At 72.4% G+C, this 110,403-nt stretch carries 99 protein-coding genes and 2 tRNA genes; 43 read left to right on the top strand and 58 right to left on the bottom strand.

Annotated elements, in window-relative coordinates; genetic code table 11:
- Nucleotides 1-144: 144 nt before the first annotated feature.
- Nucleotides 145-681 carry a DUF4352 domain-containing protein gene (locus FRAQA3DRAFT_RS37585; RefSeq protein WP_232291723.1) on the top strand — a complete coding sequence of 179 codons (537 nt, stop codon included), beginning with the start codon at nt 145-147 and terminating at the stop codon, nt 679-681.
- Between the two features lie 16 nt (nt 682-697).
- Here the strand turns inward: FRAQA3DRAFT_RS37585 and FRAQA3DRAFT_RS23695 are convergent, their stop codons facing one another.
- Nucleotides 698-1,333 (bottom strand): TetR/AcrR family transcriptional regulator, encoded by a 636-nt coding sequence (locus tag FRAQA3DRAFT_RS23695; protein ID WP_157467615.1) that lies wholly within the window; start codon nt 1,331-1,333, stop codon nt 698-700.
- Nucleotides 1,334-1,604: 271 nt separating this feature from the next.
- Between FRAQA3DRAFT_RS23695 and FRAQA3DRAFT_RS23690 the strand changes: the two genes are divergently transcribed.
- Entirely contained in the window at nt 1,605-2,408 is an 804-nt protein-coding gene (locus FRAQA3DRAFT_RS23690) for an HNH endonuclease family protein (RefSeq protein WP_009741583.1), read from the top strand.
- Between the two features lie 54 nt (nt 2,409-2,462).
- On the opposite strand, the gene FRAQA3DRAFT_RS23685 is transcribed toward FRAQA3DRAFT_RS23690, so the two are convergent.
- Nucleotides 2,463-2,765 carry a DUF6458 family protein gene (locus tag FRAQA3DRAFT_RS23685; protein WP_009741582.1) on the bottom strand — a complete coding sequence of 101 codons (303 nt, stop codon included), beginning with the start codon at nt 2,763-2,765 and terminating at the stop codon, nt 2,463-2,465.
- Nucleotides 2,766-3,436: 671 nt separating this feature from the next.
- Nucleotides 3,437-3,519: transfer RNA gene (locus FRAQA3DRAFT_RS23675), tRNA-Leu, on the bottom strand.
- A 160-nt stretch (nt 3,520-3,679) separates the two neighbouring features.
- On the opposite strand from FRAQA3DRAFT_RS23675, the gene FRAQA3DRAFT_RS23670 reads away from it, so the two are divergent.
- The 8 genes from FRAQA3DRAFT_RS23670 to FRAQA3DRAFT_RS23635 are packed head-to-tail and all read left to right on the top strand — an operon-like array spanning nt 3,680 to nt 14,361.
- A complete protein-coding gene (locus tag FRAQA3DRAFT_RS23670; RefSeq protein ID WP_009741581.1) occupies nt 3,680-5,029 on the top strand; it encodes a DUF3662 and FHA domain-containing protein in 1,350 nt (449 codons plus the stop codon).
- 6 nt (nt 5,030-5,035) lie between these two features.
- Nucleotides 5,036-5,533, top strand: coding sequence for an FHA domain-containing protein (locus FRAQA3DRAFT_RS23665; protein ID WP_009741580.1), 498 nt, complete (start codon nt 5,036-5,038; stop codon nt 5,531-5,533).
- Nucleotides 5,530-6,960: a Stp1/IreP family PP2C-type Ser/Thr phosphatase gene (locus FRAQA3DRAFT_RS23660; protein ID WP_009741579.1), complete on the top strand. Its 1,431-nt coding sequence runs from the start codon at nt 5,530-5,532 to the stop codon at nt 6,958-6,960. Before FRAQA3DRAFT_RS23665 ends, FRAQA3DRAFT_RS23660 begins: the two co-directional genes overlap by 4 nt.
- Before the next feature lie 13 nt (nt 6,961-6,973).
- On the top strand, nt 6,974-8,470 hold the full coding sequence (locus tag FRAQA3DRAFT_RS23655; protein ID WP_009741578.1) for an FtsW/RodA/SpoVE family cell cycle protein: 1,497 nt from the start codon (nt 6,974-6,976) through the stop codon (nt 8,468-8,470).
- Nucleotides 8,467-9,912 (top strand): penicillin-binding protein 2, encoded by a 1,446-nt coding sequence (locus FRAQA3DRAFT_RS23650; RefSeq protein WP_009741577.1) that lies wholly within the window; start codon nt 8,467-8,469, stop codon nt 9,910-9,912. The genes FRAQA3DRAFT_RS23655 and FRAQA3DRAFT_RS23650 overlap by 4 nt, the downstream gene beginning before the upstream one ends.
- Nucleotides 9,909-11,582, top strand: a complete 1,674-nt coding sequence (locus tag FRAQA3DRAFT_RS23645) for a serine/threonine-protein kinase (protein ID WP_009741576.1) — start codon at nt 9,909-9,911, stop codon at nt 11,580-11,582. The genes FRAQA3DRAFT_RS23650 and FRAQA3DRAFT_RS23645 overlap by 4 nt, the downstream gene beginning before the upstream one ends.
- On the top strand, nt 11,579-13,675 hold the full coding sequence (gene pknB, locus FRAQA3DRAFT_RS23640) for a Stk1 family PASTA domain-containing Ser/Thr kinase (protein WP_009741575.1): 2,097 nt from the start codon (nt 11,579-11,581) through the stop codon (nt 13,673-13,675). Before FRAQA3DRAFT_RS23645 ends, pknB begins: the two co-directional genes overlap by 4 nt.
- Nucleotides 13,676-13,710: 35 nt before the next feature.
- The gene (locus tag FRAQA3DRAFT_RS23635) at nt 13,711-14,361 is read left to right on the top strand and encodes an aminodeoxychorismate/anthranilate synthase component II (protein WP_009741574.1); all 651 of its coding nucleotides are present in this window, start codon (nt 13,711-13,713) and stop codon (nt 14,359-14,361) included.
- Between the two features lie 28 nt (nt 14,362-14,389).
- Here the strand turns inward: FRAQA3DRAFT_RS23635 and FRAQA3DRAFT_RS23630 are convergent, their stop codons facing one another.
- The gene (locus tag FRAQA3DRAFT_RS23630; protein WP_009741573.1) at nt 14,390-15,394 is read right to left on the bottom strand and encodes a DUF881 domain-containing protein; all 1,005 of its coding nucleotides are present in this window, start codon (nt 15,392-15,394) and stop codon (nt 14,390-14,392) included.
- Nucleotides 15,395-15,746: 352 nt separating this feature from the next.
- Here FRAQA3DRAFT_RS23630 and FRAQA3DRAFT_RS23625 point away from each other — a divergent pair, with 352 nt between their 5' ends.
- Together FRAQA3DRAFT_RS23625 and FRAQA3DRAFT_RS23620 are read left to right on the top strand one after the other, a co-directional pair.
- A complete protein-coding gene (locus FRAQA3DRAFT_RS23625) occupies nt 15,747-16,007 on the top strand; it encodes a cell division protein CrgA (protein ID WP_009741572.1) in 261 nt (86 codons plus the stop codon).
- Between the two features lie 151 nt (nt 16,008-16,158).
- The gene (locus FRAQA3DRAFT_RS23620) at nt 16,159-16,551 is read left to right on the top strand and encodes a RidA family protein (protein WP_009741571.1); all 393 of its coding nucleotides are present in this window, start codon (nt 16,159-16,161) and stop codon (nt 16,549-16,551) included.
- A gap of 13 nt (nt 16,552-16,564) precedes the next feature.
- Here FRAQA3DRAFT_RS23620 and FRAQA3DRAFT_RS23615 read toward each other — a convergent pair whose 3' ends face one another.
- Both FRAQA3DRAFT_RS23615 and FRAQA3DRAFT_RS23610 read right to left on the bottom strand, forming a co-directional pair.
- On the bottom strand, nt 16,565-16,924 hold the full coding sequence (locus FRAQA3DRAFT_RS23615) for a hypothetical protein (protein WP_009741570.1): 360 nt from the start codon (nt 16,922-16,924) through the stop codon (nt 16,565-16,567).
- 105 nt (nt 16,925-17,029) lie between these two features.
- Nucleotides 17,030-18,934: a glycoside hydrolase family 15 protein gene (locus FRAQA3DRAFT_RS23610; protein ID WP_035921406.1), complete on the bottom strand. Its 1,905-nt coding sequence runs from the start codon at nt 18,932-18,934 to the stop codon at nt 17,030-17,032.
- Nucleotides 18,935-19,145: 211 nt separating this feature from the next.
- On the opposite strand from FRAQA3DRAFT_RS23610, the gene FRAQA3DRAFT_RS23605 reads away from it, so the two are divergent.
- Nucleotides 19,146-19,637 carry a PH domain-containing protein gene (locus FRAQA3DRAFT_RS23605; RefSeq protein WP_157467613.1) on the top strand — a complete coding sequence of 164 codons (492 nt, stop codon included), beginning with the start codon at nt 19,146-19,148 and terminating at the stop codon, nt 19,635-19,637.
- Nucleotides 19,638-19,696: 59 nt separating this feature from the next.
- Here the strand turns inward: FRAQA3DRAFT_RS23605 and FRAQA3DRAFT_RS23600 are convergent, their stop codons facing one another.
- Nucleotides 19,697-20,722: a rhomboid family intramembrane serine protease gene (locus tag FRAQA3DRAFT_RS23600; protein ID WP_009741567.1), complete on the bottom strand. Its 1,026-nt coding sequence runs from the start codon at nt 20,720-20,722 to the stop codon at nt 19,697-19,699.
- Between the two features lie 123 nt (nt 20,723-20,845).
- Nucleotides 20,846-21,373 (bottom strand): peptidylprolyl isomerase, encoded by a 528-nt coding sequence (locus tag FRAQA3DRAFT_RS23595; RefSeq protein ID WP_009741566.1) that lies wholly within the window; start codon nt 21,371-21,373, stop codon nt 20,846-20,848.
- A gap of 281 nt (nt 21,374-21,654) precedes the next feature.
- Here FRAQA3DRAFT_RS23595 and FRAQA3DRAFT_RS23590 point away from each other — a divergent pair, with 281 nt between their 5' ends.
- Nucleotides 21,655-22,428, top strand: coding sequence for a hypothetical protein (locus FRAQA3DRAFT_RS23590; RefSeq protein WP_009741565.1), 774 nt, complete (start codon nt 21,655-21,657; stop codon nt 22,426-22,428).
- Between the two features lie 134 nt (nt 22,429-22,562).
- Here the strand turns inward: FRAQA3DRAFT_RS23590 and FRAQA3DRAFT_RS23585 are convergent, their stop codons facing one another.
- Nucleotides 22,563-24,299, bottom strand: a complete 1,737-nt coding sequence (locus FRAQA3DRAFT_RS23585) for an FAD-dependent oxidoreductase (RefSeq protein ID WP_009741564.1) — start codon at nt 24,297-24,299, stop codon at nt 22,563-22,565.
- A gap of 120 nt (nt 24,300-24,419) precedes the next feature.
- Nucleotides 24,420-26,051 (bottom strand): hypothetical protein, encoded by a 1,632-nt coding sequence (locus tag FRAQA3DRAFT_RS23580; RefSeq protein WP_009741563.1) that lies wholly within the window; start codon nt 26,049-26,051, stop codon nt 24,420-24,422.
- Between the two features lie 1,671 nt (nt 26,052-27,722).
- On the opposite strand from FRAQA3DRAFT_RS23580, the gene FRAQA3DRAFT_RS23575 reads away from it, so the two are divergent.
- Nucleotides 27,723-28,580 carry a universal stress protein gene (locus tag FRAQA3DRAFT_RS23575; RefSeq protein WP_009741562.1) on the top strand — a complete coding sequence of 286 codons (858 nt, stop codon included), beginning with the start codon at nt 27,723-27,725 and terminating at the stop codon, nt 28,578-28,580.
- Nucleotides 28,581-28,587: 7 nt separating this feature from the next.
- Here the strand turns inward: FRAQA3DRAFT_RS23575 and FRAQA3DRAFT_RS23570 are convergent, their stop codons facing one another.
- The gene (locus tag FRAQA3DRAFT_RS23570; protein ID WP_009741561.1) at nt 28,588-30,393 is read right to left on the bottom strand and encodes a C2 family cysteine protease; all 1,806 of its coding nucleotides are present in this window, start codon (nt 30,391-30,393) and stop codon (nt 28,588-28,590) included.
- A gap of 179 nt (nt 30,394-30,572) precedes the next feature.
- Between FRAQA3DRAFT_RS23570 and FRAQA3DRAFT_RS23565 the strand changes: the two genes are divergently transcribed.
- Nucleotides 30,573-31,793, top strand: a complete 1,221-nt coding sequence (locus tag FRAQA3DRAFT_RS23565; RefSeq protein ID WP_009741560.1) for an acetyl-CoA C-acetyltransferase — start codon at nt 30,573-30,575, stop codon at nt 31,791-31,793.
- Nucleotides 31,794-31,796: 3 nt separating this feature from the next.
- On the opposite strand, the gene FRAQA3DRAFT_RS23560 is transcribed toward FRAQA3DRAFT_RS23565, so the two are convergent.
- Nucleotides 31,797-32,912, bottom strand: a complete 1,116-nt coding sequence (locus FRAQA3DRAFT_RS23560; RefSeq protein ID WP_009741559.1) for a phosphatase PAP2 family protein — start codon at nt 32,910-32,912, stop codon at nt 31,797-31,799.
- A 712-nt stretch (nt 32,913-33,624) separates the two neighbouring features.
- On the opposite strand from FRAQA3DRAFT_RS23560, the gene FRAQA3DRAFT_RS23555 reads away from it, so the two are divergent.
- The 3 genes from FRAQA3DRAFT_RS23555 (at nt 33,625) to ahcY (ending at nt 38,651) form a co-directional block, all read left to right on the top strand.
- Complete coding sequence (locus FRAQA3DRAFT_RS23555) at nt 33,625-33,831, top strand: DUF1918 domain-containing protein (RefSeq protein ID WP_035923390.1); 207 nt, start codon at nt 33,625-33,627, stop codon at nt 33,829-33,831.
- Nucleotides 33,832-34,204: 373 nt separating this feature from the next.
- The gene (locus FRAQA3DRAFT_RS23550) at nt 34,205-36,997 is read left to right on the top strand and encodes an RND family transporter (RefSeq protein ID WP_009741557.1); all 2,793 of its coding nucleotides are present in this window, start codon (nt 34,205-34,207) and stop codon (nt 36,995-36,997) included.
- A gap of 217 nt (nt 36,998-37,214) precedes the next feature.
- On the top strand, nt 37,215-38,651 hold the full coding sequence (ahcY, locus tag FRAQA3DRAFT_RS23545; RefSeq protein WP_009741556.1) for an adenosylhomocysteinase: 1,437 nt from the start codon (nt 37,215-37,217) through the stop codon (nt 38,649-38,651).
- A gap of 140 nt (nt 38,652-38,791) precedes the next feature.
- Here ahcY and FRAQA3DRAFT_RS23540 read toward each other — a convergent pair whose 3' ends face one another.
- Both FRAQA3DRAFT_RS23540 and FRAQA3DRAFT_RS23535 read right to left on the bottom strand, forming a co-directional pair.
- Nucleotides 38,792-39,370 carry a hypothetical protein gene (locus FRAQA3DRAFT_RS23540; RefSeq protein ID WP_035921403.1) on the bottom strand — a complete coding sequence of 193 codons (579 nt, stop codon included), beginning with the start codon at nt 39,368-39,370 and terminating at the stop codon, nt 38,792-38,794.
- A gap of 349 nt (nt 39,371-39,719) precedes the next feature.
- The gene (locus FRAQA3DRAFT_RS23535) at nt 39,720-40,811 is read right to left on the bottom strand and encodes a GNAT family N-acetyltransferase (protein WP_232291721.1); all 1,092 of its coding nucleotides are present in this window, start codon (nt 40,809-40,811) and stop codon (nt 39,720-39,722) included.
- Between the two features lie 501 nt (nt 40,812-41,312).
- Between FRAQA3DRAFT_RS23535 and FRAQA3DRAFT_RS23530 the strand changes: the two genes are divergently transcribed.
- On the top strand, nt 41,313-42,113 hold the full coding sequence (locus FRAQA3DRAFT_RS23530) for a peptidoglycan-binding domain-containing protein (RefSeq protein WP_009741553.1): 801 nt from the start codon (nt 41,313-41,315) through the stop codon (nt 42,111-42,113).
- Nucleotides 42,114-42,190: 77 nt separating this feature from the next.
- Here the strand turns inward: FRAQA3DRAFT_RS23530 and FRAQA3DRAFT_RS23525 are convergent, their stop codons facing one another.
- The 5 genes from FRAQA3DRAFT_RS23525 to FRAQA3DRAFT_RS23505 form a co-directional block, all read right to left on the bottom strand.
- Nucleotides 42,191-43,360 (bottom strand): glycerate kinase, encoded by a 1,170-nt coding sequence (locus tag FRAQA3DRAFT_RS23525; RefSeq protein WP_009741552.1) that lies wholly within the window; start codon nt 43,358-43,360, stop codon nt 42,191-42,193.
- A gap of 23 nt (nt 43,361-43,383) precedes the next feature.
- Complete coding sequence (gene add / locus FRAQA3DRAFT_RS23520) at nt 43,384-44,394, bottom strand: adenosine deaminase (protein WP_009741551.1); 1,011 nt, start codon at nt 44,392-44,394, stop codon at nt 43,384-43,386.
- A gap of 256 nt (nt 44,395-44,650) precedes the next feature.
- Nucleotides 44,651-45,406, bottom strand: a complete 756-nt coding sequence (locus FRAQA3DRAFT_RS38300) for an SRPBCC family protein (RefSeq protein ID WP_009741550.1) — start codon at nt 45,404-45,406, stop codon at nt 44,651-44,653.
- Between the two features lie 171 nt (nt 45,407-45,577).
- Nucleotides 45,578-46,414 (bottom strand): undecaprenyl-diphosphate phosphatase, encoded by an 837-nt coding sequence (locus FRAQA3DRAFT_RS23510; protein ID WP_009741549.1) that lies wholly within the window; start codon nt 46,412-46,414, stop codon nt 45,578-45,580.
- Nucleotides 46,415-46,517: 103 nt separating this feature from the next.
- Entirely contained in the window at nt 46,518-47,345 is an 828-nt protein-coding gene (locus tag FRAQA3DRAFT_RS23505) for a CTP synthase (protein ID WP_009741548.1), read from the bottom strand.
- Between the two features lie 75 nt (nt 47,346-47,420).
- On the opposite strand from FRAQA3DRAFT_RS23505, the gene FRAQA3DRAFT_RS23500 reads away from it, so the two are divergent.
- From FRAQA3DRAFT_RS23500 to FRAQA3DRAFT_RS23490, 3 genes are all read left to right on the top strand, one after another.
- Complete coding sequence (locus FRAQA3DRAFT_RS23500; RefSeq protein ID WP_035923387.1) at nt 47,421-48,377, top strand: LysR family transcriptional regulator; 957 nt, start codon at nt 47,421-47,423, stop codon at nt 48,375-48,377.
- 201 nt (nt 48,378-48,578) lie between these two features.
- Nucleotides 48,579-48,782: a cold-shock protein gene (locus FRAQA3DRAFT_RS23495; protein WP_009741546.1), complete on the top strand. Its 204-nt coding sequence runs from the start codon at nt 48,579-48,581 to the stop codon at nt 48,780-48,782.
- A gap of 103 nt (nt 48,783-48,885) precedes the next feature.
- Nucleotides 48,886-49,617, top strand: a complete 732-nt coding sequence (locus FRAQA3DRAFT_RS23490) for a class I SAM-dependent methyltransferase (RefSeq protein WP_009741545.1) — start codon at nt 48,886-48,888, stop codon at nt 49,615-49,617.
- Here FRAQA3DRAFT_RS23490 and FRAQA3DRAFT_RS23485 read toward each other — a convergent pair.
- Nucleotides 49,589-50,035: a response regulator gene (locus FRAQA3DRAFT_RS23485; protein ID WP_009741544.1), complete on the bottom strand. Its 447-nt coding sequence runs from the start codon at nt 50,033-50,035 to the stop codon at nt 49,589-49,591. The genes FRAQA3DRAFT_RS23490 and FRAQA3DRAFT_RS23485 overlap by 29 nt on opposite strands.
- Before the next feature lie 426 nt (nt 50,036-50,461).
- On the opposite strand from FRAQA3DRAFT_RS23485, the gene FRAQA3DRAFT_RS37575 reads away from it, so the two are divergent.
- A complete protein-coding gene (locus tag FRAQA3DRAFT_RS37575; RefSeq protein ID WP_232291720.1) occupies nt 50,462-51,409 on the top strand; it encodes a group III truncated hemoglobin in 948 nt (315 codons plus the stop codon).
- Here the strand turns inward: FRAQA3DRAFT_RS37575 and FRAQA3DRAFT_RS23475 are convergent.
- Entirely contained in the window at nt 51,366-51,794 is a 429-nt protein-coding gene (locus FRAQA3DRAFT_RS23475; protein ID WP_009741542.1) for a helix-turn-helix domain-containing protein, read from the bottom strand. The genes FRAQA3DRAFT_RS37575 and FRAQA3DRAFT_RS23475 overlap by 44 nt on opposite strands.
- A gap of 89 nt (nt 51,795-51,883) precedes the next feature.
- On the opposite strand from FRAQA3DRAFT_RS23475, the gene FRAQA3DRAFT_RS23470 reads away from it, so the two are divergent.
- The 3 genes from FRAQA3DRAFT_RS23470 to fdxA all read left to right on the top strand — a co-directional run bounded on the left by FRAQA3DRAFT_RS23470 (nt 51,884) and on the right by fdxA (nt 54,865).
- The gene (locus FRAQA3DRAFT_RS23470; protein WP_009741541.1) at nt 51,884-52,741 is read left to right on the top strand and encodes an SDR family oxidoreductase; all 858 of its coding nucleotides are present in this window, start codon (nt 51,884-51,886) and stop codon (nt 52,739-52,741) included.
- Between the two features lie 318 nt (nt 52,742-53,059).
- Nucleotides 53,060-54,190, top strand: a complete 1,131-nt coding sequence (locus tag FRAQA3DRAFT_RS23465) for a low temperature requirement protein A (protein WP_009741540.1) — start codon at nt 53,060-53,062, stop codon at nt 54,188-54,190.
- A 339-nt stretch (nt 54,191-54,529) separates the two neighbouring features.
- Nucleotides 54,530-54,865: a ferredoxin gene (gene fdxA / locus FRAQA3DRAFT_RS23460; protein WP_009741539.1), complete on the top strand. Its 336-nt coding sequence runs from the start codon at nt 54,530-54,532 to the stop codon at nt 54,863-54,865.
- Between the two features lie 496 nt (nt 54,866-55,361).
- Here fdxA and FRAQA3DRAFT_RS23455 read toward each other — a convergent pair whose 3' ends face one another.
- The 17 genes from FRAQA3DRAFT_RS23455 to nifV form a co-directional block, all read right to left on the bottom strand.
- Nucleotides 55,362-56,444, bottom strand: a complete 1,083-nt coding sequence (locus tag FRAQA3DRAFT_RS23455; RefSeq protein ID WP_009741538.1) for a 2-oxoacid:ferredoxin oxidoreductase subunit beta — start codon at nt 56,442-56,444, stop codon at nt 55,362-55,364.
- Nucleotides 56,441-58,486 (bottom strand): 2-oxoacid:acceptor oxidoreductase subunit alpha, encoded by a 2,046-nt coding sequence (locus tag FRAQA3DRAFT_RS23450; protein ID WP_009741537.1) that lies wholly within the window; start codon nt 58,484-58,486, stop codon nt 56,441-56,443. Before FRAQA3DRAFT_RS23450 ends, FRAQA3DRAFT_RS23455 begins: the two co-directional genes overlap by 4 nt.
- Before the next feature lie 82 nt (nt 58,487-58,568).
- Nucleotides 58,569-60,050: a cysteine desulfurase family protein gene (locus tag FRAQA3DRAFT_RS23445; RefSeq protein ID WP_009741536.1), complete on the bottom strand. Its 1,482-nt coding sequence runs from the start codon at nt 60,048-60,050 to the stop codon at nt 58,569-58,571.
- Nucleotides 60,047-60,880 carry a HesA/MoeB/ThiF family protein gene (locus tag FRAQA3DRAFT_RS23440; RefSeq protein WP_009741535.1) on the bottom strand — a complete coding sequence of 278 codons (834 nt, stop codon included), beginning with the start codon at nt 60,878-60,880 and terminating at the stop codon, nt 60,047-60,049. Before FRAQA3DRAFT_RS23440 ends, FRAQA3DRAFT_RS23445 begins: the two co-directional genes overlap by 4 nt.
- Before the next feature lie 165 nt (nt 60,881-61,045).
- Nucleotides 61,046-61,666, bottom strand: coding sequence for an iron-sulfur cluster assembly accessory protein (locus FRAQA3DRAFT_RS23435; RefSeq protein WP_009741534.1), 621 nt, complete (start codon nt 61,664-61,666; stop codon nt 61,046-61,048).
- Nucleotides 61,663-63,183: a nitrogenase cofactor biosynthesis protein NifB gene (nifB, locus tag FRAQA3DRAFT_RS23430; protein WP_083873778.1), complete on the bottom strand. Its 1,521-nt coding sequence runs from the start codon at nt 63,181-63,183 to the stop codon at nt 61,663-61,665. The genes FRAQA3DRAFT_RS23435 and nifB overlap by 4 nt, the downstream gene beginning before the upstream one ends.
- 23 nt (nt 63,184-63,206) lie before the next feature.
- The gene (locus tag FRAQA3DRAFT_RS23425) at nt 63,207-63,848 is read right to left on the bottom strand and encodes a nitrogen fixation protein NifZ (protein ID WP_009741532.1); all 642 of its coding nucleotides are present in this window, start codon (nt 63,846-63,848) and stop codon (nt 63,207-63,209) included.
- The gene (nifW, locus tag FRAQA3DRAFT_RS23420) at nt 63,845-64,240 is read right to left on the bottom strand and encodes a nitrogenase-stabilizing/protective protein NifW (RefSeq protein WP_009741531.1); all 396 of its coding nucleotides are present in this window, start codon (nt 64,238-64,240) and stop codon (nt 63,845-63,847) included. Before nifW ends, FRAQA3DRAFT_RS23425 begins: the two co-directional genes overlap by 4 nt.
- Complete coding sequence (locus FRAQA3DRAFT_RS23415; RefSeq protein WP_009741530.1) at nt 64,237-64,485, bottom strand: CCE_0567 family metalloprotein; 249 nt, start codon at nt 64,483-64,485, stop codon at nt 64,237-64,239. The genes nifW and FRAQA3DRAFT_RS23415 overlap by 4 nt, the downstream gene beginning before the upstream one ends.
- Nucleotides 64,475-64,918, bottom strand: a complete 444-nt coding sequence (locus tag FRAQA3DRAFT_RS23410) for a NifX-associated nitrogen fixation protein (protein ID WP_009741529.1) — start codon at nt 64,916-64,918, stop codon at nt 64,475-64,477. Before FRAQA3DRAFT_RS23410 ends, FRAQA3DRAFT_RS23415 begins: the two co-directional genes overlap by 11 nt.
- A complete protein-coding gene (gene nifX, locus FRAQA3DRAFT_RS23405; RefSeq protein WP_009741528.1) occupies nt 64,915-65,346 on the bottom strand; it encodes a nitrogen fixation protein NifX in 432 nt (143 codons plus the stop codon). The genes FRAQA3DRAFT_RS23410 and nifX overlap by 4 nt, the downstream gene beginning before the upstream one ends.
- Nucleotides 65,340-67,034: a nitrogenase component 1 gene (locus FRAQA3DRAFT_RS23400; protein ID WP_009741527.1), complete on the bottom strand. Its 1,695-nt coding sequence runs from the start codon at nt 67,032-67,034 to the stop codon at nt 65,340-65,342. The genes nifX and FRAQA3DRAFT_RS23400 overlap by 7 nt, the downstream gene beginning before the upstream one ends.
- Nucleotides 67,034-68,404, bottom strand: a complete 1,371-nt coding sequence (gene nifE, locus FRAQA3DRAFT_RS23395) for a nitrogenase iron-molybdenum cofactor biosynthesis protein NifE (protein WP_009741526.1) — start codon at nt 68,402-68,404, stop codon at nt 67,034-67,036. The genes FRAQA3DRAFT_RS23400 and nifE overlap by 1 nt, the downstream gene beginning before the upstream one ends.
- 211 nt (nt 68,405-68,615) lie before the next feature.
- Nucleotides 68,616-70,178, bottom strand: coding sequence for a nitrogenase molybdenum-iron protein subunit beta (gene nifK, locus FRAQA3DRAFT_RS23390; protein ID WP_009741525.1), 1,563 nt, complete (start codon nt 70,176-70,178; stop codon nt 68,616-68,618).
- Nucleotides 70,179-70,362: 184 nt separating this feature from the next.
- Nucleotides 70,363-71,823 carry a nitrogenase molybdenum-iron protein alpha chain gene (gene nifD / locus FRAQA3DRAFT_RS23385; RefSeq protein WP_009741524.1) on the bottom strand — a complete coding sequence of 487 codons (1,461 nt, stop codon included), beginning with the start codon at nt 71,821-71,823 and terminating at the stop codon, nt 70,363-70,365.
- A 49-nt stretch (nt 71,824-71,872) separates the two neighbouring features.
- On the bottom strand, nt 71,873-72,736 hold the full coding sequence (nifH, locus tag FRAQA3DRAFT_RS23380) for a nitrogenase iron protein (protein WP_009741523.1): 864 nt from the start codon (nt 72,734-72,736) through the stop codon (nt 71,873-71,875).
- A 179-nt stretch (nt 72,737-72,915) separates the two neighbouring features.
- The gene (nifV, locus tag FRAQA3DRAFT_RS23375) at nt 72,916-74,133 is read right to left on the bottom strand and encodes a homocitrate synthase (RefSeq protein ID WP_009741522.1); all 1,218 of its coding nucleotides are present in this window, start codon (nt 74,131-74,133) and stop codon (nt 72,916-72,918) included.
- A 742-nt stretch (nt 74,134-74,875) separates the two neighbouring features.
- Here nifV and FRAQA3DRAFT_RS23370 point away from each other — a divergent pair.
- The 4 genes from FRAQA3DRAFT_RS23370 to FRAQA3DRAFT_RS23355 all read left to right on the top strand — a co-directional run bounded on the left by FRAQA3DRAFT_RS23370 (nt 74,876) and on the right by FRAQA3DRAFT_RS23355 (nt 77,075).
- Nucleotides 74,876-75,313 carry a hypothetical protein gene (locus FRAQA3DRAFT_RS23370; RefSeq protein WP_035921398.1) on the top strand — a complete coding sequence of 146 codons (438 nt, stop codon included), beginning with the start codon at nt 74,876-74,878 and terminating at the stop codon, nt 75,311-75,313.
- Between the two features lie 289 nt (nt 75,314-75,602).
- Nucleotides 75,603-75,824, top strand: coding sequence for a hypothetical protein (locus FRAQA3DRAFT_RS23365; RefSeq protein ID WP_035921396.1), 222 nt, complete (start codon nt 75,603-75,605; stop codon nt 75,822-75,824).
- 18 nt (nt 75,825-75,842) lie between these two features.
- The gene (locus FRAQA3DRAFT_RS23360; protein ID WP_009741520.1) at nt 75,843-76,394 is read left to right on the top strand and encodes a TetR/AcrR family transcriptional regulator; all 552 of its coding nucleotides are present in this window, start codon (nt 75,843-75,845) and stop codon (nt 76,392-76,394) included.
- 93 nt (nt 76,395-76,487) lie between these two features.
- Nucleotides 76,488-77,075, top strand: coding sequence for a trans-aconitate 2-methyltransferase (locus FRAQA3DRAFT_RS23355; RefSeq protein ID WP_009741519.1), 588 nt, complete (start codon nt 76,488-76,490; stop codon nt 77,073-77,075).
- 77 nt (nt 77,076-77,152) lie between these two features.
- On the opposite strand, the gene FRAQA3DRAFT_RS23350 is transcribed toward FRAQA3DRAFT_RS23355, so the two are convergent.
- Both FRAQA3DRAFT_RS23350 and FRAQA3DRAFT_RS23345 read right to left on the bottom strand, forming a co-directional pair.
- Entirely contained in the window at nt 77,153-77,839 is a 687-nt protein-coding gene (locus tag FRAQA3DRAFT_RS23350; RefSeq protein WP_009741518.1) for a uridine kinase, read from the bottom strand.
- A gap of 135 nt (nt 77,840-77,974) precedes the next feature.
- Nucleotides 77,975-78,337 carry a MerR family transcriptional regulator gene (locus FRAQA3DRAFT_RS23345; RefSeq protein ID WP_009741517.1) on the bottom strand — a complete coding sequence of 121 codons (363 nt, stop codon included), beginning with the start codon at nt 78,335-78,337 and terminating at the stop codon, nt 77,975-77,977.
- Between the two features lie 709 nt (nt 78,338-79,046).
- Between FRAQA3DRAFT_RS23345 and FRAQA3DRAFT_RS23340 the strand changes: the two genes are divergently transcribed.
- The 3 genes from FRAQA3DRAFT_RS23340 (at nt 79,047) to FRAQA3DRAFT_RS23330 (ending at nt 80,509) form a co-directional block, all read left to right on the top strand.
- The gene (locus FRAQA3DRAFT_RS23340; protein ID WP_009741516.1) at nt 79,047-79,484 is read left to right on the top strand and encodes a polyketide cyclase; all 438 of its coding nucleotides are present in this window, start codon (nt 79,047-79,049) and stop codon (nt 79,482-79,484) included.
- Nucleotides 79,481-79,936 (top strand): MarR family winged helix-turn-helix transcriptional regulator, encoded by a 456-nt coding sequence (locus FRAQA3DRAFT_RS23335; RefSeq protein WP_009741515.1) that lies wholly within the window; start codon nt 79,481-79,483, stop codon nt 79,934-79,936. The genes FRAQA3DRAFT_RS23340 and FRAQA3DRAFT_RS23335 overlap by 4 nt, the downstream gene beginning before the upstream one ends.
- Before the next feature lie 207 nt (nt 79,937-80,143).
- Nucleotides 80,144-80,509, top strand: a complete 366-nt coding sequence (locus FRAQA3DRAFT_RS23330) for a hypothetical protein (RefSeq protein ID WP_009741514.1) — start codon at nt 80,144-80,146, stop codon at nt 80,507-80,509.
- A gap of 176 nt (nt 80,510-80,685) precedes the next feature.
- On the opposite strand, the gene FRAQA3DRAFT_RS23325 is transcribed toward FRAQA3DRAFT_RS23330, so the two are convergent.
- From FRAQA3DRAFT_RS23325 to FRAQA3DRAFT_RS23315, 3 genes are all read right to left on the bottom strand, one after another.
- Nucleotides 80,686-80,758, bottom strand: a tRNA-Ala gene (locus tag FRAQA3DRAFT_RS23325).
- A 343-nt stretch (nt 80,759-81,101) separates the two neighbouring features.
- The gene (locus FRAQA3DRAFT_RS23320) at nt 81,102-82,163 is read right to left on the bottom strand and encodes a ParA family protein (protein ID WP_009741513.1); all 1,062 of its coding nucleotides are present in this window, start codon (nt 82,161-82,163) and stop codon (nt 81,102-81,104) included.
- Between the two features lie 224 nt (nt 82,164-82,387).
- Nucleotides 82,388-83,290, bottom strand: a complete 903-nt coding sequence (locus FRAQA3DRAFT_RS23315; protein WP_009741512.1) for a maleylpyruvate isomerase family mycothiol-dependent enzyme — start codon at nt 83,288-83,290, stop codon at nt 82,388-82,390.
- A gap of 271 nt (nt 83,291-83,561) precedes the next feature.
- Here FRAQA3DRAFT_RS23315 and FRAQA3DRAFT_RS23310 point away from each other — a divergent pair, with 271 nt between their 5' ends.
- From FRAQA3DRAFT_RS23310 to FRAQA3DRAFT_RS23290, 5 genes are all read left to right on the top strand, one after another.
- Nucleotides 83,562-84,923 (top strand): ABC transporter ATP-binding protein, encoded by a 1,362-nt coding sequence (locus FRAQA3DRAFT_RS23310; RefSeq protein ID WP_009741511.1) that lies wholly within the window; start codon nt 83,562-83,564, stop codon nt 84,921-84,923.
- Nucleotides 84,924-84,992: 69 nt separating this feature from the next.
- Nucleotides 84,993-86,264 (top strand): PotD/PotF family extracellular solute-binding protein, encoded by a 1,272-nt coding sequence (locus FRAQA3DRAFT_RS23305; RefSeq protein ID WP_009741510.1) that lies wholly within the window; start codon nt 84,993-84,995, stop codon nt 86,262-86,264.
- A 25-nt stretch (nt 86,265-86,289) separates the two neighbouring features.
- On the top strand, nt 86,290-87,156 hold the full coding sequence (locus FRAQA3DRAFT_RS23300) for an ABC transporter permease (RefSeq protein WP_009741509.1): 867 nt from the start codon (nt 86,290-86,292) through the stop codon (nt 87,154-87,156).
- Nucleotides 87,153-87,995: an ABC transporter permease gene (locus FRAQA3DRAFT_RS23295; protein WP_009741508.1), complete on the top strand. Its 843-nt coding sequence runs from the start codon at nt 87,153-87,155 to the stop codon at nt 87,993-87,995. Before FRAQA3DRAFT_RS23300 ends, FRAQA3DRAFT_RS23295 begins: the two co-directional genes overlap by 4 nt.
- 224 nt (nt 87,996-88,219) lie before the next feature.
- The gene (locus FRAQA3DRAFT_RS23290) at nt 88,220-88,567 is read left to right on the top strand and encodes a molybdopterin oxidoreductase (RefSeq protein ID WP_009741507.1); all 348 of its coding nucleotides are present in this window, start codon (nt 88,220-88,222) and stop codon (nt 88,565-88,567) included.
- Between the two features lie 123 nt (nt 88,568-88,690).
- Here FRAQA3DRAFT_RS23290 and arfB read toward each other — a convergent pair whose 3' ends face one another.
- The 3 genes from arfB to FRAQA3DRAFT_RS23275 all read right to left on the bottom strand — a co-directional run bounded on the left by arfB (nt 88,691) and on the right by FRAQA3DRAFT_RS23275 (nt 90,422).
- A complete protein-coding gene (arfB, locus tag FRAQA3DRAFT_RS23285) occupies nt 88,691-89,125 on the bottom strand; it encodes an alternative ribosome rescue aminoacyl-tRNA hydrolase ArfB (RefSeq protein WP_009741506.1) in 435 nt (144 codons plus the stop codon).
- Between the two features lie 98 nt (nt 89,126-89,223).
- On the bottom strand, nt 89,224-89,370 hold the full coding sequence (locus FRAQA3DRAFT_RS23280) for a DLW-39 family protein (protein WP_009741505.1): 147 nt from the start codon (nt 89,368-89,370) through the stop codon (nt 89,224-89,226).
- Between the two features lie 260 nt (nt 89,371-89,630).
- Entirely contained in the window at nt 89,631-90,422 is a 792-nt protein-coding gene (locus tag FRAQA3DRAFT_RS23275; RefSeq protein ID WP_009741504.1) for a nuclease-related domain-containing protein, read from the bottom strand.
- 607 nt (nt 90,423-91,029) lie between these two features.
- Here FRAQA3DRAFT_RS23275 and egtA point away from each other — a divergent pair.
- The 4 genes from egtA to egtD are packed head-to-tail and all read left to right on the top strand — an operon-like array spanning nt 91,030 to nt 95,839.
- Nucleotides 91,030-92,451 carry an ergothioneine biosynthesis glutamate--cysteine ligase EgtA gene (gene egtA, locus FRAQA3DRAFT_RS23270; RefSeq protein WP_369809374.1) on the top strand — a complete coding sequence of 474 codons (1,422 nt, stop codon included), beginning with the start codon at nt 91,030-91,032 and terminating at the stop codon, nt 92,449-92,451.
- Nucleotides 92,433-93,866, top strand: coding sequence for an ergothioneine biosynthesis protein EgtB (locus tag FRAQA3DRAFT_RS23265; RefSeq protein ID WP_009741502.1), 1,434 nt, complete (start codon nt 92,433-92,435; stop codon nt 93,864-93,866). The genes egtA and FRAQA3DRAFT_RS23265 overlap by 19 nt, the downstream gene beginning before the upstream one ends.
- Before the next feature lie 4 nt (nt 93,867-93,870).
- A complete protein-coding gene (egtC, locus tag FRAQA3DRAFT_RS23260; protein WP_009741501.1) occupies nt 93,871-94,701 on the top strand; it encodes an ergothioneine biosynthesis protein EgtC in 831 nt (276 codons plus the stop codon).
- A gap of 43 nt (nt 94,702-94,744) precedes the next feature.
- Nucleotides 94,745-95,839, top strand: coding sequence for an L-histidine N(alpha)-methyltransferase (gene egtD / locus FRAQA3DRAFT_RS23255; protein ID WP_009741500.1), 1,095 nt, complete (start codon nt 94,745-94,747; stop codon nt 95,837-95,839).
- Between the two features lie 65 nt (nt 95,840-95,904).
- Here egtD and ilvD read toward each other — a convergent pair whose 3' ends face one another.
- The 12 genes from ilvD to FRAQA3DRAFT_RS23195 form a co-directional block, all read right to left on the bottom strand.
- The gene (ilvD, locus tag FRAQA3DRAFT_RS23250; RefSeq protein ID WP_009741499.1) at nt 95,905-97,758 is read right to left on the bottom strand and encodes a dihydroxy-acid dehydratase; all 1,854 of its coding nucleotides are present in this window, start codon (nt 97,756-97,758) and stop codon (nt 95,905-95,907) included.
- Between the two features lie 286 nt (nt 97,759-98,044).
- A complete protein-coding gene (locus tag FRAQA3DRAFT_RS34260; protein ID WP_051054465.1) occupies nt 98,045-99,223 on the bottom strand; it encodes a hypothetical protein in 1,179 nt (392 codons plus the stop codon).
- Between the two features lie 29 nt (nt 99,224-99,252).
- Nucleotides 99,253-99,597 carry an antibiotic biosynthesis monooxygenase gene (locus tag FRAQA3DRAFT_RS23240; protein ID WP_009741498.1) on the bottom strand — a complete coding sequence of 115 codons (345 nt, stop codon included), beginning with the start codon at nt 99,595-99,597 and terminating at the stop codon, nt 99,253-99,255.
- A gap of 172 nt (nt 99,598-99,769) precedes the next feature.
- Nucleotides 99,770-101,134: a replicative DNA helicase gene (gene dnaB, locus FRAQA3DRAFT_RS23235; RefSeq protein WP_009741497.1), complete on the bottom strand. Its 1,365-nt coding sequence runs from the start codon at nt 101,132-101,134 to the stop codon at nt 99,770-99,772.
- Between the two features lie 544 nt (nt 101,135-101,678).
- The gene (rplI, locus tag FRAQA3DRAFT_RS23230) at nt 101,679-102,125 is read right to left on the bottom strand and encodes a 50S ribosomal protein L9 (RefSeq protein WP_009741496.1); all 447 of its coding nucleotides are present in this window, start codon (nt 102,123-102,125) and stop codon (nt 101,679-101,681) included.
- A gap of 11 nt (nt 102,126-102,136) precedes the next feature.
- The gene (rpsR, locus tag FRAQA3DRAFT_RS23225) at nt 102,137-102,373 is read right to left on the bottom strand and encodes a 30S ribosomal protein S18 (RefSeq protein ID WP_009741495.1); all 237 of its coding nucleotides are present in this window, start codon (nt 102,371-102,373) and stop codon (nt 102,137-102,139) included.
- 50 nt (nt 102,374-102,423) lie between these two features.
- Nucleotides 102,424-102,984: a single-stranded DNA-binding protein gene (locus FRAQA3DRAFT_RS23220; RefSeq protein WP_009741494.1), complete on the bottom strand. Its 561-nt coding sequence runs from the start codon at nt 102,982-102,984 to the stop codon at nt 102,424-102,426.
- A 63-nt stretch (nt 102,985-103,047) separates the two neighbouring features.
- Nucleotides 103,048-103,353 (bottom strand): 30S ribosomal protein S6, encoded by a 306-nt coding sequence (gene rpsF, locus FRAQA3DRAFT_RS23215; protein WP_035921391.1) that lies wholly within the window; start codon nt 103,351-103,353, stop codon nt 103,048-103,050.
- Nucleotides 103,354-103,620: 267 nt separating this feature from the next.
- A complete protein-coding gene (locus FRAQA3DRAFT_RS23210; protein ID WP_232291716.1) occupies nt 103,621-103,965 on the bottom strand; it encodes a hypothetical protein in 345 nt (114 codons plus the stop codon).
- A gap of 109 nt (nt 103,966-104,074) precedes the next feature.
- Nucleotides 104,075-105,460: a hypothetical protein gene (locus FRAQA3DRAFT_RS23205; protein ID WP_009741491.1), complete on the bottom strand. Its 1,386-nt coding sequence runs from the start codon at nt 105,458-105,460 to the stop codon at nt 104,075-104,077.
- Nucleotides 105,453-107,462, bottom strand: coding sequence for a glycosyltransferase family 87 protein (locus tag FRAQA3DRAFT_RS23200; RefSeq protein ID WP_009741490.1), 2,010 nt, complete (start codon nt 107,460-107,462; stop codon nt 105,453-105,455). The genes FRAQA3DRAFT_RS23205 and FRAQA3DRAFT_RS23200 overlap by 8 nt, the downstream gene beginning before the upstream one ends.
- A gap of 311 nt (nt 107,463-107,773) precedes the next feature.
- On the bottom strand, nt 107,774-110,403 hold a 2,630-nt coding region (locus tag FRAQA3DRAFT_RS23195; protein ID WP_009741489.1), incomplete at its 5' end, for a transglycosylase domain-containing protein.

Below are 110,403 nucleotides of genomic sequence, written 5' to 3'. Positions count from 1 at the left end.
ATGCCGGAACCGGCGCGCATGCCGGAACCGGCCCGGACGGCGGAGCCGGCGCGGATGCCGGGTTCGACGCCGAGGCCGGGCGCTGCGGACAACCCCTATCCGCAGTCCCCGCCCCGGCGCGGACCGGACCGCCGACAGCTGGCAATGATCATCGGAATCGTCGTGGCGGCGCTGATCGCCATCGCGATCGTGGTCAGCCTGCCGGGCCGCAACGGCGGCGGGGCCGATTCCGGCCAGCCGTCAGGCGCCCCCGTGACGGCGGCGGCCGGCGAGTCGGGCACCCCGAGTCCCACCGCGGGGCTCGGCCTGCCGGCGACGGACGGCCCGCTGGAGTTCGTCGTGGGGGGCATCGACTGCTCGAAGACCCAGCTCGGCGACGGGATCCTCGCCCTGCGCGCCAGGGGCAAGTTCTGCCTGGCCCGGGTGACGGTGCGCAACACCGGGGACACCTCTCTGGCGCTGGACAACACCGCCGAGCTGCTCTGGGACGACCACGGCGACCGCCACGAGGCGAACTTCCTCGCCCGCTTCAAGCTGGACGAGAACCTGTGGGATTCCATCGACCCCGGTGAGACCAAGCGCGGCACCCTGGTCTTCGACGTCCCCCGCGACGCGGAACCGCGGGAACTCGAACTGCACGAGGGCGCACAGAGCGCCGGGGCCCGCATCCCGGTCCGCTGACCGTGCCCGGCCGCGCTCAGCCGATGCTCGGCGACGCCTCCCCGGCGCCGGCCAGCATGGCGAAAGCCGGCGGCGGCACCGGCAGTTCGGCGTTGCGGGAATCCGGCCGGAAGCCGGCCAGGATGATGTCCAGGGAACGCCGCCAGGAACCCGGCGCGACCCGTTCGGTGATGTCCATGACCAACCGCAGCGACCGCATCAGGACCAGCAGGTCCGCCAGCACCACGTCGGTCCGAACCGTGCCCGCCCGCTGGGCCGCGGCGAGCATCGCCGCCACCTGCGGGACGACCTCGGTGACCATGCGCTCCGCGGTGCGCCCGATCCACAGCCGCCGCGACAGGAAGACCCCGTGGCAGGGATCGGCCAGCAGCACACGTACCAGGAAGCAGTGCAAAGCGCTGGCCGGCGGCTCCGTCGCGGCCACCTCCACGGCGAGCTCGCGGATGTCGTCGACGGTCGTCCACAGAATCGCCTCGATGAGCGCGTCCTTGTTCGGGAAACGCCGGTAAAGGGTACCCATGCCGACCCCGGCGCGGCGGGCGATCTCCTCGACTCCGACGTCGATTCCCCGTTCGACGAACAACTCCCGGGCGGCGGTGAGAATGCGGGCACGGTTCAGTTCCGCGTCGCGGCGTAAGGGCCGGGACGGCACAGCCGAGGATCGCGGCGACGCGGACGGCACGGCAACCACTCGCTACTCCCGGGGATGGGACGACGTCGGGGCGGCGGCCTGCGCCAGCAGTCTGAGCATGGCAGCACACTGTAGGGGATTGACCCGCTACGTTGCGATGTTTTGCGGTAAGACATGCCTTTTCCTGCCCTACCGCGCACTCCGACACGACGATCGCCCGCTAACGTGACTGTCTGCCCGGACGGGCGTGAGGCGGGCAGAGGCATTCTCCCCGCGGGCCCGAGGCGTCGAGGTGGGGAGTCAGGTGCGGACAAGCGGTGTCGGTGCGGTCCCGCGCCGCCTGGACGGGCGGGCGACATCGGTTGGGCGGATCAGGTCCGTCGGGCTGGCGCTGCTGCTCGCGTTGGCCACGGCGCTGGTCGCCTGCGACGACCTCGGGGACCAGACGGGTGCGGCCGCGGACGGGCAGCCGGGCGCGGCGAGCACGGCAGGCGCGGGCTCCGCCGGGGCCGCGGGCTCGGCGCTCGCGCTGCTCGGCACCCTGCCGGTCCGCGCCGAGGACAATTCTCCGAAGTACCGGCGCGACGAGTTCGGCACTGCCTGGTCCGACGTCGACCACAACGGCTGCGACACCCGCAACGACATCCTGCGCCGTGACCTGCACAGCACCACCGTGCGGCGGTCCGACGGCTGCACGGTGCTGACCGGCGAGCTCACCGATCCATACACGACCCGGATCATCCGCTTCGACCGTTCCCGCAGCGCCTCCGCCGTGCAGATCGACCACGTCGTGCCGCTGGCCGACGCCTGGCGGACCGGCGCACTCGACTGGACCGACGCCGAGCGCCTGCAGTTCGCGAACGACCCGGAGAACCTGCTCGCGGTGGACGGCCCGACGAACCAGCGCAAGAGCGACCATGACGCGGCCGAATGGCTGCCGCCGAGCCCCGGCGCGCAGTGCCCGTACATCGCCCGCCAGGTGGGGCTGAAATCCCGCTACCACCTGTGGGTGGTGGCGGCGGAGGCGCAGGCGATGCGGGCGGTGCTCCAGAAATGCCCCGCCCAGCCGGCACTCGGCGGCACCGCCGCGCACTGATCGCCTGCGACCACCACCCGCCGGCCTGGCCCAAGCCGGAGCGGACCCGATCGTCTACCGCACCGGCGGGTAGTCCTGGTAGCGAGTGCGCTCGTCACCCGGGTAGTACTCGGTGGTGCGGCGCCGGCGGTATCCGGCGGCGCCGGGCGCGTCGTAGGTGTCCACCTCGCGGACGGCGCCGACGGACCGTCGCCGCCGCGGCGCGAGGATCGCAAGGTCCACCATGAGCCCGATCGCACCGGCAATCATCAGGACCACGCCGACGACGGCGAGATCGAGACCCGAGATGGAGACGTCGACGGCGAACGTCAGGATCGCGCCGAGAGCCATGAGAAGAATGGCGGCACCGATTCCCATACGGTGCACTCCCTTCGCCCCGGCCTCCGGTCGGAGGCATGCGGATCACGCCCTACCCGCTCGCTGATCCGGTATTCGCCCGGGACGGGACGCACGAACCCGGGCGCGGCGCGCGGCCGGCCGACCCGGGCCGGGTGACCGGCACGATCAGCCGTCGGTCTGCCGACAGTCGGCCGACCGACGGCACACGCCGCCCTCATCGTGCGGTTCAGCGAGGTCTGGCCACCACGTCCGGCATGGTGGCGCCGGCTGGACGCCCACCGCGGGATCCCGATCCGGGGGAGGTGGCATCCCCGACCGCTACCACCACCGTGGCATCTCCGCGCCGGTGCCGGCGTTCGAAACCCCACCCTTGACGACTCCCCACCGCTCAGCCCAGGCCCCGCCGCCCCCCGAAGACCGCTCCCCAGCCCCTGCCCCCGCGCCCCCCACCGCCCGCGAACTCGCCCCCTCCACCCGACCCGACCACCCCATCCGGGCCGAACCGCCAACAAGGACGCGGCTCAAAGCAACCCGAACGATTCGCAAAGCGATCGCGACCCCCGCCGCAGAAGTGAACGCCCCCGTAGCCACCCGACCAGGCCACCGTGGGGGGTTCGGGGGGGCTCGGCCCCCCCGGCCAACATAAAGGAAGCCCCTACCGGCGCAGCATGCTCCGGTAGGGGCTGACGTGGGCGAGGGGGGAGTTGAACCCCCACGTCCGCTAGGACACACGGACCTGAACCGTGCGCGTCTGCCATTCCGCCACTCGCCCGAGTGGGACTATCTCTCAACCAGGGGACACGCTATCACGCCGGAGATGTCCGCTGCGGCGGGGGGGCACCGACCGCGGTGGCCATGTCAAGCAGCCGAGCCGTGGGGCGTCCGGGCCCGGGGGCATACGATCTCACAGACCGGGAGAAGGGAGGTCGAGCATGGGCGTGCTACAACGCTTCGAACGGCGCCTGGGCGGCCTCGTCGAGGGTGCGTTCGCCAAGGTGTTCAAGGGCGGGGTCGAGCCCGTGGAGATCGCCAGCGCGCTGGCCCGGGAGACCGACGACCGGCGGGCGGTCAGCTCCAACCGCGTGCTGGTGCCCAACGAGTTCGCCGTGGAGCTCGCCAGCGGCGACTTCGCCCGGCTCTCCCCGTACGACCGGGCGCTGTGCGACGAGCTGGCCGAGATGGTCCGCGAGCACGCGGCCGAGCAGCGGTACACCTTCGTCGGCCCGGTGTCCGTCCGGATGTCCGAGGCGGCTGACCTCGACGTCGGCGTCTTCCGGATCCGCAGCAGCGTGGCGGCGGCGGACCCGGGGGTGGTGAGCGGGCGCCGCGGCCGCCCGCGCCCGAGTGCGCCCGGCACCCCCCATCTACTGATCACGACGAAGGCCCCGGGCGGGACGGGTGGCGGCGGGGAGCGGGAGTACCCGCTGGACGCCGAGACCACCGTCATCGGCCGCAGCGTCGAGTGCGACATCCGCCTCAACGACACCGGGGTGTCCCGGCGGCATGGGGAGATCCGCCGGCTGCCGGACGGGCAGTTCCTCTACGTCGACGCCGGCTCTACGAACGGCAGCCTCGTCAACGGCCGCGCGGCCACCCAGGTCAAGCTCGTCAGCGGGGACCGGATCGAGCTCGGCACCGCGACCATCGTGTTCCGCCGCGAGGACGGCCGGGGCAGCGGCGCGAGCCGGTCGCCCTCCCGGGCCACCCCCACGCCGGAGCGGGTCGGGCATCGGACGACGGCCCCACCGGACCGGCGCCCCACGCCCCCGCCGGACGACCCGTACCGGCGCGGCTCGACCCCGCGCGGCGGCCGGCTGGACCCGTACGCCGAGAGTGAGCCGCGCGGCGGCCAGCCCTACCCGGCGGACCCCTATCGGGATCGCGCCGCCCGGGCGGCCAGCGACCCCGGCTACCGCGACCGCGGGTCCGGACCCGACGGCGGGCGGGCTCGCGACCAGGGCCACCCGGCCCGTCGGGACCCGGGCTACCGGGACCCGGCCCACGACGGCGGGCCACAGCGCAGCGGGCGCGACCCGTACCGCCGCGATCCGCGGGAGCGCCGCGACGACGGCCCCCGCCGGCCGGACTCCTACCGCGACGACGCCGCCGACCCCTACCGCGAGCCGGGCCGGCCCGCCCGCGGCGAGGCGGGGCCCGGCAGCGGCCTCGAACCTCTGGACGACGTGTACGACGCGCAGACGTACCTGCCGGGCCAGCTCGACCCCCCGCGGCGGGGCGGCGATGGTGGGCGCGGGCGGTCCCGGTCGGATCGGGGCTGGTAGCGGCCGATGGATCCGACCGAGCCCAGCGAACTCGTCCTGCTGATCGTCAAGATCGGCTTTCTCGCCCTGCTGTGGGGATTCGTCCTGGTCGCCGTGCGCGCCGTCCGGCTGGACATGTTCGGCCCGACGAAGCGCCAGCAGCGGCGCGAGCCACCCCCGATGGCGCGGCCGACACCCCCCCGAACCCCGCCCCAACCAGCCCGCAAGCCACAGTCTCCGAGCAAACTCGTGGTGACCAAGGGGCACTTGGCAGGCACAACGATTCCCCTAGGATCGGCACCTGTCACCATCGGACGGGCACAGGACTCGACTCTGGTCCTCGAGGATGACTTCGCATCAGGGCGGCATGCGAGACTCGTGCCCCACGACGGACAGTGGTTCGTCGAGGACCTGGGCTCGACCAATGGCACATTCCTCAACCGTTCGAAGGTGACCAGTCCCATGCCGGTACCTCTCGGCGCGCCGGTCAGGATCGGGAAGACGGTCCTGGAGCTCCACCGGTGAGCCTCAGGCTTCACTTCGCCGTCCGCTCGGATGTCGGGCACGTACGGGAAGGAAACGAAGACTCCGCCTACGCCGGGCAGCGCCTGCTGGCGGTGGCCGACGGGATGGGCGGACACGCCGCTGGCGAGGTCGCCAGCTCCACCGTGATCTCCCGGCTGGCCGATCTCGACGACGACATCGACAGCGACGACCTCGTGACGGAGCTGAACGAGGCCGTCCGCGACGCCAACCGCCAGCTGCGCGAGATGTCGCTGGAGAACAGCGCCCTGGACGGCATGGGCACCACGGTGACCGCGGTGCTCTCCTCCGGGGACATGCTCGGGGTCCTGCACGTCGGGGACTCGCGGGCCTATCTGCTGCGCGAGGGCGTCCTCAGCCAGGTCACCCACGACCACACGCTGGTCCAGGACCTCGTCGACCAGGGCCGGATCACCCCGGAGCAGGCGAACACCCACCCCCAGCGCTCCCTGCTGATGCGCGCGCTGGACGGCCGCGAGGTCGAGCCCGACCTGTCGGTGCGTCAGGCCAGGGACGGGGACCGCTACCTGCTGTGCACCGATGGCCTGTCGGGGGTGGTCAGCGAGGAGACGATCCTCGAGACGCTGCTGCTGCCCACCCCGCAGGAGGCGGTGGACCAGCTCGTCGACCTGGCGCTCAAGGGCGGTGGCCCGGACAACATCACGGTCGTCGTCGCCGACATCTCCGAGGACCGCGGGGAGGGCAGGCCCTACCCGCTGGTCGCGGGCGCCGCGGCGGAGAAGCGGTCGGTGCCCGGGGCGGCGTCCGCGCGTAGCGGGCCCGATCCGCGCTACCCCGACACCGAGTCCGCGGCGGCGAAGGCGGCCCGGATCGGCCGGTCGGGTTTCCACCGCCGGGACCGCCAGGAGCAGGCCAGCGACCGCGGCGACGGCGAGAGCGACGACGCGGACGGGGACGGGGACGGCCGACGCCGCTCGGGGCGCCGCGTCCTGTTCGTCTCCACCGTCGTGTTCGTCCTCGTCGTCGCGGGCGCCGCGGCGGGATGGACCTATGTGCGCGGCCAGTACTACGTCGGCGTCGACGACGACGGGCGGGTGGCGCTGTTCCAGGGGGTGAAGGGCAGCATCGCCGGCATTCAGCTGTCGTCGGTGCTCTCCCAGGACCGGCCGCTGTCCGAGGTCGCCCAGGCCGATCAGGACGACCTGCGCCACGGCATCCCGGCCGACAGCCGGGACGAGGGCAAGCGGATCATCGCGCGGCTGCACACGCCGAGCCCGACGCGGCCGGCGGTCAGCGCGGCGCCCAGTCCGTCCCCGACCAACCGTCCCAAGTCCCCGTCGCTGGACCCCGCCGCCGGCCTGCTGCCTGCGGCGTGCCAGCAGGCGAGCCCCGCGGGCTTCGCCGTCCCAGGCTGCCCCAGCACGCCCGTACCCACCCCGTCACCGTGACCTCAGGCCAGCGATGACCCGCCCGCCGATCCCCCTTCCTCCGCTGCGCAGGCCGAGGTCGGCGGACCTCACCGCGACGTTCGCCGGCCTGCCGCTACCGCAGGGCACCGACCTGCCGCCGTACCGCCGGCGCGAGCTCGTCCTGCTGGTCTTCGCCGGGGTGCTGGCCACCAGCGCGCTGGCCGCGCTGACGTTCGCCGACATCGGCGAGCTCTCGCTCGGCATCTTCTCGATCGGCCTGGGCTTCTTCTGCCTGTGGGCGCTCGCGCACCTCGCGGTCCGCCGGTTCGCGCCGGCGGCCGACCCGGTGCTGCTGCCGGTCGTCGTCGCCCTCAACGGCCTCGGCCTGGTCATGATCTATCGACTCGACCTGGCCAAGAGCCAGGCGGCCAAGCAGGCCGGCACCCACATCCCGCCCAGCGCCGCCCAGGTGCAGCTCGTCTGGACCCTGCTGGCGGTCTTCGTCTTCGTCCTGGTGCTGGCACTGGTGCGCGATCACCGCAAGCTCGCCCGCTACGCCTACACGGCCGGGCTGGTGGGCATCGTCGGCCTGCTGCTGCCGATCGTCCCGCGCATCGGCACCACCATCAACGGCGCCCGGCTCTGGCTGCGCGTCGGGCCGTTCTCGTTCCAGCCGAGCGAGGTTTCAAAGATCATCATTCTGGTCTTCTTCGCCGGCTACCTCGTGAACAAGCGGGACGTCCTGTCCGTGGCGTCGCGGTCCGTGCTCGGGTTGAAGCTGCCGCGCGCCCGTGACCTGGGCCCGGTCCTGGTGGCGTGGCTGGCGAGCCTCGGCATCCTGATCGTGCAGAAGGACCTCGGTTCCTCGCTGCTGTTCTTCGGGATGTTCATGGTCGTGCTCTACGTCGCCACCGAGCGGGCGTCGTGGATCCTGGTCGGGTTCGTGCTGTTCATGCTCGGCGCCGTGCTCGCGCACAGCATGTTCAGCCACGTCCAGGTCCGCGTCGACGGCTGGCTGCACGCCTTCGACGGCAACAACCCGTCGGACACCTCCTACCAGCTCGTGCAGGGTCTGTACGGGTTCGCGGCCGGCGGGCTGACCGGCACGGGCCTCGGCGAGGGCCACCCGCAGAAGGTGCCCTTCGCCAACACCGACTTCATCATGGCCAGCCTCGGCGAGGAGCTGGGGCTCACCGGGGTGATGGCGATCCTGACGCTGTACGCGCTGATCGTGCTGCGCGGCCTGCGCGCGGCCCTCGGCGCGAAGGACCCCTTCGGCAAGCTGCTGGCGACCGGGCTGTCGTTCACCCTGGCGCTCCAGGTGTTCGTGCAGGTCGGCGGGGTGATGCGACTCATCCCACTGACCGGGCTCACCCTGCCGTTCGTCTCCTATGGTGGGTCGTCCATCGTGGCCAACGCAGCGATCATCGCGTTGCTGTTGCGGGTCAGCGACAGCGCACGCCGCGCGCCCGAGCCGGCGTCGGACGCCCCGCTGTTCGATCCGGGCGCGGTCGCCGACAGCCCCACCCAGGTGGTGAAGACGACATGAACCGCCCGGTGCGCAAGGTTGCCATCGCCTGCCTGGTCCTGTTCACCGCGCTGCTGGTGAACGCCAACTGGCTGCAGGTCGGCGAGGCCGGTGACCTCAAGACCCAGCCGACCAACGGGCGCCAGATCACCGAACGGCTCGAACGGGAACGCGGGGCGATCGTCGCGGGGGACGTGGAGATCGCCCGCTCGGTCCCGTCGAACGACCAGTACAAGTTCCAGCGGCAGTACCCGAGCGGAAAGCTCTATTCCGACATCACCGGCTACTACACGCTGTTCACCGCCGCCGGGCTGGAGCGCTCCCAGGACGTGTTCCTCTCCGGCGACGACGACCGGCTGCTGGCCAGCCGGGTGACCGGCCTGTTCACCAACAAGCAGCGCCGCGGCGGCTCCGTGGTCACCACGATCGTGCCCGCGGTCCAGCAGGCCGCCGCGCAGGCGCTGGGCAACCGCAAGGGCGCCGTGGTGGCGCTGGACCCGTCCACCGGCGCCATCCTGGCGATGGTGACCAGCCCGTCCTACGACCCGAGCCCGCTGGCCAGCCACACCGAGAAGACGGCGACCGACGCCTACGGGGTGCTCTCCGGCGACCCCGCCCAGCCGCTGCTGAACCGGGCGACGCAGCGGACCTATCCGCCGGGGTCGACGTTCAAGCTCATCACCGCCGCGGCGGCGCTGTCGCAGGGCCACCAGCCCGACGACCGCGTGCCGGCGCCCGACGAGCTCCAGCTGCCGCTGAGCACGGTGCGGCTGCCGAACTTCGGCGGCGAGCGGTGCGGCGACGGCGAGACCGATACCCTTAGCCACGCGCTGACCATCTCCTGCAACACCGCGTTCGCACAGCTCGGCATCGACCTCGGCGCCGAGACGCTGCGCAAGCAGGCCGAGGCGTTCGGCCTGAACGCGACCTTCCCCGACTTCCCCTTGCAGCAGGCCCGCAGCGTTTTCCCGGCCAAGCTCGACGGCGCGCAGACGGCGCAGTCGGCGATCGGCCAGTACAACGTCCGGGTCACGCCCCTACAGATGGCGGAGGTGGTCGCGGCGATCGCCAACGGTGGCACCGAGATGAAGCCCTACCTCGTCTCCGAGCTGCGCGGCCCGGACAAGAAGACGATCAGCCGGACCGACCCCAAGGAACTCGGCAAGCCGGTGAGCAGCGACGTCGCCGCCGAACTCACGACCATGATGGAGAGCGTGGTGACGTCGGGAACGGGCCGCAAGGCGCGCATCGACGGCGTCTCCGTCGCCGGGAAGACCGGAACCGCGGAACACGGCCCGGGCGAGGCACCGCACGCCTGGTTCGTCGGGTTCGCCCCGTCGGACGCGCCCAAGGTGGCGATCGCCGTCATCGTCGAGGACGGCGGGGGCGAGCTGGGCACCGGCGGTGCCATCGCCGCTCCTGTCGCGAAACAGGTCATGCAGGCCGCATTGGACACACCATGAACAACTCGCCGGGCAACCCCACCTCACCGTCGCAGCCGTTCGCGGGCGCCGCCTCGCCGAACACCGTCCTGGACAACCGGTACCGGCTCGACGGCCGGATCGCCGCGGGCGGCATGGGCGAGGTCTGGCGGGGCCTCGACCAGACCCTCGGCCGCCCGGTCGCGGTGAAGCTGCTGCGCCCGGAGTACGCCAGCGACGAGTCGTTCCTGGTGCGCTTCCGCGGCGAGGCCCGCCACGCCGCCCGGCTGTCGCATCCCGGGGTCGCCTCGGTCTACGACTACGGCGAGGTCGCCACCGCGGACGACTACCCCACGGCCTACCTGGTGATGGAGCTGGTGGAGGGCGAGCCGCTGTCGGCCGCGCTGCACCGGGAGAAGCGGCTGTCGCCCGAGCGGATGCTGGACATCCTCGGCCAGGCCGCCGACGCGCTGCAGGCCGCCCACGCCCTCGGCGTCGTCCACCGCGACGTCAAGCCCGGCAACCTGCTGCTGCGCCCGGACGGCGCGGTCAAGGTCACCGACTTCGGCATCGCCCGCGCCGTGGACGCCGCCCCGCTGACCGCGACCGGCATCATGATGGGCACGGCGTACTACGTCTCACCCGAGCAGGCGTCGGGGCGGCCGGTGACGCCGGCCAGCGACGTCTACTCGCTCGGCGTCGTCGCCTACGAGTGCCTCGCCGGACGCCGACCCTTCGACGACCGCAACCCGATCGTCGTGGTGATGGCCCACCAGCAGGACACCCCGCCGCCGCTGCCGGCCGACATCCCGTACCAGGTGCGGGCGCTGGTCGAGTCGGCCATGGCCAAGGACCCCGCGCGCCGGCCGAGTTCCGCGGGCGCGTTCGCCCGTTCCGCCGCGGGCATCCGGCGCAGCCTGTGGAGTCCGGACGCCGGTCGGTGGCCGGGCCTGGGCGGCGCGCCGGACGTGACCGCGCGCCACCCCGGCCCGGGCACCGGCCTGCCGCCCGCCGGCCCCGGCGGCCGCCCGCACCGCCCCACCTCCCGCAACCGGCCGCCGTCCTGGGTCGCTCCCCCGCCGCCGACCGCCCCGTCCGGGCGGACCAGCGGGCCGGGACGGGCCGGCTCGGGGCCGGACCACACCCAGGCGGTACCCGGCGGTCCGGCCGGCCCCCCGCACGGCGTCGCCGAGCTGCCCGCGACGGCGATGCACAGCCCGTCGTTCGGCGCCGACACGGGGTACGGTGACCCCACCTACCGGGGGGGGCCGGGCGGCTACGGCGGCGAGTCCGGCTATGGGGACCAGGGCTATGGGGACCAGGGCTACCGGGCGGCCGACCGCGGCGACAACCGCGACCCGGGCACGCTCTACCAGCCGGGTCCTCCGTCGTGGTCCCGATCGCCGGGCGGCCCGGCGGGCCCCGGCGAGCCCGACGCGGCGTGGCAGGGCCGGGCGGCCCGACGCCGCTCCGGTCCGGCGGCCCGGCGGCCGATGCCACTACCAGTCCTGATCATCCTGCTGATCCTGACGGTGGCCGTCACCGCCTTCGTGACCAACAAGCTGTTTTCCAGCAAGGGCTCTGAATCGAACTCGGCGGCCACACCACCAGGGGTGGTGTACGCGATCGCATTCGGTGATGAAATCGTCAGCGGCAACGCCGGGTCGGCGCTCTCCGACGCGGGAGGGGCGACGGCAGGGGAGTATTCGTGACCGACGCGACGGAGATGTACACGCCCGACGCGGCGCCGCAGCTCATCGGTGGCCGCTACGAGCTGGGCGCGGGCATCGGCTACGGCGGGATGGCCGAGGTCTATCGGGGCCGCGACATCCGGCTCGGGCGCGAGGTCGCGATCAAGACGCTGCGTGCGGACCTCGCCCGCGACCCCACCTTCCTCGCCCGGTTCAGGCGCGAGGCGCAGTCCTCCGCCGCCCTGAACCATCCGGCGATCGTCTCGGTGTACGACACCGGCGAGGACGTCATCAACGGGACCCACATCCCGTACATCGTCATGGAGTTCATCGAGGGCCGGACGCTGCGCGACGCGCTGCAGGCCGAGGGCCGGTTCACCGAGCGCCGCGCCATGGAGATCACCTCCGACGTCTGCGCCGCGCTGGACTACAGCCACCGGATGGGGATCATCCACCGGGACATCAAGCCGGCGAACGTGATGCTGAGCCCGGACGGCTCGGTCAAGGTGATGGACTTCGGCATCGCCCGCGCCACCACCGCCACCTCCTCGACGATGACGGCGACGGCGGCGGTGATCGGCACCGCCCAGTACCTGTCCCCGGAGCAGGCCCGCGGGGCCCGCGTCGACGCCCGCAGCGACGTCTACACCACCGGGGTGCTGCTCTACGAGCTGCTCACCGGCTCCCCGCCGTTCCGCGGGGACAACCCGGTCGCGGTCGCCTACCAGCACGTCCGGGAGGATCCCGACCCGCCGTCAGCGCATGACCGCGACATCTCCCCCGAGGCCGACGCGATCGTGCTGAAGGCGATGGAGAAGGACCCGGACGACCGCTACCTCACCGCAGGTGAGATGCGCGACGATCTGGAACGGGCATTGGCGGGACGCCGGGTGCAGGCCATGATGGGAGGCGGTGGCGCCAGCGGTGCCGCCACCACCCTCGGCCCCGCGGCCACCGCCGGCACCGCGCTGCTCGGCCGGGGCGACCGGGCGGGTTACCCGACCCGGGACCGCTACCCCGACGACCGTTTCGATGACGACGCGACCTCCTACCGCGACGATCACTACGACGACGGCCGGTTCGGCACCGGGCCGTTCGACCGTTACGACGTCACCGGCGCCATCGACCGCCGCGCGGTGCCCGACCAGCAGCGGTCCCAGGCGTGGAAGTACATCCTCGCCGGCCTCGGGATCGTGGTGGTGTTCGTCGCGGTGGTGCTGCTCGCGACCACCTTCCTCGGCGGCGGCAACGGCACCCAGACCGCCAAGCAGATCCCCGTCCCGAGTGGGCTCGTCGGCCAGAACGAGCAGCAGGCCCGCGCCCGGCTCCAGAGCACCGGCTTCACCGGGCGCGTGGAGATCACCTCGGTGGACGCGCCGGACATGGCAGGCCGGGTCACCAAGGTCGACCCGGCCGAGGGCAAGCAGGTCGACGTCGACGGGGTCATCACCCTGACGATCGGCAAGGCCGCCGGCGACGTCTCGATCCCGAACGACCTCGTCGGCAAGTCGCAGTCCGCCGCGGAGTCGGAGCTGCGCGGGCTGGGGCTGGTGCCGAACTCCGTGCCCTACGCGAACGCGACGAGCCACAAGATCGGAACGGTCGACAGCACCGACCCGCAGGTGGGATCAGCCGTCAAGCCCGGCAGCACCGTCCTGCTCAACGTGGTCAGCTCCAACGTCAACGTGCCCGACGTGCGCAACCGCTCCTACGAGAACGCGGTCGCCGAGCTCGGCCGCTACGGCCTGCACGCGACCCAGCAGTCGGTGGCGAACAACAACGTGACGCCCGGCACCGTCACCGACCAGGAGCCCTCCGGTGGGAACGTCCCCCGCGGGTCGACGGTCCAGCTCTCGGTCGCCACGCAGGTCCAGACCACCCCGCCGCCGAGCCCCACCCAGGCGCCGCCGACCGACCAGCAGCCGACCGAGCAGCCGGACAACCCCAGCCCGAGCCCCGCGGTCACCCAGCCCCAGCCGACCCCGTCCCCGAGTCGGACGGGCCTGCTGGGCCTGTCCGCCGGCAACGGCGGGACGCCCAACCGCGGCGGCGCCGCCGGTGGCGGTGGCACCGGCACGGGTAGTGGCACAGCGCAGCAGAACGGGAACGAGTGAGCGTGATGACCGAACTCGCCGGAGGTGGCGCGCTGATGCGGATCCTGGTCGTCGACAACTACGACTCGTTCGTCTTCAACCTCGTCCAGTACCTCGGCCAGCTCGACACCGAGTGTGTGGTGCGGCGCAACGACGAGGTGACGCCGGACGAGCTGGGCGGCCTGGGCGTCGACGGGGTGCTGCTGTCCCCGGGGCCGGGTACGCCCGAGGCGGCCGGGGTGAGCATCCCGATGGTGCGCGAGTGCGCGCGGCGCGGCACCCCCCTGCTCGGGGTGTGCCTGGGGCACCAGGCGATCGGCGTCGCGTTCGGGGCGACGGTCGACCGGGCGCCGGAGCTGCTGCACGGCAAGACCTCCCAGGTCCACCACGACCGCGTCGGCGTCCTCGCGGACCTGCCGTCGCCGTTCATCGCGACCCGTTACCACTCGCTGGCGGTGGAGGAGAGCACCCTGCCGGCGGAGATCGAGGTGACCGGCCGGACCGACAGCGGCGTGGTGATGTCGCTGCGCCACCGCGAGCTGCCGCTCGAGGGCGTGCAGTTCCACCCCGAGTCGGTGCTGACCCAGGGCGGACATCTGATCCTGGCCCGCTGGCTCGACCAGTGCGGCGACGGCGGCGCCGCGCGCCGGCTCGCCCCCGAGCTGTCCGCCGAGGTCGAGACGCTGCGGGCGGCGGCGTTCGCCTGAGCCGACAGCAGCGCCTGGGTCGACCGGCTCAGTCCACCCGGCCTGGCCGGGCGGCGGCGTGGGGGAGGGGCAGCGGCCCGTCGTAGGCGGGCATCCTGACGTCCGCGACCTCGTCGATCCGGTAACCCAGGCGGTAGGCGGCGACGTACTGCTGGTAGATCGCGATCTGCGGGCTGTCACGCAGCCCCGCGCGCAGGGCGGAGCCGGCGCCGATCGCGGTGATCCGGAACGGCGGCGAGAAGACCTCCCCGTGCAGCAGCAGCGTGTTGCCCACGCACCGGACGGCCGTCAGGGCGGTGACCCGCCGGCCCATGATCGTCATTGCCTCGGCACCGCCGGCCCACAGGGCGTTCACGACCGCCTGCACATCCTGCTGGTGCACGACCAGATCGTCCGGCCCCGGCGCGGGGATCCCCGGCGGATACGGGCCGCGCCGGCTCTCCCGCGGCGCGTCGTCGAGCTCCACGGTCAGCGCCGGTCCGCGGACCGGCGCCAGCCCGGCGGCCCCCGCCAGGCCCTCGACGAGCCCCTGGGTGGCTCCCGGCGGCCCGCCCGACTCCGCGCCCGACCCGTCGGCCGCCGACCCGTCCGCGGCCGAGCGGTTCCCGGCCGGCCCGGCCGGGGCGACTGCCGCGGGCCGACGGGATTCCTCCGCCACCGCGGCCCGCCGCGCCGCGACCCGCTCCGACTCGCTCCCCACAACCTCGGCGATGCCGGCAGGCCCGAGGGCAGCCGCGCCCGGGGAGTCGCGTAGGCCGCCCCGATCGGCGAACGGCCCGGCGTGGGCGACGGCGGCCCCGGCCAGCAGGCCGAGGCAGAACACCAGACTGGTCGCCACCAGCCGCCGAGCCCGCCGTCCGGCCGGCCGCCCCGAGACCGCCGGCGGCACCGTCCCCGCTCGCCTCACCCCGACCACCCGACGCACCCCGACCGCGCGACGCACCCCGACCGCGCGACGCACGCTGAGCGCACGACGCACGCTGAACACCCGGCACGCGTTGAACACCCGACGCCCGCTGAACGCCCAACTCACCGTGCCCGCCGACCTCTCCGACGCGCCGGCCGGGCGGCGCGTCCGCACGTCGGCGGATCCCCGGGCGGCGGCGTGCGGACACGCCACCCCAGACCCGGCCGGCGATCCGTCCGCCGCGTCGGAGGTATCGCCTCTCGCCGCAGGCTACGCGGCCGGCGACACCCACGATGCCACGTCGGTGCGATCGCCCGGCCGGGGTCGCCGGGAAAGAATTCCGCACGCCGGTACGCAGCCGGCGTGTCGACAGTCCCGCTGTCTAACCTGTTGCCCAGTGCGGGACCGCCACCCGCCGAACCGGGAGGGCGGCGGCGGTCGCCGCTCGTCCACGCACGGCCAGCCGAGGAGTCCCGCAGTGCCCGAGTCACGACGTCGTAAGCCGAAGAAGCCGACGCCGAGCGTCAACGCCAGCCAGACCCGCCGCAACCGACCGCCGTCCCCGCCCTGGTTCGGCGGGCTCATCCTGGCCTTCTTCCTCATCGGGATCGCCTACCTGCTCGTCTACTACTTCTCCAACGGCGGCGTGCTGGGGATGGAGGGTTTGGGCGGCTGGAACATTCTCATTGGGTTCGGCTTTGTCGTCATCGGCCTCGCCGTGTCGACTCAGTGGCGCTAGCCGGGTAACGAGCGAGCCGTCACTCGCCCCGGCCGGCGCCCCGGGCGCCCCGGGCGCCCCGGCCGGACTTCCAGCGGTGTCATTTATCCACAACCGTTGTCCACAAGTGTGGATATTCACCCCCCGCGCACCACTGACGAAAAGCGACCGCATGCATACCGATCGTCAGCTCATCGCTGGAACATCCCCGTTCGAGACGACCATCGGGTTCTCCCGGGCCGTCCGGGTGGGCGACCGGGTGTTCGTCAGCGGTACGGGCCCGGTCTGGCCGGACGGGACGGTGGCCGCGGACGCGCAGACGCAGGCCCGGCGCTGCTTCGAGCTCGTCGGAGCCGCGCTGGCGCAGGCCGGGGCGAGCCTGCACGACGTCACCCGCACCCGCATGTTCCTCACCGGCGCGCAGCACGCCGCGGCGGTGGGCGCGGTCCACCGGGAGCTGTTCGCGACGATCCGCCCGGCCGCCACCATGGTCGTCGTCGCCGGACTGCTCGACGAGCGTTGGGTCGTCGAGGTGGAAGCCGAGGCCGTCCTCGGGATTGGATAGTGCGATGGTTGGGCTAGCGGGCGAGAACCGCGGTGCGTAGCCGGGACACGGTGCACTCGGCGTCGTCGGCGGCGACGATCAGCCGACGGAACTCCCCGCCCGGCCGGACCTCGACGACAACCGCCGGCCGGCCCCGGTAGACGGCGGCGAAGTCCTTGCCGTCCCGGGAGCGCCAGGTGCCCAGCGCGATCACGCGCGGAATGCCGGTCCCCGGCAGCCGCCATCCGCAGAGCTCGGTGAACGGTTCCGGCGCCGGGCGGACGTCGAGAACCTCGTCGAGGGCCACCGAGACGTCGCCGCGTAGCGCGCCAAGCCGCTCCAACCCGCTCATGACGACCTCGACCCGCTTGTCCCTGACCTCCAGGCTTGCCACGCCCCCACGTTAGTGCCACAACCGCCACCGACGCGGCGAATACCGCCGAGACCGGCCGGCGGACCCTGAGATCAGGTGGACCCTGAGATCAGGTGGACCCTGAGATCAGGTGGACGGGGACGGGCGGGCGTACGCCTCGGCATCTTCGGCCCGAATCACGTACATGACCGCGTTGATCAAAGCCAGATGGGTGAACGCCTGCGGGAAGTTCCCGAGATGCCGGCCGCTGACCGGGTCGATCTCCTCGGCGTAGAGGTCCAGCGGACTGGCCAGGCTCAACAGCCGCTCGCACAGCTGGCGGGCCCGGGTCAGCTCACCGATCTCGACCAGCGCCGACACCAGCCAGAACGAGCAGATCAGGAAGGCGCCCTCGTCCCCGGCGACGCCGTCGTCGGTCTCCTCGGTGCGGTAGCGCAGCACCAGGCCGTCCTCGGTCAGCTCCTCGGCGATCGCGAGCACGGTCGCCTTCACGCGTTCGTCCGACGCGGGCAGGAAACCCAGCAGCGGTATCAGCAGCAGCGAGGCGTCGAGCGCCTTCGACCCGTAGTACTGGGTGAACACCCCGCGATGGTCGACGCCCTTATCGCAGACCTCCGCATGGATCTCCTCGGCGATCGCCTTCCACCGCACGGCCGTCTTCGTGTCGCCGCGCATCTGCGCGAGCCGGCGGCCGCGGTCCAGCGCCACCCAGCACATCATCTTCGACACGGTGAAGTGCTGCAGCTCCCCGCGGACCTCCCACATCCCGCAGTCGGGCTCGTGCCAGTGCGCCGCGGCGGCCTCGACCAGGCGCACCAGCACCGGCCACAGCCGCTCGGAGAGGTAGTCGCGCGACTTGGTGTGCAGGTAGACCGAGTCCAGCACGACGCCCCACACGTCGTGCTGGCGTTGCAGCGCGGCGGCGTTGCCGACCCGGACCGGCGAGGCACCCTCATAGCCGGAGAGGTGGCCGAGGATCTCCTCGTCGATTCTCGGTTCACCGCCGACCCGGTACATCACCTGGATGTCCTCCTCATGCTCGGCGACGTCGGCGATGAACGAGAAGAAGTCGTTGGCCTCGTAGTCCAGCCCCAGGGTGTACAGGCCCCAGAGCGCGAAGGTGGAGTCCCGCAGCCAGCTGTACCGGTAGTCCCAGTTCCGCTCGCCGCGCGGCGTCTCCGGCAGCGAGGTGGTGGCCGCGGCCAGCAGGGCGCCGGTCGGCGCGTAGGTCAGCCCCTTGAGCGCCAGCGCACTGCGCTGCAGGTGACGCCGCCAGGGATGGTCGGGGAACATCCCCCGCGACAGCCACTGCCGCCAGAACTCGGTCGTGCGGTCCACCGCGCCGCAGGCCTGCAGGTAGGTGTCCGGCAGCAGCGGCTCCTCGGGACGCCAGGTCAGGGCGACGAACGCCGTGTCGCCCTCCCGCAGGCTGGTGCGGGCCAGGGCGCGCCGGCCGTCGAAGCCCAGCCGAAGGTCGGTACGCAGCCGCAGCGTGATGTTGCTGTCGGCATTGGAGATCACCCCGGAGGAGTAGTCGTCCTCCTCGTACTCCCAGGACTCCGCCTGGCGGCCGTAGTCGAAGTTCGGCTCGCAGACGAGGCTGAGGTCGACCGAGCCGTGCTCGCAGCGGGCGAGTCGCAGCAGCACGTGATCGGCGTCCCAGTCGCTGGGGGTCCGCCGGTGGGTGTTGGAGCGCTTGTGGGTGCGGTGCCAGCGACCGACGACCAGGCAGTCGGTGACGATGAGCCAGCCGTTCGGCGTCTGCCAGGTCGTCTCCAGGATGTTCGTCCCGGGCAGGTAGCGGCGCCCGGCCGGGATCTGCGTGCGGTCGGGGCCGAACCGGAAGCCGCCCGCCGACCGGTCCAGCACCGAACCGAAGACGCTGGGCGCGTCCGGCCGGGGCACGCACATCCACTCGACGTTCCCGCTGGGCGCCACGAGGCAGCTCGTCTCGCAGTCGGACAGGAACCCGTATTCGGCGATCGGCGGGAAGGGACTGCCCCCGCTGCGTCGCACCGGCGAATGTGCCACCCGTTCCCCCTGCCCACGACCTGCCACGGCATCCCTCACGCCATCGCCACCCCATCGAGATCAATACGATGAGTATTGATGAGACAGCGAATAGTAGCCGCTACTCAGCATGGTGCAAGCACCTCGGTCGCCCGGCAACTCGGCGCCGATCTCCACCGCCCCGCCAACCCGCGGCCACCGTGGGCCGGCAGGGATGTGGTTGCGTGGTGGCGTGACCGCGCAGCCCGCCGGGTCCGGGGAACCGCCCGGCGACCATCACCCGCCGACGTCCGCCGCCTGGTCGCCGCCACTGTGGCGGGTCGGGCTCTACGCCCTCGCCGGCGCGGCGGCGGCGCTGGTGGCCGCCGTCGGCCCGCTCGCGCAGCGGGTCGGCTCGCTCGACGCCGCCGGCCGGCTGCTCGTCGGGGTGCTCGCCGCCGGCCTGTGGGCGCTGGCGTTGCGCGACCTGCTCGCCCGGCCGACCCTGCGAGTCTCCCCCGCCGGGCTCGACCTCGTCGACGGCCTGCGCCGCCGGCACCTGCCGTGGGCGGCGGTGCTGCGAGTGCGTGCCGGCACCCTCACCCACAACCGGCGCGCGGTGCATCTGCGCACCCTGGAAGTGGAGACGATCGACGGCCCCATCCTGCTCACCCGCCGCCAGCTCGGCACCGATCCCGGCCCGGTCGCCGAGCGCATCGAGGAGATCCGCCTGCGGCTGGGCTGAGCGCCGCGGCCCGGCCGAGCGCCGTGGACCCGACCCGACCCGACCAGGCGGCAGGCGGGCTACACCAGGATCGAGGACTTGACGGCCGCAGCGACGAACAGCAGCGCGATCATCCCGACGACGCCGCCCGCCTGCGCCCACACGCGCCGCGGCGGGACGTAGGCGTAGATCAGGCCGACGATGAGGCCGGCCGCGAGCCCGCCGAGGTGGCCCCACTTGTCGATGCTGCTGAACGAGAAGGTGATGAGCAGGTTGATCCCGAGCACGATCAGGATCTGCTGCGAATCGACCCGCAGCCGGCGGGCGATGACGTAATAGGCCGAGAAGAAGGCGAAGATCGCGGTGGACGCGCCGACCGAGGCCGTGGACAGTCCGCCGAGCAGGTAGCTCAGCGTGTTGCCACCGACCGCGCCGGCCACGAACAGGCCCAGGTACCGGGCCCGGCCGAGGATCGCCTCCAGTTGGAAGCCCAGCAGGTACAGCGCGTACATGTTGAACAGGATGTGCAGCACGCCCGCGTGCAGGAAGGCCGCGGTGAGCAGCCGGTAGTACTGGTCGTCCACCGCGATCCGGAAACCGATCATCGCGAAGTCGTCGGTGAACCGGTTGCTGGTGTCGCCGCCGGCCAGCCCCGGCGCCCCCTGGAGGATGTACGCGACGACGCACAGCCCGATGAGGATCTGGGTGACCAGCCCCTGCCGGGCGAGCTGCGCCCGGCCGCCGAGGGTCGTGCGCGGCTCGCGCTCGCGCGGGGCGATCCGCCCGCCCTCCGGTCGGCCCTCCTCCGGGCAGTGGAACCCGACCGCCGCCGGCCGCATGCAGTCCGGGCAGATCGGCCGGTTGCAGCGCTGGCAGGAGACGTACGTCTCCCGGTCGGGATGGCGGTAGCAGCGCGGGATCGACGGCGACTGCGGCCCGGGCGGCGGCGGACCACCGGTGGGCGGTACCGGCCCGCCCGGCCCAGGCGGCGGGGTCCAGCCCGCATGGCCGCCCGGCGGCCCGATGGTGGGCCGCCAGCCCGCGGCGGGCGGGCCGGAGCCCGCGTCACCCGCGGGTCCGGCCGACTCCGACGGCGGCTGGGTCATCGCCCGATCCCGTGGGCGCGGCCAGGTCGAACACGCCGTGCCCGGCACGACCGCCCGACCGGCGGCGCGTCCGGAGCTTTCATGGTCGTACTCCCCGGGGTCGGGTCCGGCCGGCCGGTCCGGTCAGGCCGACCGACGGTCGATGACGATCTCCTGGATCACGATGTCGGCCTTCGGGCGGTCCTGCGCGCCGGTCGGCGCCTTGGCGATCGCGTCGACGACGTCGGTGCCCCGGGTGACCTCACCGAAGATGGTGTGCTTGCGGTTGAGCCAGTCGGTGGGCGCGACGGTGACGAAGAACTGCGAGCCGTTCGTGCCCGGACCGGCGTTCGCCATCGCGAGCAGGTAGGGCTTGCTGAACGTCAGGTCGGGATGGAACTCGTCGGCAAACTGGTAGCCCGGGCCACCGCGACCGGAGCCCAGTGGGTCCCCACCCTGGATCATGAAGTTCGGGATGACCCGATGGAAGATCGTCCCGCTGTACAGCGGGGTCCCGGTCTTCTTGGCGCCGCTTGCCGGGTCCGTCCACTCCTGCGTCCCGGTCGCCAGCCCGACGAAGTTGCGGACGGTCTTGGGAGCGTGATCGGGGAACAGACGGATCTCGATATCCCCCTGATTCGTCCGCAACGTCGCGTACAGCTCCTCGGCCATGAGCCTCTCTTCTCTTCAGATCTGGGTCGATGTCCGGTCAGACGGCGCCCGAGCCGGAACCGATCGTATGCGCCGGGCGCAGCCGGCGTTCCTCACCGTCCGCATCGGCACACGCCGCAGTGGCGGGCGTCGGCACAGCTCTGGCATGTCAGGCAGGTCGGCGTGACACGCCTGCGGGGGGTCGGCGCGTTGGAGAGGGCCGCCGACGGGGTACGGCACACTGCACAGATCTTGACTGCCCGCGATCCCCCGCCACGATCTCGGCTCCAGGGAAGGACGCCATGAGCACGACGTTGAAGGACCGCATTTCGCACGTCACCGACACCGCGCCGGTCAGCGGGCTCTCCGACGCGGCGAAGCACGCCGCTGACAAGGCGGGCACCGTCGCTCACCGCGCGGCGAGCATCGCCGGGGAGACCGCCGGCACCGCCGCGTCGGCCACCCGGGACGCCGGGGTGACCGTGGCCCACCGGATCTCCGACGTCTCCAGCTCCGCGGCCCGCGGCGGGACGTCCGCCCCGCGCGCCGCGGGTAAGGCGGCCGGCAAGGCCGCGGGGAAGGCCGTCGCCGTCTCCGGGCGGGCCGGCCGGCGGATCGAGAAGGCCCGGTCCCGGGCGGAACTGTCCGCCGAGCGGGCCCGCGCCGCGGCCGAGCTGCGCACGGAGCGGCAGCGTTCGCGGCGGGCCGTGGCCAACGAGACCAAGGCGCGCATCCAGGCCGACAAGGCCCAGGAAATCCTGGAGAAGCGGCTGGCCAAGGCTCAGGGCAAGCTGGCCAAGGTGCACCGCCGGCGCCGGCGCGGCCTGCTGACGCTCGCCCTCGTCGGGGCGGGTGCGGCGGGCACCGTCGCGGCGCGCCGCTACCTGGCGCAGCAGGACACCCCGACGGTCACCGCCGAGCCGGCGCCGATCGGCAGCACGACCGGCTCGGCCGCGGCGACCGACCGGGCCAGCGGCCGCGACGCCTTCGACGACCGCCTGTCGACCTCGGCGAGCGGCCTGGAGGAGATGCCGGGCGTGGACACGACGCTCGGCGAGCCCAGTCGCCCCCGCTGAGGCGCGCGGCGGCGGCCCTCGGGAGGCGGGCTCCGCGCCTGTCACGAGCCGGTCCGCCGCCACCGTCCGCCCCGGTCACCGCCCCGCCCGGCGGCCCCCGGCCGGGGCGGGCGCACGTGCGGCCGGTGATCGGTTCAACGGTGCGGCGCCGTGACCGGTGCGCCGATGCGGTAGGCGCCCGGGGCGTTCGCCGGTACCGCCGGGCGGACCGGCGGGCGGGGATCGACCCGCCGATAGGGCTGGCCCAGCGGCGGGCGGGGGTCCGGCTCCCCCTCGTTCGGCCAGAACGACATGGCCCGTTCGGCCTGCGCGGTGATGGTCAGTGACGGGTTCGCCCCGAGATTCGCCGAGATCGCCGCGCCGTCGACCACGTGCAGGCCCTCGTACCCGAAGATCCGCTGGTAGGGGTCGATCACCCCGGTGGACGGGTCCGCGCCGATCGGCGCGCCGCCGAGGATGTGCGCGGTCATCGGGATGTCGGCGATCTCGCTGACGGAGCCGCCGGGGTAGCCGCCCATCCGGGCCGCGATCCGGCGGACCGCGTCGTTGCCCTCCGGGATCCACGAGGGGTTCGGATCGCCGTGGCCCTGCCGGCTGGTCAGCCAGCGCAGGCCGAGGGGGCCGCGCCGCAGGGACACGGTCAGCGAGTTGTCGCGCGACTGCATCACCAGAGCGATCATGGTCCGTTCGGACCAGCGCCAGGGCAGTCCCATGGCCAGCGCGTGGTGCGGGCGGACGAGCAGCCCCCGCAGGTACTTCAGCCAGCGCGGCGTCCGGCCCCCGCCATCCGTCATCGCCGCGCTGATCAGGGCCATCAGGTTGCTGCCCCGGCCGTAGCGGACAGGTTCGACGTGGGTCTGCCCGTTCGGGTAGAACGACGACGTGATCGCCACTCCGCGGGCGACCCGGCGGTCCGGGCGGAACCGCGTCGCGCCGAGGATCGACTCGGAGTTCGTCCGGGTGAGCTCGCCGAGCCGGGGCGACAGGGCGGGCAGGTCGCCGCGCTCGCGCGCCGAGAGCAGCAGACGCTGGGTCCCGAGCGTGCCGGCGGCGAACACGACCTGCCCCGCGGTCAGCGTCCGCCGCCCACGCCGGGGCAGGCCGGGCGTTCGGACCACGTCGACCTCGTACCCGCCGGCCGGCCGTGGGCGGACGGCGGTGACGGTGGTGTCGGGCAGGACCTGCGCGCCGGCCCGCTCGGCGAGGAACAGGTAGTTGCGGTCCAGCGTGTTCTTCGCCCCTCGGCGGCAGCCGGTCATGCACTCGCCGCACTCGACGCAGCCCGTGCGGCTGGGCCCGGCCCCGCCGAAGTACGGGTCGGGTACCCGGACTCCCGGCTCCTGCCGGCCGTCGCGGCCGAAGAAGACCCCGACCCGTGCCGGCGCGAAGCTCGGCCCGACGCCCATCTCGTCCGCGACCGCGTGGAACACCTCGTCGGCATAGGTCGTCGTCGGGTTCGCGGTCACCCCGAGCATCCGCTCGGCCTGTTCGAAGAACGGCGCCAGCTCGGCACGCCAGTCGGTGATGCCGCGCCACTGCGGGTCGGTGTAGAAGGCGTCGAGCGGTCGGTACAGGGTGTTCGCGTAGACGACCGAGCCACCGCCGACCGCCGTCCCGGACAGCACGATGACCCGCCCCAGCCAGGTGATCTTCTGGATGCCGTGGCAGCCCAGCCGCGGCAGCCACAGGAACCGGCGGATGTGCCAGTTGTTGCGCGGCAGCGTCTGCGGGCTGAACCGGCGGCCCGCCTCGACGACGAGGACCCGGTAGCCCTTCTCCGCGAGGCGCAATGCGCTGACGCTGCCCCCGAAGCCACTACCGACCACGATCACATCCGCGTCGTGACCACTGCCGGATCCGCTTTCCGCCATGCCCGTCACCTGCCGCCGTCGACGCCGGCTTCCCATGATGAGCCACCGACCGGCCCGTGCAACACCGCTCGAAGCACGCGGTTCGCCGCCACCGAACCCGTCAGGCCGCGCCGGAACCGGTCAGGCCGCGCCGTCCGCAGCCTGCTGCCGTTCCCGCAGCCGGGCCTCCCGCGCCGCCTGGGCGGCTCGCTCGATCGCTTCGAGGGGCGGCCGCGGGATCTCCACGGGCGGCGCCTCGGTCTGCGCGGCCGCGGAACGTTTCGGCTCGGCCGCAGCCGGCCGGCTGGCGCCGCGGCCCGCCCCGCCCGAGCGGGTGAACCGACCCTTGGGGGAAGGGGCTGACGGCGACTTCAACTGGTCGGCCCGGCGCTCCCGGCAGGAGCGGCACTCGCAGTCCGTCGAGGCCCGCGGCAGACGGTCAAGGCGCCAGGACAGGTTGTCGATCTCGTCGCCGTCCCCGACCAGCACCCCGGTCTGGATGATGTGGACGAGGTGCAGGGCCAGCGTGACCGGATCCCAGTTGTCCTCGTCGAAGATGACCTGCAACTTGCCGAAGATCTCCAGGAAGTCCGAGGTCGGGCGGCGCATCGCGGTCGCCAGCACGTTGATCACCTGGGTGGCGGCGAGGGTCATCGGCGCGGGCGGCGGCGGGGGCAGCGGGACCGTGGGCGCCGGGGTCTCGTCCGCCACGGTCTGCTCCGCGGGCGCCTGGTTCGCCGCGGCGTGATCCGCAGGCGTCTGCTGTTGGGCGTCCGCGGACGCAACCGCGCCGACAGCATCGGTGGAGGGAGACGACACCCCGGGACCGGTTGACGCAGTCGGAGGAGCTGCCGAGGGTGACCCGGCGGGCGCGAACCCGCCCGGAGCGGGCCCGGCGGAGGCCCACCCGGAGGAGGACTCCGCAACAGCGGGCCCGGTGGAGATCGGCTCGGTGGAGATCGGCTCGGCGGCGGTGGGCGCCACGTGGTGCGCCGGTGCGCCTGCGTCAACGGTGCCCGATGTGCCCGTCGTGGCAGGAGCGTCCGCCGGCTGGTGCGGGTGGTCCTCGCGGGGCCGGTCCTCGAAGGGCCGGTCCTCGGGACGCTGGTGGGCATCGGGACGCTGGTGGGCATCGGGACGCTGGTGGGCATCGGGGCCCCAGGGGCCACGGTCGCGCGAGGGTACGAGATCGACGACGAAGCCGCCGGCCCGGTCCTGCGCCTCGCTGCCCGCCGTCGCCATCGCGCGGGTGCGGCGCCGCGCGCCGCCCTTCGTGTGGGATCCGGCGCGGCTGCGGCGCCCGCGGCGGCGGCCCGATCCGTCCGAGGACTCCGCGGTCGTATTCGCCCCGCCGCGCGCCTCGTCGGTCGCCTCGACCAGGCGGACCAGACCGGCCCGCACCATCGAATCCGGGATGCTCAGGGCGAACCGGGTCGTCCGGCCCGCGGCCGGCCGCGCCACCGTGGTCAGCCAACCCTGCCTGCGCAGCAGGGATACCTGCCGCTGCACATGGGTCCGGCTGTAGCCGGTCTCCTCCCGCAGGGTGACCAGCCCGGGGCCGCTCACCGCCGCCCCGGCAGGCAGGAACTGCGGCGCCTCGGCGACGTGGCTCGCCAGGGTGCACGCGACGAGTTTCGCCGCGGAGGGCATGGACGCGCGTAACACGGCCCGTTGCCATCCACTGCGGTCGGCGATCAGGGTTCCCGGCTCCTGCGCCGCCTGAACCGAAACCAGAGCACCGGGGATGGTGAGCTGGATCGTGTCCGGCGGCACATGCCTCCTTCCCTCGGCTGGGTCACTCGATGCTGGCGGACTGCCCGGACCCGATGTGGTCACGGCCGGCTGTCCGGGGATCAGCCCCACCGGAACGGGCTCGGTGGGGCGAGAGCGGGTCGACGTCTGTTCAGGCACCGTACTCCGCACCGGGTCAAGCGGCTCCAGTGGAGGGCCACCACGGTCACATGAAGAGGACATGACTCCATCACCGCCGTTGGGTAGTCGTGGTGTGACAGAAACATCAAACATCGCCCGACTGCTTCCAAGCAAAAAGATGGCGACGCGGCCACGAAAGGGCCACACCAGACCATCCGGAAAGCAGTTCCGAGCGGCCGAAAAATTCAGCGAATTACTCTGCCGACGGCAATCAGTAGCCTGTTTAATCTGTTTCTTCCGGCACAGCCTCCCGATTTCCAGCGGCGCGGCATCAACGTCGGTCGGTACGACGCCTTCGGCGCAACGCCCGCGCCCCGCGGCTCGCCCGGCCCGGGTTCTCCCCGCCGGTGGCCCGCCCGGCGGCGCCTCGCGCCGGCCACCGTCCCGGCCGCGTCCGCGGACCGCCGCCCGCCGGGCCGCGCACGCGGCCGGATCGGGACCCGGCGTCGCCCGCAGCGCCGAATCACGCCCCCTCATCGGCCGCCCGCAGCCTGCCAGGGCAGCCATTCACCAGCGGCACTCCCGGCCCCACTCCCGGTCCGCACTCCCGGCCCGCGCCCCCGGCCCGCGCCCCCGGCCCGCGCCCCCGACACCGCCGGGAGCCGGACGGGCCGGCCGCGGCCCCGGCCGCCGCGGCGACAGCCCGGCCACATCGGCGCGGCGGCGATCGCCCGCGGTGCCGGCGGCGAGAATGACAGACACCGGACGGACGCATTCCATGGACGGTTCGAGCCGCGAAGAGCAAGGCGATTCTTCGCCACCGGGCGGGCAGGAGCACACCGCACCCGCGCGCCAATCGGCGGACGGCAGGACGAAAACCCTTCCGAACAAGCAGTCATATCTTTGTGCGATCTCACCAAGCGATTCCGGCGTCGTTTCACCTCGCGTCCGGCACTCGACTCGGCCGGAGCACGGCGCGACAACCACCGGCCGACGGCGACGGCCGCGGCCGGCCCGTACATCAATGCCGGGAATCCGGGACGGGGCACGGCCAGCAACATCGGTCGCACCCGGTGACGAATGCCGCCCCGGCATCACCGCGATTCGCGCTCAACCCGAAATGGAAAGGATCTACGACCGGTATGGATCACTGCCGGATCGCGGCCAGCCGAGGCGATCTCGGGCCGGGAGTGGCCAGCCCCGCCCAACCACACCTCATGCTCCGCCGACTTTCCCGCCGACAGGTGGGATGAACAGGTCCCGGATAGCGCGTACACGGCGGCAACCCACGGTGGGACCACCGAGGCGGGTCGCCATCCGGCCATCTCCCGCTTCGACCCTCCGGATGGCCGGTAGACGGCGGCCAGGAACATCGGACCCATCTGTCTGCCTATGGAGGCACCACGCCACGGCCCCCGGCGGCCGTGGCCGGAGGATCGCCCCGGACCGGCCGGGCCTTCCTGCGGGCCGCCGGCCCGGGCCCGCCCGCCGAGGGTTCCCCACCGGCGGGTGGGGTATTTCGACTGTGCTTCCGCGGACGCGGCGCCACTCGGGCGGCGAAGGAGGCGGCGGATGGCCGACATCGTGGTCGGGGTCGACGACTCACCCGGCTCCCGCGCGGCGTTGTGCTGGGGATTCGACGAGGCCGAGCGGCACGGCTGCGGGCTGCGGGCCGTCGTCGGAATCGGGCACGGCGGTCCGCCGCGGCCGGAGACGGCCGACGGCCTGGCCGAGAAGGCGGCCCACGTGCTGCACGAGACCGTGATCGCCACGGCGCCGGCCGGCTCCTCGGTCCCGGTGGCCGAGGAGGTCGTGGATCAGCCCGGGGCGGAGGCTCTGCTCACCGTCGGGCACGACGCCCGCATGATCGTGGTCGGGGCCCGCGGGCGGGGCCTGCTGCACCGGCTGCGGGTTGGCTCGGTCAGCACCTCGGTGGCCGTGCACTCTCCGGCGCCGGTGGTGATCGCCCGCGGTGGCGACCCGGCGCAGGCCCGGGACCGACCGGCGCGAGCGGTGGCCGTGGGCGTGGACGGCTCCCCGAACTCGCTCGCCGCCCTGGCCTGGGCCGCCGCGGAGGCCGACCGGCGCGGGGTTGCGCTGATCGCCGTGCACGCCTGGCTCGCGGCCATCCCGCTGCCCTTCGCCGAGGCACCCGGAGAGATCACCCAAGCGCTGGAGGAGCAGGCCCAGGCCGCACTCGACGACGCCGTCGCCCAGGTGTACGACGCCCTGCCCGCCGGGCTGGACCTGCGGCGCCGGGTGGTGCCGGACTCACCGACCCAGGCGCTGCTCACCGCCGGCCGGGAGTGTGACCTCGTTGTCGTCGGCGCCCGCGGCCATGGCGGGTTCGCGGAGCTGCTGCTGGGTTCGGTGAGCCATCAGTGCATGATTCACTGCCCGACCCCCGTCGCGATCATCCGCAGGCGGTAGCCGGCCGTCACCTGGTGGGCCCGTGCACGACCGCGTGCACGTCCGCAACGACCTGCGACCAGGCGTACCACCGCACGTTGTCCTCGCCCGGCGGGGGATCCCAGGGGTTACGCAGCAGCACCCGCCCCCGCGCGGCATCCACCGCCAGCACCGGGTAGGCGTGGGCGGCGACGAGGCCGCCGGGCCCGGTCCGGGCCCGGGTGGTGAGCACGACGACCTCGCCCCGGCCGAGCAGGGCCGCGAGGTCCACGACGCTCCTCGCGCGGGCGGCTCGCCGGCTCACCGGCCGCCCGGTGAGGGTCCGCAGGGCGACCGCGGCGCTGCCGAACCCGATCGCCGGGTATCCGCCGTGCAGGCGGGCGTACGCCTTCTCGTAGAGCGCCGGCCAGAGCTCGGGCCGGCCCGCGGCGTTGTCGCCGTCCATCGCGATCTCCTGGACGGCCACGCCACGCCCCTCCCCGCCGCCGGGTGGCACGGGGGCGGGGACCCGGCTTGCGGACAGCGTCGCGGTCACCGTCACGCCGACCGGCGCGCCCGAGCCCGGGTGAAAGGTGATCGTGACGGTGCCGTTGGGGTTACGTCGCAGCCGCTCGGCGAGCAGGGCGGGGTCCTGCCGCGCGAGGCCGATCAGCACCGCGGCGAGGTAGCAGTCGGGAACGCCGCCCTGCCCCACGTCACCGGGATCGGCGCCGTCGCGCACGATGGCGTCACCGGAACGGTCCACGCCGAGCACCGGCCCCGACCGCTCGCCGCCGGCGGGCAGCGGGGCGGCGGGTTCGAGCCATGGCAACACCCGCACCAGCTCGCCGAGCATGTCCGTCGGCGCCCCGGCGAGCAGATCGTCGGCGAGGCCCGCGAGCTCGGCCGCGGCGAGTACCGCCCCCGGCTTCGGCGTGCCGGCCAGCCGCGCGGCCATCGCGGCGAGGACGGTCAACCGCCCGCCGCGCAGCAGCCCGATCACTCCCGCGCGGGCCGGAGCCGGCAGGGCCGCCAGGCGCGCGCGTGTCGCGCGCAGCCGCTCGACGCCGGGGACGTCCGGCGCGGAATCGAACAGGGCCAGCAGTCCCGCCGCCACCGCGAGGACCGCCGGTGACGCGGGCCGAGCGCCGGGCGTCCAACCGACCCGTTCGAGTGGATCGATCGGGTTGGCGCGGCGCAGGGTGATCGGCGCAGCGGCGAACCGGGCCATCCGCAGCTCGATGTCGGCGGCAGCATCCGGCGCCTCGACGGCCACCAGCCGTAGCCCCCGTCCGGCCGACCCGCCCATCCGGACCGGTCCCGGCGCCCCGGTGCCGCCCACTCGCGCCATGGCCCGGTCGGCCTCGCCGACGGCGGCGGCCACCGCGCGGCCGAGCGCCGCGGCCCGATCCGCGGTGGCGCGCAGGCGCGCGGCAAGGACGCCCGTCAGGACCGGATCGAAGCGAACCGCCGCGGCGCCGACTCCCGCGACCGGTGCCTCGGCTGGCGCGGGCGACCCGGACGACACGCGCGACGAAGGCGATCTGGGCGAGACAGCCGCGGCGGGCCATGGGGGACGGGCGGGGAGCACCCATCCTGCCGCGAGCCGATCGAGCAGCGCGGCACGGGCCCACAGCGCCTCGGCATCCGCGTCGAGAGCCGACCGCCAGGCGAGCACGCGGCCGTCGAGGCGGGCCCGCAGGGGCGAGCTCCCCGCGTCCGCGGTCCGGACCCCGGTCAGCACCGCAGCCACCCCCATGGCGAGCCGGCGCAGCGCGGCGGCGTGGTGGCACAGATCGTCGGCGGGCCCGGCCGACACCACGGCACCACCCGTCGGAGCAGGTCCCTCGCGCATCCGCCCGTCCGTCCGGCTCGGTCCATCCCGATGATCGAAGGGTAACCCGCCGATCCGGCATCGCCGCCCCGGCCACGTGGCCGCGACCGAGGGCATCGGGCCGCGCTAAAGTTTGATCATTTAGCCAGGTGTGCCCCGCGATCGAGCGACCGCGGCGCCGAGCTTCCGGGAGGGCGTCCGTGACCGAGGCCGTCGTCGTCGCCGCCGCCCGCTCACCGATCGGGCGGGCCTTCAAGGGCACGCTGCGGGGACTTCGGGCCGACGATCTCGCCGCGACGATCATCCTGGCCGCTCTCGACCAGGTTCCGATGCTGGACCCCAACGAGATCGACGATCTGATCCTCGGCTGCGGGCTGCCCGGCGGGGAGCAGGGACACAACATCGGCCGGGTAGTCGCGGTCAGCCTCGGCCTCGACGGCGTGCCGGGCACGACCGTCTCGCGGTACTGCGCGTCGTCCCTGCAGGCGATCCGGATGGCGATGCACGCCGTCCGCGCCGGGGAGGGGGAGGTGTTCGTCGCCGCCGGGGTCGAGGTCGTCAGCGGTTTCGTCAAGGGCAACAGCGACAGCCTGCCCGACACCCAGAACCCCAGTTTCGCCGGCGCTCAGGCGCGCACCGCGGCGCGGGCCGGCGCGGGCTCCCCGCCGTGGATCGATCCCCGCCGCAACGGCGAGCTGCCCGACGTCTACATGGCGATGGGCCAGACGGCGGAGAACGTCGCGCGGCTCACCGGGGTCAGCCGCGCCGAGCAGGACGAGTACGCCTGCCGGTCGCAGAACCTCGCCGAGCAGGCCATCGCCGCCGGCTTCTACAAGCGGGAGCTCACCCCGGTCCGGCTCCCCGACGGCACGGTCGTCGACGCCGACGACGGGCCCCGGCCGGGCACGACGATCGAGGCCCTCGCCGCCCTGCCGCCGGTCTTCCGCCCCGATGGCACGGTGACCGCGGGCAACGCCTGTCCGCTCAACGACGGTGCGGCGGCGGTCGTCGTGATGAGCGACACCCGGGCCCGTGAGCTGGGCGTCGCCCCGCTGGCCCGGATCGTCTCCACCGGGGTCAGTGCACTGTCACCCGAGATCATGGGCCTGGCCCCGGTCGAGGCGTCCCGGCGGGCGCTCACCCGGGCCGGGATGACGATCGACGACGTCGACCTCGTCGAGCTCAACGAGGCGTTCGCGGCGCAGGTCATCCCGACCTACCGCGAGCTCGGCATCGAACTCGCGAGGCTGAACGTGCACGGCGGCGCGATCGCGTTGGGGCACCCGTTCGGCATGACCGGCGCGAGGATGCTGACCACCCTGATCAACGGACTGCGCACCACCGACGCGACCATCGGCCTGGAGACGATGTGCATCGGCGGGGGCCAGGGCATGGCGCTCGTCCTGGAGCGGCTTTCCTGACCGTCAGGTGCCGGGGCTCGGGACGGCGTCCCCCGGGGCGTTGCCCGCGGGTCGGCCGCCGGGATCGTCGGCATCCTCGGCCGCGGCCCGCTGGGGCGGGGCGGCGCCGGGCGTCCCCCCGTCCGGTGTGTCGATGGCGCGGGCAACGGTCGCGCCGGAGACGGCCGAGGCGCCCTCCCTGGCACGCGGCACCTCGGGTACGGCCCGGCCGGTGGCCCCTGGAAGATCACGGGTCACGCCGCCGGGCGCCGGTCCGCACGCCATCGCCGCGGCGGGCAGCGCCCGGACCGGCAGCCGGCAGGCGATGGCCCACAGCCGCAGCCGGGCCTGGACCTCCGGCCGGGTGAGCTGGACCGCGGTCACGACCAGGCCGCCGCCGATGATGCCGTCGAGCCAGTAGTGGTTCGCCGTGATGACCACGACGATGGTCGTGATGATCGGATGCAGGATGGCGAGCCACCGAGCCCGGGTGCGCAGGATGGTGATCACCCCCCACGCCTCCAGGATCGACCATCCGATGTGCAGGCTCGGCATCGCCGCGTACTGGTTGGCGACGGTGTCGTGCGGCCCGTAGGGCGACGGCCCGAACACCGCCCCGGTGTCGACGAGCTTCACTCCGGGCACCATCCGCGGCAGGAAACGGGGGGGCGCCAGCGGGTAGGCGATGTGAATCAGCAACGCGACGCCGGTCGACGCCAGGATGACCGTCCGCACCCGGCGCCAGGACGGCCGCTGAAAGATCAGCACCCAGAGCAGAAAAGCGATCGCCGCGGGGAAGTGCACCCCGACGTAGAAGCGGTTCGCGAACTCCAGCAGATGGCTGGAGCGCAACGCCAGGGACTGGATGGACGACTCGTTCGGCAGGTCGAACAGGCGCTCGACGTGCCAGACGCGCTGCGCGTGGTGCAGGGCCTCCAGCTCCCGGCCGACGGCGAAGTGCCGGCCCAGCCCGTAGAGCCAGTACAACGAGCCCAGCAGAACGACCTGACCCAGGATGAAGGCGCTGGTGCGCAGCGTGCCGACCGCCCGACCAGGTCCGTTGCCCCGACCCGAGCCCCTGGCCACCGAGGCCGCCCGGACCGGCGCGCCCATCAGGGTCTGGCCCGTCGTGCTCACCATGAGCAGCCCCGAACCATCTCCGCCTCCCCATGACGACACTTCCCGTTAACCCATCCATCATTCCTACCGACCGATCGGTAAGGGAGGCCGGGAAAGAGATGTGAGATAGGGCTCAGTCCGCGGAACTCTTCTCGACATCTCCCGCTGGGTCGCGTAGCGGTCCCGGCCGCGAGACCGACGTCGAGCGAGCGATCACCTGTCCCAGCAGCCTTACCCGCAGATTAACAACGGGGAACCCACTACCTTCGTTTTCGCCACAGGTAGGTCCTCGTCCGACCTACCGATCGCTTCGGGACATCCGCCGGAGTATGCCGCTGGCACCGCCAGGCCGCCCGCGCCTCGCCCCGGCGCCCGCGCCCCTCGCGGCCGCCCACCGCCGCCCGGTTACCGGCGCCGTCCACCGGATGTGGGCGCCGTGCCGGCGCACGGGCATCCGCCGCCGGCGCCCTACCGAAACGTACGCCGGCCGCCGCGGCGGGCGGCCGCAACGGCGTAGACCGAACGATCCGGCGGCGGCGGCGGGTGTGACCGGACGGGGACCCCCGCAGTCCCGGCGGTGCCCGTGATCCCCGCCGCCCGCCTCATCCGGGATCGGCGGCGACTTCGGCGACCTTTCGGACTTCCGACCAGCCGGGCCGCGGCCGCCGTGTTACGCAGATAGCGCAGGTGCATGCCATCGGTCACCACAACGGCAGGGAGGTCGACCGCCATGATGTCCGCATCCGTCGGAGACAGGTTCGTCGTCCATGGCCGCACCGTGGGCAGCCCGGAACGGCACGGCGTCGTGATCGAGGTACGCGGCGCCGACGGCGGTCCGCCGTACGTCGTGCGATGGGACGACGGGCACGAGGGGCTGTTCTTCCCGAGCTGCGACTCGCTCGTCGAGCTCCACGTCACCCGGGAGACGGTCCGGATCTGACCACCCCCGTCGACGGTCGGCCCGGCATTCGCCGGCCGACCGTCGACGATCACGCCGCAGTCGCCGCGTACCGACACCATCGGGCAACGCATGGGGGAGGTGCGGGGTCGCTCCCCGGACCACCCCTTCATACGGCCACTTTCAGGCCGAACGAGGGGCGCTGGGAAAGCATTGCGTCTATGAGGCGTCGAGACCTCCGCCGCCGATTACGCAATGTGCCCCCTCGGTTCCATTCGGAAGTTGTAGAAAAGATCAACGTCCGAGCTACTCCCCTGGGATGTGATCTACGCTATACACCGAGGGGTGCAGCCCTCGGACCGACCGGTCACTTTGCGTTGATCCGGAGGCCAAAGAAGACTCCGGAGCGTGCCCGATGCCGCCAAGCACCATGCCAGCCGATGATCCGACGAGCCCCCCTGACCCGACCGACCGCACGAGCTCGTCCGACGCGGATACCGGCGGCCCCTTCTCCCGGAACCTGACCGGTCCACGGGCGCGCGGGCCCGCCGACCCGCCGGACGGCCCGGGCGGGCGCTGGCGGGCGCTCGTCGCACGCAACGGCCGGCGATCCGGTGTCGTCGCCGTGGTGACCCTGCTCGTCACGCTCGTCCTCGGCTACGGGCTGAACCGGCTGGAGTTCACCACCGGCCAGGACAACTACCTCAACAGCGATTCGCGGGTGGCCAGGGACAACGTCGATTACCAGTCGTTGTTCGGTGGTCAGGCGATGCTCACCCTGTTCACGATCGAACGCGGCGCCGGCGCCGGCGAGCTGTTCACCGCGCACAACATCGAGCAGTTCCGGGCCCTGCAGAAAGAACTCGACGCGGATCCCCGGATCCAGTCGGTGATCACCCCGCTGACCGCGTTGGAGTTCACCGACAACCTGGTGCGCAGCAAGAACGGCAACGTCCTCGACAGCCCGGCCGCGAAGATCCTGCTGGGCGCCCAGAGCCGCGATCCGGATCCGGGCTCCGCGCAGCGCCGCCTCGCCGACTCGCTGGCCACCCTGAAGCGGATGCAGGCGATCCCCGAGGCGCAGCGGACGTTCGACAACCCGGCCTGGGTGGACTTCCTGCTCCACGACAACACCGGCGCGATCCGCAAGTCGCTGCGGCCGTTCTTCCCGACCGCGTCGACCGCCCAGATGGTCACCCGGCTGGAGGGCAACGCCTCGTTGGAAGCCGAGGGCGAGGGCGCGCGGATCGTCGAGCGGGCCACCTCCGGCCTGCGGTTCGACCACGCGACGATGATGACCACCGGCGCCGCCGTGCTGCTCCGGGACATCAACAACTACCTCCGCGGCGGCTTCCTCACCCTGGGCGCCATCTCGCTGGCTCTGATGGCCGGGCTGCTGGTCGTCGCGTTCGCGGTGCGCTGGCGGCTGCTGCCGCTCGGGGTCGTCGGGGTCGGGCTCATCTGGGCCTTCGGCCTCGCGGGCTACATCGGCGTGCCGCTGTCCGTGGTGACCATCGCCGGCCTGCCCGTCCTGCTCGGCGTCGGCATCGACTTCGCCGTGCAGCTCCACAGCCGGGTCGAGGAGGAAGCCCAGCTCGACCGGGCCGGCAACCCCGTGGCGGCGGCCCTGGCCGGGCTGCTGCCGGCGCTGGGGCTGGCCACCGTCGCCGCCGTGCTCGCCTTCCTGGCCCTGGAGTTCAGCCAGGTCCCGATGATCCGCGACTTCGGCACGCTGCTCGCGCTCGGGCTGCCGGTCATCGTCGCCGCGACGGTGCTGCTGCTCGCCGCGTCGCTGAGCGCGCGGGAACGGCGCCGGCCCACGCCGCCGAAGGACTACACCCACGGCCCACTCGGCCGCACCGTCATCCGGCTGGGCGCCCTGCCGCGGATCACCGCGATCCCCCTCGTCGTGGTCGCCGTGGCGATCTTCATCGGCGGGATCGCCGCCGACGACCGGCTGACGATCCAGACCGACCCCGAGAAGTGGGTCGACCAGCAGAGCCAGGTGATCAAGAACATCAACACGCTGCGGGCGAGCACCGGCTCGGCCAGCGAGCTCGGCATCTTCGTCCAGTCGGGCGACGTCTTCGACGACGCGACGGCGGACTTCGTCGGCAGGTTCGCCAACGCGCAGCTCGCGGCCCACCCCGACGACCTGCTGGACGCCTCCAGCCTGGTGACGACCATCAGCTTCATGATGGAGGTGCCGAACACAGGCGTCGTGATGCCGACCGGCGCGGACATCCGGCTCGCCTACCAGGTGGCGCCGCCCGACATCCAGCGCGCCATGGTCAACCGCGAGCACCACGCGCTGAACCTCGTCTTCCGGACCGGCTCCGGGTCGCTGGAGCGCCAGGCCGGCGTCGTCGACGGCATCCGCGACCACGTCCGCCCCCCGGCCGGCATCAGCGCCACCCCGTCGGGGCTCGCCGTCGTCGGCACCGGGCTGCTGGAAAACTTCGCCGAGAACCGGGTCGAGCTGACCTACTACGCCCTGGCCGCGGTGTTCGTCCTGCTCGTGCTGTACAACCGGAGCCTGGTGCGGGCGGTGCTGTCGCTGGTGCCGGTGCTGATCGCGGTGGGGCTCAGCTCGATCATCGCCCTGCTGATCGGGGTCGACCTGAGCCCGCTCACGGCGGTCAGCGGTCCGCTGATCATCGCGCTGTGCACCGAGTTCACGACGCTGCTCGTGCTACGCCACCTGGAGGAACGCCGCCGGGGCCTGGGGCCGCTCGAGGCGGTCGAGGCGGCCGCGGCCCGCACCGGGCGCGCCTTCCTCGTCTCCGCGCTGGCCGCCGTGATCGGCGTCGCCGTGCTGGCGTTCAGCTCGCTGCCGCTGCTGCGGGACTTCGGCCTGCTGGTCGCCCTGAACGTAGCGGTCGCCCTGCTCTCCGCGCTGGTCGTCCTGCCTCCGCTGCTGGTCTGGGCCGACGAGCGGGGCTGGGTGCACCGCCGCGGCCGCGGCGCCGCCACGACGGAACCGGGACCGGGACCGGGGCTGGGGCTGGGGACGGGACCGGGGCCACAGTCGAACAAAAACCGCGAAAGCGGACACGCGGCTACAGAGAAGGTCGGTGCCACCCAGAGGAACGACACCCCTCGCACCGACTCGGACGCAGCCGGTGACGGTGGCGTGGGGTCGGTCGCCCCGGGGGCCGCACCAGCACCGGGTGTCGAACCAGCTCAGCGGGCATCACGGCCCGGGTGAGGGAAAACACGGGCCGGGTTGCCCCGCCATAACCACGCGATTCCGCGGCCGCGCCACCCGGCCAGCCCGGGTCTTCGTTCCCCTGCCCGCATGTGGCACGCTCAAGAAACGTGTTCCCGGGCTGGCGCATGACGGCCACCGCCGCCGGCGGGTGGTTCCCGGGACTCCGCACCCGCCGCCCAGGCTCGGCAGCCGCCCGAGCGTCGAAGGAGAAGGCATGAGTTTCGACTTCAAGGTCGCGGATCTCGCGTTGGCCGAGTTCGGCCGCAAGGAGATCCGTCTTGCCGAGCACGAGATGCCCGGCCTGATGGCCACCCGGGCGGAGTACGCGGCCAGCCAGCCGTTGAAGGGTGCCCGGATCATGGGCTCCCTGCACATGACGATCCAGACCGCGGTTCTCATCGAGACCCTGGTGGCGCTCGGCGCCGACGTCCGCTGGGTCTCCTGCAACATCTTCTCCACCCAGGACCACGCGGCCGCCGCGATCGTCGTCGGGCCGAACGGCACCAAGGACGACCCGCAGGGCGTGCCGGTCTTCGCCTGGAAGGGCGAGACCCTCGAGGAGTACTGGTGGTGCACCGACCAGGCGCTGGCCTGGCCGGACGGCGGCGCGCCGAACATGATTCTCGACGACGGCGGCGACGCGACCCTGCTCGTGCACAAGGGCGCGCAGTTCGAGGCGGCCGGCGCGGTCCCGGCGACGGACCCCTCGGACAGCGAGGAGTACGCGATCGTCCTGGAGACGCTGCGTCGCACCATCGCCGAGAAGCCCGGTCGCTGGACCGAGGCGGCGCGCACCATCAAGGGCGTCACCGAGGAGACCACCACCGGCGTGCACCGTCTCTACGAGATGGCCAAGGCCGGCACGCTCGCCTTCCCGGCGATCAACGTCAACGACTCGGTGACGAAGTCGAAGTTCGACAACAAGTACGGCTGCCGGCACTCGGTCATCGACGGTCTCAACCGCGCCACCGACGTGCTCATCGGCGGGAAGGTCGCCGTGGTCGCCGGCTACGGCGACGTCGGCAAGGGCTGTGCGGACGCGCTGCGCGGCCAGGGCGCCCGGGTCATCGTCACCGAGATCGACCCGATCTGCGCGCTGCAGGCCGCGATGGACGGCTTCCAGGTCACCGTGCTCGAGGACGTCGTCGGGATCGCCGACATCTTCGTCTCCACCACCGGCAACTTCAACATCATCACCGCCGCCCACATGGCCGCGATGAAGCACCAGGCGATCGTGTCGAACATCGGACACTTCGACAACGAGATCGACATGGCCGGCCTGACGAGGACCCCGGGCATCGAGAAGATCAACATCAAGCCGCAGGTCGACGAGTGGGTGTTCCCGGACGGCCACTCGATCATCGTGCTCGCCGAGGGCCGGCTGATGAACCTCGGCTGCGCGACCGGTCACCCGAGCTTCGTGATGTCGAACAGCTTCACCAACCAGGTGATCGCGCAGATCGAGCTGTTCACCAAGACCGAGAGCTACCCGGTCGGCGTCTACGTGTTGCCCAAGCACCTCGACGAGAAGGTCGCCCGGCTCCACCTCGACGCGCTCGGGGTGAAGCTCACCGAGCTGACCAAGCAGCAGGCGGACTACATCGGCGTGCCGGTCGAGGGTCCGTACAAGGCCGACCACTACCGCTACTAAAGGCCGCCCTCATCGGAGGCCCTCGCCGCCGGAGATGATCAGGGCTCGCACGGCGGCATGACGCAGGGCCGTCCGGCACCACTCGGTGCCGGACGGCCCTGTTCCGTTGCGCCGGGCGCGCGCCGCCGGGGGCGCGGCGCTCAGCGCTGCCCGGACGACCAACAGACCGACGTCCACGCCGGGTCGCTGGTGTCCTCCAGGTCGTACCAGCCGTCCGGCAGGTACGTCCCCCAGGTCACCGGCGGACCGTCGACGCCGCTGCCGCCTTCGACGGCGGGGCGCGGCACACCGAAGGTCACCTCGCCACCCGGGCAGCCCTGGTGCTCGAACCGGAACGTGGGCTCGCCCGCGTCGGGCCCACGGCCGGCTTCGGTCCGGCACAACTGCGCCGTCGACGGCGGCCAGGACGTCGCGATGTGGGCGTAGTAGCCGGCCTCGAGCCAGGTCGCGCCGGTCGCCGGGGCCCCGTCCGACGCCGGCACGCTGACCTCGCTGACCTGGCCGGACGGGCAGCTCGCCCAGACGACGCCGCCAGCGCGGGCGACCCCGACGTCGGCGACGGCGAGCAGTCCGGTCAGGGCGATGGTGGCGCCGGCCGCCGCGAGGGTCGTGCGCGCCGGACGGAATCCGCGGGAGCATCGGCCCCGCCGGCGCGGACCAGGCCGGGATGGTTGGTGATCGTCGCCGGAAGCGGGAGTGCCCGCCGCGGGGGCGGGCATCGGTCGCACGGCCCGCCGTCGCGAGGATGCGGCATACGGCATTGAATGCCTCCTTGTCGAACCCGGCCGCGGAACGACCGTCGGATGAGCCGTCTGCGCGGGATCGGAACACCCGTTCCACCATTTGGTCCGGGATTCCCGTAAATAAAACAGCAAGCGCCCGCCAGGATAGCGAGAGTTGGCGGGACGTTGGGACTTCGATCGCGGCGCCCCGACGCCGACAAGCCGTACCGCCCACCCGACCGCCCCCGGCCACCCCTTCCTTGCCTTTCCAGAGGGGGGAATCGGACGCGCAGGCCGCTGGAAAGGCAAGCAGGCTCGGGGCCCCGACGGGGTCAGGCCAGCCGGCTCAGATCCCGGGCGGGGCCGGCAGTCCGTTCAGCGGGGACAGCGGGCGGCGGAACTCGATTTCGGTTGTCGCGGAGAGGTCGTGCAGGTCGCGGCTGTGGCCGGTGGCCCTGTAGCCCAGCCGCCGGTACAGCCGGTGAGCGTCGGTGAACCGCGTGTCGGTCCACAGCCGCATCTGCCGCGCTTCCCACCACCGGGCCTCGCGCTCGGCCCGCCGCACCAGGGCCGCTGCGAGTCCCCGGCGGCGGGCGGCGGCGGACACGTACAGCGTCTTCAGCTCGGCCCACTCGGGCGCCGCCGCGAGGCCCGGCACCGGCCGGGCCCACACGGCCACGCTGGCGAGCACCACGCCGGACGTCCCTGCCGGCCCTGCCGAGCCTGCCGGCCCTGCCGAGCCTGCCGGCCCTGCCGAGCCTGCCGGCCCGATTGGGGCGGCAGGGTCCGCCGGGACCACCCACAAGGCCCGTGCGGGCTCCCCCGCGGTTGCCGCATAGGCCGTCCCGGGGGCCCGCAGCCACGGCTCCTCGGCGTCGACGTCGAGAACGCAGCCCGGGTACTCCGCCCATACGGTCGCAATCAGGTCCTGGAGGGCGACGGCGTCGGAGTCCCGCACCCGCCGCAGGCCGGGGACCAGCTCGCGGCGCATCCACACATGCTCGATGCCCGCCTCGACGTCGGGCTCGCCGATCGACCGGTACCCCTGGCGGGCGTAGAAGTCCGCCGCCCTCGTCTGGGCGTGCAACTCGACGGCCGGCAGGCCACGCTCCCCCGCCCGTCCCTCCAGGGCCGCGGTGACCAGGCGGCCCAGGCCCCGGCCACGCCAGGCGGCGGCGACCGCGACCCGCCCGATGACCCCCGCCGGCTCCGCGCCCGCCTGACGGGGCCCCGGATCGAGCAGGCGGGCCGTGGCCACCGCCCGACCGTCGGCGTCGAGGACCACGGCATGGTCTGCTGTGGCGTCCAAGCCGTCGTACTCCAGCTCCGGCGGCACGCCCTGCTCCCGGACGAAGACCTCGTACCGCAGGTCGAACGCGGCCCGCGGCGGCATTCCCGCGACCACGGTGACGGCGGTATCGCCGGGGTGCCCGTTCACCAGCGCTGGTCCGATTGGGGGACACGGTGACCAGCTCCGGACATAGGCCGGCAGTCTAGGCGCCGGGACCGCCAGCCGGCTGTCGGGTAAGTCCGGAGCCGGGCCCCCGAACGGGGCGATCCCGGCACGGAAGGCCCTCACCTCCCGCCGATCCCAGCGTCACCCAAGTCCAGCAGAGAGATTGCCAAGGGTAGTCATTGGCTGTTCCTGGATGACCCGGTGACGCGGGTCGCCACCGGCCTGGCGCCGTCCGCCGGTGCGCGGCGATCAGGTTTCCGTGGGCGGTGTGTCCGGGCATCCTGCCCGATACGGACCGACAACCACCGACCCGGCATCGCGACCATCTCGGCGCGCCGAGTAGAAAGCAGGACTGTACCGGTCAGCGCCGACCGCATCGATCGGCACGGACCATCGACGCACGAAGAGGAAGCGGCCCGGAATCGTGATTTTCCAGACGAGGACCTGTCGTGGCGACGCGTGCGCGCCGGAGGGCCGCTGACGATGGCGCCGACTCTCTACCCGCCGGCCCGGCTGCGGCCGGTGCGGAACACGTCCGGCACGATGATCCAGCCGACCCGCGGACTCATCGCGCACGTCCAGGTCGGCACCGGCTCGCTGTTCGGCTGGTTCGACAACGCCGCCAGCCAGGTCAGCTCCCATCTGTGGCTGTCCAGAAACGGCGACTTCGAGCAGTACGTTCCGTTTGATCGGCGCGCCTGGGCGCAGGCAGCCGGGAATCCGTACTGGATCTCCTGCGAATGCGAGGGTTACGACACCGAGGATTACACACCGGCACAAATCACCAGGCTGGCCGAGCTGTTTCGATGGGGTATGCAGGCGTTCGGCTGGAAGGGGGAGCTCGCCGACTCGCCGAACGGATACGGCCTCGGCACCCATCGGATGGGCGGGCAGGCATGGGGCGGGCACAGCTGCCCGGGCGACCTCCGCGCGGCACGCCGCCGCGACATCCTGTCGCTCGCGCTCGGTAGCGACCGCGGCGCGGCCTCCGATCCCCGCGACCGGTACGCCGGCCGGCCGACGCTGCGCGAGGGCGCGCGCGGCGCCGACGTCGTGGAGCTCCAGAACGCCCTGAACATCATCTTCGGTCACGAGGCGCCGACCGGCGATCCCAACCGGATCGATCCGGACGGCGGGTACGGGCCACGCACCACCGCGCGGGTGGCCTCGCTGCAGCGCTACGCGTCCCCGTGGTTCGGCCGCATCCCCGACGACGGCATCTGCGGGCCGAACACCTGGCGCAAGATCGGCTATATCCTCACCGGGATGAACCGCACCGTCTGAGCCGTCCCGCCCATCCAGGCCAGCACCTCCCCGCCGCGACGTCAGCCGGCAACGGTGCGTCAGCCGGCAACGGTGCGTCAGCCGGCAGCGGCGGGACCTGCGGCCGGGGCCGCCGTGGCCAGGCGGGCGAGCTCCGCGCCGGCCGCGCGCAGCCAGCGCAGCGGCTCGGCCAGCGCCGCCTCCGTGCCACCCGCCAACCGGGCCAGGGCGACCTCGGCGATGGCCCCCTCCGGACGGGGGGCATCCAACTGGCCCGCGGCCACGAGCACCGGCACGCCCGCCGCCCGGGCCAGTCCCAGCACCCCGCCGACCACCTTGCCCGCCAGGGACGTCCGGTCGAAGCGGCCCTCGCCGGTCACCACCCAGCCGGCCCCGGTGAGCGCGGCGGGCAGCCCGGCCGCCTCGGTGATCGTCCGGATGCCAGGCACCAGGTCGGCCCCCCAGGCCGCGGCAAGGCCGTAGGCGGTGCCGCCGGCCGCGCCCGCCCCCGCGGCCGCCGGCTCACCGCCGAGCACCTCGGCCAGGCGGCGCAGCCCGGCCGCCAGCCGGTCGATGTCGGCGGGGCCAGCCCCCTTCTGCGGGCCGAACACGGCAGCGGCGCCGGCGGGGCCCAGCAGGGGGGCGTCGACGTCGACGAGGCAGCGCACCCCCCCGGGCGGCGGGGGCCGCAGCCCCGACAGCTCCACCCGGGCGAGCCTCGCCAGCGCACCCCCGCCCGGTGGCAGCACCGCCCCACGCGGGTCGAGGAAGCGGGCCCCCAGTGCGGCGAGGGCACCGGTGCCACCGTCCGTCGAGGCCGAACCCCCCAGAGCGACCAGGATCCGTCTGGCGCCGCCGGTCAGGGCAGCCCCCAGCGCCTCACCGAGGCCGATCGTCTGGGCACGAAGCGGGTCCGGGGCCAGCATCAGGGGCAGCCCGCTCGCCCGGGCGAGTTCGACCACGGCGACGCCCCCGGGCAGCGCCAGCCATTCGGCGTCCTGCGGGCGCCCGTCCGGGCCGGTCACGCGCAACGGGTGGCGCACCGAGTCGGGCACGGCGGCGGCGAAGACATCGAGGGTGCCCTCACCGCCGTCGGCGATCGGCAGCGCCACGATCTCGTCGTGGGGCCGCCGCGAGCGCCAGCCGTCCCCGAGCGCCGCGGCGACCTCCGTCGCGGTCGCCGAGCCCTTGAACGAGTCGGGGGCGATGACCACCCGCCGCGGCCGGTCACCCGCCGCCGAGCCGGCGCCACCCTCCGGGCCCACCACAGCGTCCGCGCCTGCCGCCCGGCTCAGCCGGCGGCCGGCGCGGTCAGCGGGACCGGCGTCGCGAGCCAGGCGTCGATGCCGGCCAGGGCCGCCGCCCGCACCGGCTCCGGGGCCGCGCCAGCCAGCACGGAGCTACGCGCACAGGCCGCCAGCTCCTCGTCGGACAGGCCGAGCTCGCGCCGGCACAGCTCGTACTCCTCCAGGCAGGTGGGGCCGAACAGCAGCGGGTCGTCGGCGTTGATGGAGCAGCGCACCCCGGCGCGCAGCAGCGCCGGCAGCGGGTGCGCGGCCATCGACGGCACGACCGACAGCAGCAGGTTGGAGGTGGGACAGACGTCCAGGCACGTGCCCCGGTCGAGCAGGTCGTCGACGAGTCCCGGGTCCTCGATCGCCCGGATGCCGTGCTGCAGGCGGTCGGCTCCCAGGGTCTCGATGGCGCCGCGCACCGACTCCGGGCCGTCGAGCTCGCCGGCATGCGGGGTCGACAGCAGGCCGCCCTCTCGGGCGAGCCGGAACGCCGCCGCGAACGGCTCCGGCGGCCAGCCGTTCTCGTCGTTGTGCAGCCCGAGACCGACGATCCCCCGGTCGGCGTGGCGCAGGGCGGTGCGGGCCACCTCCACCGCCTGCTCGGGGGAGTCGTACACGCGGTCCACCGCGGCCATCCAGCGGACGGTCACCCCGTACCGGGCGCTCGCCTGCTCCGATCGGGCCAGCACGGTCTCCCAGGCCGCCTCGGCGCTGCCGAACACGCCCAGGTGGGCGTACGGCCAGAAGCTCGGCTCGAGGTACACGATGCCCTCGTCGGCCGCGTCGCTGACCATCTCGTCGACCAGCCGCTCGAAGTCCGCCGGCTGGCGAAAGACCGGCAGGATCCCGCCGATCACGTCGCTGAATCCGCCGAACTCGGTGAAGCCCCTGGTCCGGGGGGTCGGGATGCCCGCGGCGGCGGCCAGGTCGGCCAGCGTCGACGGCCGCATCCCCAGCTCGAAGTGCAGGTGCAGATGGCCCTTGGGCAGGGAACGGAGGTCCCGCATCGGCGTCCTTCCTCCTCGCGGCACGGCTTGATGCCGCCCCCGGCGTTCGGACTATCACATGCCGGCGGGGCGGTGGATCAAAACCTATGCCGGTCCCGCGGGGCCGTGTCAGGTCGGCGGAAGGTTGTTACCTCTCCGTCACCTCCCAGCACGCGGGCGGGGGACGGCACCGGGGAGCACACGGAGGTAACGAGCGGCGCGGCCGGCCCGATACCGGGACCGGCCGCGCCGCTCGTCGTTCACCGCTCAGTGGCGCTCACCAGCCGCCGGCGGGGCTGCCCGGGTTCCGGTCCTGGGTTCCGGAGGCCGGGCCACCGGCTGCGCCACCCGTTCCAGGGGTGTACGGCGCGCCCCCAGTGCCCGCGGCACCACCAGTGCCCGGAGCACCACCAGTACCCGGAGCACCACCAGTACCCGAGGCACCACCAGTACCCGGAGCACCACCAGTACCCGAGGCACCACCAGTGCCGGGGGTGCCCGGAGCGCCGAAGGACGTGTCGCCCGGCTCCTGGCCCGCACGGGAGCCCTCCGCCGTGCCGGCAGACCCGGCGGCGTCAGGCCGGGGCACCTCGCCGCGCCAGCCTCCGGTCTCGCTCTGGTTGTGCTCGATGAACGACTTGAACCGCTTGAGGTCGGCCTTGACCTGCCGTTCGTCCAGGCCCACAGCGGCACCCGCCTTCTCGGCGAGTCCCTCGGGCTGCCAGTCCATCTGGACCGTCACCCGGGTCTCGTCGTCCGCGAGCCGGTGAAAGGTCACCACGCCGGCATGCGAGGTACCTTCGGTGCTCTTCCACGCCACCCGCTCGTCGGGCAGCTGCTCGGTGATCGTGGCGTCGAACTCGCGCTCCCGCCCGCCGACCTTCACCTTCCAGTGGGTGTGGGTGTTGTCGAGCTGCGAGATGGACTCGACACCGTCCATGAAGTTCGGGAAGGACTCGAACTGCGTCCACTGGTTGTAGGCGGTGCGAATCGGGACGTGGACCTCGATCGATTCCTGTACCGTGCTCGCCATGCTTCCTCCCGGCTGACTTCGGTGTCGGATGCAACGCTCATCCCCAGCCGGCAGCCCCTAACACACGGGCGAGCAGGACATCGAGGACGGAGCACCGCGGCGCGGGTGGAGCGGCCGCCCGGTGCGGTACCGACCGCAGGCACCGGGCCGGGCGTGGACGGCGGCGCGGCGTCAGGTCGCCTCGACGATCCCGGTACTGACCAGGAAGATCACGGTCACCCCGAGGGCGATCCGATAGCCGATGAAAACGCTGTAACTGTGTTTCGCGACGAATTTGAGCAGCCATGAGATGGCCACGTAGGCGACGGCGAAACTGACCACTGTGGCAGTGATGGTCGCGGTCCAGCCCACTCCGTCGGAGATGTTCCCGGCCTCGGTCAGCACCTGCAGCGCGGCCGCCGCCATCAGCGCGGGGATGGACAGGAAGAACGACAGCCGGGTCACCGTCACCCGATCCAGACCGCGCAGCAGGCCCGCCGACATCGTCGCCCCCGAGCGGGAGATCCCGGGAATCAGCGCCATGCACTGGACGACCCCGATGGCGAGGGTGTCCCGCCAGGTCACGTCCTCCTCGTGGCGCTTCTGCGTCCCGGCGTGATCGGCGTACCACATCACCCCGCTCCAGAGGATGAGCGCGGTGCCGACGAACCAGAGGCTGCGCAGCGTGGTCTCGATCTGGTCCTTGAATGCGACGCCGACGAGACCGATCGGGACCGAGCCGAGAATCACCGCCCAGCCGAACCGGTAGTCGGGGTCATCCCGCCAGGAGGGATTGGCGATCCCCCGCCCCCAGGCGGTCAGGATCCGCCGAAAGTCATGCCGGAAGTAGAGCAGGGTGGCGAACACCGCACCGACCTGAATGATCGCCGTGAAAGCGGTGATATCGGCATCGTCGATGTTGTAACCGAGGAGCTTCTCCAGGATCGTGAGATGGCCGGTGCTCGACACCGGCAGAAATTCGGTAAGCCCCTCGACCGCGCCGAGAAACGCCGCTTCCAGGACGTTCACATGGCCCCTTCCTCACCGGCACCCGTCAGCCTGCTGACCGGGAGGGAAGTCTATGACGGGCATGATCGCAGCGGCCGGTGGGGCGGTACGGCGTCGCTGCGGCTCAGCCGAGCGTTCGCCGCGTCACCCGCGCCGACGCGCGGCGGGCCGCGGCCGTCGCCACCGCGGCCTCGGCGAAGCCACGGATGACCGGATGCGGGCGGCTGACCTCCGAGCCGAGCTCGGGCTGGAACAGCGTCGCCAGGAAGAAGGGATGGCCGGGCAGTTCGAGGACGCGGACGTCACCGGACTCGTCCACCCCGCTGAACCGCAGGCCGTGGGCGAGCAGCAGTCCGATGTGGTCCGGGTTGATCCCGTATGAGCAGTAGTAGCGCTCGACCGTGCGGTCCGCGCCGATGACCCGTTCGGCGAGGGAGTCCCGGGTGATCCGAACAGCGCCCTCGTGACCGTTCAGGGCACAGGCAATCGGCACGATCAGCGGGTGGGGCGCATCGGGGTCGACCTCGGCATGCGCCGCGTCCACGAAGCCGCACACCGAGCGGGCGAACTCCAGCACGACGTGCTGCAGGCCGCCGCAGGTCCCGAGGAAGGGGATGCCCCGCTCCCGCGCCGTGCGGACCGCCGCGAGTGCGCCCGCCTCGCTGGCGTAGGGGCTGCCCGGCACCAGCCAGATGCCGTCGAAGCCGTCGAGCGGGCCCATGGCCGCCACCTCGTCGGTCGGGATCCAGTAGGCGTCCACCGGCAGTCCGTCGCGACGGCGCAGCGCGTCGAGCAGGTCGGGGATGCGGCCGTGCGCCGCGACCTCGGCGCTGCGGTCGCCGACGAGCGCCACACGCGCGACGGGTGCGACGGGTGTGACGGGTGCGACGGGTGTGACGGGTGCGGCCGGCGTGACGGGTGCGGCCGGGGTGACGGGTGCGCTCGAGGTCATGCGTCGATCGTCGGCGGGCACGCAGTTCAGGTCCAACGATTCTCTGCGCACTTTGCATAAGCAAAACTGATGGGCATGGATCCCCAGCAGTTGCGCACCTTCGTCAGCGTTGCGACGGCGGGGTCGTTCTCGGCTGCCGCCCGTGAGCTGGGTTACACCCAGTCCGCCGTCTCGCAGCAGATCGCGGCGCTGGAGGCGGATCTCGGCGTCGCGCTGCTGCACCGCCGCCCAGTCACCGTCACCGAGGCCGGTGCCCGCCTGCTGGAGCACGCCGGCCCGTTACTGCTGCGCCTGGCCGCCGCGCGCACCGACGTAGTACGGGCCGCCGGCGCGCCGAGCGAGCGGCTGACGGTCGCCACCCACCCGCTGGCCGCCGACCGGCTCGCGCGGGTCCTCGCGGACGTCCTGGCCGGCCGGCCCCGGCTGGACGTCCGCGTCGTCGTCGCCGGCACCGCGGCGGTGGCGGACGGCGTGGCCCGGGGCGAGTTCGATCTCGGCCTCGCCGCCGGGCTGGCCGCCTCCAGCGACCCGTTGCGGCTACCCGATGTGGGGCCCATTCGGGCGGTCGGGGTCGCCGCGGATCCGGTCGTCGTGATCCTCCCCGACGGGCACCCGCTCGCCCGGCGCACCGGGCTGCGGCTGGCGGACCTCGTCGACGCCCGGTGGATCGACGCACCCGAGGTGGCGAGTGGGGTGGCCGATCTTCGCGTCGTGACCGGAGAGCTGCGGTTCCGGGCGCAGCTGCGCTACGACGGCGCAGACGTCGGGGGCCTGCTGGCGCTGATCGCCGCCGGTCACGGCCTCGGAGTGCTTCCCCGCCGCCTGCTCGCCCCCGGCAGGCTCCCGGGTCAGGCCGGCGTCGACGACCGGCACGGCGCCAGCGCCAGCGACGGCGACGGCTCGGGTACCGTCCGGGTGGACCCGGTCGGCGTGCCGCTGCTCGGGCCCGCCCTGGAGTTCCGCACCGAGCTGCTCTGGGCCGGCCAGCCGGGTCCGGCAGCACTGGCGGTGGCGCAGGCGCTCGGCGGGTGAAGGACGGGCCCGGACCAAGACTGAGTCCACCGCTGGTCCAGCGCACCGGGCCAGCCTGGGGGTAGGCTGGAGGTGTTGCTTGTTTCTCGGTGCGTGACCTACGCAGAGAACGGCACGACCAGACCACGGCACCGGTCGGGGTCTGGTGCGAGGCCGGTACGCGAAGGACGCGCACCGGGAGCGCGGCAAGGAGAAAGTATCGTGGCGCAGGGTACCGTCAAGTGGTTCAACGCGGAGAAGGGCTTCGGATTCATCTCCGTCGACGGTGGCGGCCCGGACGTGTTCGTCCACTACTCCTCGATCGTGGCGGACGGCTACAAGTCCCTGGATGAGGGCCAGAGCGTCCAGTTCGAGATCGTGCAGGGCCAGAAGGGACCGCAGGCGGACAACGTGACTCCCGCCTAAGGTCGCACCACCCCCAGCTTTGCGTTCGGCGCGTGGCTCCCTCCCAGGAGCCACGCGCCGAATTTGCGTTGAAGGCCGGGTGGCAGGCGATGATACTTCGCCGATGCCCTCCTTCTCGCAGTTCGACCTGCGCGGGTACCCGACCGTGGACGTCCGGACCGGTTACGAGCAGTGGTCGGCCAGCTACGAGCGGACGGTCGAGGACTTCATGGACCTCGCGCTGCTCGACCGGCTTCGGCAGCCGGCGTGGGCACAGGTCACGCGGGCGGCGGACCTGGGCTGCGGCACCGGCCGCACCGGCGCCTGGCTGCGTACCCGTGGGGTCGCGGCCGTCGACGGGGTGGACCTGACGCCGGCGATGCTGGCGCTGGCCCGGGAACGCGGCGCCCACGATCGCCTCGTCGAGGCGGACGCGACGGACACCGGCCTGCCCTCAGCGGGCTACGACCTTGTCGTGGCGTGTCTGATGGACGAGCACCTGCCCGGACTCGCCCCGCTCTACGCCGAGGCGGCCCGGCTGACCCGGCCCGGTGGCCTGTTCGTCCTCGTCGGCTTCCACCCGCACTTCATCATGACTTCCGGCATGCCGACCCACTACACCGACGGCACCGGCACGCAGCGTGCGATCACCACCCACGTCCACCTGGTCAGCGACCAGGTCGCGGCGGGGCTGAGCACGGGTTGGGCACTGGCGGAGATGCAGGAGAACGTCGTCGACGATTCCTGGCTCGCCGCGAAGCCGAAATGGGGACGTTTCCGCGGGCACCCGTTCGCCCTCGCCCTGGTGTGGCGCCGGGAATCAGCGCTCAGCGGCGCGGCAGGCGGACGACCGTGATGAAGAAGTCGTCGATAAAACGCACGTCGTCGACGAACCGGTCGAAGTCGACCGCCTTCGTCACGTAGGCGTTGGCGTACAGGTTGTAGCTGCGCAGAATGTCCTCGGACGCGTCCGAGGTCGTGAGCACCACGACGGGGATGCGGCGCAGCTCCGCGTCGTCCTTGATCTCCGCCAGCACCTCGATGCCGTTGCGGCGGGGCAGGTTGAGGTCGAGCAGGACCAGGTCGGCGGTGGGAGCGTCGGTGAACGGCTCCTCGCGCCGGAGGAAGGCCATGGCCTCGATGCCGTCGTTCACGACATGCAGCCGGCCGTTGATCCGATCATCGGCGAACGCCTCGCGGGTCATGAGGACGTCCCCCGGGTCGTCCTCGACCAGCAGAACCTCGAACGAGTTGGCGGGCAGACTCGTCGTCATCTGGCACCTCGGGATGTGTGGCCGGCCTGAAACGCGGTCGGCCGGTTGAGAAAGCGGGGGGCGGCGGCCGGCGGCGAAGGATCGGGCAGCCGGCGGACGGGACGATCGCGGGCAGGGGTGAAGCAGCGGTCGATACGCGCACCGCGAGCTGAGACGCTGGCCGGCGACATCATCGAGATCAATCCGGGTAACGCCGCCGACCGGAAGCCCGAATATGGTCCCCGAATTGTGGATTGTCTGACGGTACGCCAATTGGCGTGACCTGTCGCCCCCCACACCGGTGATGGGACCATCACCGCTCGCGCACTGGCGCAGGTCGGCTGGCGGTCGGGACGCCGCAACCCGGGCAACCGGCCCGATCGCCCCCGTGGCGTCGGCGCACCCGGGTGGCGGTTTGGGCGGCGCGCGCCGGGAAGGGTTGTCGCCATGAGTCCCGGGCCGGTGCCGGACGCGATCCGCTCGCCTTCCCGCGAGCTGCGCACAGGCGGCCGAGGCCATCGGTGTGACGATGTTCATGACCGGCGGCCCGGCGACGTTCCACGGCCCCCGGGCGTTCGCGGCCCGGGGGACGTAGCCTCGGCTACGCGGTCACACCCCGCTCCCAGCGATCCGGAGCTCCCAGCGATCCGGACCGGGACCGGCACGGCAACACCGACCTGTGACCCGGCGCGGCCCCGCTCGGGCGCCGGCGGTCCCGCGGACGGCTCGCAGCCCCTGGAGGCCAGCACGGACGCCACGGCCGGCTCCGCCATCGGCAGCCCCACCGGCACCGACTCCCCGGACGCCGCCGGTCACCCGGACGTCAGTCAGCGCCCGGACACCGGCGGTCCGCCGGATACCGGCGGTCCGCCGGACATCAGTGAGCGCCGGGACATCAGTGAGCGCCCGGACATCAGTGAGCGCCCGGACATCAGTGAGCGCCCGGACATCAGTGAGCGCCCGGACATCGCGGCGCTCGTGACGGAGTTCTACCGGCGGGCGTTCGCCGATCCGCGGCTCGGCCCCATCTTCGTCGACGTCGCGCGGCTCGACCTGCCCGCGCACCTCCCGGTGATCTGCGACTTCTGGCAGGCGGTGATCTTCCGAGCCGGCACCTACCGGCGCAACGCCTTCGGGGTGCACGCCGAGCTGCACGTCCGCGTCCCGCTCACGCCCGAGCTGTTCGCCCGCTGGCTGGAGCTGTGGACGGCGACCGTCGACGACCTGCACAGCGGCCCGCACGCGGACCGCGCCAAGCTCCAGGCCCGCCGGATCGCCGGATCGATGAGCCGCCGCCTCGCCGGCGTCCCGACGGCGCCCGGGGCAACCACTCCCGCCGGCCCCCGCGCCGTCACGGCCTCCGGTCGGCGTCATAGGCCGTCCGAGCCCGGCTGATCTCGACCGCCGACACCTCGAACAGGTCTGCGAGGGCACGCAGCTGCCCCGCGACCCGGCCGCCCAGCGGGGTCAGCGAGTACTCGACCCGCGCCGGGATCGTGCTGACCACCTCGCGGATCACCAGGCCGTCGCGCTCCAGGACCTGCAGCGTCCGGGAGAGCATCTTCTCGCTGACGCCCTCGACGCGGCGGCGTAGCGCATTGAACCGGTAGCTGCCCTCGCCCAGCGCGAGCATTGCGAGCATGCCCCACTTGGACCCCACGTCCTCCAGCGCCGCCCGTGAGCTGCAACCCCGGGCGAAGACATCGCTGATCAGCTCGTCGCTGGGTCCGATCTCCCCAGGACACGGCTCGCCCACCGCCATATCACGATCGGAAGACATGGTCACAAGCCTACGATCCCACCTAGGACGACCGCTATCTGATAGTTAGTACTTACCAAAGGAAACTGCAACCGACAGGGAGAACATCCATGGCCACCATCGCCGTCACCGGTTCGACGGGACACCTCGGCCGGCTCGTCGTCGAGGAGCTCCTCCAGGCCGGCCTCGAGCCGTCGACGATCATCGCTGTGGCGCGGACGCCCGCCCGCGCCGCTGATCTCGCCGAGCGCGGGGTGCAGGTCCGGGCGGGCGACTACTCGGACCCGGCGAGCCTGCCCGCCGCCCTGGCGGGGGTCGACACCCTGCTGCTCGTCTCGGGCAGCGAGCTCGGCCAGCGCCTCGCCCAGCACACCGCCGTGATCGAGGCGGCGAAGGCGGCCGGCGTCGGGCGGATCGTCTACACCAGTGCTCCGCGGGCCGACGTCACCGATCTGTCCCTCGCCGCCGAGCACAAGGCCACCGAGGAGGTGCTCGCCGCCGCGGGCGTGCCGTTCACGGTGCTGCGCATCAACTGGTACTTCGAGAACTACACCGCCCAGTTGGGTCAGTACCTGGCCCAGGGGTTCATCCTCGGTGCCGCGGGCGACGGTCGGATCAGGGGGGCCTCCCGGGCCGACTTCGCCGCGGGCATCGCGAAGGTCCTGACGAGCTCGGGGCACGACAACGCGATCTACGAGTTCGGCGGCTCCCCGTTCACCCTCGCCGAGCTCGCCGCGACGATCACCGAGGTCACCGGCATCACCGTGACCTACCGCGACGTCACGGTGGAGGAGCTCGCCGCCGCGCTGGGCCAGGCCGGTCTCGACGAGACGATCGCGACCCTGTTCGCCGGCATCGACGGGTCGATCCGCGGCGGCGCGCTCGACGTCGACGCGGACGACCTGCAGCGGCTGCTCGGCCGGCCGACCACCAGCCTGGCCGACGCCGTGCGCGCCGCCAAGGTCTGACTCCGCCGCACCCGGCCGTCGCGTCGGGGTGTCCAACTGCTTATCCAGAGGGATGAATCGGGCGCAGAACCCTCTGGATAAGCAGGGAGCCCAGCGGGGGCCGGCGGGACCAGCGGGGGCCGGCGGGACCAGCGGGGGCCGGCGGGACCGCAGCCGCCCGGGGCGACCGGCTGTCAGGCCGGTCACCTGCCGGTTTGCCTGCCGTGCGGCAAACCGGCGCCGGCCGGTACCTTGCCGGCTATGACGCCCCCGGAGCTGTCGGACTCCTCGACGCCGCCGCCACCGCCACCGGCGGACCGCCGTCCCTGGCACCGGCCGATGCGCCCACGGTCCGTCGACGAGCCGCACCGCGTGGCGACACCGCTGGAGCTGCTGTTCGACCTGTGCTTCGTGGTCGCGGTCGCGCAGTCGTCCACGAAGCTGCACCACGCCCTCGGTGAGGGGCACATGGGCAGCGGTGCCGTGGCCTACCTCACCGTCTTCTTCGCCGTCTGGTGGGCGTGGATGAACTTCACCTGGTTCGCCTCCGCCTACGACGTCGACGATGTGCCGTACCGGGCCGCGGCCTTCGTCCAGATCGCCGGGGTGCTCATCCTCGCCGCCGGCGTGCCGCGCGCCTTCGACGACGACTTCGCGGTGGTGACCCTGGGCTACGCGGTGATGCGCTGCGGGCTGGTGGCCCAGTGGCTGCGGGCGGCCCGCGGCGCGGACGCGGCCGGCGCGCGCACCGCGCACGGCTACGCCCTGGGGGTGTCGGTCTGCATGATCGGCTGGGCGGCGCTGCTGGCGGTCCCGGACGGCTGGCGCCTGCTGGGGTTCGTCGTGATGGTCCTCGCGGAGCTGGCGGTGCCGATCGTGGCCGAGCGGGCCGGGCGGACCCCGTGGCATCCCCACCACATCGCGGAACGGTACGGCCTGTTCACGATCATCGTCCTGGGCGAGTCCGTCCTCTCGGCGACGGTCGCGGTGCAGTCCGCCGTCGACGCCGACCAGGCCGGCGCCGCGCTGTTCGGGGTGGCGGCCGGCGGGCTGCTGACCGTCTTCGCGATGTGGTGGCTGTACTTCGCCCGGTCCGCGCACCGGTTCCTCGTGGCGAACCGGGTGAGCTTCGTGTGGGGGTACGGCCACTTCTTCATCTTCGCCGCCGCGGCGGCCGTCGGCGCCGGCCTCGCGGCGAACACCGACCACGTCACCCACCACGGCGAGATCGACAGGTTCGCCGCGAGCGCCGCGGTGACCGTGCCGGTGGCCGTCTTCCTGGTCACCGTCGCGCTGCTGCACCTGCGCCCCCATCACGCCGGCCGGGTCCAGACGGCGCTGGTGGTGCTCGCCGCCGCCGCCGTGCTCGCGGTGACGTTCAGCCCGGAGCCGGTCCTGGCCACCGGGCTCGTGCTGACGGGCCTGATCGTCGCCACGGAGGTGGCTGGCGGGACCCGCTCGGCGCGGTGAGGGGCGGCGCGGGTCGCCTCCCGCGCACCGGCCGCCAGGAAAAACTTATCCTTGAACTTATCCCTGGGTTTTTCCCGGGCGGTGGGATCGCCCTATCGAAAACCACCGACTACGGGTCGACTTGTTTACGCTCCCTTTACAGCCGACCTCCCCATCCGGCCCGGTCTCCTGTTACGCTTTCCTGGAAGCCGCAAGTACGGCCGAACCGTAGAATCGGGCCGGTTCCGGTGGCAGGTTTCCGTGGTCGACGACGGAGCCCACCATCGATCCGCGGGTCACCGCGGGCCCGGCCCGCCTTCAACACTCGACCCGTCCCGGCGACCGGTAAAGAAGGCACTCATGACGTTTGTCGTCACGTCCGCCTGCATTGATGTAAAGGACACCGCCTGCCTGGGCGAGTGTCCCGTCGACTGCATCTACGAGGGCGCGCGGAAGCTGTACATCAATCCGAACGAGTGCATCGACTGCGGGGCGTGCGAGTCGGCCTGCCCGGTCGACGCGATCATGAGCGTCAAACTGGTACCGCGGACGGAAGCCGAGTTCATCGTGGACGAGGCCCGCTTCTTCCACACCATCCTGCCTGGGCGGGATGCACCCGTCGGCGATCCGGGCGGCGCGGGCAGGGTCGGCCCGATCAGGGTCGACACCCCCTTCGTCGCGGGGTACGGACGCTGACGGCACAAGCCGCCGGCGAAGGCTGACGCGGCCACGGCGTCAGCGGGACCGCCGGCCACGGCCGGTGCTCAGGACCACCCCCGTCCGGGCACCGGCCTTTCAACGTCACACCATGCCGCCAGCCGGCCGCGACAAAGCGGCCGGCTGGCGGCATTGCCATGCAACGCCGCCATGAAACGCCGCCATGAAACGCCGTCGTGAGCCGCCTCAACCGTGCGGGCGACGGCGACGCGGCGCGAATTCCGGTCTTTCCCACTCCAGTCCTCCCAGGCTGGTCCGCCCACGCCGGTCCCCCAGGGGGGCCATCCGACGCGGTATTCCCACACGGCATTCCGAGGCAGCTGCTCCGGCCAGGCCACCATCGGGCCCGGACGCACCAGAGGGGATCAGGCCGACCGGAGTCGGCCTGATCCCCTCGCATCGCGGGACGGGCGGTCCGCCCGGCCGCCCGTCCGCCCCGGCCAGGGGCGCAGCTCCCTGGCCGGCGATCTAGTGGCTAGCCGGCGACCACCCAGGAGTCGGTGCCCGTGAGCAGCGTCCGCAGGTCACCACGGCCGTCGGGGCGAGCCGTCGCCAGCCGATCCTGGAAGAGCTGGTCGAAGCTCGGCTGGGAGACTGACCGGTACACCCCGATCGGCGGCTCGGCGAGCGACGTCTCCGCCAGGCGGGCCAGCCCGTAGGCGTAGGTGGAGTTCTGGGTGCCCGGGTCGTGGACGACGACGCGGGAGTCGCCGCCGTGCCCGATACCCAGCTCGCCGGTGCTCGGGTCGCGGATCACGCCCCACTGCTCGTTGGCGCCGAAGACGATCGGCAGGCCGGGCGAGAGCCGGATCGGGCCGTGCTCGGGCGCCGCGGGGTTGTCCGGCTCGGCGGGACTCTCCTGGCTGGCGGCGCGGTTGGGCTGGCGGGGGATCGCGCTGAACGTGGGGCAGCCCTGCCGGATCTCCACCAGCGCCGCGCCCTTGTGCGCCGCGGCGGCGGTCAGCGTCGCCGTGAGGTGGCGGCGGTCGGAGTCGATAGTGCGGGCCACGAACGTCGCCCCGGCGCCGAGCGCGAGCGCGACCGGGTTGAACGGGTTGTCGAGCGAGCCGAACGGGCTCGACGGGCCGACCGTGCCGACCTTGGACGTCGGCGAGGCCTGCCCCTTGGTGAGGCCGTAGATCTCGTTGTTGAGCAGCAGGATCTTGAGGTTCACGTTGCGCCGCAGCGCGTGGATCAGGTGGTTGCCGCCGATGGCCAGCGCGTCGCCGTCACCGGTGACGACCCAGACCGACAGGTCCGGCCGGTTGATCGAGATGCCGGTCGCGAACGACGGCGCCCGCCCGTGGATGGAGTGGATCCCGTAGGTGTCGAGGTAGTAGGGCAGCCGCGAGGAGCAGCCGATGCCCGACACCACCACGGTGTTCTCGGGGGGGACGCCGAGGGCCGGCAGCAGCCCGCGCATCGTCGACAGGATCGCGTGGTCCCCGCAGCCGGGGCACCAGCGCACCTCCTGGCCGGTGGTGAAGTCCGCCACCGTGGGCGCCCGCCGGCCGCTCGTGCCGGCCGGCTCCTCGGCCTTTCCGTTGACCGTGCTCATCGTCCCGCCTCCCGGGTCGCGTCGTGCTGGGTACCAGTGGGGGTGCCGGTGTGGGCCGCGGGCTTCGCCGACGCGGAATCCGACCTGGCCGCGAGGCGCGCGCCGACGTCACCGACCGGCTTCGTGCCCGCGTCCGGCGCGGTGTCGGAGTCGATTCCCTGGATCACCCGGGTGATGACGGAGGCGAGCTCCGCCGTCCGGAACGGCATCCCGCGAGTCTGGTTGTAACCGACGGTGTCGATCAGGGTCTCGCGGCGCAGGTGGCCGGCGAGCTGCCCGAGGTTCATCTCGGGCACGAGCACGGTGTGGTACTCGGAGAGCACCGAGGCGACGTTCGCCGGCAGCGGCGCGATGTGGCGCAGGTGCGCCTGGGCGACCTTCATGCCCTGCGCGCGCACCTCCCGGCAGGCCTCGCCGATCGGGCCCCAGGTCGAGCCCCAGCCGATCACGAGCACGTCCGCGCCGGATCCGGGCGGACCGCTCGGGTCGTCGACCTCCAGCGGCGGCACGTCGATGTTGTCGATCTTCGACTGCCGGGTCCGGATCATGAGGTCGTGGTTGTCCGGGTCGTAGGACACCGCGCCGGTGAGGTCGGCCTTCTCCAGACCACCGATCCGGTGGGTCAGCCCCGGGGTGCCCGGGATCGCCAGCGGCCGGGCGAGGGTGACCGGGTCACGCGCGTACGGCAGGAAGACCGGGTTGCCCTCGGCGTCGACCGCGTTCGGCTCGGTGGCCAGGTCGATCCCGATGAACGGCAGCTCCTCGACCTCGGGGACCCGCCAGGGCTCGCTGCCGTTGGCGATGTAGGCGTCGGAGAGCAGGATGACCGGCGTGCGGTAGGCCAGCGCGATCCGCGCGGCCTCCATCGCGGCGTCGAAGCCGTCCGCCGCCGAGCGCACGGCGATCACCGGCAAAGGCGCCTCGCCGTGCCGGCCGTAGAGCGCCTGCAGCAGGTCGGACTGCTCGGTCTTGGTCGGCAGGCCGGTGGACGGCCCACCGCGCTGCACGTTGACGATGACGAGCGGCAGCTCCATGATCACCGCAAGCCCGAGCGCCTCGGCCTTGAGCGCCATCCCGGGACCCGAGGTGACGGTCACCCCGAGCATGCCGGCGAAGGACCCGCCGATCGCCGCGCCGATGGCCGCGATCTCGTCCTCGGCCTGGAAGGACCGCACGTCGTTGGACGCCAGCGCGGACAGCTCGTGCAGGATCTCCGACGCCGGGGTGATCGGGTAGGCGCCGAGGAACAGCGGCATCCCGGCCTGGTGCGCCGCGGCCACCAGACCGTACGCGACGGCCTTGTTGCCCTTCATGTGCCGGTAGGTGCCAGCCGGGAGCGGGGCCGGCTTCACCTCGTAGACGTTCGCGAAGGCCTCGGTCGACTCGCCGTAGATCCAGCCGGCGCGCAGCGCGGAGACGTTCGCGGCCTGCACGTCGGGCTTCGAGGCGAAGCGCTTCTGCAGGTAGGCGATCGTGTCCTCGATGGGCTGGCTGAACATCCAGGACACCAGGCCGAGGGCGAACATGTTCTTCGTCCGCGCGGCGTCCTTGCGCTTGAGGTTGTGATCGGCGACGGCGGCCGCGGCGAACCCGGTCAGGTTGACGGCGTGCACCTGGAAGGCGTCCAGCGAGCCGTCGGTCAGCGGGTCGACGTCGTAGCCGGCCTTCTCCAGGCCCAGCACCGTGAACGCGTCGGTGTCCAGGATGATGACGCCGCCGGGGCGCAACTCGGCGACGTTGGCCTTCAGCGCCGCGGGGTTCATGGCGACGAGGACGTCAGGCTGGTCACCGGGGGTCCGGATGTCGTGGTCGGCGATGTGGAGCTGGTAGCTCGACACACCGGCCACGGTGCCCGCTGGGGCGCGGATCTCCGCCGGGTAGTTCGGCAGCGTCGCCACGTCGTTGCCGATCGCGGCCGCCTGGGCGCCGAACCGGTCACCGGTGAGCTGCATCCCGTCGCCGGAGTCGCCGGCGAAGCGGATGACCACGTTCTCCAGCCGTCTGGCCCCTTCGGGCCGTTCGGACAACTGCTCGGTGGGCATGAGGGACCTCATCTCAACGTCGCGATCCCGCGCCGGAAGTGCCAGGACCACGCGTGGCGAGACTGGCAGCGCGGGCCGGTCATCAGGGCAGGGCAGATCGGGGAACGGGCAGCTCCGGGGTCTGCCCCTGGGTGGGGGTGACCTCGTCGGCCCAGCCGGCGGCGGGCCGGTCGCTCGCGGCGGGCCGGTCGCTCGCGGCCGACCGCCGCTCGGGCTCCCCGGGCTCGGCGGGCTGGGGGACCTCGCCGGACCCGACGGCCCGCAGGGACTGCACGCGCAGCACGGCGCGGGCCACCGTCGCGGCGGCGGCGTGGATCTGGTCGACGGTGGTGAACCGGCCGACGCTGAACCGCAGGCTCTCCCGGGCGGCGGTCGCCGAACGGCCCATCGCCAGCAGCACCGGGGACGGTTCGTTCCCGGTGCCGTGGCAGGCGGAGCCCGCGGACACCGCCACGTCCGGCAGGCAGGACTGGACCGCGTCGGCGTCGGCGTCGACGAAACGCAGGTTCAGCGTGTTCGGCAGCCGCACCGGGCCGGGCCGGCCGGTGCCGTCCTCGACCGGCCCGTTGACCTCCAGGGCTCCCGCGCCGAGCCAGCCGACGAGCAGGTCGAACAGCAGCTCCGTCTGGGCCCGGTGCCGGGTGGCCTCGTCGTCCATCATCGCGGCGGCGATGCGCGCCGCGGCGCCGAAGCCGACGATGCCCGGGGTGTTGAGGGTGCCCGCGCGCAGGCCGCGTTCCTGCCCGCCGCCGTGGATCAGCGGCGTGAGGCGCGCCCGCACCGACCGGCCGGCGATCAGCGCGCCGGTGCCCTTCGGGCCGTAGATCTTGTGTGCGGACGCGACGGCAAGGTCGATGCCCGACTCGGTGACCGAGACCGGGATGCGGCCGAATGCCTGGGTGACGTCGCACAGGAACAGGGCTCCGGCCTCGTGGGCGAGGGCGGCGACCGGCCGCGGGTCGTTGAGCGTCCCCGTCTCGTTGTTGGCCGCCATGACCGCGACCAGGGCGACCTTGGCGCCCTCGCCGGCAGGACCCGAATCGCCGGCAGGACCCGAATCGGCCTCGCCGCGGCCCCGGGAGCCCCCTGAGCCCCCGGGATCCGCGGCCGGCCCGGCAATGGGTGACGGCACCGCGGCGGACGGCGGCATGGGGTGCAGCAGCGCGCGCAGGTGGGCCAGGTCGATGGCACCGCTCGGATGCACCCGGACGGTCTGCACGCTGCCCCCGTGCAGCTCGGCGGCGGCGTGCGCCGCGGCGAGGACCGCCGGATGCTCGGTGGCCCCGACCAGGACGCGCCGCCGCGTCGGGGGCGCGGTGGCGAGCACCCCGGCGATCGCCAGGTTGGCCGCCTCGGTCGCACCGCTGGTGAACACCACGTCGCGCGGGCGCGCGCCGGCCAGGATGGCGACGTCGCGACGGGCCCGATCGACGAGCCGGGCGACGGCCTGACCGGCCGGGTGCGGGCTCGCCGGGTTGGCGAAGTGCTCCCGCAGCAGCGGCAGCATGGCGTTGAGGACCTCGGGGTCGACCGGCGTCGTCGCATTGTGGTCGAGGTAGATCACGGCGTGCCCCCCGGGCCGCAGTCCGGGCAGGCCGGGTCGCGCCGGGTCCGCGGGGTGCGCAGGTCGACGTCCCACAGGTCGAGGTGGATGAGGCGGCCGACGGCCGGCTCGGCGAAACCGCCGGCGACCTTGAGCGCCTCCGTCGCGGCCAGGCAGCCCACCGTGCCCGCGACGGCGCCGAGCACCGGGAAGCCGAGCGGCTCCCAGGCCGGGTCGCCCTCGCCGAACACGCAGCGCAGGCACGGCTCCCCCGGCCGGACCACCATCAGGTACGCCTCGGTGGCGTTCATCGCGGCGACGACCAGCGGCACCCTCGCCCGCACACACAGCCGGTTGATCAGGTACCGCTCGGGGAAGTTGTGCCGGGCGTCGACGACGACGTCCGCCTCGGCGATCAGGCCGGGTACGGCCGGGTCCGCGAGGTCGCGGTCCACCGCGACGATCTCGACGCCCGGGTGGTGGGCGCGCAGGGTGTCCGCCGCGCAGAAGACCCGGGGCTCGCCGACCCGCTCCGGCCGCATGAGCGTCTGCCGGTTGAGGTCGGGCTCCTCCAGGTCGCCCGGATGGATCAGGATGAGGCGCCCGACCCCGGCGGCGGCCAGGTAGGTCGCGGCCGCCCCGCCGACACCGCCGACGCCGGCCACCAGGACCGTGGCCTGGCTCAGCCGCCGCTGGGCCGAGACCCCGAAGCCGGGGATGGTCAACTGCCGGTCGAAGCGCCGGGAAGTCTCGGCCCCGGGCGGGGCCGCCTGTACGGGCAGGATCCGCGCGGGCGGGCCGGGGCACATCGACCGCAGGCGCGGGTGGGAGTGAGACCGGGCAGTGACCATCGAGCTCTCCGCGGATTCGGCAGGACGGGTGGAAAGGCGGACTGGTCAGGCGGACTGGTCAGGCGGGTCGCCTGCCGGGAGGGGGCGGCGCCGGGCGGCCGGCAGGTCCGCGGACCCGCGGCCACCCGCCGCCGTTCCCCCCGCACGGGCGGGGCGGTCAGGCGGTCAGGCGACCAGCGCGACCCGGCCGATCTCCGGCAGCTGCTCCCTGAGCCGGGCCTCGATCACGCCGGTCAGCGTCGCGTTCGCGCTGGAGCAGCCGCCGCAGGCGCCGGTCAGGCGCAGGTGCACCTCGGCGGAGCCGGGCTGCCCGCCCCCGGCGAGGACGGCGACGACCTCGGCGTCCCCGCCGTCCCCGCGCAGCATCGGGCGGATCTCCTCCATGATCTCCTCGACCTGCTCGCGCAGCTTCGCGTCGGCCGCGGTGCGCTCGGGGTCGTCGGACGAGCCGAACGACGACCCGCATCCGCAGGAGCTCTTCGCGTTCGGGTTGGCGAAGGTGAAGCCGGAGGAGGTCAGCGTCTCGGTGTAGTCGACGCGCATCCCGCGCAGCAGATCGACGCTCGACGTGTGCACGACGACGTCGAAGCCGTCCTGCGGCAGCACGACGTCGCCGGTCTCCGCGCCGGGTACCAGCGCCAGCTTGTAGGTGTAGCCGGAGCAGCCGCCCGGGTCGACCCCGATGCGCAGGGCGAATCCCTCGGTGCCCGGGGTCGAGCCGAGCAGGTGGCGCACCTGCGCCACGGCCTTGTCGGTCAGTTCGAGGACAGTGGCGGTCGCGGTCATGGGGTGCCTACCTCCGCAGGGGCGCGGTCCGTGACGAGGCGGGCGCCGACTTCGGCCACCGCCTTGTCGATCAGGTCGTAGATCTCGACCGGCTCGATGCCGGCTTCCTCGAGCGCCTCACGCGGGCCGAGGCCGATCTTGCTGCACAGCACGGCGGCGCAGTCGGACAGCATCTCGATCGTGCGGTCGAGCTTGGAGGCGTCCTCGTCGCAGTCCGACGGGCCGTTGCAGTAACGGTCGACGTCGCGGGTCTGCACCAGGCGGGCCCAGCCCGGGCCGCCCTCGTAGATCCAGAACTCGCCGGCGTGACCGAAGTGCTGGTTGACGACGCCGCTGCCCTTGGTGGCGACCGCGACGAGGACGACCTCGTCCGGCCGGACGGGCTCGGCCGCCGGCACGTCGGGGGTGCGCGCGCCGGTGGCGATGTTCAGGGTCTGCCGGGTCGCGGCGACCTCGGTCCGCCAGCGCTCGATCTCCTCGTGCGCCTGCTGGCGGCCGGCCAGGTCGTAGGCGATCTCGCGGCCCTGGAAGGACTCGGGGGTGAACTCGTCGCCGCGGTCCTCGCCGAGCAGGCCGACCGCGTCGGCGCGGCACTGCCGGCAGTGGCGCATCATGTTCATCTCGGCGCCGTCGTCCTGCTCGCACCGGTCCTGCAGGGCCTTGAGCTCCTGCGGGGTCGGGCCGCGCTGGCCGGTCAGGCCGAAGACGGTGCCGTGCTCGGGCGCCGAGACCAGCGGCATCACGTTGTGCAGGAAGGCGCCGAGCCCCTTGACGGTCCGGGAGACTTCGACGAGGTGCTCGTCGTTGATCCCGGGGATCATCACCGAGTTGACCTTGCAGAGGATCTTCCGCTCGGTCAGCGCCGCGAGCCCCGCGAGCTGCTGCTCGGAGAGGATCTTCGACGCCTCCCGGCCGGTGTACCGCTTGCCCCGCCAGGCGACCCACGGGTAGATCCGCTCGCCGACCTCGGGGTCGATCATGTTGATCGTGATCGTGACATGGTCGACGTTGAGGTCGACGATCCGGTCGACGAACTCGGGCAGCCGCAGCCCGTTGGTCGACAGGCACAGCTTGATGTCCGGGCAGTCCCGGGCCACCAGCTCCATCGTCCGGAAGGTCGGCTTCGGGTTCGCCAGCGGGTCACCGGGCCCGGCGATCCCCAGCACGCTCATCTGCTTGATCTCGCTGGCGACCAGCTTGACCTTGGCGAGCGCGTCCTCGGGAGTCAGCAGGGTGCTCGTGACGCCCGGCCGGCTCTCGTTGGCGCAGTCGAACTTCCGGTTGCAGAAGTTGCACTGGATGTTGCAGCCAGGCGCGACCGCGACGTGCATGCGGGCGTAGTACTGGTGCGCCTCGGCGCTGTAGCACGGGTGGTTGGCGATCTTGGCGGCGATCTCAGGGTCCTGCACGGGAGCGCTGGTGCCGCAGCTCGTGGTCGTCTTGCAGCCGCCGGCCGAAGCGGGCGCCTGGGCATCGCCCCGCCGGGGGAGCCCGCCGGCGGGGGCGGCGCCGACCATCGGCAGCGCGAATGGCTCCCCGCTCACCTTCCGTCACCCTTCGCGGCGGGCGTCCCGGCGCCGACGCTCTTCCCCGTCGCCGCGGGCTGCGCGGGGCGGGCCGGGGGTCCCGGCTTGGCGGTCACCGGCGGCTTGCTGCCCGCAGGCTCGCCGGCCCCCGCCGCAGGCTTGACCGGCGTGCTGGGCTTGACCGGCGTGCTGGGCTTGACCGGCGTGGCCGGCTCGGCGGCCGCCGAGGCCGACTTGCAGTTCGCCGACCCGTGCTTGCAGGTCTTCGTCGCCGGCTCGCCGGTCGCACCGGCGGCCTGTGCCGCGGGCTCGGCCGGCACCTTCTCCGCCACAAGCACGGCGGCCGGGGACGAACCGGCGGCCGCCGTGGCAGCGGTCGCGGCGGCGGGGGTGTCGGCGGGCGCAGCCTCGTCCGCGGGCTCCTCGGGGGTGACGAGCTCGCGCTCCAGCGCGCCGACGATGCGGCCGTTTTCGAACGCCACCGCGTAGACGATGTGTTCCTGCAGGTAGAGACCGACGTTGATGACCTGGCCGCGGGTGCCGGGCTCGACCAGGATCTCGCCGATGGAGATCGCCGGGTCCGGGTAGGTGCCGTCGTTGCGCAGCGCCTTGGCGGCCATGACGACGTCGCCGACGTCGTAGGTGCTGGTGGTCATCGGGCCTCCTCCGTCCGCTCGGACGTTTCCGACGGCTGGGTGGACCCCAACCGCTGCACGGTGATCTCGGACGCCGGCACGAAGGCCGACTGCGGCGCGCGGTCCTTCAGCACCTTGAACAGGCGGTGGTCCAGCGCGCCGGCGTTGGTGAACGCCTCGTAGGAGCGGACGAGCGCGTCGCGGTAGTCGCGCAGCAGATGGCGCGGGTTCTCCGCGTCGGCCCCGGCCTCGGGCAGCTTGGCCAGCTCGCCGGCGAAGTGCTTGAGGATGTGCAGCCGGTTGACGGCCACGACCCGCGGGTCGTAGTCGACCTCCAGCAGGGTGAAGTACTCCTCGGCGGTGGAGCAGCGGTGGAACGCGGCCAGTTGGCCGGCGTCGGTGGTCGCGCTCATCGCGACGTCTCCTTCTCGGCCAGGCCCTCCAACAGGGCGATCTCGGCGTAGGCGTCGTAGGTGCGGCGGGCGACGTCGAGAATTCCCTCCCAGCCGATCGGGAGGTCCTCGGCGAGGTCGTGCAGATCGAGCTTGAGCTGGGTGGCCTTGCTCTGGAGCTTGCGCAGCCGCTGCTGGGCGGCGGCGGCGTCGAGGCCCGCGGCGTCGGGGCCCGCGGTGTTCGGGGCCGGCGGCTCAGGAGTCATCGCGGGCGACCTCGCTCCAGCGCTCGATCAGCTTGCTCGCGCCGAGCACCAGGGCCTCGCCGCGGGCGGCGAGCTCCTCGAACGAGTTGAAACCGAACCGCTGCACGTCGCGCAGCGCGTTGTCGAGCACGACGAGTCGGCCCGCAAAGATGATCACCCGGCCGAAGCCCTCGCTGTTGAGGTCGAGGATCGTCGTGGTGAACGCGCCGGTCGCCTTCTCGGTGGCGGCGGCGACGGCCTGGTAGAACGACCGCAGCCGGGCGGCGGTGGCGATGTCGAGGTCGCAGTTGGTCGCGATCGTGCGGCGCTGCTCCTTGGTCACCACGAACGGGGCGAGCAGCTGCTGGTCGGAGAACCGGTCGAGCTGGCCGTAGGAGTCGCCGGCCCGGACCTGGTCGAGCAGGTCACGCAGGAAGTCCTTCGCCTCGCTCATGCCGCGTCTCCCTTCAGCACCGCGGCGACGCTGCGGGTCCAGCTCTGCGCGGCCGGCTGCGGCTCGCGGGCCTTGAGGACCTTGCGCAGCCAGGGCGGCGGGGTCCCGGCCAGCGTCGCGACGTAGCGGGTGAGCAGGTCCTCCACGCTGGTGCCCTTGGCCACCTTCACCGGGTGGATCTTGGCCTTGACGACCTTCGCCGCGGCGGTCCCGCCGATGTCGGCGATGTTGAGGATCACGCAGTCCGTGACCGCGGCGAGCCTGGATTCGATCTTGTCCTGCTCGTCGTCGGACGCCGCCTCCAGCAGGCGGGTCTCCAGCAGGTGTGACCCCTCGGGGCCGACCTCGTAGACGTCGAACCGTCGGCACCAGCCGAAGTGCTGGTCCACAGCGGTGCCGTCGCTGGTCGCGAAGGCGATCTTCAACACGGGGACTCCTGGAACAGGTTGTCGAGTTCGTCGGGTTCTGCCGTGCCGCGCCCCTGCTGGGGGATCTCGGTGGCGGCGAGATGACCGGCCGCGGCGGATCCCGGCGAGGCGGGCTGCGGCGGGTGGCCCGGACGGGCGTGCGCGTGCCCGTGGTCGAGGACACGATTCGCCGCGTCGAGCAGCAGCCGCAGGCTGCCGGCGTAGCCGGCGGTGCCGGCCAGCGCCGCCCCGAGCCGGTCGAAGATCGGGAACCCGATCGGCAGGAACGCGGCGCCGATCCGCTCGGCGATTCCCCGGGCGTGGCTGGAGCCGAGGACGAGCTCGGCACCGGCTGCCTGCGCCCGTTCGGCGAACTCGGCCAGGTCGCCGATGACGACCTGGGCCCACGGCGCGTCGGCGAGGGCCGGCGCCGGAGTCGGCGACACCGCGGTCACGATCTCGGCGCCGACGTCGCGCAGCAGCGAACCAGCGGCCAGCAGGGTCTCGGGCTCCCCGGCGATCGCCACCCGGACGCCGCCGAGGACGAAGTGCGCGTCGAGCAGGCCGTCGGCGAGGCGGGCTCGGGCCCGGCGGACCTGCTCGGGAGCGGTCCGGCCGGTGAGCGCCATCAACTCCGCGACCAGGGAGTCCGTCTCGGTCAGGCCGGACAGGTGCCGGTGGCGCAGCAGCCGGGCACCGGTGCGGGCGGCGAGCAGCTCGCCCGCGGGGGCGGCGGTGGCGCCCGCGACGAGCACGGCGCCGGCGCGGCGCAGCGAGCGCAGCTCGGCGAGGCCCGCGCCGCCGGTCGTCGTCGGCTGCCAGGCCGGGGCAAGATGGCCGTCGACCGAGGCCGACAGGTCCGGCACCAGCACGGGGTCGAGCCCGAACGCCCGGACCAGCCCGGCGACCTCGTCGAGGTCGGCCGCGGTGAGTGCGGGACCGGCAAGGACGGCGACCAGCTCCCGGTCGGCGGCGTCCTCGTCGGTCGTACCGGCCCGCCGGGACAGGGGCGAGGCCGGGACGGTGGTGGTGGCCGGCGCCGCGGCGGGGATCGCGCGGGCGGCGCCGGCCAGCATGGTGGCGGCCGACGACGTGGCGGCCGACGACGTGGCGGCCGACGACGTGGCGGCCGACGTGGCGGCGGGGAGGGTGGCGGCCGGCGGGGCGGAGGCGGCGATGAGCGCGGTCGGCGCGTCCGAGCCGGCCTCGGCCGTCATCGGCGCGGGCACCACCGCCCGGATCAGCGCCTCCAGCGCGGCCGACCAGCCGTCGGACAGCCCGCCGAGGAAGTCCGGGGTGGACACCCCGATGATCAGCGGCGCGGTGTCGGTGTCGGCGTCGGCCCAGGTGGCCAGGTAGGTGCGCAACTGGCCGCCGACGTCCTCCCCGGAGACCTCGGTGACGCCCGTGGTGAGCAGGCCGATGATCGCCGGGCGCTGCTTCTTGCGGATGGCGTCGAGGGTGGCGACCATGGCCTCGCCGCTGCCCATGACCGCGGTCACCTCGCTGATCGCCGTGGTCTGCAGCGGGATCGGCTCGTTGAAATGCCGAGTCAGCAGGGCCTTGGCGAACGACGCGCAGCCCTGCGACCCATGCATGATCGGCAGCGAGTCGGCGAGGCCGAGGAAGACGAGCGCGGCGCCGAGCGGCTGGCTGAACTTGAGCGGGTCGATCGCGGCGCGCCGCTCCCCGGTGATGATCTCGGCCATCAGTGGGCTCCGACCAGGTCCCAGGGGGCGGGCCGGCGGACCTGCTCCCAGACCGGGCTCGCGATCGCCATGTCCAGGCGGCGGGCGAACTCGACCATGCCGGTGTAGCCCGCGTAGGGGATGTGCCGCTCCTGGTTGATGTCGAGGAACGGCAGCCGGCCCTTGAGCGCGGTGTACTGGTTGCGGCCGCCGGCGACGAGGATGTCGGCGCCGGTCTCCTCCGCCACCCGCAGCAGTTCCCGCGGGCTCCCCTCGGAGATCATCTTGGTGTCGCCGAGCAGCTCACGGATCTTGTCGACGTCGCCGTCGGAGCTCTTGGTGATGCCGCTGCCGACAACCTCGATGCCGAGGTCCTGCAGCGCGGAGACGATCGACCAGCTCTTGACGCCGCCGGTGTAGAGCACGGCCTTGCGGCCGGCGAGCCGGGCGCGGTAGGGCGCGATCGCGGCCTCGACGGCCGCCTCCTCGACGGCGATGAGTTCCTCCGTGCGGCGGGAGAGCTCGTCGTCATCGAGCAGACGGGCGAAGCCCCGCAAGGTGTCGCCCATCGCGCTGACGCCATAGAAGCTGCCCTCGAACCACGGGATGCCGTAGCGCTCCTCCAGGCCGCGGGCGAGGCCCAGCAGCGCCCGGGAGCAGACGACCATGGTCGCCTTCGCGCGGTGGGCCGCGGCGATGTCGCGGTAGCGGGCGTCCCCGCTGATGCAGGACCGGACCCGGATCCCCAGCCGGGTCAGCAGCGGCACGACGTCCCACAGCTCGCCGGCGATGTTGTACTCGCCGATGAGGTTGACGTCGAGGTCGGTGACGTCGCCCGGCTCGACGGTGCCGATCACGTGGTCCAGCAGGGTCTGACCGGCGATCTTGTTGCCGAGGTTCTTGTTCCCGACGAAGCCCGGGGCATCGACCGGGATCACCGGCACCCCGGTCTGCTCCGCGGCGGCCGCGCAGACCGCGCCGAGATCGTCGCCGATCATCGCGGTGACGCAGGTGGAGTAGACGAAGACCGCGGGCGGCGCGTACCGCTCGATGACCTCGCAGATCGTGTCGAACAGGCGCTGCTCGCCCCCGAGCACCACGTCGCTCTCGGTCATGTCGGTGGTGAAGCCGTGGCGGAACAGCGTCGGCCCGGAGGACAGGCTGCCCCGGCCGTCCCAGGAGTTGCCGGCGCAGGCGATCGGGCCGTGCACGATGTGGGCGCTGTCGGCGATCGGGACGAGGGTGATCATCGCCCCGTCGAAGGTGCAGCCGCCGGAGGTACCACCCGGCTTGGGCTTGGGGCAGCCCGCCTTGCGAGCCTTGGCGCTCTTGGCGTTGTTGTGGTCGCAGGCCGTCTCGGTGAATAGGGCGGCACGTTCAGTAGCAGCCATGGGCCATCCTCGGGAGGGGGCGGTCCTCGGGAGAGGCTGGACAGGGGGGTCGATCGGCCCGGGAGGGAGCCGATCGACCCGGCGCGGGGAGATGTCGCCATCGGTCGACCCGCGGGGGGTGGTCGACCGGCCGCAGGGAGCGCGGTGGGCGCGGCCGGCCGACCACGTTCGGATCCGGCTGGGAGCCGGCCCGGCTACAGCACGGCGCCGATCAGCGAACGGCGTCGAAGCTGTGGTCGGGGGCGTTGCGGTCCATCTCGTCGAGGATCGTGTTGACGAGCTGGGTGAGCAGGTGCAGACCGCCCGTGTACCCGATGATCGGGAACCGGTGCAGGTGGTGCCGGTCGAAGATCGGGAACCCGACCCGGACCAGCGGCACGTTCGCCTCGCGGGAGATGTACTTCAGCTGCATGCTGCCGATGAGCACATCGACCGGCTCGGTGAAGACCAGCGACCGCAGGTGCCAGAGGTCCTTCTCCGGCCACACGGTCGCCTCCTCGCCGAACTTGCTGGCGGAGAGCACCTTCTCCATGCGGGCGGGGAAGGAGGTGTCGGCGTTCGTGCTCACGATGTGCACCGGGATCATCCCGAGCTCGAGCACGAAGCGGGTCAGCGCGACGACGAGGTCCGGGTCGCCGGCGATGGCCACCCGCTTGCCGTGCACGTAGGCATGCGAGTCGGTGATCGCGTCGACCAGGCGGCCGCGCTCGGCGGTCAGCTCCGCCGGGACCTCGACCTCCGCGACCTTGGCCACCGCGGTCAGGAAGGCGTCCGTGCCCTTGACCCCGAGGGGGGTCTCGAGCAGGATCGTGTCCTGCTTCCAGTCCTTCTCGATGTACTCGGCCGTCCGGCGCAGCGTGGACTCCTGCAGCACCAGGCTCGCGCGGCTGAACTTCGCCAGCGCCCCCTCCGCGAGCGGGGTGCCGCCCGGGTAGAGGTCGTACTCGCCGTCCGCCGGGGAGTCCAGCGAGCTGGAGTGGTCGCCCAGGATCAGCGGGTCGACCCCCATCAGCTCGAGGATGCGCTTGTACTCGCGGTGGTTGCCGATGTACGTGTCGAACCCGGGGATGACGTTCAGCCGGACCTTGTCGGACTTCGCCACCTTCGACGCGTCCGCGTCGGGGGACTTCGCCAGCATCTCGAGGATGCCCTTGAGCATCACGTCGTAGCCGGTGATGTGCGAGCCCACGAAGGACGGGGTGTGGGCGTACGACACCGGGAAGTCCTGGGTGATCGCTTCCTGGTCGCGGGCCGCGCCGATGTAGGCGAACAGGTCCTCACCGATGACCTCGGCCATGCAGGTGGTGCTGATCGCGATGTGCTTCGGCTTGTAGAGGGCGGTGATGTTCTCCATCGCCTCGACGAGGTTGTTGATCCCGCCGAACACGGCGGCGTCCTCGGTCATCGAGGTGGAGGCGGCGGGCACCGGCTCCTTGAAGTGCCGGGCGAAGTGGCTGCGGAAGTACGCCACGCAGCCCTGCGACCCGTGCACCAGCGGCATGGTGCCCTCGAACCCGAGCGCGGCGAGCACCGCACCGAGCGGCTGGCAGGCCTTGGCCGGGTTGACGGTCAGGGCCTCCCGGGCGAAGTTCTTCTCCCGGTACTCCCACCCGCGGGTCCAGTCGAGGACCCGCTGGACCTCTTCCTTCGGGGCCGCGTTCTCGAACTCGCGCTTGCCCTCGAACTGCTTCTGGTAGACCTCGTCGCGGAAGATGTCGTTGTGGTCAAGGACCCGCAGCGGGACCGCGCTGGTGTGCTCGGGGGTCGTCGTCACCGGACGTCCCTCCTCTCCCCTGTGGGGCTTGTCCCCAGGTGGGGCTTGAGGCCTGCCGCGGCAGCCGCCAGCGACCGTTTCTCCGGTCACGGGGTCGCTGGCGGCTGCGTTCGGCCAGGCCTGGATGAACTACTGGTCAGCTACTGCTGGGCGCCTGGCGCCCGGATGCCCGCAGGGCGGCGGATCAGGCGACCTCGCCGGCCTTCGACCAGGGGGCCTCGAGGAGGTCCCAGGCCGGGCTGTTGATGGCGATGTCCATGTCCCGGGCGAAGACCGCGAAGCCGTCGACGCCGTGGTAGGGCCCGGAGTAGTCCCAGGAGTGCATCTGCCGGAAGGGGATGCCCATCTTGTGGAAGACGTACTTCTCCTTGACGCCCGCACCCATCAGGTCCGGCTTGAGGAACTTGGCGAACTCCTCGAGCTCGAACGCGGTCGGGTCGTCGTAGAGGACGGTGCCTTCCTTGAGCATGCCGTAGGTCCGGGTGTAGTCGTCCTTGTGGGCGAACTCGTAGCCGGTGCCGACGACCTCCATGCCGAGGTCCTCGTACGCGCCGATGGTGTGCCGGGGGCGCAGGCCACCGACGGCGAGCATGACGCGCTTGCCCTCGAGCCGCGGCCGGAACGCCTTGGTGATCTCGTCGAAGCGCACCTGGTACCGAGCGATCGCCGCCTCGGTCTTCGCCTTGATCTCGTCGTCGAAGAACTCGGCGATCTTGCGCATGGAGGAGATGATCTTCGTGGGACCGAAGAAGTTGAACTCGGTCCAGGGAGTGCCGAAGCGCTCCTCCATGGTGGTGCAGATGTAGTTCATCGAGCGGTAGCAGTGGATCAGGTTGAGCTTCGACAGGTGCGTCGAGGCCATCTCGTTGATCGTGCCGTCGCCGGACCACTGGGCGATGACCCGCAGGCCCATCTCCTCGAGGATGCGCCGGGAGGCCCAGGCGTCACCGCCGATGTTGTAGTCACCGATCAGCGCGACGTCGTAGTCGGTCTGCTCGAAGGAGTCGCCGCCGGTGCCGAGCACGTGGTCGCGGACAGCGTCGTTCGCGATGTGGTGACCCAGCGACTGGCTGACGCCACGGAAGCCTTCGCAGCGGACGGGGATGACCGGGATGTCGAGCTTCTTGGAGGACTTCTTGGCGACCGCCTCGATGTCGTCCCCGATCAGACCGATCGGGCACTCGGACTGCACCGAGATGCCCTTGGCCAGCGGGAACAACTCGACGATCTCGTCGCAGACCTTCTCCAGCTTGGGGTCACCGCCGAAGACGATGTCCTTCTCCTGGAAGTCCGTCGTGATCTGCATCGCCGTGAAGTTGTCGATGCCAAGGTGACCGTGGGCGTAGTTGCGCCGGGTCGCCCAGGAGTACTGACCGCAGCCGACCGGGCCGTGGCTGATGGTGACCATGTCCTTCACCGGGCCCCACACCACACCCTTGGAACCGGCGTAGGCGCAGCCGCGGATCGTCATGACCCCGGGCCGGGACTTGATGTTGGACTTGACCTCGCACTCCTTCGACCCCTCGGGGTCGTTGGCCTTGAGGTGCTTGGCCCGGAACTTGGCTGCCTTCTTGGGGTACTGAGACAGAACCTCGGCGATCATCGCCTCGGTCTCGGCCCGCTCGGGTGCCGGTGTCGTCGTCATGGTCGGGACCTCATCCTCGACGGTGTCGGTGCAGGTGGGAGTGGGATCGTCAGGCGACGGCGGCGGCCTTGCCGATCACGCTCTCGTCCTCCTGCGCCATGATCCCGAAGTCGATGAGGAGCTCCTCGAGCTCGTCCATCGTGATCGGGGTCGGGATCGTCTTCATGTCGTTGTTGACGATCTTGTTGGCCAGCTGGCGGTACTCGTCGGCCTGGCTGTTCTTCGGGTCGTACTCGATGACCGTCATCCGGCGCAGCTCGGCGTGCTGCACGACGTTGTTACGCGGGATGAAGTGGATCATCTGGGTGTTGAGACGGCGGGCGAGCTCCATGATCAGCTCGTCCTCGCGGTCGGTCTTGCGGCTGTTGCAGATGAGCCCGCCGAGCCGGACACCGCCGGAGTGCGCGTACTTCAGGATGCCTCGGGCGATGTTGTTCGCCGCGTACATCGCCATCATCTCGCCGGAGGTGACGATGTAGATCTCCTGCGCCTTGCCCTGGCGGATCGGCATCGCGAAGCCACCACACACAACGTCACCGAGGACGTCGTAGGTGACGAAGTCGAGGTCCTCGTACGCGCCGGCCTCCTCCAGGTAGGTGATGGAGGTGATGACGCCACGGCCGGCGCAGCCCACACCCGGCTCCGGGCCACCGGACTCGACGCACTTGATGCCCCACTGGCCCTCGACGAGCACCTCGTCGAGCTCCAGGTCCTCGACCGAACCCTTCTCGGCGGCGAGCTGGATGACGGAGGTCTGCGCCTTCGAGTGCAGGATCAGGCGGGTCGAGTCAGCCTTCGGGTCGCAGCCGACGATCATGACCCGCTGGCCCATCTCGGCCATGGCCGCCATGGTGTTCTGCTGGGTGGTGGACTTGCCGATACCACCCTTGCCGTAGAAGGCGATCTGGCGCATGCGGTGCTCCTCCTTGGGACGGTTGCCCGGCGCGCGGTCACCGGGGCTCGGCCATGCCGATCGGGCTGGCCGGGCCGCTCGGCCCGCGGGCTGCCGGACGTGCCGCCGGTCGGATTGGACCGGGACGTCGGCACTACCGTTGTGCTGGTCGTACGACCCCGTGACGCGGGGCAGGTCGGTCAGACCTGCTCTTCGCGCCGGGGGGCCTCCACTCGGGGGGTCGGCATCTCTACCCGCCCGAGAAGCTCCTGGAAGTCGCGGCCGTGAAGGCCGCGCTTGCGCTGGGTGGCGGCGACACGGACCCGCTCCAGCAGGGGTTCGATCTCGTCGTCCTCGGCGGTCAGCCCGTACTGCTCGAGCGCGTAGCGCACCGAGGCCCGCCCGCTGTGCTTGCCGATCGCCAGCCGCCGACGCCCGCCGACCTCGGCGGGGTCGAACGGCTCGTACGTCGCCGGGTGGCGCAGGATGCCGTGCACGTGGATGCCCGACTCATGCGCGAACACCGACTCGCCGACCACCGCCTTGCCTGCCGGCAGCGGCCGGCGCGCGGCCCGCGACACCAGCCGCGCGAGGCTGCGAAACGACGTCGTGTCCAGGTCGACGGGCAGTTTCAGCAGGTGCCGAAGCGCCATGGCGACCTCTTCGATCGGGGCGTTCCCGGCGCGTTCGCCCAGGCCCAGCACGGTGGTGCTGACCCAGGTGAACCCCGCCTGGACGGCGGCGATGGTGTTGGCCGTCGCCAGGCCGAAGTCGTCGTGGGCGTGGATCTCCCACGGCCCCGGGACCGCCCTGACCAGTCGCCCCAGCCGATCGTGCGCGCTCACCGGGTCGAGCAGGCCGACGGTGTCGGCCCAGCGCAGCCTGGTGACGCCCAGTTCCCGCAGTTCGCCCGCCAGGTCCGTGACGAACGCGTCGTCGGCGCGGGAGGCGTCCTCGAAACCGACGCTCACCCGCATCCCGCGGTCCGTCGCGTCCGCGACACACTCGCGGACCCGCTGCCGCGCCCAGGCCCGATCCCGCCCCAACTTGCTCTTCAGGTGCAAGTCGGAGACCGGGATGGTCAGGTGCGCGGTGACGAGGCCGCAGCTTGCCGCGGCCTCGACGTCGCGGCGGTCGGCCCGGCACCAGCCCACGATCTCCGCCTGCGGATCGGTTGCGAGGATCTCCCGCAGCACGTCCCGCTCGGTGACACCCATCGCCGGGATTCCGGCTTCGATCTGGTGTACTCCGATGGCGTCCAGGGCAGCGGCGATGGCGAGTTTCTCGGCCGCGGTGAATGCGACGCCAGGCGCCTGCTCGCCGTCGCGGAGCGTGGTGTCGCAGAATTTGATCGCCGCGTCCGGCTGTATCGCCGTGGCAGATGAGCTGGGAAAACGGGGGTCTCGCACTGTCATCACCAGCCGTTGCTCCGGGACTGAAGACCATGGGCTGCGCCGCGAACTGTGGTTCTGTGTTTGTTCGGCGGCGACACGAATCAGACTAGGAGGCGATTATTTCGAGGCTGCAAGCGCCGGTAACTTCCCGGTTAACAGGTATTCTCGGCGATTGAGTGCAAGCTTTTCCTTCGAGATATCTCGAAGGATATCCGCAAGGAAAAATCTATCCTTGGACTTTTCCTTGGGGGTCTTCGGGCGGGCCGGAAGTGGCGGAGCTCCCCCGGCAGGGTGGGCCGCCCAGGGCGACCGGGGGCCCACGGAGTCGCGCACCTCACCGAGGGCGGTGCCCCGGCCGAACGAAAAGGAGCCGCGGTCGATGCGTCCGACCGTGCAGACGCCAGGTTATCCGACCGGGCGGCTCGAACGATTCCTTTCCGTAGCGCAAATGTTACGGAAAGGAAGCCGAGGGGGGTCACGGGGGGCTCTCGGCGGCGGTGCGGAGTACGCACTAATCGGCACGTCCCGATGGCGTCACCATCGTCCTGTGCAGCGAGGGTTAACGTTATCGAAACCCTTGAACTTCTTCCTGGGTTGGACCTCGCCGGACGGGTCGGATATCTTATGGATAACAAAAAGACGCCGGGCGAAGCCGGGCGAGGCCGGCCCGGCAGCACGCAGTGCTTTCCCTCGGGAAGCGGAAGGAGCTGGGCGTGTCGGTACACGTATACGCGGGGTACTTCGGTTGCCAGCCGGGATGGTAGAGATGTCGGAGGCGCAGATGATCGGTGTGCCGACCGACGCCCCCGGGACCTGGGAGGACCTGCGGGCAGCCGTGGTGGGGAACAACGGAGTCTTCAGGACCACCATGGGCATGCTGCGGGAGATCGGTGGCTACGGCCGGCTCGGGACGAACGTGCGGCAGATCCTCAGCCGCAACCTCGCGGGCATCGGTCTCGGTCACCTACCCATGGAGCTGCCGGCATACCAGGACAAGGAGATCCTGCTCTTCCAGTACGGCACCCCCGCGGCCGAGATCGTGGAAGCCGTCCGCGAGGGCGCCTCGGACGGAGCCGAGACCGCCCTGATCCGGCTGAACTCGTCGCAGGACATCGCCAAGGTGCGTGACGCCTCCCTGAAGGCGGTCGAGCTTCTGTCGATCCTGAACGACCGATGCCGGGACTGCATGCGTCCACTGCGGTGAACGACCGGTAGGCGGCTTCCCTCAGCGATACTCGCCGATCGCCGAGGCGCCGCCTGCCAGTCGAGTCGGTTCGGGAGGATTGCGGCCACCGCCTGCGGGCATGGAGACGGCGGCTACCACGGGCTTTCTCTCGGAGTGGCGGCCTGGGGCGCCGCTGCGAGAGAAAGCCTGGGTCACCGTCTGACCACGACCGCCCGGCCCGCGATCGCGACCCCGACCGGACACCGCCCATACTGGTCACCGACCGTATCGATCCGACGCCCCGCCCGGCGCCGATCCGATACGGTCGGTGACCCCTGCCCCGCTCCGGCCCGATCCACGGGCCTCATCCGGAGCGGGCGATCCGTCCTGCCCGGCCCGCGCCTTCCGGGCCGGGCATCTCGACGTCACCGTCGACCTGCCGGCCGGCGTCACCGCCTGGCTACTCTCCTACGCCGACGAGGTCCTCGGCGCGGCCGGGGCCCCACTGATCAGCGGTTTCCCTTCGGGACACCCGCTTACTGATCAATAGGCAAGTAGCCTGGAAACCGTGAGCCAGACCAGGGAACGGATCCTCGCGATCGCCCGCGAGCTGTTCGCCCGCCATGGCTACACCGGCACGACGAACGCCGACATCGCCCGCGAGCTGGGCACCACGACGGCCGCGCTGTACTACCACTTCTCGTCGAAGGCGGCGATCCTCGACGGCCTGCTCGCCGAACCGCTGGCGGCCTACCGCCGGATCATCGAGTGCCTCGACACCGGGCCGCCCGCCCCGGCGGAGCTGCTCGGCGCGTTCATCGACCTCGCCGCGGACTCCCGCGAGCTGGCCGCGCTCATCGACCGGGACCCGAGCGTGCTGGCCGCCATCGACGAGCGGCTGCCCCGCACCTTCGAGGCGATGACCGAGCAGGTGATCGCCGCGCTGGCCGGCCCCGATGCCGACAGGGGCGCCATCCTGCGCGCGCACGCCGCCTTCGCCGCGATCAAGCACGCCACGATGGCCGCGCTCGCCCTCAACCATGGCACCCTCGACCCCGCCGACCGTGCCGAGATCCTCCGCACCGCCCTGGGCATCCTGCAGCCCACCGCCGCGGGCTGAGGCGCCCGTCACCATCCGGCGCCGGCGACCTCGTCCTCCTCGCGGGATGGGAATCCGGCCGTCTCGTCGCGCCAGATGTCGTAGAAGGGAGTAATGGCGCAGTTTCACTTCGACCCTGGGACCTATCGGGCCATGGTGCTCGCCGAGGTGCCGCACTACGAACAGCTTCAGGACGAGGTGGCGGCGGCGACGGCGGGCCTGCGGGTGACGCGCGTGCTCGATCTCGGGGCGGGCACGGGCGAGACCAGCGGGCGCGTGCTCGGCGTCCATCCGGACGCAGCCCTCGTCGCGCTCGACGAGAGCCCGGCGATGCTCGACGCCGCCCGCCCCCGCCTTCCACCCGCGGATCTTCGCGTCGGCAGGCTCGAGGACCCGCTCCCGGCCGGCCCGTTCGACCTGGTGATCTCGGCGCTGGCCGTGCACCATCTGGACGGGCCCGGGAAGGCCGACCTGTTCCGCCGGATCGCCGCCGTCCTGCCGCCGGGCGGCCGCTTCGTGCTCGCGGATGTGGTCGTGCCCGACGACCCTGGGGATGCCGTCACCCCCATCGACGGCATCCACGACGCACCGAGCCGGTTGCCCGACCAGCTCGACTGGCTCCACCAGGCCGGCTTCGACACCACGGTCACCTGGCAGCACCGCGACCTGGCAGTCGTCACCGCCGACCGGCTCCCGCGCTGACCGGCTCGTCGATCAGCCCCCGGTCCGTACTCGAGCAGTGCGCTCCGGCGGCGCGGGAGGGTGTTCGGTAGCGAGTCCTATCCACGTCCTCCGGGTCCAGCCGGCCAGCGCAGTATGCGCGGGTTGACGGGATCCTCGTTGTCGATCAGGACGTGCGCGTGCTCGTGCGGCGCGGCGCCCTGGCGGTAAAGCTCCTGGCCCGGCAGATAGCGGGCCTCATAGCGCTCCCGGACCGCGGCCGGGGAGCCGAACAGGTCGACGTCGCGCACCAGCGCCCGGCGCAGCGACTCGCCGGGGCTGATGCTCAGGAAGATACTCACGTCCCAGTGGTCGCGCAGCTCCCGTCGGAGCAGGAAGACGCCGTCGACGAGCAGCACCGCATCGACCGGGGCCAGTTCGGCCGGCCCGTCAACCGCCGTCTGAGTCCGCAGGTCGAACGAGGCGGTCCGATACCACCCGTCGCCGTCCGGGCCGAGCGGATCGAGCAGCAGGCGCCGCAGCGCGCCATAGTCGAAGGCGTCCAGGAAATATCCGTGGGGGGACAGCGGACCGCGCCGGTGACGTTCCGCCCGCGGCCGGTGGAAGGCATCCACCCCGGCCCGGATGACGGGCCGCCCGCGGCTGCCGATCCGCTCGGCCAACTCGTCCGCCAGAGTCGTCTTCCCGGCCGCGTCCGGACCGTCGACCGCAACCCGCAGAACCCGTTCCCGGCGCAATGCAACAATCCACTCGGCGAGGCTGTCTATTGCCCTAAACCGCGCCATCTCGATTACCTCACGGCCTGGATGCTGCTCGCCCTCACCGGCCTGCTCGCCACCGCCCGCCGCCCGGCAGGGCAGCTCCGGGTTGAGGCGGGGGCGCGCAGTGCGAGTTGGATCGCCTTCCTGCCGGCCTGCCGGTCAGGAAGGTTCGGCGGGTAGCGGGCCGGTGGGTAGCGGCCCGGTGGCCTGTTCGCGTAGCTGGTCGTTGAGCTGTCGGGCCGCCGCGAGCTGGTCTTCGAGGATGACGATGCGGCAGGCAGCCTCGATCGCGGTGCCCTGGTCGACGAGTTCGCGGACGCGCCCGGCGAGTCGGAGCTGGTGACGGGAGTAGCGGCGGTGGCCGCCCTCGGAACGCAGGGGAGTGATCAGGTTGGCTTCGCCCAGGGCCCGCAGGAACGCGGGGGTGGTGCCGAGCATGTCGGCCGCGCGGCCCACGGTGTAGGCGGGGTAGTCGTCGTCGTCAAGGCTGTCGGCCGGTTTGCGGGTCGTGCCAGGGGTCATCGCGCCTCTCGAGGACACATCGAGGGACCCTGGCGCCACAAGGCACCAGGGTCCCGAGGGTTCAACACCATCTACCGGCCAGTTACGCCGGATTTCTGTATCCGCGAGGCCGCCTCCAGGGGGCGGGTACGCGGGGATCGCATATGCGTGACCGGGGACCACCTTCCAATCTGGGGTCTGCGGTGCCGAGCGATCTAGCGCATCGCTCCGGCGATCCTGATGGCGTCTGCTCCTCTCTGCTCGTGCGTTGCCTGGTGGAGTACTTCTGATCTTCTGTGATCGTGCTCGGCAGCCTGCCTTGACTGCCGTCCTGCTCGCGACAGTTCCTGTCTGCCGCGATCGTGGACTCTCTTGGCTACGACAGGAACTCTACCCAGAGCGGAGCCTGAAGTCTACCGTGGCGGGGACAGATTTTTCAGCTCTGAGAAGACAGGTAGTCTGGTGCGCCCGGTGGCACCCGCCGTCGCACCGGCCATCGCGCCGGCCATCGCCGAAACCGCCTGCAGTCCCGACCATCCCGTCGACGAGCCGAGGCGGGGTCCCACTCGAGGGCGGGACGTCCGCTCCGCGGGTGGACCACCTCGCCATGCCCCGCCTGGCCTGGATCTTCGCAACCGAGCGACGGACAGGCGGGTCCCCTCCCGACCCCCCGGCCTGCCAGATGTTCTGTGAACAGATAGTCTCCGCACAGGTCATCTAGGAGGACATCGTGTGGACGACGGAATACAGCGCGGTCGCGGATCTCCGGCCGGAGCTCATGTGGGCGGCCCTCCGGGACCTCCACTCCGGGGTGCGGCTGAGCGACCGAAGCGACAGCTTCGAACTTCACGGGCCGTTCGCGGTCGGCACCGAGATCTCGGTGACGCCGCAGGGTCAGGACACCTTCCGCTCGAAGATCGTCGAACTGGTCGAGGCGGAGGTCTACGCCGACCAGACCGTGTTCGGCGACCTGACCCTCCTGTTCCGACACACCTTCGCCCCGGCGGGTGAGGGCAGGACGCGGGTCACGCACCGGCTGGAGATCGACGGCCCGACGTCCGACCAGGTCGGACCGGAACTGGGCCCGCAGATCAGCGCCGACTTCCCCGACGCGATGGACGATCTGTTCGCCGCCGCCCGCCAGCGCGACGCCGCGCGGGAGAAGTGAACCCGGCGACACGCTTCGCGAATGGGCCGGCCGACAGCCCCGGTTTTCTGCTGTGGCGTCTGACCCTGCGGTGGCAGCGGGCGGTGACGGAGGCACTCGCGCCGCTCGGGCTCACCCACGTCCAGTTCGTTCTCCTGGCGTGCACCTGGTGGCTCAACACGCAGGGACACCAGCCGAACCAGGTCACCATCGCCGACCAGGCCGCGACGGACGTGAAGATGACCTCGGAGATCCTGCGCAAACTCGAGTCGCGGGGGCTTGTCCGGCGCGGCACGGACACCCAGGACACCAGGGCGAAGGTCGTCATCGTGACAGAGGCGGGCGCGGTCCTGGCCCGCCGCGCGGTGATGGTGATGGAGCAGGCCGACGCGGAGTTCTTCGCGGGCATCTCCGGCTCATTCGTCGATCAGATGCGGGAACTGGCCGCGTTCGTTCCCCCGGAGCGACCGTGAACACGGTGAACCCCCACGGGAAAGGTGGCTGTCGTCACCGGTGGGGCCGGATCCGCCCCCGCGTCGTGAACAGGTGCCGCGCGACGTCGGGGCGTGGCCCAGGTCGGGTCAAGACCTGAAGTTGTTTCCCGCCAGCTCCCTGGGAACCGGGCTAGCGCGCCGCGTCGAAAGGGGAAGCCTTTCCCTTCCGACGCCGACGGAGAACAGATGTATGCCTTCGCCTCGACGCGGACACGCGCGGCCAGCGCGGTCGCCGGCGCCTGTCTGGCCGCGCTGCTCGGCGGCTGCGGGTCCTCGCCCGCGGGGCCCGAGCAGCTCGGGCCGGCGGTGCCTTACGGGCTCTCCACGCACTGCGGCATCAGCGAGGCGCGCTACCAGGACCACTACTACGAGCTGGTCCCGTCGCTGCACGACGGCAACTTCAACCCGCCGGACGGCTGGGGCAACCCATCCCAGATCGGCATCCTGACGCCTGTGAGCGAGACGGAGGTCGTCTTCACGGACGACGCCGGGCATCGCGTGACCTTCACACTGCGGCCCGGCGCCACCACATGGAAGCGGCTCTGCGAGTGACCCTCCCGCCGGACGCGCGGGTCTGGCTCCGACGGCCACGGCTCACGCCCTCGACGCCATAACGATCCTGGGAGGCTGCCACACCACATCGGGGGTCCGGGGGGTCGTCCCCCCGGGCCAGCATCGCGGCTGGTGGGAAGCTGCCCGAAGGGCAGCGACCACGAGGAATCAGCGCGTGGAGACGCGGGGACTTGAACCCCGAACCCCTGCCTTGCAAAGGCAGTGCTCTGCCAATTGAGCTACGCCCCCTGGACGCACCTCGGCCGGGCCGCGCCGCCCGGAGGCGGGCACCGCACGGTGAAGTGCTTCCCCAGCCTACGGCATCGGGACCATCTCGGACCTCCGCCACGGCGGGAACCCGGCGATGCAGCACCTCGCCTCCCAGGGCACGGTCCGGACGATTCGATGCCTGCCGGGGAGCAGGGTGCCCGACTCCAAGCCCTGTGGATAACTTCGCGCTGACCATCGAAGGGCCGCGACGCACGTCCTGTGGATAACTTTCCCGCTGACCACCGGAGGCTACCGAGCCGACCCTGTGGATAACTCCCCGCTGACCGCCGTTGGGCTGCGGCGCGGTGCGGCCAAGGGGCGGTCAGGAGCGGCGGAGGGAGGGGTCGATGAAGGCGAGGCGTTCGCGGACCTTGACCGCGAGGTCACGGAAGTCGGAGTAGCAGCGGCGGACGGCGGTCTGGGTGCCGCCGAGGGCGCCGTCGCCGGCGCGCAGCTCGAACATGGGCTTGCGGGCGTCGTGGGCCAGCGGGATCAGGTTGGCGTAGTGCCGCAGGGTCGCTATCTCGAAGGAACGGTCGTGCGGGCCGGGGTTGCCGCTGGTGAGCACCGAGGTCGCGAAGACCTCGGGGATGCGGTCGAGCCAGCGGTCGTGGGCCTTGGCCGGGCGGTCGGCGCGCGCGGGCGGCTGCATGACGATGTAGCCGATCGGCATCATCAGGCCGCGGGGCGCGGGGATCCGGTCGGGCACCTTCGGCAGCACGGTGCCCTGCCAGGTCGAGCGCCATTCCCGCAGCGTCGGGCCGAGGTTGCGCAGGCCGCGCAGCGAGAACAGGTCGGCGGCCAGCGGCATGAGCACCGTGTCGGCGGACAGCAGCGACGCACGGTTGATCGCGCCGAGGTTCGGGCCGACGTCGATGAGGACGATCTCGGCGCCGACGGTGCGGGCGCCGTTGTCGATGACCCGGTGCAGCGCCGTCGTCGTCCGCAGTGCGGCGATGTCCTTGCCGAGGAAGCTGTTCGGCCAGGCGGCGGACAGCCGGTCCTCGAAGACGCTGAGCTCGACGTCACCGGGCAGCAGCCACAGGCCGTCCTCGATCATCACCGGGTCGGGCAGCTCGACGTCCCCGATGCCCTCCATGATCGGCGCGATGGCGGTCGCCATCGTTCCCGTGCCGGGGAAGACCCGCGCGGGGCGCACGTCGAACTCGACGGGCTTCGGGGCCGAGGACGCGGTGTCCTCCGGTTCCGCCCAGAGCCGGGTCAACTCGTCCTCGTCGAGGAACTGCGCGGTCAGGTTCGCCTGCGGGTCGAGGTCGACGGCGAGCACCCGGTGGCCCATCCGCTGGAGCATGTGGGCCAGGTGGTAGGCGAGGGTCGTCTTGCCGACCCCGCCCTTGTTGTTGAACAGCGCCATCGTGATCATGCGCGGATCCGATCGCGCCCGTGGTCCCGCTGCCCGCCCTGTGTGGCCTCACCCCGGTTGTCCCTGTTGTCCGACACGCCAGACATTCTCTCGCCTGCCCGATTCCCGGGCATGAGCGGGAGACGCCTACCGCAGGCGGGTCGCGGCGGAGGGTGCCGGGACGAGCGCGGGAGCAGGTGACGAGGGCGAACCCGCACCGGACGGCGGCGGTGGACTCCCGCCGCTCACGTCCAGGGGCCGAGCTCCGGCCAGTCGGGGCGGCCCGGGTCGCGGCCGGTCAACCAGGCCAGCGCGGGGATGGTCGGGACGTCGACGACGACCAGCTCCTCCCCCCGCCCGACCGCGGTCGACGGCCGGTCACCCGGCGCGAGCAGGACGGTGACCTCCGGCGGCAGCCGCGACGGCAGGCCGCGCACCGTCCAGGCCCATTCGACCTCGACGTAGGCGGGGCTCAGGTCCGCCCAGCCGGGGCCACCGAGGTCGGCGAGGGCGAGATCGACGAGATGGATCTCGGTCTCGCGCCAGCGCAGGAAGACCAGATCGGCGAGCGTCGTCACGCCGTACGTGCTGACCCGGCCGAAGCCGGTGCGCCAGGCGTCGACGTGCACCGCGTCCCAGGCCCGCTCCAGCCGGGCGACGGCGGCGGCGACCTCGGCCCGCACGGTGGCGGCGGGCAGGTCGCGGCCGGCGGCGATGTCGCGGTCGCGCTGCTCCTGGCCGCCCGGGTACTGGTCACGGACGTCACCGCCGGTCGCGGCCTCGACCATCCCGCTGTGGCTCTCGGCGTTGCGGGCCAGGTGGGTGAGCAGGTGGGCCACGGTCCACCCGGGCAGGCCGGACGGGCGGCGCAGCACGTCGTCGTCCACCCGTTCCACCAGGTCCAGCAACCGCCGGTGCGCGGCGGCGCAGCCGGCCAGGCGGTCGTGCGGCACCACGGAGGGCAGGTAGTCGGGGCCGGGGGGCCAGGCCGCGGACGATGCCGACGGCTCGATGCCCGCCTCCTGCGCCGGACCCGGGTCCGGGCCCGGACCGCCGGGACCGGGGCCGAACTCACGGTCGGCGGCCGCGTCGGCGTCGGCCTCGGGCACGCCGATGACGGATGGTCGGGGAGAGGACGGGGCGGCCATGTTCCCACCGTGCCCCTGCGGGCGACGGTACGCCAGGCGAAACGCCATACCGGCGGCGATCCGCCGAACATCGCGGGAAAGCCCGACCACACGCCAAGGTCACCACCGAATTAGTCGCGATACAGACTCTTTACGAACCGATCCCTTGCTGTTCCGCAATATGGCTGGGAGTGTCGAAGCCGACTGGACAGCGCCGTCGGGTCGTTCCGGGGTCGGGTGGAGACGGAAGGCCGAGGGCGGATGCGAGCTGAACGGTGCCCGTGGTGACGGCGTGACCGCGACCGGCCACACCGCGACCGGCCACACCGCGACCGGCCACACCGCGACCGGCCACACCGCGACCGGCGATGCCGCGACCGGGGCACCGCCGGCGATCGAGCTTGCCGGGGTGGCCAAGGACTACCACTCCCGCGGCCGGGCGGTGCCGGCAGTCAGCCGGATTGATCTCGCCATCGGGCCGGGTGAGTTCTTCTCGCTGCTCGGCCCCTCGGGATGCGGCAAGTCGACGACCCTGCGGATGATCGCCGGCTTCGAGGAGCCGACCCGCGGGCGCATCCTGCTGCAGGGCCGCGACGTCACCGCGGTGCCGCCCAACCGCCGGGACGTCAACCTCGTCTTCCAGAGCTATGCCCTGTTCCCGCACCTGGACGTGGCCGGCAACGTGGCATTCGGCCTGCGCCGGCGCGGGGTGAAGGGCCGTGAGCTGCGCGAGCGGGTCGGGACGATGCTCGACCTCGTGGAGCTGTCGGAGCTGGCCGAGCGCCGCCCACGGGAGCTCTCCGGGGGCCAGCAGCAGCGGGTGGCGCTGGCCCGCGCGCTGGTCAACCGGCCGGCCGCGCTGCTGCTCGACGAGCCGCTGGGCGCCCTCGACCTCAAGCTGCGCCAGACCATGCAGATCCAGCTCAAGGCCATCCAGCGCGAGGTCGGCATCACCTTCATCTACGTCACGCACGACCAGGGCGAGGCGTTGACGATGTCCGACCGGATCGCGGTGATGAACCGCGGCCGGGTCGAGCAGCTCGCCTCGCCGCGGGAGATCTACGAACGGCCCCGGACCCGCTTCGTCGCCGGGTTCATCGGCACGTCGAACCTGCTGCGCCGCACCGTGCGCGCGGTCGACGCGGCGGGCCCGGGCGGGCGGGCCATGGTCGTCCTCGACGCCGGGGCGGACGAGCGGCTCAGCGCGCCGCTGCACCCGCAGATGGGCCCGCTGCGGACCGGTGACCAGGTCGAGCTGACCGTCCGCCCCGAGAAGATCGAGATGTCGGCGACCCGCCCGGACGGGCCATGCTGCGCGCTGCGCGGCCGGATCGTCGAGGTCGTCTACCTCGGTACCTACACGACGTACACGGTCGCTACCCACGGCGGCACCGAGATCACCGTGTTCTGGCAGAACTCGACCGACTCCACCAACGTCGCCGAGCGCGGCGAGGAGATCTGGCTGTCATGGCTGCCGGAACACTCCTACGTCCTGCCGGAGTCGGCCGACGAGGAGCCCTCGACCCCGCGGTCCGGCGGCCCGGATCCCGGCGGCCCACCCGAGGGGGACGCGCCGCGGCGCAACGGTGAGCCGGCGGCCGGCGCGGCGGCGCAGACTCCGACCGCCACGGCCGCGCACCCGGTCTCCCCCTGACACCACAGGCCAGCACGCGGGCCGGCAGGCGCCCCCTGCCGGCCTGCCCGGACACGGAGGAACGCCACCGTGACGCAGCCCGAGACCCCCGGCGACGCCGGCCACTGCGGCGACCCCCGATCCGGCGGCGACCTGCGCGCCGCGGCGCTTGCGGACCCCGCGATGCTGCGCGGCCTGACGCAGGCCCGGTTCGGCCGCCGCGACCTGCTGCGGTTCGCGGGGCTGGCTGGTGGGGCGGCGTTCCTCGCCGCCTGCGGCGTCAGCGGGGAGAAGAAGGACTCCACGGGCGACGATGCCGCGTCGTTCTGGAAGGACCGGACGAAGGCGGGCACTGTCGACTTCGCGAACTGGCCGCTCTACATGGACGTCGGCTCCACCGACGCCGATCACCCGTCGCTGGACATGTTCACGAAGGAGACCGGCATCAAGGTCACCTACCGGGAGGTGATCCAGGACAACGAGTCGTTCTTCGCGCAGATCCGGCCGACGCTGGCGGCGGACAGGTCGATCGGCTACGACCTGATGGTCCTCACCAACGGCATCACGCTGAGCCGGGTGATGCAGCTCGGCTACCTCGCGCCGCTGGACCACGCGAGGCTGCCGACGTTCGCCGCGAACGCCTCGCCGAGCATGAAGAACCCGACGTACGACCCGGGCAACGCCTTCACGATTCCCTGGCAGTCCGGCCTCACCGGAATCGCCTACGACCCGGCGAAGACCGGCCGGGAGATCACCAGCTACGACGACCTGTTCGACCCGAAGTTCGCCGGCAAGGTCGGCATGTTCGGCGACAACCAGGACCTGCCCAACCTCGCTCTGCTCGGCACCGGCGTCGATCCGGCGAAATCCACCCCGGACGACTGGAAGAAGGCCGCCGCGAAGCTCACCGCGCAGCGCCGGGACGGGATCGTCCGCAAGTACTACGACCAGTCCTACATCGACGCCCTGGCCGGCGGGGACCTGTGGATCTCGATGGCCTGGTCCGGCGACGTTTACCAGCAGATCGCCACCGGCACGAACCTGAAGTTCGTGGTGCCGGCCGAGGGCGGTCTGCTGTGGACGGACAACATGTGCATCCCGAAGACCGCGCCGCACCCGGTGGACGCCATCGCCTACATGGACTTCGTCTACCGCCCCGAGGTCGCCGGCATGCTCGCGGAGTACATCAACTACATCACCCCGGTGCCGAAGGCCGCCGAGCACGTCCCGGCGGACCTGGCGAAGTCCACACTGCTGTTCCCGTCCGACGACGAGCTCTCCAGGGTCAGCCGGTTCCGGGTGCTGACCACCGACGAGGAGACCGAGTGGAACCGCATCTTCCAGCCGGTCTACCAGTCATGACGGCCGCCGCCGGCACGGGCGCGCGGTGAGACGGCGGCGGGCAGGGGCCCTCGCCCCCTACTTCCTCGTCCTGCCCGGCGGGCTGTGGCTGGCCATCTTCTTCGTCGTGCCGACAGCCGTCATGCTGTCGGTCTCGCTGCAGACCGGAAACGTCGTCGACGGCTTCACCCAGACCTTCGACTTCGGCGTCTACGCCGACGCGATCACCACCTACGAAACCCAGTTCATCCGCTCACTGATCTTTGGCCTGATCGCCACGGTGACGACGATTCTGCTGGCCTACCCGATGGCCTACTGGATCGCCTTCCACGCCGGCCGGAACAAATCAAACTACCTGTTCGGCGTGCTGCTGCCGTTCTTCGTCTCGTTCGTCATCCGCACGGTCTCCTGGAAGTTCCTGCTCGCCGACGACGGCATCCTGCTCGGCAACCTGAAGGACGCCGGGCTGCTGCCGGCCGACTTCCACGTCCTGGCCACCTCGTTCGCGGTCGTGGCCGGGCTGACGTACAACTTCTTCCCCTTCATGCTGCTGCCGATCTACGTGGCGCTGGAGCGGATCGACCCGCGGCTGCTGGAGGCCGCCGACGACCTGTACGCGAACCGCCGGGGGGTGCTGACCCGGGTCGTCCTGCCGCTGTCGATGCCCGGGGTGTTCGCCGGCTTCCTGCTCACCTTCGTCCCGGCGACGTCGGACTTCGTCAACGCCTACGTGCTCGGCGGCACGAACACCACCATGATCGGCAACATCATCCAGACGACGTACCTGACGAACGCGGACTACCCTCTGGCCTCCGCGGTGTCGTTCATCCTGATGGCCGTGCTGCTCATCGGGATCTTCGTCTACGCCCGCCTGCTCGGCACCAGGGACGTGCTGGAGATGAGCACCCGTTGACCAGCCTGGACTCCGCGCCGCCCCGCCTCGCCCCGGCGCGGCCCGGCGGTGGGCGCGGTGGGCGCCTGGGCGAGCGGCTCCTGCACGCCTACACCTGGCTGATCCTGCTCTGGCTGGTGCTGCCGATCATCGTGATGATCGTGTTCGGTTTCAACGACCGGGTCGGCAAGCGCAACAACACCTGGAACGGCTTCACCCTGCGCTGGTGGGGCGAGCTGTTCGCCATCCCCGACCTCACCACCGCGCTGGTCAACTCGCTGACGATCGCGTTGCTGTCCACCGCGGTCGCCACCACGCTCGGCACGCTGATGGGCCTCGCGCTCGGCCGGCACACCTTCCGCGGCCGCGGTGGCGTGGAGCTGCTGATGTTCGCCAACATCGCCGCGCCGGAGGTGGTACTCGGTGCGTCGCTGCTGTCGCTGTTCATCACGATGGGCGTGCCGCGGGGCTACCTGACCATCCTCATCGCCCACATCATGTTCAACATCTCCTACGTGGCGGTGGTCGTGCGGGCCCGGCTCGCCGGCTTCGACAGCTCCGTCGAGGAGGCCGCCCGCGATCTCGGCGCCGGCCCGTTCACCACGTTCCGCCTGGTCACCCTGCCGCTCATCCTGCCCGGAGTGCTGTCGGGGGCGCTGCTCGCCTTCGCGATGTCGATCGACGAGTACGTCATCACGACGTTCAACGCGGGCAGCACGCTCACGTTCCCGCTATGGGTCTTCGGCGCGACCCGAGTCGGCGTGCCACCCCAGGTCAACGTGATGGCCACGATCATCTTCGTGGTCGGCGTGCTGCTCGCGCTCGGCAACGCGCTCCTGCTGCGCCGCCGCCAGATCTGACCCCGGCAGGCCCCGCCTTCCCCGGCTCCTCCCGGCTCGTCCCTTGCTTATCCAGAGGCCTTCCTGTCCGTTTCGTCCCTCTGGAGAAGCAGGCGGGAACGCGGCGGCGTCGGCGGTGGGGCGGCTGCGGGCGGGGCCGTAACATGACGGAAACACGTTCGAGCGAAAATTCCGGGAGGTGTACGGACGGCATGCGCGTGGATCCTCGGCGGGAGGAGGAGCGGATGTTCACCACGCCTCGCTTCCTACAGGGGATCGTCCCGTTCGAGGGCAAGGGCCTGGACGCGCCGTTCCCGCTCGGCCCGGCGTTCAGCTACGTGGTCCCGGCCGGCGTCACCGCCCAGCCGCTGTACTTCCGTGGCGGCAACTCGACCGACGAGCTGATCTGCCTGATCCTGCACCGGGACGGGGTGCCGATGCGCTTCTTCCCGATCGGCGCCCGCGGCTCCGTCCACGTCCCGCTGCGCGTCGTCGAGGATCTGGCCCCCTCGACCCACATCGAGCTGCACCTTGCCGCGCCCGCGGGCCTGCTCGGCACGCTCGTCGCCGACGTCGGCATCGTCGAGCTCTGATCGCGCGTTCCTCGCGGCCGGGCGGGCCGGGATGGGCCGCCGGGACCGCGGCGACACGGCGGGACCGACCGGGCAGCGCGGAAAATCGGCGGACAGCGCGGAACGGGCCGGGTGGCGGCGAGCTCAGTCCTCGGGGGGCCGACTGCGGCGGTCCCGTTTCGTCGCGGACCGCTGCTTCTTCGCCTGCAGGCGCCGCTCGACGGCCCCGCGGGAGGGCCGCGTCGGCCGCCGCGGTCGCGGCGGCGGGGCGGTCGCGGCCCGCAGGGCGTCCACCAGCCGGCCGAGCGCGGCCTCCCGGTTTCGCAGTTGCGAGCGCTGCTCGCTCGCGACGACCGTGAGCATGCCATTGGTAAGCCGGTCGGCCAGGCGCGCGAGCGCGCGCTGACGCATCGTCGGCGACAGGGCCGGCGAGCCGGCGACGTCGAAGGAAAGCTCCACCCGCGAGTCGGACGTGTTGACCGACTGGCCGCCCGGCCCGGACGAACGCGAATACCGCCAGTGCAGATCGGCCGAGGGCAGCACGAGACCCGGGCGAACCGGGATCTCACGGGGCAGCATGGCTCCTATGGTGCCCGACCATGCCACTCGGCGTCAGGCGAGTTCCGGGCCACCGAGCCGGCGCGGGCACACCGCTCGGCGCGCTGCCGCGCGGGCCGTCAGCGTCCGCCGGCCGGGGACCCGGTGGTGGACGTCGCCTCCCGCCAGAGGTCGATCTCCTCCTTGCCCCGGGACCGCCGTCGGGCGGCGGAGAAGGCGGCCCCCGCACCAGCCAGCAGCGCCAGCACGGTCATCTTGCGCGCCATGTCGACTCCTTCGTCGGCGTCCTCGGCCGGGGGTGACTCAGTAGTTCCACGGTATCCCGACCATCGCCGGCCTGTCCGCGGCGGGGCCCGCCAACGGATCTCAAGCAGGTCCAGAACGGAACACGAATCCCCCGGTCACGCCGCCGATCCCAACGAGCTCGCCGCACCCGTCGCGACGGACGCCGACCGAGCGCGGGTCAGACCCGTCAGCGCCGTCAGACCCGTCAGCGCCGTCAGACCGGTCAGCGCCGTCAGACCGGTCAGCGCCGCAGCAGGCCGCGCAGCCGGGAGCGGGTGGGCCAGGACGGCGGCGGCCCGGACACCTCGTAGGCGGGGAAGGCCCGCTCGGCCACGTCGACCAGCATTGCGACGTCGATGGGCCGCAGTACCACCCCGGCGGACAGCACGTATTCGGCGACCCCGGCGGCGGGCAGCAGCAGCACGCCCTCGACGAGGGCGAGCCCGGCCGGAACCTCGGCGCGCGCGAAGGCGACGACCGGTTGGACCTCCAGCTGCCAGCCGTCCGGCAGCTCGCCGAGCAGTTGGGCGGTGGCCTCCTCACCCATCCACGCCACGAGGCCGAGCATCGCCCGCAGCGGCACCTTGCCGGCCCAGACGCCGGCCGCGTTCTGCCGGACGGGCCCCTGGTGGGCGTCGGTCTCGATCACCCAGGCCCCGGACGGCCCGATGACGAGGTGGTCGATGTTGCCGGCCGAGTCCGCCAGGGACCGGTCGTGCAGCACGGTGTAGCCGGCGCGGACCAGCCGGTCGAGCGCGCGGGCGGTGCTGCGTTCGGCCTCCGCGTCCTCGCGCCACGCCTCGATCTCCGGTGGGGTGCGCAGGAAACGCACGGCCCCGACGACGCCGACCGCGAGCGCCGCGAGCACCGCGAGCTGGGCGGTCACGACACCGGGCAGCCCGGCGAGGGCGCACAGCACGGCGATGACCAGGGCGGCGCCCACCGCGAGGGCCCCGCCGACGGCCAGCGCCCGACTTTTGTGATCTCCGCGTTCGGCTGAATACAACTGTTTGCGCCGCAGGTACTCGGCCATGGCCGAACGTCCCGCTGACTGCCGATCGGACACGGCCGCGGTCACCACCTCCCGGCGCCGTCATGACGCCGTCGCGCTCGGCGTTGTCTCCGGGTCCGGGACCGGGTCGGGCGCCAGTCCGTCACGGCGCGCTACCGGCTTTCTGGTCCATCCCGGTCACCATTCCATCGAATACACAACAGCGACAGGGTCAAGGGCGTGGAATATGCGAGAGAGAACCACGTTGAACCCACATCTATACCACCCATCGGCGAACCGGCCGAGGCGACACCACACGCAACAGCCGGGTAGGGAGCGGGCCGCGCAGGGGAGAACCCCCCGGGAAGGCCGCCACCGGGCGCCGCGCCGACCGGTGGCAGCACCGAGAAGGAGCCGCAGAATGCCACGTCACGTGACACTCCGGGGATCCGGGGACGATGAGCCGCCGTCGTCCCACCGATCGCCGGGAGCACCGTCGCCAGGCCGACAGTCGCCCGGCCGACAGCCCTCCGCCCCGACTCGCCCGGAGTCGGCTCACCCGGACCGGCCCGTCGACCTCGACGCGGTGTGGGCCTTCGCCGCCGGCTGCGTCGCCCCGGCCGAGAACCCCGCGGGAGGGTCACTCCTGGTGCCTGGCGGTGATGTCGCGGGCCCCGGCTCCCCGCCGAGCCCCGAGCCGTCGCCGACCTCCGAGAGGTCACCAGGCTCCGAGACGTCGGTGGGGATCGAGACGTCGGTGGGGATCGAGACGTCGGTGGGGATCGAGACGTCGGTGGGGATCGAGACGGAGTGGTTCGTCGTGGACAGCCGGGCGGTCCACCAGCCGGTCCCGCCGGCGCGGACCCGCCGGGCGCTTGACCGGATCGCCGGCCTGGGCGCCGGCGCCGCCGGGCCGGTCCTGCCGGGGGGCAGCCTGCTCACCTTCGAGCCCGGCGGCCAGCTGGAGCTGTCGGGTCCGCCGGCCGGGCTCGCGGCGGCCGTCCAGTCCACCGCCGCGGACCTTCACCTGGTGCGGGCGGCGCTGGCCGAGGACGGCCTCGCGGTCGTCGGGATGGGGGTGGATCCGCTGCGCGCCGGGGTGCGCCAGACCACCGCCTCCCGGTACGCCGCCATGGAGGAGCACTTCCGGACCGGTGGGGGGACCTCCGGCGAGGTGATGATGTGCTCCACCGCATCCGTCCAGGTGAATCTGGACCTCGGCGCGACGCCCGCGCAGGCGGCCCACCGGTTCCGGCTGGCCCACGAGGTCGGGCCGGTGCTGACCGCGATGTTCGCCGCCTCGCCGGCGTTGGCCGGCCGGCGTACCGGCTGGCGCTCGACCCGCCAGGCGGTCTGGTCGGGCATCGATGCGAGCCGCACCGGCTCCGTGCTGGACCTGCCCGCGCCGCCGACGACCCGCGGCACGGGGCCTGGCGCGGCGACGGCGCGACCCTATGATCTCGTCGACCGTTGGGCGAGGTACCTGCTGGACGCGAAGCTGATGATGATCGGCGACCCGGCGGGCGACGTCGGGCCCGGCGAGGACCGCCGCTTCGTCGCGGTGACCGGCGGGCACACGTTCGGGGACTGGGTCGCCGGGCGGGGCCCGGTCGAACGGGCGCCGACCCTCGACGATCTGTCATACCACGCCACGACGGTGTTCCCGCCCGTGCGCCCGCGAGGCTGGTGGGAGCTGCGCTACCTCGACGCCCAGCCCGGGGAGGGCTGGCGGGTGGCGGTGGCGGTGGCCACCGCTCTTCTCGACGATCCGGTCGCCGCCCGGGGAGCGGCCGAGGCATGCGCGCCGGTGGCCCGACGCTGGCCGGCCGCGGCGATGCTCGGCATGGCCGACGAGCCCCTGCGGCTGGCTGCGGTGCGCTGCCTGGAGCTCGCCGCCGCCGCGCTGCACCGCGCCGGTTGCGCCGACCTCGCCGAGGCGGTCGAGATTTTCAACGAACGTTATCCGCAACGTGGCCGATGTCCGGCCGACGAACTGTCCGAGCGGTTCGCCCTGATCGGCCCGACCGGCCTGCTGCGCGAGGAGGCACAACTGTGCGTTTCGGTCGCCTGACCCAGGATCCGGCGCCCCCGGCGGCGCCGGTCACCGCGCAGGCCGTGGCCAGCGCGCTCGACCTCGCGCGGGCGCGCTCGCTGGCCTACACCGACATCGACACCGACGAGCTCGTCCGCCAGCACTCGCCACTGATGTCGCCGCTGGTCTGGGACCTCGCCCACATCGGCAACTACGAGGATCTCTGGCTGGTGCGCGCGCTCAGCGACGTCGCCGCGACCCGGCCCGGCCTCGACGACGTCTACGACGCCTTCCGGCACAGCCGGGCCAGCCGGATCCGCCTCGCGCTGCTCGGCCCGGCCGAGGCCCGCGCCTACCTGCGCGAGGTCCGCGGCCGGACCCTCGACATCCTCGACCGGCTCGCGCCGCTGCCCGCCGACGCCGGGGAGGTCGACGCGCCACCGGTTCCCGGCGCCGGCGGACCCGGCGGGCCGGTGGGACCCGACCCGGCCGCGGACCGGCACCGGCTACTCGCTGACGGCTTCGTCTACGGCATGGTCATCCAGCACGAGCACCAGCACGACGAGACGATGCTCGCCACCCATCAGCTGCGTGCCGGGCCGCCGCTGCTCGCTGCGGGGCAGGCGCCACCGCCCGGACGGCCCGTGCCGCGCGCCGAGGTGCTGGTGCCGGCCGGGCCGTGCACGCTCGGCACCAGCATCGAGCCCTGGGCGTACGACAACGAGCGACCCGCGCACCAGGTGGACCTGCCGGCGTTCTGGATCGACACCCTGCCGGTGTCCAATGGGGCGCACATCGCCTTCATCGAGGCCGGCGGCTACGACGACGAGCGTCTGTGGTCGGCCGCGGGCTGGCAGTGGCGTCAGCAGGAGAACCTGACGGCGCCGGCGTTCTGGTGGCGCGAGGGCGAGGTGTGGCTGCGCCGGCGCTTCGGCCGGGTCGAGCCGGTGCCGCTCGACGAGCCGGTCCAGCACGTCTGCTGGTACGAGGCCGAGGCGCACGCCCGCTGGGCCGGCCGCCGGCTGCCCACCGAGGCGGAGTGGGAGAAGGCCGCCGCCCACGACCCGGCCACCGGACGTTCACGGCGCTATCCGTGGGGGGACACCGATCCGACGCCGGAGCATGCCAACCTGGGTCATCGCACGAGTGGCCCGGCCCCGCTGGGGGCCTACCCCGCGGGCGCGAGTCCCTGCGGAGCCGAGCAGATGATCGGGGACGTGTGGGAATGGACCGCGAGCGGTTTCACGCCCTACCCGGGCTTCCGCTCCCATCCGTACCGCGAGTACAGCGAGGTCTTCTTCCCCAGGCCCGGCAGGGATTCGGCATTCCGTGTCCTGCGCGGCGGAAGCTGGGCGACGGATCCGGCGGCCGTGCGCACCACCTTCCGCAACTGGGACTACCCGATCCGCCGCCAGATCTTCGCGGGCTTCCGGCTGGCCCGCGACGCCGGCTGAGTCGATGTGCCGCCATCTCGCCTGGCTCGGAGCGCCGCGCACCCTGGCGCGGCTGACCATGAACGCACCGCACAGCCTGCTGCGCCAGTCCTGGGCACCGCGCCGGATGCGGCACGGCACGATCAACGCCGACGGCTTCGGGGTCGGCTGGTACGCCCCGGCGCTGCGCCCGCAGCCCGCCCGGGTGCGCCGCGCGGTGCCGATGTGGACAGACGCCTCCTACGCGTCGATGGCGGGCGCGATCGCGTCCGGCTGCGTGCTGGCGGCGGTGCGCAGCGCCAGCGTGGGCATGCCGGTGGAGGAGTCGTCGACGGCCCCTTTCACCGACGGGGCCCGGCTGCTCAGCCACAACGGGCGCGTCGACCCCGCGGCCGTGCGGGCGCTGTTGCGCGAGCGGCCCGGCGCCCCCGAGCCCGATTCCGCGTGCGACTCGGCGCTGCTGGCCGCGCTGGTCTGGGAGCAGGCCGGGAAGCGCCCGCTGGCCGACGCCGTTGCCGACGTCGTGCTGTCACTGAGTGGCGCGGGCCTCGCGGATCGACGGGCGGGTGGCGTGGTGCCGTGGGCCGGCGACTGGGCGTCCGGGACGGAACCTCAGCCAGAACCGGCGGCAGCGGCGGTCGACGGCGACGAGGCCCGGCTGAACCTGCTGGTGACGGATGGCACCCAGCTGGTCGCGACCGCCTGGCGGGACAGCCTGTTCTACCGGGTGGAGCCCGACGGCGTGCTGGTCGCGAGCGAGCCGGATGATGACGAACCGGGCTGGGTCGACGTTCCGGACCATCATCTCCTCGTGGCCAACACGCACAAAGTCACTCTTCGTAGTTTGATCTCCTAGATCGGTTACTGTGGGTTGCACCACGTCGATGGAGGGCGCCACGATGACACCGAGGACTCCGACGACCACCTCCGCGGGTGCCGCCGGCACCTCCGGCATGGACGGCATCGCCGGCGGCGCCGAGGTCGCCGCGGCGACCTCGGCCCCGGGGCTCGCCCTGGACCGGCACGTGAGTGCGGCGGACCGTGCCGTCGCCCTGGCCCGCGACGTGCTCACCGGGCTCACCGCGAATCCCCGGGAACTGCCGCCGAAGTGGTTCTACGACGCCACCGGCGGCATGCTGTTCGACGAGATCACCAAGCTGCCGGAGTACTACCCCACCCGGCGTGAGCGGGCGATCCTCGACAGCCACGCGAGCGACATCGCGACCGCCTGCCCCGCCGACACGCTCATCGAACTGGGCTCGGGCACGTCCGAGAAGACCCGGCTGCTGCTCGACGCCCTGCGGGCCGCCGGCGGCCTACGCCGGTTCGTCCCGTTCGACGTCGACGAGTCCACGCTGACGCAGGCCGGTCGCAGCCTCATCGCCGCCTACCCGGACCTGGCCGTGCATGCGGTCGTCGGCGACTTCGAGCGGCACCTGTCGCACCTGCCCGGCGGCGGTCGGCGCCTGATCGCCTTCCTCGGCGGCACGATCGGCAACATGCAGCCCGCCCAGCGCGGCGGGTTCCTGCGCGCGCTGCGCGAGCAGTGCGGCTCCACCGACGCCCTGCTGCTCGGCACGGACCTGGTCAAGGACCCGGACCGGCTCGTCGCCGCCTACGACGACGGGGCCGGCGTGACCGCCGCGTTCAACCGCAACGTGCTCACCGTGATCAATCGGGAGCTGGGCGCGGACTTCGACATCCGCGGCTTCGCGCACGTCGCCCGGTGGAACGCGGCGGACTCCTGGATCGAGATGCGGCTGCGCGCGGTCCGCGACCAGCGGGTGACCATCGACTCCCTCGCACTGACCGTCGAATTCCAGCGCGGGGAGGACCTGCTGACCGAGATCAGCGCGAAGTTCACCCGGGACGGGATCACCGCGGAGCTGGCGGACGCCGGCTGGGCAGTGACCCAGCAATGGACCGACCCCGAGGGCGATTTCGCCGTGACCCTCGCGACGCCTTCGACCGCGCCCGCCGCGGCCCCGGTCTGAGCCCTGACCGGCCCCGCCCGAGGGCCGGGCCGGTCAGCCGCTCGCGACGTCAGCCGCTCGCGACGTCAGCCGCCCAGGAGGCCGACGTCGCGCGCGGCGCCGGTCGACGCCGAGGTCGCCATCGCCGCGTAGGCGCGCAGCGCCGCCGAGACGGGGCGTTCCCGGTTCGCCGGCCGGTAGCCACCGGCCGCCTCCAGCTCGGTCCGCCGCCGCGCCAGTTCCTCCTCGGAGACGAGCAGTTCCAGCCGACGCGTCGGAATGTCGATGTCGATGAGGTCGCCGTCGCGAACAAGGGCGATCGTGCCGCCGTGCGCCGCCTCCGGTGAGACGTGGCCGATCGACAGGCCCGAGCTCCCGCCGGAGAACCGGCCGTCCGTGATCAGCGCACACTTGGGCCCGAGGCCCCGCCCCTTGAGGAAGGCCGTCGGGTAGAGCATCTCCTGCATGCCGGGGCCGCCCCGGGGGCCCTCGTACCGGACGATGATCACATCTCCGGGCTGGACCCGCTTGTTCAGGATGGCGTCGACCGCGTCCTCCTGGCTCTCGACGACGAGCGCCGGGCCGCGGAAGGACCACTGGCTCTCGTCCACCCCGGCGGTCTTGACGACCGCGCCTTCGGTGGCGAGGTTGCCGAACAGCACGGCGAGGCCGCCCTCGGCGGAGTAGGCGTGCTCGACGGAGCGGATGCAGCCGTTCTCCCCGTCGGTGTCGAGGGAATCCCAGCGGTTGGTGGAGCTGAACGGCTCGATCGTGCGCACCCCGCCCGGCGCCGCGTGGAACAGCTCGACCGCGTCCGGCGAGGGGTTCGCACCACGGACATCCCAGCGGTCGAGGAACTCGCGCAGGCTGGCCGCGTGCACCGAGTGGGTGTCCTGGTCGAGCAGGCCGGCCCGGTCCAGCTCTCCGAGGATCGCCGGGATCCCGCCGGCCCGGTGCACGTCCTCCATGTAGTAATGGGTGGAGCTGGGCGCGACCTTGCACAGGCAGGGCACGGTGCGCGAGATCTGGTCGATGTCGGCGAGCGTGACGTCGACGCCGGCCTCGACGGCGGCGGCGAGCAGGTGCAGCACAGTGTTCGTCGAGCCGCCCATCGCCACGTCCACGGCGAACGCGTTACGGAAGGCCGCGGCCGTCGCGATCGAGCGGGGCAGGACGGCCTCGTCGTCCTTCTCGTAGTAGCGCCGGGCCAGGTCGACGACGAGCCGGCCGGCCTCGACGAACAGCTCACGGCGGGCGGCGGCGGTGGCCAGCGTCGAACCGTTGCCGGGCAGGGACAGCCCCATCGCCTCGGTCAGGCAGTTCATCGAGTTCGCGGTGAACATGCCGGAGCAGGAACCGCAGGTGGGGCAGGCCGACCGCTCGATCGTCGACAGGTCGCCGTCGGAGACCTCCGGGTTCACCGCCGCGGACATCGCCGTGATGAGATCGAGCTTGGAGCGGGCCGTGCCGCCGGAGATCACCGCGTTGCCGGACTCCATCGCCCCGCCGGAGACGAACACGGTCGGGATGTTGAGGCGCAGTGCCGCGAGCAGCATGCCCGGAGTGATCTTGTCGCAGTTGGAGATGCAGACCAGCGCGTCGGCACAGTGCGCGTTGACCATGTACTCGACGCTGTCGGCGATGATCTCCCGCGACGGCAGCGAGTACAGCATCCCGCCGTGCCCCATCGCGATGCCGTCGTCGACGGCGATCGTGTTGAACTCCCGGGCCACTCCCCCGGACTCGGCGACCGCCCCCGCGACCAGGGCGCCGAGGTTACGCAGGTGCACGTGGCCCGGCACGAACTGGGTGAAGCTGTTCGCGACGGCGATGATCGGCTTGCCGAAGTCGTCATCGGTCATGCCGGTCGCGCGCCACAGGGCGCGGGCCCCGGCCATGTTCCGGCCATGCGTGGTGGTACGGGAGCGGAGAGCGGGCATCTCGACCTCGGACATCACGTCGGCTACGCCCCGACGGGGACCGCCGGCAGCGGACTGGCGATGCCACGACGGTACGCCACATCACGGGCGCCACCCTGCGCAGCGGCCCGATCACGCGAACCCGCCCGTCGGCGACGTCCGAACCTTCCCCTGCCTATCCAGAGGGCTTCGTGCCTGATTTATCCCTCCGGATAGGCGGGGCCGGGGCCGCGCCGGGCCTTCCTTGCCTGTCCACAGGGTTTCGTGCCCGATTTATCCCCGTGGACAGGCGGGGGCGTTCAGGCGTTCAGGCGTCCGGGTCGGGCTCGTCGGGCGGTGTCCGGGGCGGCCTCGGGGTCGCGCCGCCCGGACGCGGTCCCGGCGGCGGGGCTGCCCATGGGTAGCCGGCGATCCGCCGCCCGCCGCCTCGGCCACCCGCCGGGGCGTCGGGCGGCGAACCAGCGCCGGTTGCCGGCCCGCCGGTCGGGTCGGTCGGGCGATCGGTGCCACCCAGATCGTCCCCGCCGCCACTGCCGGCCGCAGGGCCCGCGTGCTCGTCGAAGGTCGGCGGGTAGTCCGGGATCGGCGGGATCGGCGGGAAGTCTGGGATCGGCGGGAAGTCTGGGATCGGCGGGAAGTCCGGGATGGAGGGAAAGTCGGGGACCGACGGATGCTCGGACAGCGGCGGGTAGTCCGGGATCGGTGGGAAGTCGGAGATCGACGGACCGTCCTCGTCCCCCGGCGGGCGGGCACCGGACTTCGCGGGCGGCGTTCCGCCGCGACCGCCGGCCCTCGGCCCGCCTGCCGCCGGCCCGGCCGCCGGCAGGCCAGGCCAACCGGGCGGGGCAGGCACCGCGCTCCCCGGGTGGGCGGACGGGTAGGGGGGCGACTGGGGACTCTGATAACCGGGCTGGCCCGCCCGACCCGGAAGACCGGGCTGAACCGGCTGGCCAAGCTGCCCCGGACCGCCGGGATGACCGGGCTGGCCTGGATGAGGAGGCTGCGCCGGATAGCCAGGTTGCGGCGACTGGGCCGGATAGCCCGAGTGGCCGAGATAGCCGGGCTGACCCGGATAGCCGGGCGGACCCGGATAGCCTGGCGGACCCGGGTGGCCGATCGGCTGACCGGGGTACCCGGCTGGCTGCTGACCGGCGGGTCCCGGCTGACCGGGCTGCGGCGGCCCGCCACGGGGATTCACCTTCCGGCTGCCAGGGGGTCGGCGCCGCCGCCACTGGTCCCGAATCACCCAGACGAGTCCCAGCGAGGCGACGGTGCCGGCGATCGGTCCCACCCAGGCCCGGGCGATGAGCAGGTAAAGGGTCAGGACGACCGTGAAGGCGTAGCCGGTGACGAAGAACGCGAACGGTCGGACCTGAAGCCTGCCGATCCGGTCGCGGAGCACGATCGCCGGGATCAGCCAGATGAGGAAGCCGAAGAAGACGGCCGTCAACGGCGCGACGAACAGATACCCGAAGAACGCTTCCATGGTCAGGGGTCCAGGCGATCGCGGGCAGGTCAGGCCGGGTCGGGGCCGGCCGGGACGTCGACGCCGTGGGCGACCGACGGCGGGCCGGCGAAGTACGGTCCCAGCGCCGCGCGCCAGCGGACGAAACGGTCGGACTCCCGGAAGTTCTTCAGGTGGCTGTCGAGGGTCTCCCACTCGACGAGCAGCACGAAGCTCGATGGCGACTCGATGCCCCGAGTCAGCCGCGCGGCCCGGCAGCCGGGCGTGCCGACCAGCTCCGGGCGCACCTCCCGGTAGGCGGCCACGAACTTCTCCTCGGTGCCTGGCTGGACGTCGAACCGGGCAATCTCCAGGACGCCCGACCCCTCGGGGCCGCTGTTCCCGCCATCACTCACCGGACGTCTCCTCGGTGCGCTGCATGTAGCCCGTGGTCCGCATCTTCCCGTGGGGCCGCATCTTCCCGTGGGTCATAGCGCCCAGTGTGTCACCGTCCGGGGATCGTGGTCCGCAGACCAGCGCAGGTGGGCACCGGTCGGACCCCGTGCCCGGAACCGGGCCGGGGACGGGTCAGTTCGCCATGTCCACGAAACGCGAGTAATGCCCCTGGAAGGCGACGGTGACGGTGCCGGTCGGCCCGTTGCGGTGCTTGGCGATGATGAGGTCCGCCTCCCCGGCACGCGCCGACTCCTTCTCGACCGTGTCCTCCCGGTAGAGCAGGATGACCGCGTCGGCGTCCTGTTCGAGGCTGCCGGACTCGCGCAGGTCGGAGACCTGGGGGCGCTTGTCGGCCCGCTGCTCGGAGGCGCGGTTGAGCTGGGAGATCGCGACTACCGGCACGTCGAGCTCCTTGGCCAGCAGCTTCAGTGACCGGGAGATCTCGCTGACCTCCTGCTGACGGCTCTCGACCTTCTTCGGCGACGACATCAGCTGCAGGTAGTCGAGGATGACCAGGCGCAGTTCGTTGCGCTGCTTGAGCCGGCGAGCCTTGGCCCGGATCTCCATCATCGTCAGGTGCGGGCTGTCGTCGATGAACAGCGGCGCCTCGGCCACCTCGCCCATCCGGCGGGCCAACCTGGCCCAGTCGTCGTCGGTGAGCCGGCCGGTGCGGATGTTCTGCAGCGACACCCGCGCCTCGGCCGACAGCAGCCGCATGGTGATCTCCATACGGCTCATCTCCAGCGAGAAGATGACCGAGGTCAGCCCGTTCTTGATCGACGCCGCCCGCGCGAAATCCAACCCCAGCGTGGATTTCCCAACGGCCGGCCGGGCCGCGACGATCCACAGCTGGCCGCCGTGCAGGCCGTTGGTCAGCTCGTCGAGGTCGACGAAGCCGGTCGGCACGCCGGTCAGCGCGCCTTCCCCGCGGCCCTGGATCGACTCGATCTCCTCCAGGGCCGGGTTGAGCAGCTCCCCCAGCGGCAGGTAGTCGTCATTCGCCCGCCGCTCGGTCACCTCGTACACAGCGGCCTGGGCGCGGTCCACGACGTCGCTGACGTCGGGGGCGGCGCCGTAGGCGAGCTGGACGATGCGGGTGCCGGCCTCGGCGAGGCGGCGCAGGACCGCCTTCTCGGCGACGATGCGCGCGTAGTATCCGGCGTTCGCCGCGGTGGGCACGCTGGAGATCAGGGTGTGCATGTACGCCGGGCCGCCCACCCGTTCCAGCAGGTCGCGGCGGCTGAGCTCGGCCGCGACGCTGATGACGTCGGCGGGCTCGCCCCGGCCGTACAGGTCACCGATGACCTCGTAGACGAGTCCGTGAGCCGGGCGGTAGAAGTCCGCCATCCGCAGGACCTCGACGACGTCGGCGATGGCGTCCTTCGACAGCAGCATGCCGCCGAGCACGCTCTGTTCGGCCGGGAGGTCGTGCGGCGGGGTCCGCTCGAACTCCGCGCCGCCGCCTGCGCCGCCGCGCGAGATCTCGGTGACGCTCACGACGCACCCTCCCCGCTCTCCCGCAGATCCACATTCGAACACATGTTCGTACATGCCAGAGCTGCGGTCAACGGGCCACGCCGCCGCACCCACCGGATCGCCAGCCGCACGGGAACGCGACCCGTACACCTGACGCGCGGCCCCTGAACTGGCCAGGCGAGTCCGGCGGACCCCCAGTCTGGAGGGTCCGACCATACGGATCGACGACCACCCCCACCAAAAAGTTATCCACAGGCCCTTGTGGAAAAGCTGTGGGTAACCTGCCTGAACCTGGGGAGGACCTCGGGACAGCGGTGCACACCCTGTGGAAATCAGGGACCACAACGCCAGGGGACCGCAGGTGAGGCAAGCGCATCCGGCCAGCCGCCTGTGGATAAGACGGGACGGAAGAAAGTTTGCCGCGGGCCGGTCCCGCAACGACGAAACTCCCCCGGACCGACGACCACCACTGGGGTGGGTCGGCCGGGGGAGTTCGACAGTCCGGGACAGCCGTACCTCGCCGGCAAGGCGGCGTTGCCGGCTCCCGAGCGCGGTACCGCCGGTCCTATGCCTTCTTGACCTGGAGCTTCACCGATGCGGTGACCTCGGGGTGAAGATGCACGGCAACCGTGTACGCCCCGAGGGACTTGATCGGCGTGGTCAGTTCGACGCGCCGCCGGTCCAGCTCGGGACCGCCCGCCGCGGTGACGGCCTCGACCACGTCGGCCGCCGTCACCGAGCCGAACAGCCGGCCCTCCTTGCCTGCCCGGCTGATCAGCTCGACCTTGAGGCCGCCGAGCTGGCCGGCGATCTCCTGGGCGTGGCCGAGGTCGCGGACCGCCCGAGCCGAGCGAGCCCGCTTGATCTGCTCGACCTGGCGCTCCGCGCCCTTGGTCGCGATGATCGCGTACTTGCGCGGCACCAGGTAGTTGCGCCCGTAGCCGTTCGCGACCTCGACGATGTCGCCCGGGCTACCGAGGCCTGGGACCTCCTGGGTCAGGATGAGCTTCATCGCGCCACCCCCTAGCGGGCCGAGGCGGTGTAGGGCAGCAGCGCCATCTCGCGGCTGTTCTTCACCGCCGTCGCCACGTCGCGCTGGTGCTGGCTGCAGTTGCCGCTCACCCGTCGGGCGCGAATCTTGCCCCGGTCCGAGATGTACTTGCGCAGCAGCGAGGTGTCCTTGAAGTCGATGTACTCGACCTTGTCCTTGCAGAAGACGCAAACCTTCTTCTTCGGCTTGCGCACGGCCGCCTTGGCCATGGATGTGCTCCTACCTCGTTGTGTCGACCGCGAGGACGACGAGCGCCCGCTCAAAACGGAGGCTCGTCTGAGTAGCCACCGGCCGGTTGCTGCGACCAGGGATCATCATTGGGGACTCCGCCGGCCGGGGCGCCGGAGGGGACGCTGGCCGGCGCGCCGTAGCCGCCGCCGCCACCACCGCCACCCCCGTAGCCACCACCGCCGCTACCGCTACCGCCACCGCCGAAACCGGCGCCGCCGCCACCGCGGGCGGCCCGGACGACCTTGGCGGTCGCGTAGCGCAGGCTAGGGCCGACCTCGTCGACCTCGAGCTCAATCACAGTGCGCTTCTCACCCTCACGAGTCTCGAACGAGCGCTGCTTGAGCCGACCCGTCACGATGACACGGGCGCCCTTCTGCAACGACTCGGCGACGTGCTCGGCGGCCTGACGCCAGATGGAGCAGCGCAGGAACAGCGCCTCGCCGTCTTTCCACTCGTTGGTCTGGCGGTCCAGCGTGCGCGGCGTGGAGGCGATGGTGAAGCTCGCCACCGCGGCGCCGTTCGACGTGAACCGCAGCTCGGGATCGCTGGTCAGGTTGCCAACGACGGTGATGATCGTCTCACCGGCCACGGGCGCCCTCCCGGAATTCGGCGGCCCACGACGGCGAGGAGATCGCCGTCGCCGCGGACCGGGTCATGCCGCCACCCGGCGGCTCTGGCGAGGCTTCTTCGGCTCGGGGAGCCGGATGACCTTCGTGCGGATGACCGACTCGTTCAGGACGAGCTGGCGGTCGAGCTCGGCGACCACGTCCGGCTCCGCGTGCAGGTCGATGACCGCGTAGATGCCCTCATGGCTCTTCGCGATCTCGTAGGCGAGCCGGCGCCGGCCCCAGATGTCGACCTTCTCGACCACGCCGCCGCCCTGTCGGACGACACCGAGGTACTGGTCGAGGGACGGCGCTACGGTGCGTTCCTCGAGATCAGCATCGAGGATCACCATGAGCTCATAGTGACGTGCCAAGGTTGAACCCACCTCCTGTGGACTCGGGCGGCCACGGATTTTCCGTGGCAGGAGGAGCCGTGGACCGGATCTGTGCCGCCGAGGACGCGCGCGGCGTCGAAGACCCGAGAGGGATCGCCCGCCGGCACATCCGGACGATCAGCAGTGCACGGCGACCGCTCGTGGCAGACCGGCGATCCGGATGAGAGATCAATGGCTGACCAGCGAACAGACGCGTGCGCCGACGCACGGCGTGTCCCGATGAGCTTACTCGATCCGTTTCGGCGCCCCGGGCGCCCCGACCGCCAGGACCACACGCAGCCAGGCCGTCGCCACCCCGGCCAGGCAGACGAGATCGACTGTGATCAGCAGGCCGCGCAGATGACGCGACGGGGTGGGGTCCGCGAACGCCAGCCCGAGCACGGCGAGAGCGGCCAGACCCGCGAGCCCGCCCACGAGCCGGGCGACGGTGCGCGGGCCACCGCGCGCGCCGCCATCCGACCCACCGCCGCCGCCACCACTGCCACCGGCAGCGTCCCCACCGTCCCGGGGCCCGACGTCAGGCCGGCCCGCCCGGGAGTCCCCGGTATCCACCGCATCGCCCTCCGTCACTTTGCATCGACGCCACGGCACGCGGCGTCAGCGACATCGTTCCGCATCCCCGACTGGAGGGTCGTACCGCCGCACCGGTGGCACGCGCGAACCGACGCGGTGGGCGGGGTCAGTCGACCCACTGCCCCTGGGTGAAGGCGACGACCAGCACCGCCATCACCGGCGCGCACAGGCACAGATACACCGGCACGACCCGGGGATGGCGCGCGGCGGCTCGCGCGAGCAGCAGGTAGAGGGGGAAGGCGACCAGGATGCCCCGGATCCCGGAGGCGTAGTAGTTCGTGCAGGCCATGATCGTGGTCATCACGCCGACGAAGGTCGCCTCCCCCCACCGCCGGCCGACCATCAGGACGATCGTCAGCAGCACGCCGACGACTACCGCGAGCAGCTCCCCGCGCCAGAACCACACGAACGTCGACGCCCCGTTGCCGTCGGTCGCCGACGACCAGGTGGTCGCCCATCCGGACCAGGGCCAGTCGAGGCCGCGGTGCCAGCCGTCGCGCATGGCGTCCGTGTAGGCGCCCCAGCCGCCGGTGCGCGCGCGCAGGTAGCCCAGGTAGGCGAGGACCGGGATCGGCGGGAGGGCCAGCGACAACGCCGGCCAGGCGAACACCGGCCGCCCCGCCGCGCGCCGGCCGACCACGTACTGCACGGCGAGTGCCACGCCGAAGGCAACGCCACTGATCCGCGTGGCCGCCGCCCCCGCGCCGAGCAGCCCGGCCAGCCACCAGCGCTGCCGGCGGGCAGCGAGCCACGACGCCGTCGCGAACGCCAGGAACAGGCCTTCGGAGTAGGCGGCGAACAGGAACACCGCGTACGGGAAGGAGATCAGGCCGACGACGGCGAACCTCGCGGCCGGGGCGCCGACCTCGTCCGCGGCCAGCCGCCACAGCGCGGCCACGGTGACGGCGCCCGCGAGCAGGGAGACGACGAGACCGGCGGCGATCCAGTCCGGCACGATCAGGTGGACGAGGCGGATGGCCAGCGGCAGGCCGGGGAAGTCGACCTCCGTGCGGTCCGAGTAGGCGGGGGAGAGATAGCCGTACCGGGCGACCTTGGTGAACAGGCCGACGTCCCAGCGGTCCCAGAGGGTTCGCAGGCCCGGGGCGTCGCGGGCCGGTTTCGAGGTCAGCGCCCGCGCCGCGGCGAGGGAGAGGAGCGCGACGGCGATCCGGCTGGCGAGCCAGAGCGGCAGCGTGGCCCGAACGGACTCCGGCAGGCGGGCCCAGCCCGAGTGGGCGATGCCGGTGAGGTCGCGGGTGCCGACGAGCTCGTCCGTCCCGGCCCAGCTCCCCGCCCCGGCCCGCTCCCCCTGATCAGCCCGCTCCCCCTGGCCAGCCCGCTCCCCCTGATCAGCCTGCTCCCCCTGGCCAGCAGGGTCCCCCGCACCCGATGCGCCCTCCAGTCCGGCGAGGCCGCCCCGGCCGGGTGGAATGCCTGGGTGGAAGGGGGCCACCGGGTCGGCGGACGGATCCCGGGGGACCGCCTCAGCCACCGGCGGGCCCGCTGCCGTCGGGTTCCGACCCACCAGCCGTGCCCGATCGGTCGTGCCGCGGCCGGAACAGGGCACCCGGCTCCACCGGCTCGAGCTCCGGCCGCGGCGGCGTGGGCTCGTCCGCCACCGCCGCCCGCGCGGCGACGGTCGCCAACTCCGGCTCGGGGTCGCCGTCGCGCGCCGGCCTCGTCGGCCGGCCGCGCCAGCCACCGCGCACGTCGGGCGCGTGATCCAGGACTCCTCCGGCCGGGTCATCCACCGCGTCCTGGTCCAGCCCCGCCGCCGGCCGGTCCGCGGCGAGTCGATCGGTCGGATCCAGCGACCCTCCGGTCCGCACCACGTCGGCCCGCGGATGCAGGATCTCCCGCACCACGAACGCCGCCATGACGAGCAGCACCAGGTCGCGCAGCGCCACCGCGCCGACGAACCAGCCCCGGTCGATCCCGTGCCGGCCCTGCGTGTCGTTGTAGATGAAGTGCATGAAGCGGGTGAACAGGACCCACGCCTCGCACGCCTGCCAGAGCAGGAACAGCCGCCACCGCGGCCGGGCCAGCGCCACCAGGGGGAGCAGCCAGATCGTGTACTGGGGGGAGAAGACCTTGTTGCTCAGCAGGAACGCGACGACGAGCAGGAACAGCACCTGGGGCAGTCGCGGCCGGCGCGGAGCGAACCAGGTGAGCAGCCCGATCGCGACGACCGCGACCACCAGGGTCGCGGCGGTGATGATGTTCAGTGTGCCCACGGGCAGGCCGTGCTCCCGGATGCCCTGCAGGACCAGCGGGACGGCGATCGCGACGGTCCCGAACGCCGCCACCGCCGAGGCGGCGACGAGGCGGCGGGTGTCCGGGCGGTGCACGATGAGCGCCGCCGCCACCGCGAGGACGACGACCGCCATCACGACGCAGACCACCAGGTGCAGCGGCCCGAACCAGGCGGGGTCGTGGCGGTCGGCGAGCCAGGTCGCCCCGAACGCCAACGAGTCCCAGTCGGCGCTCCGGTCGGAGTTCAGGTCGATGAACCGGGCGAGGCCGTTGCGTGCCCCGTCCGGGCCCCCGCCGAGCAGGCGCAGCCAGTCCCCTCCGCGCCAGAAGGTCGTCCAGATGCTGTCGCCGACCTTGTTGTTCTGCTCGTCGAAGTAGCCGGCGGACAGCCACAGCGGCACGACGACGACGATCACCGTCACGACCGCCGCGGTGACGGTCTTCGCCAGCTCGCGCAGCTTCCCGGCGCGCAGGCAGAGGATGCCCAGTCCGAGCAGGAACAGCACCGGATACAGCTTGGTGAGGATGCCCAGGCCGAGCAGCACGCCGGCCAGCCGCGGCGCCCGTCTGGACCAGGCGAGCAGGCCACCGGCCGCGAACACCACCGCGAGGATGTCCCAGTTCGTCAGCAGATGCAGGACCAGCGCAGGGGCCAGCGCGAACAGCGCCGCGTCCCAGACCCGCCGGGAGCCGGCCGCCAGCGCGGTGCAGGCCACCGCCACGCACGCGGCGATCATGAACAGCAGCGCGGTGAGGTCGTAGAAGACGGCCGAGCGCCGATCCATCGTGTAGTGGTCGAACACGCGCCGGCCGCCATCGTCCCGGTAGACCGCCTTCGGGCCGGAGGCGTGGCCCGCGGGCCAGGAGATGAGCGCCATCGCCGCACCGATCAGCGGCGGGTACTCCGTCGGGTAGTCCAGATAGGGGATCTTCCCATCGACCAGGCCCTCCTGGCTGTAGAGGGCGACGACGTCGGAGTAGCACAGCGCGCTGTACTGGTGCTCGTGCGTCCAGGTCCGCGTGTCCCGGCAACCGATCTTCTGGGTGTAGCCGAGCACGCTGGCCACGATGACCAGGGCCATCAGCACGCGCAGCGGGGTCAGCCAGGTCCGCCGGTCCGCCAGGACCGCGTGTTCGCCCGGCGGCCCGCCGATGAGCTGGCTCGCGCCCGCCACGACCGGGTCCTCCCGGGCCGGGCTGACGCGGGCGGGAGACGCCGGTGTCGTGGCCATGCGGGCCATTGTGGTACACAGCCCGGCCGGGCCGGGGACCGCAGTTCCGGCAGGTGTCGCCGCCTCAGCCCCGGCACGCCCGCATGGTGCGTCCTCCACCCGGGCCACACCCGGGCGATGGCGGGACGGCCGGTGGGGCCGGACGCCGTGCTGGCGGCATCCGGCCGCCGCCGGACGGCGCCCACGCGGAGACCGAGAAGATCACCTGGGAGTGGGACCGGTGGACCGACCGTCATGCGCCGCGGTGGGTTCGGGACTGCGGGTGCGCATCTCGACGACGCCCCGATTTCCCGAACCCGCCGGCGCGGTCGGCCCACCGGTCACCCGAAAGGGTCCGCGAAGAGCCCCGGCGGTTTGGGCGAGCGGTTCGGGCGGTTCGCCCCGGGCTGCTGTTGCTGTTGCTGTTGCGGCTGCTGCTGGTCACCGCCGTTGCCGCCGAACAGTCCGCCCAGGAGATCGACGGCGCCCGACGTCGCTGCGGCGCTTGGAGTCATCGTCGGCGTGGGTGTCGGTTCCGGCTCGTTGTCCTGGACGAGTCCGCCGAAGGCCGGCGGGTCGAACTTGGACTTGGGCACGCCCTGCAGGGCCGCGTCCATGAAGGCCTTCCAGATCCGCGCCGGGTAGGTGCCGCCGTAGACACCCTTCTCCGCGCCAGGAATGCCCTTGAGCAGCTCCTTGTCGGTGCCCCCGCCGCGGAACATGTTCACGCAGGACGACAGTTCCTTGGTATAGCCGCAGAACCACGCGGAGCGGAAGTCCGTCGACGTGCCGGTCTTACCGGCCGCCTCGCGCGCGCCGGCCAGCCGGGCCTTGGTGCCGGTCCCGCCCGGGTCGTTGATCACGCTCTGCAGGGCGTAGGTGGCGTCACGCGCCACGGTCGTCGGGATGACCTGCTTGGCTTCCGGGTTGCCCGAGTAGATGACCTGTCCGGTCCCGTCCACCACCTTGTCGACCATGTGCGGCTTCGCCCGGACGCCGCCCGCGGCGAGGGTCGAGTACACCGAGGTCATGTCGATGGCGTGGACCGGGTCCTTACCCAGGGTGACGCCGGCCTCGTTCGGCAGCCGGGTGTTGTCCGGGATGCCGAGCAGACGCGCGGTGCTGACGACGTTCCGCACGCCGATGTTCTGGCCGAGCGGCACGTACACCGTGTTGATCGAGGCGGCGGTGGCCTCGATGAGGTCCTTGTAGCCGAGGTCGCCCGACTCGCTCTCGTCATTGTTGACCACGTAGTTGCCCGGAAGAGTGATCTTCGCGGGTGCGGCGAAGGTCGACTTCAGGTTGATGTTCTTCTGCAGCGCGGCGACCAGAGTGATCGTCTTGAAGGTGGAGGCGGACTGCACCTCCGCCTGGGAGACGTTGTCCTGGTACTGCGCGTGTCCCTGGGCGTCCTTGCCGTACAGCGACCCGCCGTACCAGGCGAGGATCCGCCCGGTGCCGGGTTCCACCGCGGACAGGCCGGTGCGCAGGTCCGGCACGGCGGCATAGGCCTGGCTGAGCACCCCGCTGACGGCCTGGAAGGCGGCGATCTGGCGGCCCTTGTCGATGGTCGTGGTGATCCGCAGGCCGCCGCGGTTGATCTGGTCCTCGGTGATGCCCGCGGCCATCAGCTCGCGTTTGACCTGCTCGCGGATGTAGGTGACCTGGGCGGAGGAGGCGGCCGCGTCCTCCGCCCGGGGGAGAGGCTGCGGTGGGTTCTCCTGGGCGAGGCTCGCCGGCGCCCAGCCCTCGGCGACCATCGTCGACACGACGTCGTGCCAGCGATTCGCCGCGGGGCCCGGGTTCTTCGCCGGGTCAAGATAGTTCGGCGAGCGGATCAAACCGGCGATCACTGCGCCCTGGCCCGCGGTCAGCTTGGCCGCGGTCGTGTTGAAGTACGCCTTCGCCGCGGCCTCGATGCCGTAGGCACGGCGGCCGAAATAGATCGTGTTCAGGTAGTACTCCAGGATCTGGTCCTTGGAGTACTTCCGTTCCAGCTTCACCGCGAGCACGATCTCCCGCATCTTGCGGCTGAACGTGCGCTCCTGGCTCAGGTAGGCGTTCTTCGCGTACTGCTGGGTGATGGTCGAACCACCCTGCAGCTCGCCGCCGGTGACGTTGACGTAGAGCGCCCGTGCGATGCCCTTCGGCGAGATGCCGGGCTCGTTGTAGAAGTTCTTGTCCTCGGCCGCGAGCACCGCGTGCTGCATGTCCTTGGACACCTGGGCCAGTGGCACGTCGGTGCGGTTCACCGTCCCGATGCGCGCGAGCTCGTCGCCGGTGTCCTGCTTCGTCCCGGCCGGCGGGCCGTAGAAGATGATCGACGTCTGGTCCGTCTTCACCTCGCCGGGCAGCGGCACCCGGGTCGCCGCGTAGACGACGCCGACGCCGGCGACGAACAGCAGGATCGAGGAGAAGACCCCGGCCAGCACCAGCCGGCGCAGCCAGCGTGGCCGCCGCCGCCACCACATCGGGCCACGATGGCCCTGGCCCGGGCGAGGGGGGCGACCGCCGCCACCCGGCCCGCCCGGCCCGTCGGGTCCGCCTGGCCCCTCCGGGCCTCCCATCGCCGCCCGCGACGAGCGCGCCGGAGCGCCGCGGCCCGGCCCGGTTCGCCCGGGGGCCGGACGACGGGCACCGGCCCGGCCCGGCCCGGTGCGGCCCTCGGCCGCCTCTCGCTCGCCAACCCGAACCGCCATCCGCTCGGTCGCCTGGGTGGGCCGGTCGCGGCGCCGCCCGGCGACCCGGCGCACCGGCGTCACCTCCGTCATGCCGGCACCGCCCGTCGCGTCGGGCCCGGCCGGATCCGCCGTCACCTTGTGGTAGACGGTCGCGTCGGCGGTGCGTTCCCGGACGTCGACCCGACGCAGCGCCGCCTGGTCCACGGTGTCGTAGAGGGTGTTCACGTTCGGCGAGGTCCGCGGGCCGCCAGCGGCCCGGTCGGGTCCGGTCGGCAGCGGCGGGCCGGACG

Source organism: Frankia sp. QA3, from assembly GCF_000262465.1.
Lineage (GTDB): Bacteria > Actinomycetota > Actinomycetes > Frankiales > Frankiaceae > Frankia.
This window is presented reverse-complemented; position numbering and strand designations above follow the sequence as displayed.

Excerpts from the sequence above, each read along its gene's own strand:
- FRAQA3DRAFT_RS23415 (WP_009741530.1), bottom strand. The coding sequence starts at position 64,485 with ATGACTCCTGAGCCGCCGGCCCCGAACACCGCGGGCCCCGACGCCGCG.
- FRAQA3DRAFT_RS23490 (WP_009741545.1), top strand. The coding sequence starts at position 48,886 with ATGCCCTCCTTCTCGCAGTTCGACCTGCGCGGGTACCCGACCGTGGAC.
- nifW (WP_009741531.1), bottom strand. The coding sequence starts at position 64,240 with ATGAGCGCGACCACCGACGCCGGCCAACTGGCCGCGTTCCACCGCTGC.
- FRAQA3DRAFT_RS23685 (WP_009741582.1), bottom strand. The coding sequence starts at position 2,765 with ATGGGAATCGGTGCCGCCATTCTTCTCATGGCTCTCGGCGCGATCCTG.
- FRAQA3DRAFT_RS23370 (WP_035921398.1), top strand. The coding sequence starts at position 74,876 with ATGTCGGAGGCGCAGATGATCGGTGTGCCGACCGACGCCCCCGGGACC.
- ahcY (WP_009741556.1), top strand. The coding sequence starts at position 37,215 with ATGAGTTTCGACTTCAAGGTCGCGGATCTCGCGTTGGCCGAGTTCGGC.
- FRAQA3DRAFT_RS23200 (WP_009741490.1), bottom strand. The coding sequence starts at position 107,462 with ATGGCCCGCATGGCCACGACACCGGCGTCTCCCGCCCGCGTCAGCCCG.
- egtD (WP_009741500.1), top strand. The coding sequence starts at position 94,745 with ATGACACCGAGGACTCCGACGACCACCTCCGCGGGTGCCGCCGGCACC.
- FRAQA3DRAFT_RS23595 (WP_009741566.1), bottom strand. The coding sequence starts at position 21,373 with ATGGCCGAGGAGCTGTACGCGACGTTGCGGACGAATCAGGGGGATATC.
- FRAQA3DRAFT_RS23355 (WP_009741519.1), top strand. The coding sequence starts at position 76,488 with ATGGCGCAGTTTCACTTCGACCCTGGGACCTATCGGGCCATGGTGCTC.
- FRAQA3DRAFT_RS23275 (WP_009741504.1), bottom strand. The coding sequence starts at position 90,422 with ATGGCCGAGTACCTGCGGCGCAAACAGTTGTATTCAGCCGAACGCGGA.
- FRAQA3DRAFT_RS23320 (WP_009741513.1), bottom strand. The coding sequence starts at position 82,163 with ATGATCACGATGGCGCTGTTCAACAACAAGGGCGGGGTCGGCAAGACG.
- nifH (WP_009741523.1), bottom strand. The coding sequence starts at position 72,736 with ATGCGCCAGATCGCCTTCTACGGCAAGGGTGGTATCGGCAAGTCCACC.
- FRAQA3DRAFT_RS23440 (WP_009741535.1), bottom strand. The coding sequence starts at position 60,880 with ATGGTCACTGCCCGGTCTCACTCCCACCCGCGCCTGCGGTCGATGTGC.
- FRAQA3DRAFT_RS23470 (WP_009741541.1), top strand. The coding sequence starts at position 51,884 with ATGGCCACCATCGCCGTCACCGGTTCGACGGGACACCTCGGCCGGCTC.
- arfB (WP_009741506.1), bottom strand. The coding sequence starts at position 89,125 with ATGCTGCCCCGTGAGATCCCGGTTCGCCCGGGTCTCGTGCTGCCCTCG.
- FRAQA3DRAFT_RS23655 (WP_009741578.1), top strand. The coding sequence starts at position 6,974 with ATGACCCGCCCGCCGATCCCCCTTCCTCCGCTGCGCAGGCCGAGGTCG.
- FRAQA3DRAFT_RS23425 (WP_009741532.1), bottom strand. The coding sequence starts at position 63,848 with ATGACCACCAGCACCTACGACGTCGGCGACGTCGTCATGGCCGCCAAG.
- FRAQA3DRAFT_RS23670 (WP_009741581.1), top strand. The coding sequence starts at position 3,680 with ATGGGCGTGCTACAACGCTTCGAACGGCGCCTGGGCGGCCTCGTCGAG.
- FRAQA3DRAFT_RS37585 (WP_232291723.1), top strand. The coding sequence starts at position 145 with ATGATCATCGGAATCGTCGTGGCGGCGCTGATCGCCATCGCGATCGTG.
- nifE (WP_009741526.1), bottom strand. The coding sequence starts at position 68,404 with ATGGCTGCTACTGAACGTGCCGCCCTATTCACCGAGACGGCCTGCGAC.
- FRAQA3DRAFT_RS23560 (WP_009741559.1), bottom strand. The coding sequence starts at position 32,912 with ATGGTGAGCACGACGGGCCAGACCCTGATGGGCGCGCCGGTCCGGGCG.
- FRAQA3DRAFT_RS23410 (WP_009741529.1), bottom strand. The coding sequence starts at position 64,918 with ATGAGCGAGGCGAAGGACTTCCTGCGTGACCTGCTCGACCAGGTCCGG.
- FRAQA3DRAFT_RS23435 (WP_009741534.1), bottom strand. The coding sequence starts at position 61,666 with ATGACCGCGACCGCCACTGTCCTCGAACTGACCGACAAGGCCGTGGCG.
- FRAQA3DRAFT_RS23570 (WP_009741561.1), bottom strand. The coding sequence starts at position 30,393 with ATGCGCGAGGGACCTGCTCCGACGGGTGGTGCCGTGGTGTCGGCCGGG.
- FRAQA3DRAFT_RS23620 (WP_009741571.1), top strand. The coding sequence starts at position 16,159 with ATGCATACCGATCGTCAGCTCATCGCTGGAACATCCCCGTTCGAGACG.
- FRAQA3DRAFT_RS23345 (WP_009741517.1), bottom strand. The coding sequence starts at position 78,337 with ATGACCCCTGGCACGACCCGCAAACCGGCCGACAGCCTTGACGACGAC.
- FRAQA3DRAFT_RS23505 (WP_009741548.1), bottom strand. The coding sequence starts at position 47,345 with ATGACCTCGAGCGCACCCGTCACCCCGGCCGCACCCGTCACGCCGGCC.
- rpsR (WP_009741495.1), bottom strand. The coding sequence starts at position 102,373 with ATGGCCAAGGCGGCCGTGCGCAAGCCGAAGAAGAAGGTTTGCGTCTTC.
- ilvD (WP_009741499.1), bottom strand. The coding sequence starts at position 97,758 with ATGCCCGCTCTCCGCTCCCGTACCACCACGCATGGCCGGAACATGGCC.
- FRAQA3DRAFT_RS23450 (WP_009741537.1), bottom strand. The coding sequence starts at position 58,486 with ATGCCCACCGAGCAGTTGTCCGAACGGCCCGAAGGGGCCAGACGGCTG.
- FRAQA3DRAFT_RS23350 (WP_009741518.1), bottom strand. The coding sequence starts at position 77,839 with ATGGCGCGGTTTAGGGCAATAGACAGCCTCGCCGAGTGGATTGTTGCA.
- rpsF (WP_035921391.1), bottom strand. The coding sequence starts at position 103,353 with ATGGTGATCCTCGATGCTGATCTCGAGGAACGCACCGTAGCGCCGTCC.
- FRAQA3DRAFT_RS23400 (WP_009741527.1), bottom strand. The coding sequence starts at position 67,034 with ATGGCCGAGATCATCACCGGGGAGCGGCGCGCCGCGATCGACCCGCTC.
- FRAQA3DRAFT_RS23590 (WP_009741565.1), top strand. The coding sequence starts at position 21,655 with ATGAGCACGACGTTGAAGGACCGCATTTCGCACGTCACCGACACCGCG.
- FRAQA3DRAFT_RS23500 (WP_035923387.1), top strand. The coding sequence starts at position 47,421 with ATGGATCCCCAGCAGTTGCGCACCTTCGTCAGCGTTGCGACGGCGGGG.
- FRAQA3DRAFT_RS23635 (WP_009741574.1), top strand. The coding sequence starts at position 13,711 with ATGCGGATCCTGGTCGTCGACAACTACGACTCGTTCGTCTTCAACCTC.
- FRAQA3DRAFT_RS23315 (WP_009741512.1), bottom strand. The coding sequence starts at position 83,290 with ATGGCCGCCCCGTCCTCTCCCCGACCATCCGTCATCGGCGTGCCCGAG.
- FRAQA3DRAFT_RS23575 (WP_009741562.1), top strand. The coding sequence starts at position 27,723 with ATGGCCGACATCGTGGTCGGGGTCGACGACTCACCCGGCTCCCGCGCG.
- FRAQA3DRAFT_RS23530 (WP_009741553.1), top strand. The coding sequence starts at position 41,313 with ATGGCGCCGACTCTCTACCCGCCGGCCCGGCTGCGGCCGGTGCGGAAC.
- rplI (WP_009741496.1), bottom strand. The coding sequence starts at position 102,125 with ATGAAGCTCATCCTGACCCAGGAGGTCCCAGGCCTCGGTAGCCCGGGC.
- FRAQA3DRAFT_RS23600 (WP_009741567.1), bottom strand. The coding sequence starts at position 20,722 with ATGACCCAGCCGCCGTCGGAGTCGGCCGGACCCGCGGGTGACGCGGGC.
- FRAQA3DRAFT_RS23465 (WP_009741540.1), top strand. The coding sequence starts at position 53,060 with ATGCGCCCACGGTCCGTCGACGAGCCGCACCGCGTGGCGACACCGCTG.
- fdxA (WP_009741539.1), top strand. The coding sequence starts at position 54,530 with ATGACGTTTGTCGTCACGTCCGCCTGCATTGATGTAAAGGACACCGCC.
- FRAQA3DRAFT_RS38300 (WP_009741550.1), bottom strand. The coding sequence starts at position 45,406 with ATGGCGAGCACGGTACAGGAATCGATCGAGGTCCACGTCCCGATTCGC.
- FRAQA3DRAFT_RS23475 (WP_009741542.1), bottom strand. The coding sequence starts at position 51,794 with ATGTCTTCCGATCGTGATATGGCGGTGGGCGAGCCGTGTCCTGGGGAG.
- nifD (WP_009741524.1), bottom strand. The coding sequence starts at position 71,823 with ATGACGACGACACCGGCACCCGAGCGGGCCGAGACCGAGGCGATGATC.
- FRAQA3DRAFT_RS23330 (WP_009741514.1), top strand. The coding sequence starts at position 80,144 with ATGTATGCCTTCGCCTCGACGCGGACACGCGCGGCCAGCGCGGTCGCC.
- FRAQA3DRAFT_RS23665 (WP_009741580.1), top strand. The coding sequence starts at position 5,036 with ATGGATCCGACCGAGCCCAGCGAACTCGTCCTGCTGATCGTCAAGATC.
- FRAQA3DRAFT_RS23650 (WP_009741577.1), top strand. The coding sequence starts at position 8,467 with ATGAACCGCCCGGTGCGCAAGGTTGCCATCGCCTGCCTGGTCCTGTTC.
- FRAQA3DRAFT_RS23555 (WP_035923390.1), top strand. The coding sequence starts at position 33,625 with ATGTCCGCATCCGTCGGAGACAGGTTCGTCGTCCATGGCCGCACCGTG.
- FRAQA3DRAFT_RS37575 (WP_232291720.1), top strand. The coding sequence starts at position 50,462 with ATGAGTCCCGGGCCGGTGCCGGACGCGATCCGCTCGCCTTCCCGCGAG.
- FRAQA3DRAFT_RS23585 (WP_009741564.1), bottom strand. The coding sequence starts at position 24,299 with ATGGCGGAAAGCGGATCCGGCAGTGGTCACGACGCGGATGTGATCGTG.
- nifB (WP_083873778.1), bottom strand. The coding sequence starts at position 63,183 with ATGGTCGGCGCCGCCCCCGCCGGCGGGCTCCCCCGGCGGGGCGATGCC.
- FRAQA3DRAFT_RS23455 (WP_009741538.1), bottom strand. The coding sequence starts at position 56,444 with ATGAGCACGGTCAACGGAAAGGCCGAGGAGCCGGCCGGCACGAGCGGC.
- FRAQA3DRAFT_RS23485 (WP_009741544.1), bottom strand. The coding sequence starts at position 50,035 with ATGACGACGAGTCTGCCCGCCAACTCGTTCGAGGTTCTGCTGGTCGAG.
- FRAQA3DRAFT_RS23540 (WP_035921403.1), bottom strand. The coding sequence starts at position 39,370 with ATGCCCGCCCCCGCGGCGGGCACTCCCGCTTCCGGCGACGATCACCAA.
- FRAQA3DRAFT_RS23280 (WP_009741505.1), bottom strand. The coding sequence starts at position 89,370 with ATGGCGCGCAAGATGACCGTGCTGGCGCTGCTGGCTGGTGCGGGGGCC.
- egtC (WP_009741501.1), top strand. The coding sequence starts at position 93,871 with ATGTGCCGCCATCTCGCCTGGCTCGGAGCGCCGCGCACCCTGGCGCGG.
- FRAQA3DRAFT_RS23290 (WP_009741507.1), top strand. The coding sequence starts at position 88,220 with ATGTTCACCACGCCTCGCTTCCTACAGGGGATCGTCCCGTTCGAGGGC.
- FRAQA3DRAFT_RS34260 (WP_051054465.1), bottom strand. The coding sequence starts at position 99,223 with ATGGAAGCGTTCTTCGGGTATCTGTTCGTCGCGCCGTTGACGGCCGTC.
- add (WP_009741551.1), bottom strand. The coding sequence starts at position 44,394 with ATGCGGGACCTCCGTTCCCTGCCCAAGGGCCATCTGCACCTGCACTTC.
- FRAQA3DRAFT_RS23550 (WP_009741557.1), top strand. The coding sequence starts at position 34,205 with ATGCCGCCAAGCACCATGCCAGCCGATGATCCGACGAGCCCCCCTGAC.
- FRAQA3DRAFT_RS23645 (WP_009741576.1), top strand. The coding sequence starts at position 9,909 with ATGAACAACTCGCCGGGCAACCCCACCTCACCGTCGCAGCCGTTCGCG.